This window comes from Micromonospora sp. DT228, assembly GCF_049841595.1.
GTDB lineage: Bacteria > Actinomycetota > Actinomycetes > Mycobacteriales > Micromonosporaceae > Micromonospora.
In genome coordinates, this window is the sequence record NZ_JBNCKO010000004.1 from 1 (window position 1) to 113584 (window position 113584).

Sequence of the window (113584 nt, forward strand, 5' to 3'; positions counted from 1 at the left end):
TGGGCTGGGCCACCCCAACCCAACGCCTCGCGGAACTCATCGCGCCCTAACGATTGCACTCAACCCTTGACCCCAAGCCGACGCGAGTGGCTATAACCTCATGATCAACGGGCGGTGGCGGGGGTGCGGGGGGTGGGCGGGGTGCGGGGGGTGGGGTTAGTCGCTCCGCTCGGCTGCGCGAAGCGGCCCTAATCGGGAGGAAGTAGGTCTACTTCCGAGTTAGGTGGGGTAGATGGTTTGGTGGGCTTTGGTGATGGCTGCGGCGTAGGCGCGGCCGGTGATGGCGCGGTCGCGGGCCAACGCCGCGCGGGCCGCGTTCGCACCCGGTGCGCCGTGGACACCGCCGCCGGGGTGCGCCGACGCGCTGGCCAGGAAGAGCCGGTCCACCGGGGTGTCCGCTCGGCCCAGGCCGGGGATCGGGCGCAGGAACAGCTGCTGGTACGCGGCAGCGGTGCCGCCGCCCAGCGCGCCTCCGACCAGGCTCGGGTTGTCCCGCTCCAGCTCGGCGGGCCCGGCGACGTGTCGGCCGACGACGAGCTGCCGGAAACCCGGGGCCGCCGCCTCCAGCACGTCCTCCATCCGCTGCACGTGCCCAGCGATGTCCTCGGCCCGCCAGTCCCGGCGGAACGGCAGGTGGGTGTACGCCCAGAGCGACTCGGTGCCCGGCGGGGAGTGGCTGGGCTCGGCCACCGACATCTGCCCGACCAGCAGGAAGGGGTCGCGGGGCAGCTCACCTCGGGCCAGCTCGCCCGCGTAGTGGGTCAACCCGTCGAGGTCCGCGCCCAGGTGCACCGTGCCGGCGCCGGCCAGCTCCCGGTTGGTCCAGGGCACCGGCGCGGAGAGGGCCCAGTCCACCTTCAGCGTCGACCCGTCCCACCGGAAGTGGGCCAGGTCCTCGACCAGCCGCGACGGCAGGGCTGCCGCGCCGACCAGGTCGAGGAACAACGCCGGCGCGGGCACGTCGGCGAGCACGGCCCGGCGGGCCCGCCACAGCGTGCCGCCCTCGGTGCGCACCCCCATCGCCCGGCCCCGGGCGGTGAGCACCCGGTCGACGCGGGCACCGTAGAGGATCGTCCCCCCGCGCTCCTGAAGTCGGGCCACGAGCGCGTTGGTGATCTGCTGCGCGCCGCCCTCGGGCACCGGCCAGCCGATCTGTTGGCCGAGCATGGCCAGCAACCAGCCGTACACCCCGGAGCCGGCCTCCTCCGGGGACAGGTCGGTGTGCAGGGCGCAGCCGGCCAGCAGAGCCGGCCCGCCGTCGCCGTCGAAGAGCTCGTCGCCAAGCTTGCGGACCGGCAGGACCAGACGTCGTGCCAGTCGCAACGCACCGGCGACGCGCAGTCGACGCAGCAGGCCCAGCCCACCGCGTACGGGCGGGAACGGCGTGGTGATCGCCGTCAGCATGGGCTCGGCCACCTCGACCCAGTCGGTGTAGGCGTTGAGCCAGCGCTTGCCGTCGCCGGGGGCGAACTGCTCAAGTGAGGCGGCCGTGACGTCCGGGTCTCGGTTGATCACCGCGGCCCGACCGTCCGGCAGCAGGTGCGCCAGCACGTCCGGCGCGTGCCGCCAGGACAGCCCGTGCCGACCCAGGTCGAGGCCGCGCAACACCGGTGAGGCGTACCCCAGGGGGTAGAAGGAGCTGTAGAGGTCGCTCAGGTAGCCGGGCGCGGTCACCTCGGCGGAGCGGATCGCGCCGCCGGGCACCGCCGTGGCCTCCAGCACCACCACCTCCCAGCCGGCGTCCGCCAGCAGGTTGGCCGCCACCAGGCCGTTGTGGCCGGCCCCGACGACGACGGCGTCCACGCTCTGCGCGGGGGTGGTTGTCATCCGATCCGCCTACCCGGCACGCAACCGGGCGAAACGCGTTTGCCCTGCCGGGGCCGGGGCATGCAGCGCCGCATGTACACGGTTGCGCAGTTGGTGGGTGGGGTGTGGGGCGCCGGCGGCGACGGCGGTGAACTGGTGGTGCGCGACCCGGCGGACGACTCGCCGGTGAGCACGGTGCCGGTCGCCACCGCCGACGAGGTCGGCAAGGCGACGCAGGCGGCCCGCAACGCGGCCGCGCAGTGGGCGGCGACCGCGCCGGCCGAGCGGGCCGCGGCGCTGCACCGGGCCGCGGACGCGGTGGCGGAGGTCGTCGAGGAGCTGTCCGCGGCGGTCACCGCCGAGATGGGCAAGCCGTTGGCGGACGCCCGCGGCGGCGTCGAGGCGGGCATCGGCACCCTGCGACAGTACGCGGAACTGGCTCCGCTGCGCGGCGGGCGGACGCTCAACGGCGCACCGGACGCGCTGGACTTCATGACCCCGCAGCCCCGCGGTGTGGTGGCCGCGCTCACGCCCTGGAACGACCCGGTGGCGGTCTCCTGCGGACTCCTCGGCGCCGCCCTGGTGACCGGCAACGTGGTGCTCTACAAGCCGAGCGAACGGACCCCCGCGACGGGCTGGCTGCTGGCCCGGGCACTTGATCGGGCGTTGCCGGCCGGCGTGTTGTCGCTGCTCACCGGCGGCCCCGAGGTCGGTGCGGCGCTGGCCGCCCAGGAGGTCGACGTGGTGGCGCACGTGGGATCCACGGCGACCGGGCGGGCGATCGCCGCCGCGGCGGCCCGCACCGGCGCGAAGGTGCTGCTGGAGAACGGCGGCAGTGATCCGTTGGTCGTCGACGCGGGCGTCGACCCGGAGTGGGCGGCGGAGCAGGCCGCCCTGGGCGCGTTCGCCAACGCCGGGCAGCTCTGCGTGGCGGTGGAGCGGATCTACGTGCACCGGGAGGTGGCCGAGGACTTCGTGGCCGCGCTGGTCCGTCGCGCCAGAGCACTGCGGGTCGGGCCGGGCCGGGACCCGGACACCGAGCTGGGCCCGCTCGTCGACAGGCGGCACCGGGATCACGTCCACGGGCAGGTCGCGGCGGCGGTGGCGGCCGGCGCCCGGGTGCGGACCGGCGGCGAGGCGCCGGACGGGCCGGGGGCGTTCTACCCGGCCACGGTGGTCACCGACTGCCGGCACGACATGCCGTTGGTACGGGAGGAGACGTTCGGACCGGTCGCCCCGGTCGTGGTCGTCGACTCGTTCGACGAGGCGCTGCGCTGCGCCGCGGACTCCCCGTACGGGCTGGCCGCCACCGTGCTGACCACGTCGATGAGTCACGCGCAGCGCGCCTGGCGGGAGCTGCCGGTGGGCACCGTGAAGGTAAACGCGGTGTTCGGGGGCGCGCCGGGCGGGGCCGCGCAGCCACGGCAGGGCAGTGGACAGGGCTTCGGTTACGGCCCGGAGCTGCTGGACGAGTTCACCGCCACGAAGGCGGTGCACATCGAGGCGCCGGGCGGCGGGCAGTGGTGAGCCGGGCTGCGGGCACAAATGAACGGTACGGGCGGACGCAGGGGTGGCGCGTCCGCCCGTACCGTGTCGGTGTTGTCCACCCGTGGTGGTGGTCAGTCGCCGCGAGCCTTGCGGGTGGCCCGGTCGTTGGCCTTCTCGATCGCCGTGACCAGTTCCGGTTTGGTCATGCTGGACCGACCGGGAACGTCGAGCTTGCGGGCCACCGACATGAGGTGGTCCTTGGTGGCGTTGGCGTCCACTCCACCGGCGGTGGGCGCCCGCCGTTCCGGCCCGCCGCCGGCGGCCTGCTCGTCGCTCGGGCCCTTGCGGCCCTTCGGCTCCCAGTGGTCGCCCACCTTCTCGAACTGGTGCTTCACCGCGGCGAAGGCGGTGCGGTGCGACCGCTCCCCCTCGCCGTAGGTCTCCACGGCCGAGTCGTGCGTCTTCTCCCAGGTGCGCTGCGCCTTCTCCGGGGAGCGTCGCAGCGTGCTGGGCAGGTCTTCGCGCCCGGGCATCTCGTCCTCCTCCGTGCCGACAGGGTCACTGTGACCGTTCCCCGCTGACGCGGCGGCAAACCATACGCGCGGCGAGCACGACGCCGGCCACGTTTCTCGATTTCCCGATCCGGGTATCGGTGGCCAGGCCCGACCGGACGACCGGTCATCCGGTGGCCGGGGCGCAGGGAGCGGGCATGACGACCACGGAGCCCGGTACGACGCGCGACGGTTCACCCGGCACGGACGACGGCGCACCGGACACGCACGTTCCCCGCCGGATGCGGCAGCTGAGCTGGCGGACCTGGCGTGGGGTGCTGGTCCGCAGCGTGCAGAACTTCGTCAACGACAACTGCTCCGACTGGGCCGCCGCGCTCACCTACTACGGGGTCCTGGCGCTCTTTCCGTCCGTCATCGTGGTGGTCGCCCTGGTCGGTCTGGTCTCCGACGGCGAGCGGACCCTGGACACGGTGGTCGACCTGGCCAACCAGGTGGGCGCCGGGTCGGTGGTGACCGGCGACGACGGCGGCGTGGTCGGAGTGCTCCGGTCCGTGGTGGTCCAGGAGCACAACGCCAAGGTGCTGCTGAGCTTCGGCCTGCTCGGTGCGCTGTGGTCGGCGTCGGGTTTCATCGGCGCGTTCACCCGGGCCTCCAACGCCATCTACGGAGTGACCGAGGGCCGGCCGGTCTGGAAGTTGCGGCCGATACAGATCGGCCTGGCCGCGGTGACGCTTGTGCTGCTCGCGGTGGTCGCCCTCGCGCTTATCGTCAGCGGCCCGGTCACCGACGCGGTCGGCGACCTGATCAACGCCGGTGGCCTGGCCCGAACGGTGTGGAGCGTGGCGAAGTGGCCGGTCCTCGCCATGGTCATGATGGTGCTGCTGTCGCTGCTGTTCTGGATCGCGCCGAACGTGCGCCAGCCCCGCTTCCGCTGGCTTACCCCCGGCGGGGCGGTGGCCCTGGTCTCCTGGGCGGCGGTCTCCTTCGGCTTCGGCTTCTACGTGGCCACCTTCGCCTCGTACCGGACGACCTACGGCAGCCTGGGCGCGGCCATCGCGTTCCTGGTCTGGCTCTACCTGTCCAACTCGGCGCTGATGCTGGGGGTGCAGATCAACTCCGAGGTGCAGCGCGGGCGGCAGTTGCAGGCCGGCGACCCCGACCCGGAGGACCCGGTGCTGCCGCCCCGCAAGCGCGGCGACGACTGAGCCACAGGTCTCGCGCAGGTCGTCCGGTTCCGGTCGGACCATGGGCCCATTCGTGGCCCGGTGCCGGTTTACCGGGCAGGGTGCCGGGTAGCGCAGAAGGCATGGAGCGTGGCAACAGCAAGCACGGACCGAGGATCGACGAACAGATGAGTCAGGAGGTCAGCGGCCTCGTGCAGGGGCCGGGGACCGGTGGCTCTCGGGTCGACGAGTCGCGGGTGCCGGAACCGGCTGGCGAGGACCAGCCGGAGACGACCACCGCCCCGGCCGGCGACCTGCGCACCGGCACCCCACAGGGAATGAGTTCCACGGACGTCGAGCAGCGCAGCCGGCTGGGCCGGTTCATCTCGATGAGCGCGCTGCCGGGCGACCGCCTGGTGCTCATCGCCAGCGCCCGCGAGAACGAGGCGCCGGACGACATCGTGGCGGCACTGGAACGACTGCCCGAGGGCACCCTCTACCAGACCGTCTCCGAGGTGTGGGCCGCGCTCGGCAACAAGAACGAGACAACTCGCTGGTGACGGGTCGCCCCCGACTCGATGACCACCAGCGGTCGAAGGAGGTTCTCTCATGAGTGGCGTTACCGAACATGTGGACGTTTCCGTGCCCGTACGCACCGCGTACGACCAGTGGACGCAGTTCGAGCAGTTCCCCGAGTTCATGGAGGGTGTGTCGGAGGTCCGGCAGCTCTCCGAGACGATGACCCACTGGACCGTGGACATCGCCGGGGTGAAGCGCGAGTTCGACGCCGAGATCACCGAACAGCTCCCCGACGAGCGGGTCGCCTGGCGTTCGACAGGCGGCACCCAGCAGGCCGGCGTGGTGACGTTCCACCGGCTCGACGCGGACAAGACGCGGGTCACCCTCCAGCTCGAGTTCGAGCCGCACGGCGTGGTCGAGCAGGCCGGCGACAAGCTCGGCATCGTCGACAGGCGCGCCAAGGGCGACCTGGAGCGGTTCAAGACCTACATCGAGCGGCGCGGTCAGGAGACCGGCGCGTGGCGCGGCTCGGTGGACCGTCCGCAGCCCTGATCCCCGCCCGCACGCCACCCGATGGCCGCCGGAGTCCCGGCGGCCATCGCCGTACCCCGGGTCGGTGTCGACGCCCCGGGCCGGCCCGAGTCCGGTCGGGTGGCGCCGTTTGCGATCATCGCGCCCGGGTACCGCTCAAGACATGACCGACGACAACATCAGGGTGTGGCGGGACGAGGAGCGGCTTCCGCTCGAGGAGTTGGAGAAGGCCGTGTCGGGCTCCAGCCTCGACGGGCAGGCCGACGACGTGACCGGCAACGACGCCGGCGAGGAAGCAGCGTTCGGGCACGGGCCGGCCGCTTCGGACCGCGACGGACAGGCCCGGGGCAACAGTCGCGAGGCGACCGACCCGGAGCGCCCCTACCGCCCCTCCACCACCGGCCGGACCGGGCCGGACGTCTGACCCTCGTCGCCGGCCGCGGCGGACACCTGCCGCCCGGTCGAGCGGCGGGCGCCCCACTCGTAGAGCGCGATCAACGCCAGCGCGAGCACCACCAGGGTCGAGCCCAGCACCTGCACCGACGTGTTGCTGATCAACACACCGAGCCCGGCCGGGACGAGCGCCGCGCCGATGCCGGAGGCGCCCACCTGCAACCCGATGGCCCGGTCCGCGTGGGCGGCGCCGACACGGTCGGCGGTGGTGAGGGTGAGCAGCGGGAACACCGGCGCGGCGGCGAACCCCACCACGACCAGGCCGAGCACCGCCAGCGCGGCCGGCCCGGGTACGGCGATCAGCACCGCGCCCACGGCCATTCCGACGAGGCTGACACGCAGCACGAGCCTGGCGCCCAGCCGCTCGGCCACCACGCCCTGCACGACCCGGCCGACGAAGAGGCTCCCCCAGTACGCGGAGACGCAGACGCCGGCCACCGCCGCGCTCAGGCCGCGCCCCTCGGTCAGCAGCAGGAACGCCCACAGGCCGGCGGACACCTCGATGGCGACGTACAGCGCGAAGGCGAGCGTCCCGGACCACACCGCCGGCAGCCGCAGGGTCGCCCCGATCGGAATCGGGACGGCCGAGGCGGTCGCGGCCCCCACGGCGGCCCCCGCGGCGGCGTCCGGGCCGCCCCGTTGCCAGGCCCGCACGGTGAGCGCGAACGCGGTGGCGAGGGCGAGTTGGACGGCGGCCACGATGCCGTACCCCCAGCGCCAGGACAGTCCGGCGCTCAGCACCCCGGTCATGATCAGCGGACCGATCGCCACGCCCAGGCCGAAGAAGGCGTGCAACCAGTTCATGTGGCGCGGCCCGAAGGCCCCGGCGGCGTACGCGTTGAGCCCGGAGTCGACCGCGCCGGACCCGAGCCCGACCAGCAGCGCGCAGCCCACCAGCACGGCCAGCACCGGGCTCAGGGCATAGCCGGTCAGTGCCAGGCTGGCCAGCAGGGTGCTGCCGGCGAGCAGCGCGCCCACGCCGAGCCGGGCCAGCGTGAAACCGGCCAGCACGCTTGAGGTCAGATAGCCGACGGTGCCCGCGGTGAGCACCAGACCGACCGCGTCGGTCGGCACGTCGAAGTCGCCTCGGATCGAGGGCCAGCCGACACCGAGCAGGGAGTCGGGCAGGCCGAGGCTGACGAACGCCAGGTAGGCCAGCAGGAGCAGGGAGGCGCGGGGGCGTACGGGCGGGGTCGACACGGGGCACCATCCTGCCGCAGGGGCACCCTAGTGCCGTCGGCGCCCGTTTGCGCGCCGCGCAAAGAAGTCGTGTCCGGACGGTCGAGAAAACGGACAGCTCATCCAGAATCGGCCGATCGGAGGACGGCAAACGGGCTGACTCGCGTAAGAATTTCGGGATGCATCAAGGCTCCGGAATCCTCTCGACGCGTCAGCGCCGGCTCGCCTGGCTCGGCTTCCTGCTCGCCGCCCTGCAGGCGCCCGTGTCCGCCCGACTGGTCGCCGACGACTCGTGGCTGTTCAGCCTCTGCGTCGCGCTGATGGTGGCGACCGTGATCATCGCCGATGACGCGGCACGTCGACGCCCGGCCGACGCGACAACCGACTAACCCGCGCTGCCCGGCCGGGCCTCGTGGCCCGGTCGGCCGCGGCTGCGACGGCGTTCCTTCATCTCCGCCTCGTAGAGGTGGCGTCGTCCGCCCACCAACTCGTCCCGGGCCTGCCGGTCCAGCTCCCGAAACAGCGCGTGGTAGCCGTCGTCGAAGTCCTCGACGATCTGGAACGTCCACCGCCCGGCGATGACATTGCGGCCCAGCAACTCCGTGTCGATCCGGTCGGCGAGCTGCTGGTGACCGGCGTCGCGAAACTGCTCCACCGCGTCGCCGAGGATGAGATCGGCGTGCCCGATCAACTGGTGCAACGAGTACAGATGCCCTCGGGCCCGCTCCACGGTTTCCAGCGCCTCGCTGAGCCTGCCGAGCGCGGCGACTGTCGCGTCGCTCACCTCGGGTGGTCGCCGGTGTCGCTCGTCCGGTCCGTCCGGCTGCTGTCCCATTGCCTGCCTCCGTGCCGTGAATCGCCTGTGCCTCTCCTGCTGCCCCGTCTACGCCGGATCAACCCCCGCGGTCAGCACCGAACGGCACGTGGCGCGGCCGACATCCGCCGAGTGGCCGACGTCAACGCCGTCACCTGTCGGTTAGCCTCGGTCACCATGCGTGTGCCGTTCAACCGGGTCGCCACCCGTACCGCCGTCGACTCGGCGCGGTCCACCCTGGCCGCCCTCACCGTCTCCCTCGGCACCGTCGGGCTCGCGGCCGCCGCCGCGCGACCGGGGCTGCTGGCCCTCGTCGACCAGCACGCGGCCGCCGTGCGGGACAGCCTCGACGGTGACCGCCAGCCGCTGACCGCCGCGGCCCTCGCCGGCTACGTCGAGGGGGTTCGCGCCGCCGCGCTGGAGCACGGGTGGTCGCCGCCGGACGGGCCGGTGGACTGGAGCAACCCCGAGTGGCTGCTCACCCGGCTGCTCGCGGTCTGCGCGCTGGCCCGCTCGCTCGACGGGGCCTGACGGAGACGGGGAGGGCACCCCGCGCCGTACGCGGAACACCCTCCCCACCGTGCCATTGCGCCTCGCTACGAGCGGTACTGCGGAGCCTCGTCCACCCGCGGCATCGCCTGGGTGCGGTCACCCCCGCGGTCGGCCATCTGCCGCTCCACGTCGCTGCGTCCGGCCGCGTTGGCCTGACGCTGCTGCTGCACCGCCCGAGCCTCCCGGGCGGCCCGTTCCAGCCAGCCGTCCCAGCGGTTCTGCATCGGCTTCACGAGACCACCACCGACACCGACGATCAGGATGCCGGCCACCGTGGCGAGCACCGCGATCAGCACCGGGGTCGTCACCGTGGTGGCGATACCCACCTGGTTCAGTGCGGCGATCACGCCGAGCGCGATGATGAAGATCGCCGTGAGGTCGGCCAGGACCTTGCCGTACGACAGCCCGCCCAGCGCCCCGGTGACCAGATCCCGGACGGCGTTGGCGATCGCAGCCGCCACCACCACGATGACAATCGCGACGAACGCCCGCGGCAGCCAGGACACCACGCCGCTGATCAGGTCACTGATCGCGTTGGGCCCCCAGACTCCGAACGCAAACTGCAGCGTGAACAGCAGTACGGCGTAGTACGCCAGTCTGGCCAGAATGTCGGAGGCGTCGTACTTCGTTCTCTCCAGGGCCCGTTTGATACCGCCACGTTCGACCGCCTGGTCGAAGTGCACCCGTTCCAGCACCGTATCCACGATCTTGAGGACGGCTCTGGCGATGAGCCAGCCGACCACCAGGATGACGATGAAGGCCACTGCCTTCGGGATGAAGAGCAGCACCGACCTCCAGGTGTCGGCGATGGCATCGCCGATGTCGGCCTGCCGGACCGCGAGGGTTTTCAGCATGATGTCCCTCCTGTCGCATGGACTGCGCCGGGCGCATACCCGGCTACCGGTCCAGCAGTCCGCACAACGCGCCGCGTTTTTCCCCACCGGCCGACGAACAGGGGCCCGGACCTGCCCAAACGGGCAGCGCGACGCTGGCGGCGACGCCCCGCCGCCATGATCGGATGCCTTTTCCGACAAGCCGACTAGGCTGCGAACATGCCAGGAACGGTCGGGCGAGTCCCCACGCCAGCAACTCCGGTCCCGGATGCGCCCACCGGCACCGGTACGGCCGCTGCCGTGCTCGCCCACGACTGGGCCGGCACCCCGCTGGGCCCAGCCGAGAGCTGGGACGTGGCGCTCCGGGCCGTGGTCGAGCTGATCCTCGCCTCGCCGATGCCGATGGCCCTGGCGTACGGCGACGACCACGTCCTGCTCTACAACGCCGGCTACGCCGAACTGCTGGGCACCAAACACCCGAGCGCCCTCGGCCGCCCGGCCGCCGAGGTGTTCGCCGAGATCTGGGCGCTGCCCGGCGTCGGTCAGGTGTTCGAGCGCACCTACCGGCAGGGCGTGCCGTTCCTGGAGAAGGAGTCCACCCTCCCGCTGGTCCGCGGGCACTCCGCGACCGTCGAGCAGGCGGTCTTCACCCGGGGCTACTCCCCGGTGCGGGACAGCACCGGCACGATCGTCGGCACGTTGACCGTGGCGGCCGAGACCACCCACGTCACCGAGCAGTTGCAGAGCCTCAGCGAGGTGGCCGCCGCGCTCGCCGGCACCCTCACCCTCGACGACGTGGCCCGGGTGGCGCTGCGGTACGCGATCACCACGTTCGACCCCGACCAGGCCTCGTTCGCGGTCGACGAGGGCGGCGGCGGTTGGCGCATGGTGCGCCGGGTGCGCGGCGAACTGCTGGACGAGGCCGACGAGCGGCTTCCTCCGCTCTGGCGGCGCGCTCCGGCGGGCTGGTCGGCCCCGGTGGTGGAGGCGGCCCGCTCCGCCGGCCCGTTCTTCGTCCGCGACGGGCAACCGCTGCGGGAGATCGCGGCCGACCGCCACGACCAGAAGATCCGCTCGATGGCGGCCCTGCCCCTGGGGACCTCGGTGGTGCGCGGCGGGCTGGCGGTCGGCTACCAGGTGCCGCACACCTGGTCACCCGCCGAGCGGGCACTGCTGGCCGCCTCGGTCGAGCTGATCGGCCAGGCCGCGGAGCGGGCCCGCCGGTTCGAGACCCAGCACGGCACGGCCCAGTTGCTGCAACGCAGCATGCTGCCGGAGCACCTGCCGGACCTGCCCCGGTTGCGGGTGGCGGCCCGCTACGACCCGGGGGTGGACGGCAACGCCGCCGGCGGTGACTTCTACGACGCGTTCCTCCTGCCCGGCGGCGCGCTCGGCGTGGTGCTTGGCGACGTCGCGGGTCACGACGTGCAGGCCGCCGCGCGGATGGGACAGGTCCGGGCCGCGCTGCGCGCGCTGGCCCTGGCCGACCCGGCGCCGGACGCGGTGCTGGCCGGGTTGGACCGGCTGGTCACCAGCCTGGGCGCGGAGGCCAGCACCCACGAACTCTTCGTCACCGTGGCGTTCGGGGTCATCGACGCGGAGCGGCGGGAGCTGACCGTGGCCAGCGCCGGTCACCCCGCACCGCTGATCCGGCGCAGCGACCCGGAGGGCCGCTGCCACGCGGAGTACGTCGACGTGCCGGCCGGTCCCCCGCTGGGTCTGGGCAGCCGGCCGGGCACCACCACCGTCGCGTTCCGCCCCGGTGACACCCTGCTGCTGTTCAGCGACGGGGTGGTGGAGCGTCGTCGGCAGAGCCTCACCGCCGGGCTGGCCACCCTCGGCGACGCCGTCGCCAAGGCCGGCAGTGGCGACCCCCGCGCCCTGTGCGCGGTGGCCACCGCGGCGGTGCCCGGCAGCACCGAGGACGACGTGGCCGTGCTGGCGGTCGAGCACGCGCTCAAGCCGAGCCGTTCGGCGAGCATGGAGGTGCCGGCGGAGCCGACCGCGCCCAGCCGGGTCCGACACTGGATGACCGGCCAGCTCACCGAGTGGCAGGTGGCCGAGTCGGTGATCGGGGCGGCCGTCCTCTGCACCAGCGAGCTGACCACGAACGCGTTGCTGCACGCCGGCACCGCCGCCCGGGTGGAGATCGACCTCAGCCCCGAGCGTCTCCTGGTCTCGGTCGCCGACTCCGGCACCCGGGGCACCGTGACCCGGACCCGCACTGACACGTTGAGCAGTCGCGGGCGTGGCCTGGGCCTGATCGAGGAGCTCAGCGACGCCTGGGGCACCGACCCGTCGGTCCGCGGCTCCACGGTCTGGTTCGAGATTCTGACGCCGCCGACCGCGCATCCCTGAGACCACCGCAACGGTGTGGAGGACGCCCATGGCTACCGACCGGCCCAGTGGAGTCCTCTTCGACGTCGACGGGACCCTGGTGGACACCACCTACCTGCACACGGTGAGTTGGTGGGAGGCGTTGCGCCAGACCGACCAGCCGGTGCCGATGGCCGTGGTGCACCGCTCGATCGGTATGGGTTCGGACAAGCTCCTCGACCACCTGCTCGGCCCCGAGCGGGACCGGGACGCCGACGCGAAGCTGCGCGACGCGCACGACACCCTGTACGCGGAGTACTGGGAACGCCTCACCCCGCTGCCCCGGGCCGCCGACCTGCTGCGCGCCTGCGCCGAGCGCGGCCTGCGGGTGGTGCTCGCCACCTCCGCCTCGGAACCCGAGGTGGCGGCGCTGCGCCGGGCGCTCGCCGCCGACGACGTGATCGACGCGGTCACCTCCTCGGCGGACGCCACGCAGAGCAAGCCGGCACCGGACATCCTGGTCGTCGCGCTGGAGCGGTCCGGGTTGGCCGCCGAGCGGGTGGTCTTCGTCGGCGACTCGGTGTGGGATGTCGTCGCGGCCGGCAAGCTGACCATTCCGTGCGTCGGGTTGACCTGCGGCGGCACCAGCCGCGGCGAGCTCGCCGGCGCCGGCGCGGTGGCGGTGTACGACGACCCCGCCGCGCTGCTCGACGCACTGGCGGACTCGCCGCTGACCCGACCGAGGTGAGGCTCACTCCGGTTCACCCACTCGTACGCGCATAGCCGGCCCCCCTGCGGGGCAAGGTCTGTCACCACCTGCCCGCGCCCCGCGGGTGCGGTCGAAGGGTGGTGCCGTGGAGCCGGTAGACGTGGCGTTCGCGCTTGTGGGCCTGGGCGCTCTGCTCGCGGGCATCCTGCCCCGGGTGCTGGAGCGGCGTCCGCTGTCCATGCCGATCGCCTTCCTCGCCCTCGGCATGCTGGTGTTCCTGCTGCCGGTCGGGCTGCCGACACCCGACCCGCTGGCCCACCCGGAGCTGACCACCCACCTCACCGAGATCGGTGTGATCGTCGCGCTGATGGGCGCCGGGCTCAAGATCGACAGGCCGTTGAGTTGGCAACGGTGGTCGTCCACCTGGCGGCTGCTGGCGATCGCCATGCCCCTGTGCATCGCCGCGGTGGCCCTGCTCGGCTGGTGGTGGGCGGGCCTGGTGCCGGCCGCCGCCCTGTTGTTGGGCGCCGCGCTGGCCCCGACCGATCCGGTGCTCGCCGCCGACGTGCAGGTCGGCGAGCCGACGGACGTGGAGGACTCCGAGGACGAGGTCCGCTTCGCGTTGACCTCGGAGGCCGGCCTCAACGACGGGCTGGCGTTCCCGTTCGTCTACGCCGCCATCGCCATCGCCTCGACAAGTCTCGCCCCCCGCGACTGGATGGCCGAATGGTTCGCCGTGGACGTGCTCTGGAAGGTGGGCATCGGGGTCGGCGGTGGGCTGCTGATCGGCTGGTTGCTCGGCAAGCTGTTCTTCCGCGCGCCAAGTGAGCTGCGACTGGCCCGGCACGCCGAGGGCTTCCTGGCGCTGGCCGCCACGTTCCTGGCGTACGGGCTGGTGGAGGTGGTCGGTGGGTACGGCTTCCTGGCGGTGTTCGTGGCCGCGCGGGCCATCCGGGCCGCCGAGCGGACCCACGAGTTCCACTCGGTGTTGCACGACTTCGCCGAGCAGGTGGAACGGCTGCTCACCCTGGTGCTGTTGCTGCTGCTCGGCGGCGCGATCGTGGGTGGTCTGCTGACGCCGCTGACCTGGCCGGCGGCCGCCGTCGGGTTGGCGTTGGTGTTCCTGATCCGGCCGCTGGTCGGCTGGTTGTCGCTGCGCGGCGCGCCGGGGCGCACGGCCGAGCACTGGGTGATCTCGTTGTTCGGCATCCGCGGTGTCGGCTCGTTCTACTACCTCGCGTACGCCACCACGAAGGCGGACTTCCCGCAGGCCGAGCTGCTCTGGGCGACCGTCGGGCTGGTGGTGCTCGTCTCCGTCGTGGTGCACGGCATCACGGCGACCCCGGTCATGCAGCTACTCGACTCCGAGGGCGAGCGGACCTCCGACCCGGCCGAGCGGGACGCCGACGCCCGTCCGGTAGCCACAGCCGGGCACCCCTGAGCAGGCGGCTCAGGCCAGCCGGCCACCCCTGAGCCGGCAGCTCAGGCCAGGCGGGCGGCCAGCGCACGGCCCAGGTCCCGACCGGAGCGCCAGGCGCTCTGCACCCGGGGCTTGCCGAACGCGTCGCCGGCCAGACCGACCCCGTCCGCGTCGAGATGGTGGGTGGCGCCGCCGGCGTCGCTCGTCGGCTTCGCGTACGTCCAGCGGTGCACGTGCACGTCGACGGCCTGCTCGGGCAGCCCGAGCAGATCCCGGACGGCCTGCTCGACCGCCGGGCCGGCCCCGGTGGGTTGGGCCAGGTGCCCGGCCGCGAACTCCGGCACGGTGTGCGCGACAAGCACCGGCGCGCCGTCACCGCGCCGGTCGCCGTCGTCGCAGACGAGGCTGAGGACCGGGTGCTCATTGACGAACGCACCCCGGAAGTCGGGCCAACGCCGGGTCGGGAAGCGCAACACCGCGGCCAGCGACGGTGCCCAGCGTTGCGCCTGCACGACCCGGGTGGCGTCGGCCAGGGCCGGGTCGAGCAGCAGGGCGGCCTGCGGGCCGGGCATGGCCAGGACGACCGCCGCGCACGACTCCCCGTCCACGACCGGGCCGGGCTCCACGGTGAGCACCAGCCGGTCGACGGTCACCGGCACCGCGCCGGCCAGGTGCTCGACCACCGAGCGCAGTCCACGGGGGGCGGCGAAGCGCATCGGCCCGGGCACCTCGTGGCTCCCGCTCCGGTCGTACGCCTGGAAGGTGTCGGTCCATTCCCGGACCAGGCCGGCGGCGCGCCACGTGTCGACGACGGCGACGAAGTCCGGGTCGGTGGCGGTGAAGTACGCGGCGCCGATGTCCGCGGGCCGGCCCTCGAACCGTTTGCTCGCCATCCGGCCACCGCGGACGTGCCCCCGCTCCCGGACCTGCACCGGCACCCCGGCCCGGGTCAACTCCACCGCACAGGCCACCCCGGCGATGCCCGCCCCGACCACCACCACCGTCGACCGGTCCACGTTCATCCGATGATCGTAGGTGGCGGCGAGCGGGCAGGAATGAACAGTGGAGATCAGGGGTACTGGCACACCTGTTCGAAGAGAGGATGACGACGATGACGAACCCGAGCAACGAGCCGGCCGACCGGAGTGCCGCGATCAAGGATCCGGACGAGTGGGTCACCGGCGACGAACCGCCCACCGCGGCTCAGGAGTCCTACCTGAGCACCCTGGCCCGGGAAGCCCATGCCGACCTCCCGGACGACCTGACCAAGGCCGAGGCGTCCAAGCGCATCGACGAGCTGCAGGCCGAGACCGGCCGGGGCCAGTAGCCCCGCCCGACGGTCAGGCGCGGGGTAGGCGGTGCAGCGTGACCTCGGTCAGGCGGCCCGCGTCGATCTCGGCGGTCAGGTAGGTGGCGTGGGGTTGGGCGCGGCGGTCGGTGGGCGAGCCGGGGTTGAGCAGGCGTAGCCCACCAGGCGCTTCGGTGTCCCACGAGATGTGCGAGTGCCCGAAGACCAGCAGGTCGACGTCGGGAAAACGGGCCGCGCACCGCTTCTCCCGACCGGTGCGTGGCCCGGTCTCGTGCACCACGGCGACCCGAAGGCCGTCGAGTTCCACCCGGGCCACCTCCGGCAGCCGGGCGCGCAGCGCCGGGCCGTCGTTGTTGCCGTACACCCCGACGAGTCGGCGCGACCGCGCGGTCATCGCGTCGAGCAGCGCCTCGTCCACCCAGTCACCGGCGTGCACCACCACGTCCGCGGCCTCGATCGCCGCCCAGAGCGGGCCGGGCAGGTCCCGGGCCCGCTTCGGTACGTGGGTGTCCGCCGTGAGCACCAGCCGCATCCCGCCATTCTCCCCGGCGGCGGGCCGCCCCTCGCGCGCGGCCCGCCGCCACTACCGGACCGGGGAGAAGTACGCCGGGGGCATCCCGCAGTGCCGCAGCGTCGGATCCCGCTCGACGTCGGTCAGCACGCCGGCGGCGTTGATCAGCCCGATGTGCGAGAACGCCTGGGGAAAATTGCCGAGCTGCTCCCCGGTCAGCGGGTCGATCTGCTCGGCGAAGAGGCCGAGGTCGTTGACCCGGGCAGCGAGCGCCTGGAACAACTCGTGGGCCCGGTCCCGCTCACCGGCCAGCGCCAGGGAACACACCAACCAGAACGAGCAGATGAGGAACCCCGCCGGGTCGCCGTCCCAGCGCCGCATCAGGCCGTCGTGCGACAGCCGCTGCTCCACCACACGGATCGTCGAGCGCATCCGCGGATCGTCGGCCCGCAGGAACCCCACAAGGGGCATCACCAGCACCGACGCGTCCAGCTCCTCGGATTCGAAACTGCCGGTGTACGACTGGAGCCGCTCGCTCCACCCCCGCTCGAGCACCTGCGCGCGCACCTCGTCGCGGACGGCCGCCCAGCGCGCCACGTCCTGCGGCTCGCCGAGCTGGTCACCGAAGCGGACCGCCCGATCCAGGGCGACCCAGCACTGCACCTTCGAAGACACGTGGTGGTGTTCGACGCCGCGTTCCTCCCACATCCCCGCGTCGGGCAACTCCCAGTCGTGCGCGGCCTGGTCGGCGAGCAACCGGAGGACGTGGCGCACCTCCTGGTCCATCGGCTCCAGCTTGTCGCGCATCAACCAGGCGGCATCGAGCGTCTCGCCGAAGATGTCGGTCTGCCGCTGCTGCCAGGCGTCGTTGCCGATCACCACCGGCGGGCTGTCGCGGTAACCGCCGAGCTGTTCCAGGCGGTGCTCGGTGAGATCCCGCTCCCCCAGCACCCCGTACATGATGGGCACCGGTTTGTCGTCGACCCGACCCATCGCCCGTCCCAACCAGGCGAACTGCCGCTGCACCTCGTCGATGCACGTCGTTCGCCACAGTGCCCGCAGGGTGAGGCTGAGGTCGCGCACCCAGACGTAGCGGTAGTCGTAGTTGCGGTCCCCGCCGAGTTTCTCCGGCAGCGACGTCGTCACCGAGGCCACCACCGCGCCGCTCGGTCGGTACGTCATGCCCTGCACGACGAGCCGGCTGCGCCCCACCTGTTCGGCGTAGAGCCCGTCGTAGGCGTGCGACGCCGTCCAGGACCGCCAGCCGGCGACGGTGTCGGCGATGCACTCGTCGGCGTCCGGGACCTCCGGCAGCGGGGCGTCGTAGGTCGGGGCGTACCCGAGGGAGAAGTTGTGCCTGGTGCCGGCGCGGACGGTGAACGTCGCGGCGGCCTCGCCGTCGGCGGAGGTCAACCGCACGCTGGCGCGCAGGGTGAGCCGGGCGGCTCCGGCGATCGCCTCCAGCATGTCCTCCCGCTCGATCAGGTACGCGATGGTGCGGCCGTACTCGAAGCGCGGCCGATAGTGCACGCGCATCGGCACCGCACCGGACAGCCCCTGCACCGAGCGGACCAACACCTGCGGCGAGTGCAGGCCGATGTCGTGACCGCGGGACCCCGGCTCGAAGGCGAGCGCGTCGGTGAGGGCGACCTCCCCCTGCGGGGTGCGGAAGACGGTCCGCAGCACCAGGGTGTCCTCGAGGTAGTCGCGTTCGGTTGTGTAGTCGCCCTCGGGCCGGATCGACCAGTGTCCGGCGCCGTCGTCGAGCAGCCGCCCGAACACCGACGGGGCGTCGAACCGCCCCGGACACCACCAGTTCACCGAGCCCGAGGCGTCCACGAGCGCCGCGCTGCGTCCGTCGGCGAGGAAACCGTAGTCACTGATCTGTCCGCTCTCCACCTGACTGCCTACCCGGGCCACCCGCGCCCATTCCCTCCGGCGGGGATGGCCCGCGCGCACCGGCCGGTGTTACCTGTCGACGTCTGCGGGAACCCGGAGAGCTGACGAGGGAGGATGCTCATGACGTCAGCTTCGGGGCCGACCGCCGCGTGGCGGCCCGGCACACAGGATGGCGACCTGCTTCCAACCGGACCGGCCGGCCGCCTGTCGACACCTGGCGGTGACGGCCACGGGCCGGAGACCGGCCCGCCGACCGTGACGATCGGTTCGTACCCGGACTATCCGGCCGCACAGCGGGTCGTCGACTATCTGGCCGACAATCGTTTCCCGGTGGAGCACAGCGCCATCGTCGGCACCAACCTCACACTTGTGGAGACGGTGCTCGGGCGGATGACCACCGGGCGCGCCGGGCTGCTCGGCGCCGGCACCGGCGCCTGGTTCGGGCTCTTCATCGGTCTACTGTTCGGCATCTTCACCGTCGGCAACTGGCTGGCGGTGATCCTGGTCGGGCTGGTCATCGGCGCGATCTGGGGTGCCGTGTTCGGCGCGGTCGCGCACGCGATGACGGGCGGGCAGCGGGACTTCACCTCGGCCAGCTCGCTCCGCGCCGGCCAGTACGCGGTGACCGTCGACGCGCAGCTCGCCGACCAGGCCCGACAGTTGATGGGTCGGATGCGGGTGCCCGGCTCGCCGGCCAACGCCCGCTGAGCGACGAGGCCCGCCCCGCCACGATCGACCCGCCGTCCGTCCCGGCAGCACCCGGGGCGGGCGGCCGTTCAGTCGTGCCGTGCGGGCTGGTCAGAGTCGTGCCGTGCGGGCTGGTCAGAGTCGAGCCGTTCGCCGTACTGGGTCGCGCCGCGCACCGAGTCCACCGCGAACGTCACGTGGCCAACGGGGACCCGTCCGCCGACGGCCTCGGCCACCCGGGCCGCTGCGGTCAGCGCGAAGCCTCCGCACAGTTCGATGAGCGCGACCCCCTCGGCCACGAGGTCCAATGCCACGGCAGGGGCCGCCGACGGGTCCGGCACGGGCACGAGGTAGGTGCGTTGACCGCCGCGGTCGAGCACGACCCGGTCGTCGACGGGGTCGCTACCCGGATGCTCATAGATGTACGCCCAGCTGACCGTCATCGCGGCTCCTCCTCCTGGACCGGGGACGTCAACCGACCGTAGGCGTTGAAGTGGGGTTGAGGTCAAGGACGCTTATCGCCACCTACGGGCGGGCGGCCGTCTCTGTCGTGGTACGTCAACTCGCCGGCACTGATCTCGACGTCGACCCGGTTCTCCGGCGGGGCGAGGGGGCACGCCCAGCGGTCGTCGTACGCGCAGCTCGGGTTGTAGAGGTAGTTGGCGTCCAGCCGGACCCGGTCGCCGGGCAGCAGCTCGACACCTCGACCGAAGGTGCCCTTCACCGTGTCGGTGAGGTAGCGGCCTCCCCCGTAGGTCTCCCGCCCGCAGGTGCCGTCGCGCAGCGGCACGAACAGCCCGCCCCCGTACGCCTCGATCCACCACAGCGTCAGCGGTCCCCAGGGCGTCTCGGCGATCGCCACCCGCCGGTACGCGACCACCCCGTCCGGACCGCCGGTGTCGATCCGCAGCTCGCCGGTGGCCGCTCGCAGCGGCGCCTCGACCACCGCCTCGGGATTGGGCGGGAAGTAGCGCACCCCGGAGAACCCGGCCCGCTCCGCCGCCGGGATCGGGCTCTGCGGGTGGGTGGCGAAGAGTTCGTCGCGGCCCACACGGAACCCGGTCAGGTCGACGTCGGACAGGTACAGCCGGGCCACCCGCTCCCGCCAGTCGGCAAGTTCCAGTTCATCCACGTATCCGAGCCTAGGCCGTCGCGGTGGGGCAGCTCAGCGTGACGGCCAGTTGCTCAGGACCGCGTCGAGGGCGTCCAGGGTGCGCGACCAGGAGTCGTCCGTTGCCCGCGCGGTGTGTCGGAAACCGCCGGTCTTCTCCAGGCTGACGAACCCGTGGAACGTGCTGTGCATCATGCGGACGGCGTCGGTCTGGTCGGGCTCGGAGAGCCGGTAGCCGCGCAGGATCGCCCGGGTCATCTCGGCGTGTCGGACGCCCGCGCTCGCCGCGGCGGTCTCCGGGTCGAGGTCGATCTGCATGGCGGCGTACCGACCCGGGTGCTGCCTCGCGTAGTCCCGGTAGGCGTTGGCGAACGCCACCAGCGCCTCCTTGCCGGCGCGGCCGGCGAGCGCGGCGCCCACCCGGTCGGCCAGCTCCGTCAGGGCCAGCAGAGCGATCCGGACCCGCAGGTCCTGCGCGTTCCTCAGGTGGAAGTAGAGGCTCGCGTCCTTCACCCCGAAGTGGCGCGCGAGCGCGGCGACTGTGACGTTCTCCACGCCCACCTCGTCGGCCAGCTCGGCCCCGGCCAGCGCGATCCGCTCGACGGTCACCCCCGCACGTGCCATGCCGCACACTCCAAACCTGACGGTAATAATCGGTTGCCTAGGAGAGCTAGGCTACTACCTATGTTGCAGCTGACCGAATCCGTCATCCGCGCGTCCTTCGTGAATTGCAGCCGGGGCGAGGCGAAGCGGCTGGCCGTACCCAACGATCTTGCGTTGCGTCCCTGGGACGACCTCGACTTCCTCGGCTGGCGGGACCCCGCCGCGCCGCAGCGGGCCTACCTGGTCGCCGAGACCGACGGCGAGCTGGCCGGGGTGGTGCTGCGGGCCGCGAAGCACCAGATGGGGCGCGTGCGGCACAGCATGTGCTCGTTCTGCCTGACCACGCACCTCGGCGGCGGCGTCTCGTTGATGACCGCGCCGAAGGCCGGCCCGAGCGGACGGCAGGGCGATTCCGTGGGCACGTACCTGTGCTCGGACCTGGCCTGCTCGCTGTATCTGCGCGGGAAGAAGCACGCCGGGCCTCCCGCGCCCGAGCCGCTGCCCCTGCCGGAGCGGATCGAGCGCGTCCAGACCGCCCTCGCGACATTCCTCCGCAAGGTCACCGAGTGACGGTTCGGGGCGACCGGGGCCGAAGCGTGTTCGAGCCCCGGTCGGCCCCCGACTAGGGCGTGTGTCAAAGTCCTCGGTCGAGCCGAGGCGGAGTCCAGGCGGCGGTCCGGCAAGGCGGAGATTGGTCCGGATACCGGTGTTGTATCCGGACCAATCTCCAACGCGGCCGGTCGTCGTCTGGGCCCGCCGCAGGCCGGCCAGGGGCTTTGACACACGCCCTAACGGTCGGTGGCCAGGCGGCCGTGCAGGTGCTCGTCGTAGCGGCGGCCGTCGCCGTAGCGGTACGACTCGCGCAGCGTCCCCTCGGCGAGGTAGCCGGCGCGCTCGGCGACGCGGCAGGACGCCGGGTTGGCCACCGCGTGACACAGCTCCACCCGGTGCAGCCGCAGGTCGGTGAACGCCCAGTCGGTGAGCCGGACGACGGCGCGCACCGCCACCTGCCGCCCGCGCGCCGCCGGCGCCGTCCAGTAACCGACGGAGGCGCCGCCGTCGTGGATGCTGTGCAGCGAGACCGAGCCCAGCGGTTTCCCGTCGGCCGCCGAGGTCACCGCCAGGGAGACGTGGTCACCGGCGGACCAGTCGGCCCGGCGGCGGACCCAGCGCAGCGCGGCCTCGTCGTCGACCGGGCCGCCGCCCTGCGGGTTCCACTGGGCGATGGCCGGGTCGCGCAGGGCGTCGCGCACCGCCGGGGCGTCCTCGTCTCGCCAGGGGCGCAGCAACAGGTCGGCGACGGCGAGCTCCACGTGTTCCACGAGGCGGCAGTCTGGCACACCGCGCCACCCTCGCGCCGCTGCTTTAGCGGCCCACTCTTTCAAAGTTGCACGAAGGGGCCACTCGACGGCAGAGACGTGACGCGGGCAACGCTTCGCAGCGGTAGTTAAATTTTGAAGTAGTGCTATCGTCGTGGCCATGACCGAGAGCCTGGACCGCACCCGAGAGGTCGCCTGGCGCGCCTACATCGAGGCCAGCCAGCTTCTCTTCACCCAGTTGGAAGAGGACCTGCGCGCCGACAGCGCGCTCAGCTTCGCCGACTACCACGTGCTGGTCCTGCTCTCCGAGGCACCGGGGCAGCGGCTGCGGATGGGCGAGTTGGCCAACGGGCTCATCTTCTCGCCCAGCCGACTGACGTACCAGATCTCCTCCATGCAGCGCCGTGGCCTGGTCAGCAAGGAGCCCTGCCCGGACGACCGACGCGGCAGCGAGGCGGTGCTCACCGCCGCCGGGCTGCTCGCCCTCTCCGAAGCCGCGCCGCACCACCTGGCGTCGGTCCGGGCCCACCTCATGGACGACCTCGACGACGCCGAGGTCGCCTGCCTCACCCGGGTCTTCGACCGGCTCGGCCGCCGCCTGCGAGCGGCCCGCGCCACCTCGTCCACCCACGTCACCCGCTAAGGAGCCCTCCGATGCCCGCGATCACCGTCGACAACGTCGTTGTCCTGCCGCGCCTGCCCCGGCTCGGCGACAGCACCACCTTCCGCAAGGTCCGCACGGTGACCACCGCGCCCACCGGCTTCGAGGGTGAGGGCTTCCCGGTCCGTCGCGCCTTCGCCGGGGTGTCGGCCACCGACCTGGACCCGTTCATCCACCTCGACCAGATGGGCGAGGTCGACTACGCGCCGGGCGAGCCGAAGGGCACCCCGTGGCACCCGCACCGCGGCTTCGAGACCGTCACGTACATCATCGACGGCATCTTCGACCACCAGGACTCGCAGGGTGGCGGCGGCACCATCACCGACGGCGATACCCAGTGGATGACAGCGGGCAGTGGTCTGCTTCACATCGAGGCGCCGCCGGAGCACCTGGTGGTCAGCGGCGGGCTCTTCCACGGCACCCAACTCTGGGTCAACCTGCCCCGCTCGGCCAAGATGAACCCGCCCCGCTACCAGGACATCCGGGGCGGCGAATCGGCGCTGCTCACCACGCCCGACGGCGGCGCGCTGATCCGGGTCATCGCCGGTGAGATCGCCGGGCACCGCGGCCCGGGTTCGACCTTCACGCCGATCACCATCACCCACGTCACGGTGCAGCCGGGGGCGCAGGTCGACCTGCCCTGGCAGCCCGACTTCAACGCCCTGGTGTACGTGCTGGGCGGCCGTGGCACGGTCGGCACCGACCGGCGGCCGGTGCGTACCGGCCAGCTCGCGGTGCACGGCCCGGGTGACGCGCTGCGGTTCGCCGCCGATGCCACGCAGGACAGCAACACCCCGGCGCTGGACCTCTACATCATGGGTGGCAAGCCGATCCGGGAGCCGGTGGCGCAGTACGGCCCATTCGTGATGAACACCCGAGACGAGCTGGTCCAGGCGTTCGAGGACTTCAAGGCCGGTCGGCTCGGCGTGATTCCCACCGAGCGGTTGCCGCACACCGGCGGCCAGGGCGCGCGGCCCTGACCTGAGGCACCGAGTCACCGACGGCGCCCCGTCGCTCGGACGGGGCGCCCAGGGGCGCTCAGGAGACCGCGAATATCCCGGCGACACCCAGAATCACCATCACCAGCACCGCTACCAGCGCACCCCGTTCGCTCTCCACCGCCGGCTCGCGGTACTCGGTCACGGGATTCGTCGTGTCGCGGGGCATGGTGTGGTCTCCTCGGCTGTTGTCGCGTCGCCGCGATGGCGTTGGCCAGGTCACCGGTATGCCGGGCTGGCGTGCGGACCCACGTCCGGAGTCCTACCGTGAGGACGTTGCCGACCTCCAGGGGGGCTGGACGTTGCCGTCGCAGGACTGGTTCCTCACCGCGCAGGAACGCGCCAACCCGGTGTCTGGGTTACCCGTCTGGACCAGGGGAAACCTCGCTGAGCCGTTGATTCACGGTGCCGCGTACTTCGACCGGCTGGTCGACGAGGTGGAGGCGCTGGGGTCCGGCGACCACCTGTTCTTCACCGACTGGCGCGGTGACCCGGACCAGCGGCTGCGGCCCGACGGCCCGACGGTGGCCCAGCTCTTCGCCCAGGCCGCCCAGCGCGGCGTGGTGGTCAAGGGACTGATCTGGCGCTCGCACCTCGACGTGCTCGCCTACAGCGAGGCGGAAAATCGCGACCTCAGCGAGACGATCTCCGCGGCCGGCGGCGAGGTGCTGCTCGACCAGCGGGTCCGCCGCGGCGGCTCGCACCACCAGAAGCTCGTGGTGCTGCGGCACCCGGGCGCGCCCGAACGGGACGTCGCGTTCGCCGGCGGGATCGACCTGTGCCACAGCAGGCGCGACGACGCCGCTCACCGCGGTGATCCGCAGCCGGTGCAGATGTCACAGCGGTACGGGCCCAACCCGCCCTGGCACGACGTGCAGCTCGCGGTGCGCGGCCCGGTGGTCGGCGCGTTGGACACGCTGTTCCGGGAACGCTGGACCGACCCGATGCCGCTGGACTCGGAGAACCCGATGGCCTACCTGCGGGACCGGCTGCGCGGCGCGGACCTGCGGCCGGACCCGCTGCCCGAGCAACCCGCCGACCCGCCCGAGTGCGGTCCGCACCAGATCCAGGTGCTGCGCACCTACCCCGCCGTGCGTCCGCGTTACTCGTTCGCACCCGACGGCGAGCGGACCGTGGCCCGGGGTTACACGAAGGCGGTACGTCGCGCCCGCCGACTCATCTACCTGGAGGACCAGTACCTGTGGTCGGCCGAGGTGGCGGACCTGTTCGCGCACGCGCTGCGGGACAATCCGGAGCTGCACCTGATCGCCGTGGTGCCCCGACACCCGGACGTGGACGGCAGGTTGGCGCTGCCGCCGAACATGGTCGGCCGCGAGCAGGCGCTGTCGCTGTGCGAACGGGCCGCACCGGACCGGGTGCACGTGTTCGACGTGGAGAACCACACCGGCAACCCGGTCTACGTGCACGCGAAGGTGTGCGTGGTCGACGACGTCTGGGCCAGCGTCGGCAGCGACAACTTCAACCGCCGCTCCTGGACGCACGACAGCGAGTTGTCGTGCGCGGTGCTCGACGACACCCGCGACCAGCGGGCGCCCACCGACCCGGCGGGCCAGGGCGACGGCGCGCGGACCTTCGCCCGGGACCTGCGGCTACGGCTCTGGCGCGAGCACCTCGACCGGGATCCGGAGGGCGCCGACGACGCCGACCTGCTCGACCCGGCGGACGCCGTCGCGGCCGTCACGGCCGCCGCCGACGCGCTGCAACAGTGGTACGACGACGGCCAGGTGGGTGAGCGACCGCCCGGCCGGCTGCGCCCGCACCGCCCCGAGCGGCTGCCGTGGTACACCCGCGCCTGGGCGCTGCCGGTGTACCGGTTGGTCTACGACCCGGATGGCAGGCCGCTGCGGGCGAGGCTGGCCGGCACCTGGTGAGTCGACCGGATCGGCTCCGCCGCGGCGGCGACCGGATGCACGCTCAGCCCGCCGGGGTAGGCGAACGAGGAGCGCGGCGAGTAGTAGCCGAAGCCGATGGTCAGCGGGTTGGCCGGGCGGAGCGCGTACAACAGGTTGCCCGGCTGGAGGAACTCCACCGACTCGATCTCGAACGGGGCGACCGGTTCGGCGACGAACGGGTAGACCGAGCTGAGGAGCTGGCCGTCGCGGCGGGTGAAGTAGCGGTGGTGCCCGCTGTTGATCGCGTGACCGGTCTCCCCCACCCGGCATCGTGCCCGGATCACCGTCGCCCCGTCGATCTCCGTCTCGGAGACCAGGGCCTCGCCGGTCACCCCGATCCGGGTCCGGCCGGTCAACACCGGGGCGCCACGAGCGGCGGCGTATTCACGGACCAGGCTGCTGGAGGCCACGTAGGTGGTCCACCAGCCGCCCGCGTTGAGCCCGCCGGGCGCGTCGACGCCGAGGAGCGAGACGCCGAGATAGGTGAGCGAGTACGCCCCGAAGCCGGAGGTCTGCGTCTCGTCCTCGACCACGTACTGATTGAGGAACACCTGGTGGTCGGGGCGCGGGCACAGGCCCGGCGGGACCAGTGCGGCGACAGCGTCCGGGTCCGCCGGAACCCAGCTGAAGTAGAGCGTGCGACTGTTCACGACGAGTTGGGGAGCGGCGGGATCGAGCACGGTGCCTCCGAACCGGGTGTGTACACGCGACGCTACGGCCGGTCCCACCGGCGGGACAACGACGGATAGTCGACAGTTCAGTTCACCTGTCGGATTTCTTGTTGACCACGCGGCGAGGTAGCGGAGGCGGGCCGAACCGGATGGGCCGGACGTGCTGCGCGGCGTCCCCTCTGGGTATGTGTGATCACATCCCTCCCAACCATTGCCCTATTTGCACCCTTTGTAATGAGACACGCCTTAAGTACATCAGCCTTTCGGCTAGATTTCGGGGAGACGATCAGGCTAAGGTGAGTCCCGAACGGCCCATTGAAAGCTAAACCAAAGAGTCACACCTTTTTGTCCGCGGACAAGGTGCAGGGAGGACCACCCATGACCGCGCCAACGATCACCGAGCAGCCGAGCACCACTGCCAAGGCCGCCAAGCTCGACCCGCGCGCACTCACCGACAGCGCCGCCGACCTGCTCAACGCCATGGCGGCGCTGCCCACCAACCACCCGTCGCGTGCCGCGCTGCGGGACCGGGCCATCGAGGCCTGGCTGCCGCTGGCCAACCACCTGGCCCACCGCTACAGCGGCCGTGGCGAGCCGACCGACGACCTGGCCCAGACCGCCGCGGTCGGCCTGATCAAGGCCATCGACAAGTTCGACCCGTCCCGCGGTGTCGACTTCGCCGGGTACGCGATCCCCACCATCATCGGCGAGCTCAAGCGGCACTTCCGCGACCGCACCTGGGACATCCGGGTGCCCCGCCGGCTCCAGGAGCTGCGGCTGGCCATCTCCGACGCCAACAGCTCGCTCCTGCAGACGCTCGGCCGTTCGCCGACGGTCGCCGACATCGCCGCCCACCTCAAGCTCACCGAGGAAGAGGTGCTGGAGGGCCTGGAAGGCGCCCGCGCCTACAACGCGGTGTCGCTTTCCACCCCGACCGGTGACGGCGAGCGCGCCACCGAGCTGGGCGACATGCTCGGCGGCGAGGACGGCGAGTTCGAGCTGGCGGAGCTGCGGGTCGCCCTCGGCCCGGCGCTGGCCACCCTCGACGAGCGCGAGCAGAAGATCCTCACGCTGCGCTTCTACGGCAACCTGACCCAGTCGCAGATCGCCGACCAGATCGGTGTCTCCCAGATGCATGTCTCGCGGCTGCTGACCCGGGCGCTGACCAAGCTGCGCGGCCAGCTCGACGGCACGTACTGAGCCAGATCACGCACGTACTGAGCCAGATCACGACGGTGGGCCGGGTCGACAGACCCGGCCCACCGTCGTACCCCCGTTTGTCCCGCTCGCGTGCCGTGCGGGGAAGGGTCCCCGACCATTGCCGGCCCGCGCTGGGTCAGCGGTCGGCCGGCTGCCGCCACATCGGCCAGAACGGGGTGCCGTCGGGCACCCGGAACGGCTCGCCGGCCAGATAGCCGTGCTTCGCGTACAGGTCCCGGCTGCGCGGGCTGCTCGCCTCGACGTACGCCGGCATCCCGTTGGCGTCCAGCCAGGCGTGGTGGTGTCGCATCAACGCGCTGCCCAGCCCCTGGCCCTGCCGGCCCGGTTGCGTCGCCAGGAAGGCCAGGTGGTGGTGGTCCGGGTGCGGGTGGTTCGCCGCGAACAGCTCGTCGAGGTGCTGGAACCGGTCGGTCCACTCGCCGCAGGCGGCGGCCAGTCGGGCGTCGTAGTCCACCGGCGGCGGAGCCGGCTCACCCACCGACCGAAACCAGACCGCGACCGAGGCCCGGTCCGCGGTGGCGTGGACCATGCCGTGCCGCATCGCGTGGCCGACCAGAATCTCGAAGTCTCCGGCCAGCACGGCCTCCCGCTTGCTCGGGTCGGGCACCAGCCAGGACGTCACCCGCAGGGCGATGAACGCCTCGGCGATCCGGTTGGCCACCACTGTGGTCTCCTCGGGTCCGAGCTGCTCGATGGTCACGCTCACCGGGTCACCTCCACCTGGGCCGGCGTCTCCGACTTGACGGCGGCGCTCGCCGCGCCGAGGCCGATCCGGGCGTACGTGTCCGGACGGTTGTCGCGCAGCACCAGCGCCCAGCCGATGCCCAGCAGCGCCGCCACCGGGTACACGGCGGGCAGCGCCCAGCGCAGGGTGGAGTCCGGTGCGACTCCGAGCAGGTTGGCGAAGTTCGACACGGCCAACCAGATGATCACGAAGAGCGCGACGGTGGCCAGGCCGGGAGCGATGGCTCGCCGCCAGAGGTTCTCGTCGCCGCCGGAGCGGGCGAAGTAACCGATCACCGCCACCGAGGTGGTGGCGATCAACAGCAGTACGCCGAACCCGCCTGTGGTGCCGCCCCAGAAGAACAGCTTGACCACCGGGTCCCAGCCGTTGACCGCGTACAGCAGGATGACCACGAGGCCGAGGACGCTCTGCGCCAGCGAGGCGGCGCGCGGTGCCCCGCTGCGGGTCGAGGTCTGCCCGAACACCGCCGGCAGCACCCGCTCCCGACCGAGCGCGAACGTGTAGCGGGCCGTGGTGTTGTGAAACGAGATCATCGCGGCGAGCACCGAGGTCAGGAAGAGCACCTGCCCGATGGTGACGGCGGTGTCGCCGAGGTGCGCGGCGGCCAGGTTGAAGATCAGCGTGACGCTCTGCTCGTTGGCCGCGGCGACGATCTGGTCCGGCCCGACGGCGACGGTCATGGTCCACGCCGACAGCGCGTACAGCCCGGCGATGATCACCACCGACAGGTAGGTGGCGAGTGGCACCGTCCGCTTCGGATCCTTGCTCTCCTCGCTGAAGACCACCGCCGACTCGAAGCCGACGAAACCGAGAATGGCGAGCACCAGCACCGCTCCGACGCCCGGCACGAAGAGGTTGTCCGGCGAGAACGTGGCGAAGCTGACCTCACCGCCGGCCGGGTTGCCGAGCTGTCCCAGGTCGAAGACGAGGATCACGACGACCTCGGCGACCAGTAGCGCGGCCAGGACCAGACCGTTGATGTCCACCCGGAGCAGACCGAGCAGACCGACCAACGCCCACGCCACCAGGGCCACGACGGCCCAGTGCGGGTGCCCACCGAAGATCCGGTCGAGCACCGGCTCGGCCGCCACACCGATGGTGCCGTACAGCCCGACCTGGAGCGCGTTGTACGCGATGAGCGCGACCCAGGCGGCGCCGACGCCGGCCGGTCGGCCCAGTCCACGGGAGATGTAGGCGTAGAAGGCCCCGGCGTTCTCCACCCGCCGCGACATCGCCACGTAACCCACCGAGAACAGGGCGAGCACCGCGGCGACCAGCAGGAAGGCCAGCGGGATGCCGGTCACCCCGACGACGCCGTAGCCGGTGGTGACGACACCTGCCACCACGGTCAGCGGCGCGGCGGCGGAGAGCACGAAGAAGATCACCGAGGGGATGCCGAGACGGCCTCGGGCCAGGGCTTCGGAGACGTTGCTGGGTCTGTCGACTGTCGATGTCGGGGGCATACGACTACTCCGGTCGTCGAGGGGGGGTAGGGGGTTACCGGGGAATCACGGGATGCCGCGCAGCACGGCGGCGCCGACGGCGGCCTCGGTGTGCCCGACGAGTTCCTTCAGAGGGGCCGGCAGCGCGGGGATGAGGACGTTCAGCCGGTGGTGCGCGCGGGGGCCCGCGCTCCACAGCACCTCGCGGGTCAGCCCCGCGGCCACGACGAGGCCGAGCAGCAGGGCGTCCGGCACGCTCGGCGGGTCCGGCCGGTCCAGCAGAGCCCGCAGCCGGGTGGCCGGCCAGGCCACCGCGTTCAGGTCGATCGGCAGGTAACTGACCGAGGTGCGCAGCAGCCGGCGGCTCTCCTGGCGGCGCAGCACCCCGGCGCGGGCCAGCCGCTCCCCCACCGAGGTCGTCGCGCTCTGCGCCAGGAAACTGAGCCAGGTGCGCAGTTCCTGGTGCTGGGACTCGCCGATGAGCTGGTCGAGCACGGTGTGCGCGAGCGCGTCGGCCGGTGGACGCCGATCGATGACGGTGACCCGCCCGGCCGCGATGTGGATGTGTCCGTAGATGAGCAGCTCGCCGAGCAGGCCGGCGGCCAGTCCGAGCCCGGTCGCCGTCGCGTGCAGTTTGGCCTTGCCCCGGCTGTCGTTGTGGGCGACCAGAAAGAACTCGTCGGCGATGAGCAACGGCCCTCCCGCACAGGTGTGTCCACAGTGATCGCGACCGGGAAAGGATGCACCGACCGCTACTGCAACGCAACTCCCAGATTTGAAAGTTGCACTCCGTGCTGGCGCGACCTGCGGATCTTGGCGTGGCAGACTCGGACGGTGACCGCCACCCCCACCGGCCGACCCGCCGCCAGCCCCACCGTGCGCCGTCGACGCATCGCCAGGGAGCTTCGCCAGCTCCGGGAACGCGCGGGCATGACCCTCGATGTGGCGGCCCGCCAGCTCGACATGTCGAAGAGCAACCTCTCCCGGATCGAGAACGCGCTGATCGGCATCAAGCCCCGCGACGTCCGGGCGGCCCTCGCGCTCTACCAGGTGACCGGCGCGGACGCCGAGGCGCTCATCGAGATCGCTCGGGGGGCGCAGCAACGCGGATGGTGGCAGAGCTACAGCGACGTGCTGCCCGAGTGGTTCGAGTTCTACGTCGGGTTGGAGGCGGAGGCCGCGGCGCTGCGGACGTACGAGGCCGAGTCGGTGCCCGGACTGTTGCAGACCGAGGCGTACGCCCGGGAGATCTACCGGCGCACCGCCGGCGAGGACGGCCTGGAGCGCAAGGTCGCCGCCCGACTGCGTCGGCAGGAGGTGCTGCGCCGCGAGGATCCGGTCCACCTGTCGGTGGTGCTCAACGAGGCGGTGTTGCTGCGACCGGTGGGCGGCGCCGCGGTGATGGCCGAACAACTGGCCCACATGAGTCGTGTCGCGCAATCACCCAACGTAATGCTTCAGGTACTTCCATTCGTGGCCGGCGGGCATCCCGCGATGAGCACCCCGTACGTGCTCCTCAACTTCGCCGACACCGCCGACGCGTCCGTGGTTTACCTGGATAACCTATCGATGGGACTGGCATTGGAGGATGTCGGCGAGGTGCTGCGGTATAGCCTTCTGCACGAGGAGCTGTGCCGTCTGGCGCTCGATCCGGCGGCGTCGTTGATCCGCTTGGAGCAGGCTTCTCGTTACTTTGCGTGACCGCCTCTGCGGCACGCCGACGCAGACGAGAGGTACCACGGATGACGGCGCACGACCTGACCCGAGCGGACTGGCGCACCAGCTCGCGCAGCAGCGGCAACGGCAACTGCGTGGAGGTCGCGACAGTCGATGGCCGGGTCGCCGTCCGGGACAGCAAGGACCGCTCCGGCCCCTCGCTCGCCTTCGACCCGGTGGCCTGGCGGGCCTTCGTGCTCGGCGTCGGCGAGGTCCGCCGCCCCTGAGGCGCCCACGCCGGTGCGAGACTGGGCCGTGCTCTCCGACGTAACCCTGGACCTGCCGGTACGCCCGGTGCTGCCGGCGCTTGTCGCGGCGCTGGACGCGGCCGGGGCCGGCGTCCTGGTCGCCCCGCCGGGCACCGGCAAGACCACCCTCGCGCCGCTGGCCGTGGCCGACCGGGTCAGCGGTCGGGTGGTGATCGCGCAACCCCGCCGGGTGGCCGCGCGCGCCGCCGCCCGACGGATGGCCGAGTTGCTGGGTGAACGGGTCGGCGACCGGGTCGGCTACGCGGTGCGCGGCGAGCGGCGGGTCAGCGCCGCGACCCGGGTGGAGGTGGTCACCACCGGCCTGCTGGTCCGCCGGCTGCACCACGACCCGGAGCTGCCCGGCACGGGCGCGGTACTGCTCGACGAGTGCCACGAGCGGCAGCTCGACGCCGACCTGGCGCTGGCCTTCACGGTGGAGGCGCGGTCCGCTCTCCGGCCGGATCTGTGGCTGCTGGCGATGTCCGCGACTCCGGACACCGACCGCTTCGCCGCCCTGCTCGGCGGGTCCGCCCCGGCCCCGGTGGTACGGGCCGACTCGGCGCTGCACCCGGTCGAGCGGATCTGGGCACCGCCGGCGCGCCCGATCGTCGCGTCCGGGGCCGGGCCGGTGGATCGGGCCCTGCTCGACCACGTGGCCGCCACCGTCCGGCGGGCGCTGCGCGAACGTACCGGTGACGTGCTGGTCTTCCTGCCCGGCGCCGGCGAGATCGCGGCGGTCAGCGGCCGGCTCGCCGACCTGCGGGACACCGTCGCGCTGCTGCCGCTGCACGGTCGACAACGGGGCACCGAGCAGGACGCGGCCCTGCGCCCCGCCGATCGACGCCGGGTCGTGCTGTCCACCGCGTTGGCCGAGACCAGCCTGACCGTGCCGGGCGTACGGGTGGTGGTGGACGCCGGGCTGTCCCGGGTGCCCCGCATCGACCTGGCCCGGGGGTTGGGCGCGCTCGTCACCGTGCCCGTCTCCCGAGCCGCCGCCACCCAGCGGGCCGGACGGGCCGGCCGGGAGGCCCCCGGGTACGTCTACCGCTGCTGGTCCGCGGCGACCCACGAACGGCTGCCCGCCCGCGCCGAGCCGGAGATCGCGACCGCCGACCTGACCGGCTTCGCACTGGAGCTGGCCGCCTGGGGCCGACCGGACGGCGTCGGGCTGGCGCTTCCCGACGCGCCGCCGGCTGCCGCGCTGACGGTCGCCCAGGACACTCTGCACACGCTGGGCGCGGTCGACGCCGACGGTCGGATCACCGCGCGCGGGCGGGCGATCGCCGCCGCCGGCGCGCACCCACGACTGGCCCGGGCGTTGCTCGACGGCGCTCACCGGGTGGGCGCCGACCGGGCGGCCGAGGTGGTCGCCCTGCTCGCCGAGGAGAGCGCGGCCGGCCCCGGCGACGACCTGGTCGCCGGCTGGCGTCGGCTGCGCGCCGGCGTCGACGCGGGTGCGACCGCCCGCTGGCGCACCGAGGTACGCCGGCTGCGCGCCGCGTTGCCCACCGGCTCCCCAACCGCCGCCTCCGGCACGGGTGGGCTGAGCGACGATCTCGCCGCCGGGCTGCTCGTCGGTCTGGCGTACCCGGAGCGGTTGGCCCGGGTGCGGCGGCCGGGCGGATCGTCGTACCTGATGACCGGCGGGACCGCCGCGGAGCTGATGGCCGGGTCGGGGCTGGCCGGGTCCGACTGGCTGGCGGTGGCCGTCGCGGACCGCACCCCCGGCGCGCCGTCGGCCCGGATCCGCCGGGCCTCGCCGGTGGACGAGGCGACGGCCCGGGAGGCGGCCGGCCCGCTGCTGCGCACGAGTCGCGAGATCGGCTGGTCCGACGGCGACGTGGTGGCCCGGGAAGTGACCCGGCTGGGCGCGATCGAGCTGCTCCAGCGGCGGCTGGACCGGCCGGAGCGGGCGGAGGTGGCGGCGGCCGTGCTGGCCGGTCTACGTCAGGAGGGGCTGGGGCTGCTGACCTGGACGCCGACGGCGCGGGCGCTGCGGGAGCGCCTCGGGTTCCTCCGGCACCACCTGGGCGCCCCGTGGCCGGACGTCGGCGACGAGGCGTTGCTCGACGCCGCCGCGACCTGGCTGGGTCCCGAGCTGACGGCGGCCCGGCGTCGGGCCGACCTGGCGCGGGTGGACGTGGCGTCGGCGCTGCGCCGGCTGCTGCCCTGGGCGCAGGCCGCCCGCCTGGACGAGCTGGCCCCGGAGCGAATCGAGGTGCCGAGTGGTTCCCGGGTGCGGGTGGACTACACCGATCCGGCCGCACCGGTGCTCGCCGTGAAGCTGCAGGAGACGTTCGGCTGGTCGGCGGCCCCCCGCGTCGGTGCCGGGCGGACGCCGGTGCTGCTGCACCTGCTCTCCCCCGCGGGTCGGCCGGTGGCGGTCACCGCCGACCTGGAGTCGTTCTGGCGTACCGGCTACCCGCAGGTACGCGCCGAGTTGCGCGGGCGTTATCCCCGGCACCCGTGGCCGGAGGATCCGCGAACGGCGACACCCACCAAACGCGCCACGCCCCGCCGACGCTGAGCCTCGCCCCTACTCCTCCAGGACGTCGGCCACCACGACACTCACGTTGTCCGGTGCGCCGGCGTGCAGGGCCAGATCGATCAGCTTGCCCGTGCAGGCGCCGCGATCGGGATATTCCCCGAGCACCTCGGTGAGGGTGTCCGGGCGGACGACGTTGGAGAGGCCGTCGCTGCACAGCAGCCAGCGGTCGCCGGCCCGGGGCACCATCGTGGAGTACGACGGGTTGACGTCTTCACCCTGCAGGGCCTGGGTGACGACGGCGCGGCGCGGATGGCTGCTGGCCTGGTCCGCGGTGATCACCCCCTGGTCCACCAACATCTGGACGAACGTGTCGTCCCGGGTGACCTGCTTGAGCACGCCCTCGCGGAACAGGTAGGCCCGGGAGTCGCCGACGTGCGCGAGGGCCAGGCAGCTGCCGGTCCGGGCGAAGAGCAGGGCGGTGAGTGTGGTGCCCATGCCCTGGCGCTCGGGGTCCTCGGCGACCGCCTGCCGGATCCGGGAGGTGGCCAGCGCGATGCCACCTTCGAGCGCGGCCACCAGGGCGTCCTCGGGGGTTTCCACGTCCAGCGGGGCCAGCGCGTCGACGGTGAGGGCGCTGGCCAGGTCGCCGGCCGCCATCCCGCCCATGCCGTCGGCGACGGCGACGAGCCAGTTGCCGGCGTGCAGGGCGTCCTGGTTTCCGCTGCGGATCAGCCCACGGTCGCTCGTTCCCACCGAACGCAGCTTCAGGGTCATGGGAGGCAGCCTGCCAGGCGAAGGGCGCAGTTGTCTCTAGGAGATCAGGACGACGGCGCGTGGCGCGGCCAATCTCACGTCCGCGCGCCGACGCCCCGGGTCGCGCCGGACGCGGCGGTCGCCCTCGTCGCGTGCCAGAACCCATCCAGTCAGATCAATTGACACGGGGTGTCGCCGCTGGAAACATCGAGCCGATACCTGGGAGCGCTCCCAGGTTTCCGCCATCACCACCGTCCCCCCACCCGTCCGGAAGGACTCCCCGTGACGAGATCCCGACGCCGCCTCCTGTTGGCCGCGGCGACCACCCTGGCCCTCACCGGAGCGGGCGCCGGCGCGGCTTACGCCGAGCCACCACCGGATGCCCCCGAGCAGATCGACAACGGCGACTTCAGCGAGGGGGTGAGCCCCTGGTTCTCCTTCGGCACCGGCCCACTCGCCGTCACCGACGGCCGGCTCTGCACCACGGTGGCGGGCGGGCTGGCCAACCCCTGGGACGCCGGCATCGGCCAGGACGGGGTGCCCCTGATCGCGGGCGCCGAATACACCCTCGGCTTCGACGTCTCCGCCACCCCCGGCGCCGCCCTCAAGGCCGTGCTGCAACTCGGCAGCGCCCCGTACACCACGTACGCGGCCGTGGACGCCACCGCCACCGGCACCGCCCAGCGGGTCGAGCAGACCTTCACCGTCCCGGAGACCAACCCCGGCGCCCAGCTGATCTTCCAGGTCGGCGGCTCCGCCCAGACGCAGACCATCTGCCTCGACGACGTCTCGCTGCGCGGCGGCGAACCGCCCGAGCCGTACGTGCCGGACACCGGTCCGCGGGTGCGCGTCAACCAGGTCGGCTACCTGCCCGGCGGCCCGAAGAACGCCACTGTCGTCACCGAGGCCACCGACCCGCTGCCCTGGCAGCTGCGCAGCGCCGCCGGCGCCGTCGTGGCCAGTGGCACCACCACCGCACGCGGTGTCGACGCCGCCTCCGGGCAGAACGTGCAGTCCGTCGACTTCTCCAGCTACCGCACCCCCGGCAGCGGCCTGACGCTCACCGTCGACGGCGAGACCAGTCACCCGTTCGACATCTCCGGCGCCCTCTACGACCAACTGCGCTCCGACTCGCTGCAGTTCTTCTACGCCCAGCGCAGCGGCATCGCCATCGACGGGGACCTGATCGGCGACGAGTACGCCCGCCCCGCCGGGCACCTCGACGTGGCGCCCAACAAGGGCGACACGAACGTGCCCTGCCAGCCGGGCGTCTGCGACTACTCGCTGGACGTGCGCGGCGGCTGGTACGACGCCGGCGACCACGGCAAGTACGTGGTCAACGGCGGCATCGCCACCTACCAACTGTTGAACACCTTCGAGCGCACCAAGACCGCGGCGACCGCCGACGGTGGCGCCGAGCTGGCCGACAGCACGCTGCGGGTGCCCGAACGCGACAACGGCGTGCCGGACATCCTCGACGAGGCCCGCTGGGAGCTGGAGTTCCTGCTGAGCATGCAGGTACCTTCCGGCAAGCCGCTGGCCGGCATGGTCCACCACAAGATCCACGACCAGAACTGGACCGGGCTGCCGCTCGCCCCGCAGGACGACCCGCAGCCGCGTGAGCTGCACGCGCCGTCGACCGCGGCCACCCTCAACCTGGCCGCCACCGCCGCCCAGTGCGCGCGGCTCTTCGCCCCCTACGACGCGGCGTTCGCGACCCGCTGCGGCACCGCCGCGACCAAGGCCTACGCCGCGGCCAAGGCCCACCCCGCGGTGTACGCCAGCCCGACCGACGGCACCGGCGGCGGCGCGTACGACGACAGCAACGTCACCGACGAGTTCTACTGGGCGGCGGCCGAGCTGTACCTCAGCACCGGCGCGCAGACCTACCTGACCGACCTGACCGCGTCGCCGCACCACACCGGTGACGTGTTCCAACCGCGCGGCTTCGGCTGGCAGAGCGTCGCCGCGCTGGGCCGCCTCGACCTGGCCACCGTGCCGAACGGGCTGCCCACCGCAGACCTCACCCGGGTCCGCGCCTCGGTCACCACCGCGGCCGACGCGTACCTGGCCGAGCTGCGCCGGCAGGCGTACGGGCTGCCGATGCCCGGCGACGCCGACAGCTACTTCTGGGGCGGCAACAGCAGCATCATCAACAACGCCGTCGTGCTGGCCACCGCGTTCGACCTGACCCGCAACCCCGTGTACCGCGACGGCGCCGTGCAGGCGATGGACTACATCTTCGGCCGCAACGCCCTGAACATCTCCTACGTCACCGGGTGGGGCGAGCACGCCGCACAGAACCAGCACAGCCGGATCTTCGGCCACCAGCTCGACCCGAACCTGCCCCGACCGCCCGCCGGCTCCCTCGCCGGTGGCGCGAACGCCGCCCTGCAGGACCCGTTCGTGGCCAAACTGCTCGCCGGCTGCGCACCGCAGTTCTGCTACGTCGACGACATCAACTCGTACTCGACGAACGAGGTGGCGATCAACTGGAACTCGGCGCTGACCTGGATCGCCTCGTTCCTGGCCGACCAGGGTGACGCCGGCGCGGTGCCGGCCGTCACCTGCTCGGTGGGCTACAGCAACTACGGCACCTGGCAGGGCGGCACCGGCTTCACCGCCCAGCTGACCATCCGCAACACCGGCGCCACGGCCGTCAACGGCTGGAACGTGCGCTTCGCGTTCACCGGCGGCCAGCGGGTACGCGAGGCGTGGTTGGCGAAGGTCACCCAGTCCGGCGCGACGGTGACCGCGAAGAACGAGTCGCACAACGCCAAGATCAATCCCGGCGGCACTGTGACGTTCGGCTTCAACGCCACCACCTCCGGCGGCGCCAACCCGAACCCGGGCCTGGTCACCGTCAACGGCAAGCCCTGCTCGCTGTCCTGAGCACGCCCGGCTGGTGGCCACCCTCCCTCGGGCGGCCACCAGCTCGGCTGGATCCGCATCCCTACCATCGCGAGCATGGATGGACGAGTGTGGATCCTGGTCGGGGTGGCCGCCCTGCTGCTCGCCGCGCTCCTGGTCGCCGCGCTGCTGGTCGCCGGGCGGCGCAGGCGTCGCGCCCCGGCCGGAGCCGACGAGACGATGCGCCGAGCCCGCCAGGCTATCCAGCAGAGCGGGCACCAACAGCGCCGCCAGCGCCGGGGCACCACACGCGGCAAGGGTTACGGCGGCAACGACAACCAGGCCTACAACAGTGGCATCGCCAGCGACTCCGGCGGCGGGCCCTGACGCCCGCTTCCATCGTCGACGTGGTTGGTGGCGGCGGCCCGGACCCCGGCCGGGGCTCGGGCCGTCTCAGCGTGCGTCCGGATCCGCGTCTCGCGCCGTGCGGTCGATACCTACCTGTCTTCGGAGGTGGAGCCGTGCCCATGGACGACGGGCCCGTGACGCCAGCGCTGGTGATCTGGACCGCGAAACGGGTGATCAACCAGCATCGCAAGCCGTCGAGCCGCTGCGCGCAGTGCCAGGACGACGGGTGCGAAATGCTGACGTGGGCGCAGAAGGCGCTAAAGGTCGGCAAGCACGAATAGCCGCCCCCGCACAGGTCACCGAAGTTGTCGTACACCTGTTCTATTCTCGGTCCATGTTGGAGGAGTTGGCGCAGGCAGAGGCGGCGGTCGCGGCCTGCGCCGACGCCCCGGCCTGGGCTCTCACCGAGTCCGACCTCGTCGCGGCTCTCGACGCGGCGCACCGGCTTGAGCGCCGTCTGGCGGCCGTCCAACTGACCCTGGTGCGTGAGCTGGACGGCCGGGGCACGGCGGTGGCGCAGGGCGCATCCTCGACGGCGGTCTGGCTGCGCGACCGGCTACGGCTCACGGTCCCCGCCGCCCGCCGACTTGTCGACCTCGCCGGCGCGCTGGACACCGGAGCACCGGGGGTGCGGTCAGCCCTTGCCAGCGGGGCCATCAGTGTGGAGCAGGCCCGGGTCATCGCCGCCACGGTCGACACCGTGCACGCCGCCGCCGGCGCCGAGGCCGCCGACAAGGCGGTCGGTGTGCTGGTCGAGTGGGCCGGGCAGTTCGAGCCGACCCTGCTGCGCAAGCTCGGCACCCGCATCCTCGACCACGTCGCCCCGGAGGTCGCCGAAGCTGCCGCCCGGGCGGCTCTGGAGGCGGAGGCCCGCCGATCCGCCCGTGATCGTCATGTCACCCTGTCCGAGCTGTCGGATGGCCGCCTGCGGTTGAGCGGCACCCTGGACGCCGAGGCCGCCGGCCTGCTCCGCGCGGCGATCGACCCGTTGACGGCCCCATCGGGTCCGGACGATTCGCGCAGCCCTGGCCAACGCCGCCACGACGCGCTCGCCGACCTCTGTCGTCTCACCCTGCGCACCGGCGAGTTGCCCGAGCACGGCGGGGACCCCGCCCAACTCGTGGTCACCACCAGCTTCGACGCGCTGGGTCGGCAGCTCGACGTGGGAGCCCTGGACACCGGCCTCCGGCTCACTCCGGAGACGGTCCGCCGTCTCGCCTGCGACGCGGCGATCCTGCCCGCTGTCCTCGGCAGCGCCGGTCAGGCACTGGACGTGGGTCGACAACGCCGCCTCGTCACCGGGCCGCTCCGACGCGCCCTGGTCCTGCGCGACCGCGGCTGCGCCTTCCCCGGCTGCGACCGCCCGCCACGCTGGTGCGACGCTCACCACATCCGGCACTGGGCCGACGGAGGTGACACCAGCCTGGCCAACTCGGTGCTGCTCTGCGGTCACCACCACCGGCACGTCCACCGCGGCGACTGGGCCGTCCGGCTCGGCGGCGACGGTCACCCCGAATTCATCCCACCGGCCTGGCTCGACCCCGGCCAGATCCCCTGCCGCAACGAGTACCACCGGCGAACGTGATCGCCCCGCCCAGATCCGAATCCGACGAACGACGAGATCACGGCGTGACCGCTTCGGCATCACGCCGTCAGCAGCCGCGTCACCGGCCGGCTGCTAGCCTGCCGGGCTGATGACAGGAAGATTCGGCACTCGGGACACCTTCGCCGTCGAGGTCGGCGAGATCCTGTCTCCCAACCTGCGCGTCGTCGACCTGTGGGCGGCAGGCAAGAAACTGACGACCCATGACAACGTGGCCTACGTACCGTCCCTCTGCCATTACATGCAGACTGCGGCAGCGGAGGTACGCCAGCGCGCGATTCGACCCCGCCCCTCTCGCGAACGGTCACCGGAGGAGATCTTCCGGCAGCTTGAGGCCGACGAGACAGACTTCCGCGAGCGGTACTGGTTTCTGCAGTGGAGCGAGATCGTCGACAACGTATCGTGCTACGCCTACCTCGATGATCACCTGGTGATCGTCTTCGCGTTCCGGCGAGCCGACCACCCCTTCCCCGAAGACGTGGGCAAGGTCTTCGTCGCCAGAATCCCGCCCGACGAATTCGCGGCCACTCTGGAACAGGCGACTGACCTGCTGGGCGACGAGCGGGTGGGTTGAGGCCCGACGGGGATGCGTTCAAGCCCCACGTCCTCAACCTAGAGACTCCTCAAACACGCTCTTCGGCCCGTACGCGCCGACTGACGCGCTCCGTACGCCCCGGTTTCCCGATCACCACGGGCCCCCGGGGCGGAACGCAGCCCGGACTTGATCACGTACAGCTCACGCTTGGCCGTAGCCATCCCCCGCGCGTCGAGCATGTACCCCGCGATCCACACCCACCCGTTGTACGGGTCGTCCTCGCCGATGGACATCAGCCGCATCAACAGCGCCCGGTCCCCGGTGAACTGCACCGAGCAGTCCGGGCCGACGAACACGACGTCTCCCGCCTTCACGGCAGCCAACCGATGAACCTGCGTCGGAGCACATCGACCGGAGCCCAGCTCATGTCCTGTCCGGCAGAGATCAGACACAGGCTCAGGTAGTACGCCAGCCGCACCCGCCCCTGTTCGGCCAGCAGCTCCGCGCGGCGCGTGGCACAGGGCCAGGGCCGGTCGCATCGCTCGCACAGCCACAGCGGGAGGACCGGCGCGTGCGTGGTCACTGGCTCTCACCCGGCCAGTGGCCCCGGTTGATCGGGATCTTGTGCCTGACCCGACACGGCAACTCGTTCCCGCACGTGCAGACGTTGCGCCACCTGACCCACGACCACACGGGCCTATGCCTGCGGGCCAGTGTCAGGGCTACGGCAGTCAGATATTCCGCAAAAGTGACGCGTCGGGTCATGCGCCCATGTCACCACATGGGGTTGCATGAGGGCAACCCTTATAGGGGCTGCCTCACCCTGGTTACCCCTCGGCAACTCCCAGGGCTCATACCGTCAAGTCGTGGAGCTGCTTGGGCTGGATGAGATCCGCGACTTGCTCGGAGGGATCAGCAAGCAGCGCGCCACGATCATCGTGGGCCGCAAGGGATTCCCTGACCCCCTCGCCACCTTGAGCATGGGCCGCGTCTGGGATGGCAAGACTGTTCGAGCCTGGATCGCCAAGAACCGCCCCAGCCCGACGGACGAGGACTGACGCCACCTCGGGCCGGAACGCAGAGCCGCCGGCCCAGGGAAGTCTCACGCCGGGGGCACCTCGGTCAGATCACCAGCGGCACGGGCGACGCGACACGTCGGAGGCTCTGGGGCGACGAGCACGCCGTAGGCGGGCTGTGACGGGCGCCGCAGCGCTCGGGGCATCGGTGCGCGCACCCCGAACCTAGGGTCGGTGTGTGGGCATCCGGGTGGGGATTCGGGGCCGCTGGCGGTCTCTGTCGCCGCTGCCGCCGCCGGGTCGGCTGCGTACCCTGTCGCTGGCCACGCTCGCCAACACCGTCGGGACCGGGCTGTGGGTGACCGGTTCGGCGCTCTATCTCACTCGCGTCGTCGGGCTCAGCCCCACGCGGGTCGGGCTGGGGCTCACGCTCGCCGGCCTGGTGGGGCTCACCGCCAGCGTGCCGCTCGGCGGGCTGGCCGATCGGCGTGATCCGCGAAACCTGCGGGCGGTCCTCCAGTTGGCGCAGGCCGCCGTCGCCGTGGCGTACCTGCTGGTCGGCTCGTTCCCGGTCTTCCTGCTGGTGGCCACCGTGGACGCGCTGCTGATCTCCGGCAATCTGGCGGTCCGTGCCGCGCTCGTCGCCGCGGTCGGCGGGCCGGAGGGGCGAGTGCACGCCTTCGCCACCCTGCGCGCGGTGGCCAACCTGGGTGTGGCGCTCGGGGCGGCGCTGGGCGGGTTCGCGCTGGTGGCAGACACCGGGTGGGCGTACCGACTGCTCGTGGTCGGCAACGCCGCGACCTATCTGGTGTCGGCGGCGCTGATCATGCGACTGCCGGGTTATCCGCCGGTCCGGCGGCTGCGCCGGCCCGGCCCCGGTCGTGCCCTGCGCGATGGACGCTTCCTCGCGGTCGCCGGGGCGTCAGCAGTGCTCTCCCTGCACTGGGTGGCGCTGACACTGCTGCTGCCACTGTGGGTGGTGACCCGCACCGACGCCCCGCCGGTGCTGGTCTCCGTCATGCTGCTGGTCAACACGCTGCTGACAGTGGTGCTCGCGGTGCGGCTGAGCGGCGGCGCCCGGGACGCGCTGCCGGCGGCGGCGACGATGCGCCGGGCCGGGCTGGTGCTCGCGGCCGGGATGCTGCTGTGGGCCGCGACCGGCTTCGTCTCCGGCGCGCTGGCGATCGGCCTGCTGCTGTGCGCGACAGCGATCTACACCCTCGGCGACCTGTGGCACGCCGGGGCCGGGGCGGCACTGGCCTACGACCTCGCCGCCCCGGACGCCATCGGCGCCTACCAGGGGGTCGACACACTGCTCGCCGGCCTGGCCCGCGCGGCGGGACCGGCGCTGCTGACCTGGCTGATCCTCGGCGGTGGCCCGATCGGCTGGCTGGCCCTGGCCGGGCTCCTCGCCGGCACCGGCCTGGCCGTGCCGCCGCTGACCCGGTGGGCTCTGACAAACCGCAGCGATCAGCCGATCTCCTCGTCGACGTAGCACCAGCGCCAGGTCTCGCCCGGCTGCACCGAGCGGATCACCGGGTGGCTGCTGGACTCGAAGTGCTTCGTCGCGTGCTGGTACGGCGACGAGTCGCAGCAACCGACGTGCCCGCAGCTCAGGCAGGCCCGCAGGTGCACCCAGTCGGCGTTGCCGATGGCGACGCAGTCGGGGCAATCCTCGGTGGTGCGCGGCTCCACCGCGTCCGCCTCGGCCAGATGCTGACAGCTCACTTCTCGACCTCCCGCAGCAACGACTCTTCCAGGTCCAGGTCACGATAGGCCCGCACCAACACCTCCTCGGGGATCCGACCGGCGTCCCGGGCGGCCCGGAAGACATCCCGCTCGGCGTCGATCATCTTCTGTCGTAGCCGACCGTACGCCTGCGACGGCGTTTCCCGCTCGGTGCCGCCCAGCCGTTCCCAGGCCAGGTTGTTGCGATCCTCAAGCGCGCGGCGCAACCGGTCCACCACCGCCTCGGGGGCGCTGTCGGCAAGCTCGTCGAGGCGGTCCTGGGCGGCCCGGCTGGCCTGTTGCTGCACCCCGGCAGCCGACAACGCGTCCTGCACCGGGTCGTCCTGGGGCAGCTTCAACCGCCGGGCGACCACCGGCAGGGTGGCGCCCTGCCCGACCAGGGTGACCACGATCACCGCGAAGGCCAACCAGATGAACAAGGCCCGGGGGTACGGCTCGTCGCCGGCCAGGGTCAGCGGCAGAGCCAAGGCGGCGGCAAGCGTCACCACGCCCCGCATGCCGGCCCAGCCGATGACGATCGGGAACTTCGGTGACGGCCTGGCGTCGCGGCGGCGGACTCGGGGAACCAACCGGGCCAGGTAGGTGGCCGGGAAGAGCCAGATGAACCGGGTCAGGAAGACGGTGGCGAGCACCACGAAGGTGATCAGGGTGAGGAAGCCGGCCGGCTCGTCGAGGTCGCGCAGCACCTCCCGCAGTTGGAGCCCGACCAGCAGGAACACCAGCCCCTCCAGCAGGAAACGAACGAGCCGCCAGAACGCGCCGATCTGCAGGCGGGACGCCGCCGACAGCAGCTGCGGCAGTTTGTGGCCGAGCACCAGACCGGTGACGACCACCGCGACCACACCGGAGGAGTGCACCGCCTCGGCGGCGAACACCACCGCGAATGGAATGATCAACGACAACGCGTTGTCCAGCACCGGGTCGGTGATCCGCCGATGCAGGAAGCCGAAGACCACCGCGCCGAGCGCGCCGATCAGGATGCCGCCGCCGGTGGCCCGCAGCACCTCCAGGGTGACGTCGGCGGCGCCGACCGCCGAGCCCGCGGTGGCCATGGTGGCGACCCGCAGCAGCACCAGTGCGGTGGCGTCGTTGACCAGGCTCTCCCCCTCCAGGATGGTGACCACCCGGCGAGGCAACCCGACCCGGCGCGCGACAGCGGTGGCGGCCACCGCGTCCGGCGGGGCGACCACCGCGCCGAAGGCCAGGCAGATCGCGAACGGCACCTGCGGCAGCAGCAGGTGCAGCACGAACCCGACCACGAACGCGGTGAACAGCACCAGGCCGACCGCGAGCAACAGGATCGGCCGAATGTTGTTCTTGAACGCCGGCACCGAGGTTTCCAGCGCCGCGACGTACAGCAGCGGCGGCAGGATGCCGACAAGCACCAGCTCCGGGTCCAGTTCGACGTGCGGGACGCCCGGCACGAAGGAGAGTGCCAGACCGAGCACGACGAGCACGATCGGCGCGAGCAGGCCGAGCCGGCGGGCCAGCGCGGCACCGAAGGTGGCGATCGCCAGGAAGACGACGACCGGAAACAGGCTTTCCATGGGGTACGAGCCTAGGGGTCCACGGATTCGGGCCTCGATCAGCCGGGCCTCGATCAGCCGGTCGGCCGCAGCTTCGGCAGCACCTCCGCGCCGAACGCGTCGATGAAGCCGCGCTGTTCCTGCCCCACGTGGTGCAGCGCGATCTGGTCGAAGCCCAACTCGACGTACTCCTCCAGCCAGCCGACGTGCCGGCCCAGGTCGGCCGAGACGTTCACCACCTCGGCGACCCGCCGCGCCGGCACGTCGGCGGAGACCAGGTCGAAGTGCTCGACCGTCTCCAGGTCCCAGCAGACCGGCGGGGCGAACACGTTGCTGCGCCACTGGTCGTACGCGAGGGCCTCGGCCTGCTCCTGCTCCGGCGCCCAGGAGACGTGCACCTGCAGGTGCAGGGGGCCGCGCCCGCCGGCGTCCCGGTACGCGTCGATCATCTCGCGCAGGTGCGCCACGGGGGCGTTCACGGTGATCAGACCGTCCGCCCACTCGGCGCACCAGCGGGCGGTGGCCACGCTGACGGCGGCGCCGACGAGCGCGGGCGGCTCCTCGGGACGGGTCCACAGCCGGGCCCGGTCGACCCGGACCAGGCCGTCGTGGTTGACCTCCTCGCCGGCCAGCAGCGCCCGGATGACGTCCACGCACTCCCGCAGGCGCGCAGCGCGGACGTCCTTGCGCGGCCACGGGTCGCCGGTGATGTGCTCGTTGCTGGCCTCACCGGTGCCCAGCGCCGCCCAGAACCGGCCCGGGTACATCGCGCCGAGGGTGCCAATCGCCTGCGCGATGATCGCCGGGTGGTACCGCTGGCCGGGGGCGTTCACGACGCCGAACGGCAGGCCGGTGGCCTGCAACGCCGAGCCCAACCAGGACCAGGCGAAGCCGGACTCGCCCTGCCGTGCGCTCCACGGGGAGAAGTGGTCGGAGCACATGGCGGCGTCGAAGCCGGCCCGCTCGGCGTGTTTCACCGCCTCCAACAGGGCGCGCGGACCGATCTGCTCATGCGAGGCGTGGAATCCGAACAGCGTCATGGGCGCACTTCCTACCCACGCCCGCCCCCGCTGATGCGTGCCGCGCCGCGAACTACTCGGCGTGCGCGCCGGCTCCGGCCGAGGCGGCGCCCTCGCCCACCCAGACCGTCTTGGTGTTGCAGAACTCCCGCATGCCCAGCGCCGACAGCTCGCGCCCGTAGCCGGAGTTCTTCACGCCGCCGAACGGCAACTCCGGATATGAGGTGGTCATGCCGTTGATGAAGACGTTGCCCGCGTCCAGGTCGGTGGCGAAGCGCTCCTGCTCGGCCGGGTCCCGGGTCCAGGCGTTGGAGCCGAGCCCGAAGCTGGTGCCGTTGGCGACCTCGATCGCTTCGGAGTACGACGACACCCGGAACAGTCCGGCGACCGGGCCGAAGACCTCCTCGGACCACATCCGCATCTTCGGGGTGAGGTCGGTGACCACCGTCGGCGGGTAGAACCAGCCGTCGCCGGTCGGCAGCTCGCCACCGCAGAGCACTGTCGCGCCGTTGTCGATCGCGTCGCGGACCTGGGCGTGCACCTCGTCGCGGCCACGTTCGCTGGCCAGCGGCCCCACGTCGGTGTTCGGGTCCATCGGGTCGCCGACCCGCAGCGCGGCCATGTTCGCGGCGAACTTCTCGGCGAAGGCGTCGAACACGTCGGTGTGCACGATGAATCGCTTCGCGGCGATGCAGGACTGGCCGTTGTTCTGACAGCGGGCGGTGGTGGCCACCTCGGCGGCCCGGTCCACGTCGGCCGAGGGCATCACCACGAACGGGTCGCTGCCGCCGAGTTCGAGGACCGTCTTCTTCAGCTCCCGCCCGGCGATCTGGGCGATGGACCGGCCGGCCGGCTCACTGCCGGTGAGCGTGGCGGCGCGGACCCGGGGGTCGGCCAGGATCGCCTCGACCGCGTCCGAGCCGACCAGCACCGTGGTGAAGGCTCCCTCGGGGAAGCCGGCCCGGCGAAACACGTCCTCCAGCAGCAGCGCGGTCTGCGGCACGTTCGAGGCGTGCTTGAGCAGGCCGGTGTTGCCGGCCATCAGCGCCGGCGCGGCGAAGCGCATCACCTGCCAGAGGGGGAAGTTCCACGGCATCACCGCGAGCACCACACCGATCGGCTGGTAGCGGATGAACGCCCTGGTCGCCTTCACGGCGTCGGCGTCGGCCGGCTCGTCGGCGAGGAACCCCGGGGCCTTGTCGGCGTAGAAGCGGGCGGACGTGGCGCACTTGGTCACCTCGGCCTGCGCCGAGGCGTACGTCTTGCCCATCTCCGTGGTCATGATCCGGGCGATCTCGTCGCGCTCGGCGTCCAGCAGGTCGGCGGCGGCGTTCATCCACCGGGCCCGCTGATCGACGGTGGTCGTCCGGAGCTGCTGGTACGCGAGGTCGGTGCGCTCGATGGCACCGTCGAGTTGCTCGGTGGACATCGCCTCGTAGGTCTTGAGCACCTGTCCGGTGGCGGGGTTGGTGGTGGCGATGTGGGGCATCTCGTCCTCCTGTCACTCGAACAACGAGTGCCGTACGCCCGGCTCCTCGCGGTGGCGGGCGGCGCGGCGGCGCTGGATCACGACCAGGTCGATCACGGCGACCACGGCGAAGATCGCGCAGAGAACGCCGAGCCAGGCGATACCGGCCCAGAACGCCAGCACCGCGAAGATCACCATCGTCACCAGCCCGAAGCCGGCGAAGGTGAGCCGGAGGTTCAACGCGCTGTTCGCGTGGCCGACCGTGCCACGGGCACGCCGAGGCTGCGATCTCGTCATGCCCAGGGACCTACCCCCGATCGGCCGGGTTAACCGGTACGACGCGCTCGCACCCGCCGGTGCGCCGGTGTGCTCGATTACATCCGTTCGCGTCGTGGCCCCCGCGAGCCGCACGATGGGCGCATGTCAATGACCCTCGCCGTGCCGGTGACCGTCGCCATCGCCCGCCGTGTCGATCCGACCCGGACCAGCGAGATGGTGGCCTGGATGCGGGCCGGCACCGCGCTGGCCGAGGCGTTCCCGGGTTTCCTCGGCGCCGGCTGGGTGCAGAGTGGCCCCGGTTCCCCGGAGTGGCACATGCTCTACCGCTTCGCCGACGCCGAGACGCTGCGCCGGTGGGAGGAGTCGCCGCAGCGGCACTGGTGGCTCAGCTCGGCCCAGGGCATCGTCGAGCACACCCGGGTCGAACGACGTACCGGGATCGAGGGCTGGTTCGACCCGCCGTTGGAGCTCTCGGTCGACCCGGTCGAGCCGGTCGGACCGGCGTCGCCGCCGAGGTGGAAGCAGGCGGTGACCATCTGGTTGGCGTTCTTTCCGCTGAGCCTCAGCGCCACCCTGCTGACAAGTCACTTCCTCGCCGCCGTGCCGTTGGCGGCGCGGGTGCTGCTGATGACGCTCTGCCTGACCCCGCTGATGACCTATCTGGTGCTGCCCCGGATCACCCGGGCCCTGCACGGGTGGCTGCACGGTCAGCCGGCACCGCGGCGGGATTAAAACACCGCACCGGCCCGGTCACCGACACTCTGCCGCATACCCGACAGCAACTTCCCGGTGAACCACCTCCTACGCATAGAGTTACCGCGCTGTCGCTCTGTGCTGCGGGAACGGGGGACGTCATGCCTCGACGGTGGGTCGCCGCGCTGGCCTGTCTCGTCGCACTTGTCGCGTTGGCCTGCGAGGGCGGCACGTCCGCGTCGCCCCGCCCCACCCGGAGCGGCGCGCCGTCGAGCGGGCCGGGTGGCATCGCCGCCCTCGGTGACTCGATCAGCACCGGCTTCGCCTCCTGCCTGGTGCTCACCTCCTGCGAGCGCAACTCCTGGTCCACCGGCGACGGGCTGCGGGTGGAGAGCCACTACCGGCGGCTGCTCGACCAGAATTCGGCGATCCGCGACCGGACGTACAACCACGCCAAGGCCGGCGCCCGGGCGGACGCTCTGGAAGGTCAGGCCACGGCAGCGGTACGCGACCGCCCCGACTACGTCACGGTGCTCATCGGCGCCAACGACATCTGCCGGGGCGGGGTGGACGCGATGACGCCGGTGGCGCAGTTCCGGGCCGACGTGGACCGAGGGCTGAAGGTGCTGCGGACCGGCCGGCCGAAGGCCCGGGTGCTGGTGGTGAGCATCCCCGACCTGTACCGGCTCTGGGAGGTCGGGCACGACGATCCACGGGCGGTCCGCGCGTGGCGGCGGGGCATCTGCCCAGCGCTGCTGGCCGAGCCCACCTCGACGGCACCGGCCGACCGGGCGCGCCGGGCCGCCGTCCGGGATCGGATCGACGCGTACAACGCCGAGCTGGTCGCGGCCTGTCGGGCCTACGGCTCACGCTGTCGCCACGACGGCGGCGCGGCGCACAAGGTCCGGTTCACCCTGGACCTGCTCAACCCGCTGGACTGGTTCCACCCCAACGCCAGCGGCCAGGGCCGGCTCGCCGAGGCGACCTGGCGACCCTCCGGGATGGCGGGTTGACCGTCCCGGAGGGCGATCGTCAGGGTTGGCGGGGCCCCGGGAGAGCGGTGCCGCGGGGTCGGTAGAGCGCCCGCGAACGCTGCGCGAGCTCCTTCGTGGCCGACGAGTTGGCCCAGGTGCCGAGCACGATGGCCGCGCCCGGGATGACCTTGGCGACGAGCCGCTTGGCGGCCCGGACGCCGGCCATCTGGGCCAACCGGACGCCGAGTTGCAGCATCACCCGACCGAGTGGGCGCTGACCGCCCAGACCGAAGAGCGCGTCGGCGCGTTCCCGGCCGGCGGCCACACCGAGCGCCAGTCGTGCGCTCTCGGCGACCTTGTGCACGCGCTGCAGCACCAACAGGTCGGTGGCCCGGTCGCTGTGCAGCGGATCGACGTCGTACGCGGCGGCGATGTGCAACACCATCCGCGCCTGGGTCCAGGCCAGCACGCCCACGTCGATCACGGCGCCGGGTAGCCCGGCGGCGCCGGAGACCGCGCCGGACAGCCGGGCCAGGTTGACGAACCTGCGGGCCGCCTGGTCGGCCAGGGCGTCGGACGATATGCCGGGCTGCTCGGCTCGGGCCCGGTCGGCCCACTGCTCGGCTTCCGGCCCGAGCCGGCGCACCGCCTCCAGGGCGAGGTGCTCCGGGGCGTACTGGGGGTCGTCGCGCATCCGGTCCCAGAGACGGGCCGGCGGACCCTCGGGGGCAGCCGCCGACCCGGCGGGCGGATCGACGGACGGCTGGGGAGTAGGGGCGGCGGGCTGGCCGCCGACGGGCGGGGTGTCGGTCACCTGGTCTCCCCTGGAATGGGAATGGCGGACAGGGCGGCCGATGGAGCGGTCAGCGACGGCGGTTGGAGAACCGGGCCGCCAGACCCTTGAGCTTCTGCTGGTTGTCAGGCTTGGCCATCTCCCGACGACCTCGCTCGACCAACTGCTGCCCCTTCGGCGATCTCAGGAACGTGGTGATCCGCTGCATCAGTGACATGGCGTCCTCCTGTCGATGATCCCTCTGGTTCATGTGTACCCCGAACCCGCAACACATGTACCCGGGATGCGACAGCCTCAACCCTGACCGTCCACAGTGGGCGGAAGACTACCGCCCCGCCGGCACGATGGCGTCGACGACCCGGGTGGCCCGCCACTCGTGCTGCTGGTAGTACTCGGGGTACGCGGAGACCTGCACCGCCTGGGCCGCGTCGGTGAGTCGCATCCCCTGCCAGCCGGGCACCTGCTCCAGCGCGGAGAGGAACTGCCGGGTGGCGAACTCGGGGTCCATCAGCCGGTCCACCGGGCCCCAGCCACTGCTGGAACGCTGCTGGAACAACCCGACCGAGTCGTGATCCCAGCCGACGCCCTGGTGCGGGTGGTTCTGCGACTCGGGCAGCACACCGCTGGCCACGTTGTAGAGGTTGCTCTCCTGCATGGCGGTGGCGACCGCGATCACCAGCCCCCGGCGGGGCACCCCCATCTTGCGGCCGGCGCGCACGATCGCCTCGGCGTTCTCCATCTGGTCCTCGTCCAGCCCGGCGACCGGAGCCGGTCTGGTCGGGCGGGCCGGGGCGGCCTTGCGGACAGGTGCCGCGGTGTCCGGGTCAGCGGGGGTCGCCGTGGCGGACGGCGCCGGGGCGGCAGCGGTGCGGTCGAGACCACGGGAGGCGGCACCCTGCTGCTCGGAGCGCTGCGCCAGCTCCGAGGTGGCGGGCGAGCCGGATCGGGTCGCCGCGCCGGGCTTCTCGTCGCAGACCTGGGCCACGACAGTCAGGCCGAGGCAGCAGACCACACCGGTGGCCAGCGCCAGCTGGGCCCGGCGTCGACCGGTCAGGTCCCGCACGTACGCCCGGAGTCGACTCGCGGCGGTTGTCCGTTCGGCTGAGGTGCCATCCTCCGTATCGGCAGTATCGCTGCTCGGGGCGTACGGGTCGTCGAGGGTGCCGTCGTCACGCATCAACCGAGGCTAGGCAGAGAGAAACCCCGATCACGCACGGTGATCACGTGGTGATCGCCACAGATCGGGGTCGTACTGGTGGACGACCCGGGCGGGTCGGCCCGCCCGGGGAACATTCCTCGCGTACCGGATGAACCCGGTGGCGCACGCAGGCCGGCACGGCCGGTGACAGGCCCCGACATCCGACCCTGGGGCCTGACATGATCGACAAACTGGGCCGTTGGGCCGAACCAACCCTCGGCCGATCGGCCGACCGGCGGCGTAATCAGGCGAATAGTCCGGTCACGCCCATCCCCCGGGCGACGAATCGCCCGGCGCAGGAATGCACCAGGATGGCGGGTACGTTGCCCGAACGGGTGCTCTCCATCGCGACGGCACCCCGCAGGCACATTTCAGGGAGGTCCGCACCGGTGCTCGACCCACACGAGCTCTACCAGCTCACCGACGATCTGCCCGACCTCGGGCAACCGGTCCTGATCCAGGCCCTCACCGGGTTCGTGGACGCCGGCAACGCCAGCCGGCTGGCGCGCGAGCAGCTACTCACCTCGCTTGAGGGTCGGCCGATCGCCACCTTCGACGTCGACCAGCTCTTCGACTACCGGTCGCGACGACCGGTGATGACCTTCGTCGAGGACCACTGGGAGAGCGTCGACGCGCCCAAGCTGGAGCTGCACCTGCTGCACGACGACGACGAGACCCCGTTCCTGCTGCTCGCCGGCCCCGAGCCGGACCTGCAGTGGGAGCGGTTCGTGGCCGCCGTGGCCGGGCTGGCCGCCCGCCTGGACGTCCGGCTCACCGTGGGGCTCAACTCGATCCCGATGGCGGTGCCGCACACCCGGCCGACAGGCGTGACGGCGCACGCCACCCGCCCCGAGCTGATCGCCGGATACGAGCCCTGGCTGCAACGCGTCCAGGTGCCCGGCAGCGTCGGCCACCTGCTGGAGTTCCGCCTCGGCGAGCAGGGCCGCGACGCGTTGGGCTTCGCCGCCCACGTGCCGCACTACGTGGCGCAGACCGAATACCCGGCCGCCGCCGAGGTGCTGCTCACGTCCGTGTCGCGCAGCACCGGGCTGCTGCTGCCCGGCGACGGGCTCCGCTCGGCCGCCGAGGTGGTCCGGGTGGAGATCGACCGCCAGGTCGCCCAGACCGAGGACGCCGCCGCCCTGGTCCAGGCCCTGGAGGAGCAGTACGACGCGTTCGCCCGTGGTCGGGGCGAGAAGAACCTGCTCGCCCCGGACGCCGGGCCGCTGCCCACGGCCGACGAACTCGGCGCGGAACTGGAACGGTTCCTGGCCGAACAGACCCGTCCCGGCGACACCCCGGGCGGCTGACCCGGCGCGCCGGGGGCGGATGCGGCAGGCTGGGGGCATGCGCCTGGCGACCTGGAACGTCAACTCGGTGAAGGCCCGCCTCCCCCGGCTGCTGGAGTGGCTGGCCGACACCGGGCCGGACGTCGTCTGCCTGCAGGAGACCAAGTGCCCGGACGGCGCCTTCCCGGTGACCGAGGTGGGCGAGCTGGGCTACACCGTGGCCAGCCACAGCGACGGCCGGTGGAACGGGGTCGCCATCCTGTCCCGGGTCGGGCTGGACGACGTCCGGGTCGGGTTCGCCGGTGAGCCCGGCTTTCCCGACCCGGAGGCCCGCGCCATCTCCGCCACCTGCGACGGGGTCCGGGTCTGGTCGGTGTACGTACCCAACGGCCGGACGCCCGACGACCCGCACTACGCGTACAAGCTGGCCTGGTTCGCGGCGCTGCGCGACGCGGTGGAGGCCGAGCTGGCCGGTGGGCTCCCGCTGGCCGTCTGCGGCGACTTCAACGTCGCCCCGACCGACGCCGACGTCTGGGACCCGGCGGTCTTCACCCACTCCACCCACGTCACCCCGGCGGAGCGGGCGGCCCTCGCGGCACTGCGCGACCTGGGCCTCGTCGACGTGGTGCCGACCCCGATGAAGGGGCCGCACCCCTTCACCTACTGGGACTACCGGGCCGGGATGTTCCACCAGAACAAGGGCATGAGAATCGACCTGGTGTACGCGTCCGCCCCGTTCGCCCGCGCCGTCGGCTCGGCCTACGTGGATCGGGAGGCCCGCAAGGGCAAAGGACCCTCCGACCACGCCCCGATCGTGGTCGACGCGGAGCTGGTGCCCGCGGTCGAGGGGTTCTGAGTGGCTGTCGGGGTGTTCTGAAAGGCTGTCGGGGTGTTCTGAAAGGCTGTCGGGGTGTTCTGAGTGGCTAGGGTGGACAGATGGCAGTCGTGAAGATCAACGCAATCGAGGTCCCGCCCGGAGCCGGCGCGGAGTTGGAGAAGCGGTTCGCCGCCCGGGCCGGCGCGGTGGAAAACTCCCCCGGCTTCCTCGGCTTCGAGCTGCTCCGACCGGTGGCCGGCGAGACCCGCTACTTCGTCTACACGAAGTGGGAGAACGAGGAGGCGTACCAGGCGTGGGCCGCCGGCCCGTCGCGAGCCGCCCACGCTGCCGCGCCCGGCGAAAAGCCTCGACCCCCGGTCGCCAGCGGGGCGAGCCTGCTGGAGTTCGAGGTGGCCCTACACGTCCCCCAGCCCTAGCCGACCCGCACGGCGCACGCCCGACCCGCACGGCGCACGCCCAACCCGCACAGGGCACGCCCAACCCGCACGGCGCACGCCCAACCCGCACGGCGCACGCCCAACCCGCACAGCGCACGCCCAACCCGCACAGCGCACGCCCAACCCGCACAGGGCACGCCCAACCCGCACAGGGCACGCCCAACCCGCACGGCGCACGCCCAACCCGCACGGCGCTGGCGGTTTGATCCACTCGGCTTCATTGAAACCGGGCTGTTCAGGTCGACCTGACACCCCGACTTCAATGATCCCGGTTCGATCAATCCGGAGTAGACGGCCAGGCGGGCGGGTCAGCCGCTTGGCTGGCTCGGGTCAGGGCTTGCGGGAGGACTGGAGGGTGGCGAAGGCGATCACGTTGTCGGCGTAGCCGGTGCGACCGCCGATGAACTGGCCGCCGCAGGTGATCAGTCGCAGCCCCGCGGGGCCGTCGTTACCGTAGATGCGTTCGGCGGGCAGCCGGTCCTTCGGGAAGTGCTCCACGGTGTCGACCTTGAAGGTCACCGTCGACCGGTCCGCGCGAGCCACCTCGATGAGGTCACCCGGCTTGAGCTTGCCCAGTTCGTAGAAGACCGACGGGCCGCTCTTGGTGTCCACATGCCCGACGATCACCGCCGGACCGGGCTCGCCGGGCGTGGGGCCGCGGTCGTACCAGCCGGTCTCGTTGTGCCGCTCCAGCGGCGGTACGGCGATCGAGCCGTCCCGCGCCTGCCCGACGGGTGCCACGGGCGCGGCCACCTTGATCGCCGGGACGCTGAGGCGTACCGGGCGACTGGCCGACAACCCGGCCGACTCGCTACGTGCTGGCCGGTCACCACCGGCCGGGGCCAGATCGAACGGGCCGACCGAGCGGCCCAGCCCCGCCCCGGTGGCGAAGACCCCGACCAGCACCAGCACCACGGCCAGCGGCACCGACCAGGGGCTGCGGCCGGGCGGACGACTGCGCCGCGGCGTCACGGCGGTCGCCGGGCGAGCAGCCACCGCCGGGCGACCCGAGGCCGGCGGGCGACCCGAGGCCGGCGGGCGCTCCTCCGGCCAGCCGTCGTCGGCCGGCAAGCTGTCGTCCTCCGGCCACCTGTCGTCCGCCGACAGGCTGTCGTCCTCGGGCGGGCGGCCATTGTCGGGCGGGCGGCCATTGTCGGGCGGGCGCCCTGCCCCGGGCGGGCGGCCACCAGCGGGGGGCAGGAAACCGAAGGCGGCCGGCGGGCGGGAGCCGGCCGGCGGTGGCGAGGGGCGGAAGATCTCCATGGCGGTCAGTGGAGTCCGATGCCACGGGCGGCACGTGGCCGGCGCAGCGCCAGCACGGCGAGGATCAGGCCGGAGACCGTCAATGCCGCGCCAACGGGCAGCAGCAGTTTGCCGGTCACGCCACCGGCACCGCCACCGAAGCCGGTGGCCGGGCCGCGACTCGGATAGGTCGGGACCTTCTTCACCACCTGGAGCATGGTCGAGGCCGTCTCGCCGTTGCGGCATTCCAACTTGACCCGGTAGTTGCCGGGTCGGGTGCGGTCCCGCACCATCGGCGCGGCGGTGAGCAGCCCGTGCTGCGGCTGCACGCCGACCGCGCCGAACGCGTCGGAGACCACTGTCGCGCCGATCGAGTTGTCCCCGCAGCTCGCCCGGATGCCGACCAGGTAGCCGGGCTGCACGGTGCTCGGGCTCACCTCGACGAAGATGTCCACCGGCGGGTCAGGTTGCGGCTGGCCGTTCGACGGTCCAGGCTGAGGCGCGGCAAACACCGGGACAGCGGCGAACACCGGCGCAGCAGCCACCGGGACAGCGGCGAACACCGGTGCGGCGCTCAGTAGGGGGCCGGCGAGGACGGTCAGCACCGACAGGGTCACGCCGCCGCGGGTCACTGTCACGATGCCCCCTCTCGACGCCGCGCGGCCGTGTCGGGCAGCGGAGCACCCGACCTGCCGTACCAGTTGGATCCTCTCATTTCCGGTCGCACATCACATCCGATTCGCTGGCGGCGTCGCGTAGGCTCGGTTGGCTGTGACCGCCACCGAACATGACCCCGCCGTCCCGCCCGTGAGCCGGACGATCCGGACGTTCCACCCCCGCCGGGGCCGGATGAGCGACCGGCAGACAGCTGCGCTGGGCCGGCTCTGGCCCGCGTACGGCCTGGATGTTCCGGACGGCCCGGTCGCACCCGTCGACCTGGCCGACCTGTTCGGTCGTCGGGCCCCGGTGGTGCTGGAGATCGGTTCGGGCATGGGCGACAGCACCGCCGCGATGGCTGCCGCCGACCCGGATCGAGATTATCTGGCGGTCGAGGTGCACACGCCGGGAATCGCCAACCTGCTCGACCTGGCCGACCGGCACGGCCTGCACAACGTACGGGTGGCTCAGGGTGATGCGTTGTCCCTGGTCAGCGGCCTGCCCACGGATGTGTTGGACGCCGTACACGTCTTCTTTCCGGATCCGTGGCCGAAGGCCCGCCACCACAAGCGGCGGATCATCCAGCCGACGCACGTGGCGTTGCTGCGGTCCCGGCTGCGGTCCGGTGGCACGCTGCACTGCGCCACCGACTGGGCCGAGTACGCGCAGGCGATGCGGGAGACCCTCGATGCGGACCCGGAGTTGGTGGACGCGTACGGCGGCTTCGCGCCGCGCCCCGCGCACCGGCCGGTGACGAAGTTCGAGCGGCGGGCGATCACGGCCGGCCGGCCGGTCGCCGACCTGCTCTACCGCCGACGGTGACCGGCGGGACGCCCGGACGGGGGTCCGGTGGACGCCGGGTTGGCGGAGCGGGGCATGATCCAGGCACCATGGACGGGATATGACGCTCACCGCCGCGCTGCCGACAAGCGCCGACCCCGACACCCTCTTCGACGCGTTCGCCGGCTGGGCGAAGGAGCGCGGCCTCGACCTCTATCCCCACCAGGAGGAGGCGGTCATCGAGATCGTCTCCGGCGCCAACCTGATCATGAACACGCCCACCGGCTCGGGGAAAAGCCTGGTGGCGATCGCCGCGCACTTCGCGGCCCTCGCCGACAGCCGGACGACCTTCTACACCGCGCCGATCAAGGCGTTGGTGTCGGAGAAGTTCTTCGCCCTCTGCGAGGTCTTCGGCGCCGAGAACGTCGGCATGCTCACCGGCGACGCCAGCGTCAACGCCGACGCCCCGATCATCTGTTGCACCGCGGAGATCCTGGCCAACCTGGCGCTGCGCGAGGGCGCGAAGGCCGACGTCGGCCAGGTGATCATGGATGAGTTCCACTTCTACGCCGAGCCCGACCGGGGTTGGGCCTGGCAGGTGCCGATCATCGAGCTGCCGCAGGCCCAGTTCATCCTGATGTCCGCCACCCTCGGGGACACCACCCGGTTCGTCGACGACCTGAGCCGGCGTACCGGGCGGGCGACCGCCGTCGTGCGCACGGCGGAGCGGCCGGTCCCGCTGATCTTCTCGTACGCCATGACGCCGCTGCACGAGACCCTGGAAGAGCTGCTGGAGACCAAGCAGGCCCCGGTGTACGTGGTGCACTTCACCCAGGCGGCCGCGCTGGAACGCGCCCAGGCGCTGATGAGCGTCAACGTCTGCTCCCGGGCCGAGAAGGACATGATCGCCGAGGCGATCGGTGCCTTCCGGTTCACCTCCGGCTTCGGCAAGACGCTCTCCCGGCTGGTCCGGCACGGCATCGGCGTGCACCACGCCGGCATGCTGCCGAAATACCGCCGCCTGGTGGAGACCCTCGCCCAGGCCGGCCTGCTCAAGGTCATCTGCGGCACCGACACCCTCGGCGTCGGCATCAACGTGCCGATCCGCACCGTGCTGTTCACCGGCCTGTCCAAGTACGACGGGGTCCGTACCCGGCTGCTCAAGAACCGGGAGTTCCACCAGATCGCCGGGCGGGCGGGCCGGGCCGGGTACGACACCATCGGCCGGGTCGTGGTGCAGGCCCCCGAGCACGTCATCGACAACGAGAAGGCCCTCGCGAAGGCCGGCGACGACCCGAAGAAGCGGCGCAAGGTGGTCCGCAAGAAGCCGCCGGAGGGCTCGATCGGTTGGGGCCAGCCCACCTTCGACCGACTCGTCGACGCCGAGCCGGAGCCACTGACCTCCAGCTTCCAGGTCAGTCACTCGATGCTGCTCAACGTCATCGGCCGGCCCGGGGACGCGTTCACCGCGATGCGGCACCTGCTCACCGACAACCACGAGGAGCCCGCCGCCCAGCGCCGGCACATCCGCCGGGCGATCGCCATCTACCGGGCGCTGCGCGCCGGTGGGGTCGTGGAGGAGCTGCCCGAGCCGGACGAGACCGGCCGGCGGATCCGACTCACCGTCGACCTCCAGCTCGACTTCGCGCTCAACCAGCCGCTCTCCCCCCTCGCGCTGGCCACCATCGAGCTGCTCGACGCCGAGTCCCCGTCCTACGCGCTCGACGTGCTGAGCGTGATCGAGTCGATCCTCGACGACCCCCGGCAGATCCTGTCCGCGCAGCAGTTCAAGGCGCGCGGCGAGGCGGTCGCCGCGATGAAGGCCGAGGGCATCGAGTACGAGGCCCGCCTGGAGCTGCTCGACGAGGTGACCCACCCGAAGCCCCTGGCCGAGCTGCTGGAGGCCGCGTACGAGATGTACCGACAGGGCCACCCGTGGGTCGCCGACCACCAACTCTCCCCCAAGGCCGTCGTCCGGGACATGTTCGAGCGGGCGATGACCTTCACCGAGTACGTGCAGTTCTACGGGCTGACCCGCTCGGAGGGCCTCGTCCTGCGCTACCTGGCCGACGCGTACAAGACGCTGCGCCAGACCGTGCCCGAGGACGCCAAGACCGAGGAGCTGATCGACCTCATCGAGTGGTTGGGCGAGCTGGTCCGCCAGGTCGACTCCAGCCTGATCGACGAGTGGGAGCGGCTGCGCAACCCGTCCGACGTGGCCGAGGTGGCCCAGGCGCACGCCGCGCTCACCGACCGGCCACCCGCGGTGACCCGCAACGCGCGGGCGTTCCGGGTGCTGGTGCGCAACGCGCTGTTCCGCCGTGTGGAGCTGGCCGCGCTGCGCCGCTGGGATCTGCTCGCCGAGTTGGACGCCGGCGACGGCTGGGACTACGACGCCTGGGCCGACGCGTTGGCGCCGTACTTCGAGGAGTACGACTCGATCGGCGTCGGACCGGACGCGCGTGGGCCGGCGCTGCTCATGATCGAGCAGGGGCGGGAGCGGTGGACCGTCCGGCAGAGCTTCGACGACCCCAACGGCGACCACGACTGGGGCATCAGCGCCGAGATCGACCTGGTGGCCTCCGACGAGGTCGGCGCGGCGGTCGTCCGGATCACCGACGTCGGCCAGCTCTGAGGTGTCCGCCCCCGACGGACCGTCGGGGGCCAGCCGGCCATGCTCTGCTCAACGACGCTCGGCCAGCTCGCGGAGATCGCTGACCAGTTCGTCGATCCAACCGCGGGACACCGGGACCGCGTGGACACCGATCTCCACGACCCAGCGCAACGCGTCCATGGTCCAGCACAGGCCGCCGGTCACCAGCTGGTCGGTCACCGTCTCCAGGTCGGTGCCCGCCTCGTCCGCGAAGAGCTCCGGCAGGGCGTCCAACCGGACGCTCTCGATCCGGCCCTGTCTGCGACCCTCGCGCAGCAGGAGGTAGAGGTCGCCGAGATGCCTGTGCACGTAGGCGTCCGACCAGTCGATGGTGACGATCCCGCCGCCGGAGGTGTGCAGCAGGTTCTTGGCCTGGAAATCTCCGTGCACGATGGTGTCGGGTTCGCTGGAGAGGTGTTCCAGGCGGCGGGTCATCGCCCGGATCGGATCGTCGAGTGCACCGACCAGATCGGGGCGTAGGGCCGCCATGGCCGTGGCCGCCCGTACCGCCGACGCCACGAGATCGGCGGTGGACCGACGCAGACCGACGGCCAGCGCGGGGTCGGCGCCCAGGCGCAGCGCCGACTCCGCGCGCATCCGGGCCAGGACGCGGACGGCCTGCTCGTGCCCTTCGGCCGTCGGGCGGTCTTCGAGGTTGTCACCGCCGAGGTCCTCCAGGACGATCACCCCCGAGCCGTCCTCCGCGAGCAACCTCGGTGCGGCAATCCCGAGGGGGACGACCAGCTCCTGGTAGCGCCGTGCCTCGCCGGCCAGCTCGCCGATGCCCCGCTTGGCGATCACCGACTTCCGGGTGGCACCGTCCAGGCGGATCCGCCAGACTTCCGACAGCGCCCAGCGGCGCAGGAGATCAGCGCCGACGATCGTGCCGTCGAGCTCGGGCAGCCAGCCGGGCAGCGTGGTCTCGATCACCACGGCATTCTGCCCGGGGAGTTCCGTCATGCGCCTGCTCATTCTCGGCGGCACCACGTACCTGGGTCGTCATCTCGCCGAGCATGCCCTGCGAGCGGGGCACGACGTCACGTTGTTCAACCGCGGTCGTACCGGAAGAGACCTGTTTCCCGGGGTGCCCCGCCTGATCGGCGACCGGACCGCGGACGGCGATCCGGCCGGGCTGACCGCGCTCGGCGCCGGCACCTGGGACACGGTCTACGACTTCAGCGGCTTCCACCCCCGCCAGGTCGCCGCCACCGCCGGGTTGCTGGCGCCGCGCATCGGACGGTACGTCTTCATGTCCTCGATCGCGGTCTATCCCCCCTCGGCCGAGGCGGGCCGGACGGAGGAGGCCCCGCTGCTGCCGGCGGAGCCCGATGACGGCGAGTACGGCAACCTGAAGGTCGCCTGCGAGCAGGCGGCCGAGGGGGCAGTGCCCGGCCCGGCGACGTCGGTTCGCGCTGGGTTGATCAGCGGTCCCGGTGATCCGTTCGGCGCGTTCACCAGTTGGGCCCTCGCCATGGCCGGCGACGGGGTGGTGCCGTGCGCGGCGCGGGCCTCGCAGCCGCTGCAGGTGACCGACGTCCGTGACCTGGCCGCGTTTCTGCTGCGGGTCGAACCCGGCCCGTTCAACGTGGTGCCGCCGCCGATCACCTTCGCCCAGATGCTGGATACCTGTCGCCGGGCCGGTGGCGCAACGGCGACCGTCACGTGGACGCGGAACGAGAACGTCGACGATCTCGGGAGGTTCATCGTGCAGCCCCGGGACGGCAGTGCGGACGGCGCGTTCCAGCTCTCCGGCGAGCGCGCGGCTGGCGGGTTACCGCCCCCGGCCGTTCGCGGAGACGGCTCGGGACACGATCGAGTGGGCGCGGCGAACGAAGGCGACCTTCACCAACCCGCACTGACGCGCATCGGTCTCCGGCACTCGCGGGGCGACCCGAAAAACTCCCCGGATCGGCTCGCGCGCGGCCCCTCCGCACCCCGACTTTCGCTGGGCAATGTCAGACCTGTCGATTAGAATGTATGTACTAATCAAGATCCTGACCTGGGAGGACGCCCGTGACCGCGCCCGCCTCCACGCCCCTCACCCCCTACGCCACACTGCTCGGTTTCACCCGCTACGTCGACCGCACCGGCCCCACCAAGGCGACCTTCGTGGGCGGGCTGCGCAAGCAGCGCGCCAGTCGGTCCGGCTTCAACCCGCACGGCCAGTTCGTCAAGGCGCTCAAGGCCGACATCGCCTTCCACAACGGTGGCACGCACCTGACCGGGGTGGTCGACATCGTCAAGCCCCGCTGGCGCCCGCTCTACCAGGCGCTGGTGCCCGGTGCCACGACCTGGCTGCACTCCCTCGGCGAGCCGGCCGCCGTCGATCTCGCCCAGACCCGCGACGCCCTGGCCATGCTGGGCGACCTACCCGTCAAGATCAACCCCCACTTCGGGGTACGCCACGCCGACGGCCGCGTCGAAGCGGTCCGCCTGCACTTCGACGAGGCCCCACCGAGTGAGGAGTCGGTGCTCGCCACCCTGCACCTGATGGCCCGCCACATGGACGCGGTGCTCCCGCACGCCGAGCCGGTCCTGGTCGACGTGCGCCGCGGCCAGGCCCACCGCATGCCCAGCGACGCCAAGCCCGACCAGATCGAACGATGGCTGTCCGGCGAAGCCGCCGCCTTCCGCGCCATCTGGTCCACCGCCGCCTGATCGCCGCCTCCCGTCCGGGTCCAGCGCGCGACCCGGACGGGCGGTTCGGCACAGCCCCGCACCGTCGCTGGCCCCCGCCTCGCGCGGCGGAGCCAGCGACGGGCGCTTCGGCCATTCACGACAGCACACCCGCTCGCCGTGACGGTCGGTCCCCGGCCGGTCGTCAGAGCCGGTCGTCGTGCGGCGTGATCTCGTCGGCGTCGACGACGATCGACCGGCCGTCGTCGAAGGTGACAAGCACGCGGTCGTCCGGCATGGCCTGTGCCGTGCCGACCTGACCGTCCCTCGTGCGGACCAGAGGCCGTCGCAGGTCCGACGAAGCCGGCGGATGGTCCTCGAAAACCGCGGGAGCGGTGCTGGTCGCCGTCGCGGTGCCGGTCGCCGCGAAGCCGCTGATCCTGATCATGCTCCGCCCGGCGAACGACACGTACAGGGCCGGGTCGGCGGGGTTCGAGACCCAGTCGACGTAGCAGTTGGCGGGCCGGCCCCGGACGGCACCCGTGTCGAGCAGACGAGTCCAGGTGACGCCGTCGGTGGTCATGAACGCACCGGCGAGACCGACGGCGAAGCGGCGCCCCGGGTTGACGGGGTCGAACTGCATGTCGCTGAGGATGGAGCCGTAGTGGTCGCCCTGGCCGTCGGCATCCTCGTCACGGTCGGCGCCGATACGGCCGCCGCAGGTGAGCATCTGTTCCAGGCTGGCGTCGACACGCCAGGTGACACCGCCGTCGTCGGAGCGCACGACATGCTCACGGTCCAAGACGTAGAGCAGGGCGGGCCGGTACGGGTCGACGAAGAACCGGCGCGCCTGCCCGGCACCCCCACCAGGCACCAACTGCTGCCAGGCGGCCATCCCGTCGGTCCACTTCCAGAGGCGACGCGCGTCGTCACCGCCGACGACGAACACGGTGCCGCTGTGCCCCCCGGACGCCTGGACGAGGCTGACGTTCGGGTCGGGCAGGAACGGCCCCTGTTGCTCGAACGGCCCACCCTCGCCAGCGCCGAAGTTGGGAATGACGAACAGGGGCCGCGGCGGGAAGGTGCCGTCGCCCCTGTTGACGGCGATGAGGACGCCCGCGTCACCGAACCCGACGATGTCGGCGTGACCGGCGCTTGTCACGTCGGCAAGAAACCGTGGATGCTGCTCGACCCGCCAGTCGGAGTCGAAGCCGAAGTCGGGGACGGCGGGTGTCGGCGTGAACGCAAACGTGCCGTCGCCCCGCCCGAGTGCGACGTAGACCCCGTCGTCGCCGAACGCCACGATGTCCCCGCCGCCACCACCGGTCAGGTCCGCCAACACCCGGACATGCTTCTCCACCCGCCAGCCAGACTCGTAACCCAGATCCGCCAACACGAACTGCGCCCCGGCGAACGTGCCATCACCGTTGTTCAACGCGACCCACACACCGTCGTCACCGAACGCCACGACGTCGGCACAACCATCACCGGTCAGGTCCGCCAAGACCCGAACATGCCTCTCCACCCGCCACCCACCAGCCTCATACCCGAAATCGGGAATCGCCGGCACCGGAGTGAACGCGAACGTACCGTCACCCCGGTTCAGAGCCACATACACACCGTCGTCACCGAACGCCACGATGTCGGCCCGGCCGTCACCGGTCAGATCCGCCAACACCCGGACATGCTTCTCCACCCGCCAGCCAGACTCATAACCCAGATCCGCCAACACGAACTGCACCGCGCCGAACGTGCCGTCACCGTTGTTCAGCGCGACGGAGACGCCGTCGTCGCCGAAGCCGACGATGTCGGCGCAGCCGTCACCGGTCAGGTCCACCGCGAACCGGAGGTGCTTCTCGACCCGCCAACTGCCCGCATCGTGCCCGAAGTCGCTGACCACGGGCACCGGCGTGAAACGGAAGGTGCCGTCGGAGTTGCTCAGCGCCACATAGACGCCCGCGTTGCCGAAGGCGACGATATCGGCGCCACCGGAGTTGGTCAGATCGGCGAGCAGCCGTGGGTGCTTCTCGACCCGCCAGCCGGACTCGTAACCCAGGTCCGCGAGGACGAGCCGCGGGTCGGCGAACGAGCCGCGGGACGTGCTCAACGCGGTCCACACGCCCGCGTCGCCGAAGCCGACGACGTCCGCGTGACCTTCACCCGTGACGTCCGCGAGTAGGCGGAGGTGCCTGTCCACCCGCCAGCCGCCGGGGGTGTCCCAGTCCGTGCGCTTCGTGACGTCGCGCAGGTTGCGGGCGCGCAGCAGCACGGCCAGGTTGTTGGGCAACGTGCCCAGTTCGCGGGACGAGAAGTTGCCGAAGAAGCGGATGAAGACCTGGTCGTCGGGCTGCGGGGCGTCACCCGGCAGGTCGTGCACGATGGGACGGTAACCGCGAATGACGAACCCACTTGTCGCATTCCAGATGGTCGAACCAGAGCGCAGGGACGGCCCCGGAATCATCTGCCGTCGCGTCCTGCTGGCGATATCCGGCAGTTCGCCGGGTGCGGCGCCATAGACGGCCAGGGTCTGGCCCGTTCCTCCGGTGGCGAACTCACCGTCGGTGTTCCAGCGCGGCGTGAAGACCAACATCGAGGACGGCCGCAGCGGATCGGCGAAGGAGCAGTCGTTGTCGCCGCCGCCGTAGTCCTGCGGCCGCCACGTCCGCCCGCCGTCGGCTGAGGCGAAGCCGTCGTTGTCGCCGGTGTTGAGCGAGATGACCGGGCCACGGCCCGGGATCGCCACGCCGGCGATGTTCACGACGGAGAGAGTGCTGATGCTGCCCGCGGCGTGGAAGTTCCGACCGCCGTCGGTGCTGCGGAAGATTCCCCCGTCGCTGGCCATCCAGACGGTGCCGGAGGTCGCCGCGTACGACCCGTCCTGGAACGTTGCCGTGAAGTCGGGCGACAGGAAGATCCCGTGCAGGTCGACGTGCGCGTGTTGACCGTCGTCGAGTTCGTGCCAGTCCGCCGCGGACGCGGGATCGAGCGGGGCTGCGAAGACCTTCGCGCGTTGTGGGCCGTAGAACAGCACCTCGCCGCGGCCCGGTTGGGTGGCGGCGACAAAGACGTTGCCGCTGAACTGTTTCTGTTTTCTCAGGTCAGGCAGCGGCACCGGGGTCCACCGCGACGCGTTCGTCTGGCTGAACTGTGTGTAGTCGCCACGCCACAGCTCGGGCGGCACCAGGTTGGCGTCGGCCGTCGCGAAGACCTCCAGCGGCGAGCGGGGTGACACCACCATGACCCGCTCGTTCGGCGCGTTCGCGAGACCCGTCGCCCCGCCGATGGTGGGCGGGACCGGCCCGACGTCAGAAGCCCAGGTCAGGCCGGCGTCAGCGGAGACGAAGACCTTTCGGCTGGCGAGCGCGTACACGATCGGGGGTTGGAGAGCGCCCGGGGGCGTGGCGGCGACCGCGACGTGGTTGACCGGTTGGAAGCCGCCGCCCGGCATGGGCATGACGTCGGCGAAGGTGGCGCCGCCGTCGGTGCTGACCGCAAGCGAGCTGCCGCCCGCGGCGTAGACCAGGTTCGCGGTGCCCGGCGCCCAGACGAGCTGACCGGCGCCGGGCAGCCGTGCCTGGCCGGCGGAACGGGGGAACCCGTGTACGCGCGTCCAGTTCACCCCTCGGTCACTCGAACGCCATACACCGGCGTCCTGTGACTCGCGGTCGCACTGCGCCAGGGCGAGCACGACCGCCTCGGCCCCGAAGTTGGGTAGCACGAGCCGCGGCGGCTCGAAGGAGGTCCCGCTGGCGAGGCTGACGTAGACGCCAGCGTCGCCGAAGCCGACGATGTCGGCGTGGCCGTCGCCGGTCACGTCGACGAGGAACCGGGGATGCTTCTCCACCCGCCACCCCGAGTCGTAGCCGAAGTCGCGCACCACCAACTGCGACGGCTGGAAGGTGCCGTCCCCGTTGTTGCGGGCGAGGTGGACGCCCGCATTGCCGAAGCCGACGATGTCCGCGTGACCGGGGTTGGTCACGTCCGCCACCAGGCGTGGGTGCCGTGGAACCCGCCAGCCACCGGCGTTGTGGCCGAACTCGTTGAGGGCCGGTGTGGGCGTGAACGCGAACGTGCCGTCGCCCCGCCCGAGTGCGACGTAGACCCCGTCGTTGCCGAACGCCACGATGTCGGCGTGCTCGTCGTCGGTCAGCTTGGCCAGGAAACGCGGGTGCTTCTCGACCCGCCACCCGGAGTCGTAACCCAGATCCGCCAACACGAACTGCGCCCCGGCGAACGTGCCGTCACCGTTGTTCAACGCGACCCACACACCATCGTCACCGAACGCCACGACGTCGGCACAACCATCACCGGTCAGGTCCGCCAAGACCCGAACATGCTTCTCCACCCGCCACCCACCAGCGGCATACCCGAAATCGGGAATCACCGGCACCGGAGTGAACGCGAACGTACCGTCACCCCGGTTCAGAGCCACATAAACCCCGTCGTCACCGAACGCCACGATGTCGGCCCGGCCGTCACCGGTCAGATCTGCCAGGAAACGCGGGTGCTTCTCGACCCGCCACCCGGAGTCGTAACCCAGATCCGCCAGCACGAACTGCGCCGCGCCGAACGTGCCGTCACCGTTGTTGCGGGCGACCCAGACGCCCGCGTCACCGAAGCCGACGATGTCGGCACGGCCGTCACCGGTCAGGTCGGCCACGAACCGCGGGTGCCTGTCCACCTGCCAACCGCCGGCCTGCGTCCCGAAGTCCGCCGACAGCAGCCGCGGCGCGGCGAACGTACCGTCGGATCTGCTCGTCGCGGTCCACAAGCCGGTGTCCCCGAAGCCGACGATGCCGGCGCCGGGGTCAGCGGAGATCCCGCCCAGCAGGCGCGGATGGCGCTCGACCGCCCAGCGCGCCGAGTCTGGCGCGACGGCGATCGACGTCACGCAGTAGCCGCCCATCGCGCCCGGCACACCGAACTGACCCGCACCTGGCTGCGGCCGCTCTACCTGCGACCACGACTCCCCGCCGTCCTCGGAGACCCAGAGGTTGCTCGAAAAGGACCCGGCGAACACCAATTGACCATCGTCGGAGCTGTCGAGGGACAGCATCCGCCCCGTCGTGAACTGTCCCGACTTCCGGCTCGGCGTGTTGGACCGGGTCGGGCTGACATCGTTGATCGTTGGCACGAGGGCCCTCCCGGGTGAGTCCCCTACTGCGCGAGCGCCGTCCGCCGCCACTCGAAGCGGGCGGACACCGCGAACACCGCGGACAGGACGAACAGCCCCGCGACCATCAGCCACTCGACCGTGCCGTCGTGGTTGTCGGGCTCGAAGCCGAACGCCTCAAGCCAGTCCTTCCAGAGAAGGGTCAGCACGAACAGCACTCCGAAAAGCGCCGCTGATGCGACCTCGACCCAGAAGCGGGTCCGAACCGTGCGCTGTGGAGGATTCACGTCTCGCTCCTCGCCAGGAGAACCATGAGGTTCGATTGACGCAGCGTAGGCCCGATTCGCAGTTCGTGGACGTCCGGTAGGCGACAGCTCACCCGATGATGCGCCATCAGCAAACCCGGAGGCTGGGGCGCAAGAAAAAGGAGTGGCTGTCCGTGCGGGACAGCCACTCCTGTTCGGTGTGTGCGCCGAGGTCAGCCGGCGAGATACTTCGCGAGGTCGTCGAGGATCTTGTTGGCGGCGCCGACGCCGATGCCGGTCATCCAGACCTCGTCGGAGACGGAGTACGCCTTGCCGGCCTTGACCGCGCCGAGGCCCTTCCAGAGGGTTCCGCCGGCCACCTTGGCCTGCTCGGCGGCGGCCTTGTCGCCGTACGCGGTCACGAAGATGACGTCACCGTCGACCTCGTTGACCCGCTCGGGGCTGACCAGGTCGAAGCGCTTGTCCTCCTTGTTGGCGAGCAACTGCCGCTCGGGGCGCCCCAGCCCGGTGTCACCGAGGACGATGCCGGAGAAGGAGTCGGGGCCGTACACCCGGATGTTGCCGGGCAGGAACCGCACGATCGACACCTTGCGCGCGGCGGCGTCGCCGAGGGTCGCGCCGAACTCCTTGGCCCGCTTCTCGTACGCGCCGAGCAGGTCCTTGGCCTGCTGCTCGCGTCCGAGCGCCTTGCCGTCGAGGAGGAAGTTGTCCTTCCAGGTGATGCCCACCTTGTCGGTGAACACGGTCGGCGCGATGGCGGACAGTTCGTCGTAGAACTTCTCCTGGCGGAACTTGCTGCCGAGGATGAGGTCGGGCTTGAGTGCGTTGATCGCCTCCAGGTCGGGCTCGGCGAGCACGCCGACTGTCTTGATGGTGGCGAGCTTGTCCGCGCCGAAGTAGGTCGGCCAACTCTTGGCCTCACCTGCGGTGGCCGCGCCGACGGGCGTGACGCCCAGCGAGAGCGCCGTGTCGATCTTGTCGGTGTCGAGCACGACGACGCGCTTGGGCTCCGCCGGGACCTTTGTCGTGCCCATGGCGTGGGTGATCTCCCGGGTCTCCCCGGTGGTGGAGCCGACGACCGGGTCGCTCTCACCACAGGCGGTGAGACCGACGCCGAGGGCGACCGCCACGGTGAGAGCGGCGACGAGACGACGCATCAGAGTCCTTTCGAGGGGTGCGAGGCGGCGAGCGGGTTGGCCGCATCGCCGGTAACGGGTCGGGTCACCGGTACGGGCGCGGAGTTGCCACCGGTGTACGCGGGCACCACGAGCGGCGCGCCGGTCACCGGGCAGGCAACGACCACACAGGCCAGCCCGAAGACGTCGCGGACCAGGTCGGCGGTGAGGATCTCCCGGGGCGGTCCGGCGGCCACCACGGCGCCGTCGCGCATCGCGACCAGGTGGTCGGCGTACCGGGCGGCCTGGTTCAGGTCGTGCAGCACGGCGACCACGGTGCGACCCCGCTCGACGCGCAGCCGGTGCAGGAGGTCCAGCACCTCCACCTGGTGGGCCAGGTCGAGGAATGTGGTCGGCTCGTCCAGCAGCAGGGCGTCGGTGTCCTGGGCGAGCGTCATGGCGATCCACACCCGCTGCCGCTGACCGCCGGAGAGGCTGTCCACCGGCCGGTCCGCCAGGTCGGTCACGTCGGCCAGGGCCATCGCCTCGTCCACCGCCGCGCCGTCCTCCGACGACCACTGCCGCCACCAGCGCTGGTAGGGCTGCCGGCCGCGGCCGACCAGGTCCGCCACGGTGACGCCCTCGGGCACCAGCGGGCTCTGCGGCAGGACGCCGAGCCGGCGGGCGACCTCCCGGGTGGGCAGGTCGCGGATCGCGGTGCCGTCCAGCAGCACCGTGCCCCGACGCGGGTTGAGCAGCCGGGCCATCGTGCGCAGCAGGGTGGACTTGCCGCACGCGTTCGGCCCGACGATCACGGTGAACGCGTCGGTGGGCAGGTCCAGGTCGAGGCCGTCGAGCACGGTCCGCTCGTCGTAGCCGGCGACCAGGTCGCGGGTGGAGAGCATCACACGACTCCTTGGGGGCGTCACGACGACCGCCGCCGTCCGCGCAGCAGCAGGAAGATGAGGTACGGGCCACCGATCGCCGCGGTCAGCACCCCGGCGGGCAGTTGCGTGGGCGCGAACAGCCGCCGGCCGGCCAGGTCCGCCAGCACCAGCAGCAGCGCGCCGAGCAGCGCCGCGCAGACAAGCGGTGGCCGTTCGGCGCGTACCAGCCGCCGGGCCACCTGGGGGGCGACAAGCGCGACGAAGTCGACGGCGCCGACCTGGGCGGTGACCATCGCGGCGACGACCACGCCGGTGCCGGCCAGGCCGATCCGGCGCGCCACCGGGCGCAGCCCGACGCCCCGGGCGGTGTCGTCGTCCAGGGCGGTGCTGTTCAGCGCCCAACCGGCCCAGGCCAGCACCGGCAGCAGCACCAGCAGGGTGCCCGCGATCCAGGCGGCCTCGGTCCAGCCCTTGCCGGCGAGGGTGCCGATCAGCCAGATCTGCGCCCGCAGCCCGTCGATCGGGTCGGCGGTGAGCATGACCACCTCGGTCAGGGCCCGGAAGGCGAACGCCACCGCCACGCCGGCAAGGACGAACCGCTGCGCGGCCAGCCCGTGCCGGGCGCCCAGGGCGAACAGCAGCACCGCCGCGAGCAGCCCGCCCACGAGCGCGGTGGGTGCCACCAGCACCGCGGCCATTCCGCTGGTCAGGGCAACCGTGGCGGCCAGGCCGGCGCCCTGGGTGATGCCGATGACGTCCGGGCTGGCGAGCGGGTTGCGGGCCACGCTCTGGATCAGGGTGCCGGCCACGCCGAAGGCCGCGCCGGCGACCGCCGCCAGCACGACCCGCGGCAGCCGAAGATCAAAGACAAGGAGGTCGTACGGGGTGCCCGCGCCGGAGAGCGCGCGCAGCACGTCGGCCGGGGCGACGTACGGGGTGCCCAGCGAGAGGCTGAGCACGACGGCCAGTAGGAGCAGCACGGTCAGCACGGCGGCCACCAGCACCGCGCGGCGGCGGATCAGCAGGCTGACCGGGCCGATCCGCAGCAGCGACCGTCCGGGCAGCCGGGCATCGGACGAGGCGGGGGTCGCGGGCGACACACGTACGGTGGTCACGCGGTCACCACCCGGGCGCGGCGGACCAGGACGGCCAGCAGCGGCGCTCCGATCAGCGCGGTGACGATTCCGGCGGGTATCTCGCCGGGTGGGGCGACGAGCCGGCCGACGACGTCGGCGCCGAGCAGCAGCGCCGGACCGAGCAGGGCGGAGACGGCGAGGGTCCAGCGGTGGTCCGCGCCGACCAGGGCACGGGCCAGGTGCGGCACGGCCAGCCCGACGAAGGCGACAGGTCCGGCCGCGGCCACCGCCGCGCCGGTCAGCAGCACCGCGGCGAGGCCACCGCCGAGTCGGACCAGGCCGATGCGGTGGCCGAGGCCGCGGGCCACGTCGTCGCCGAGGGCCAACGCGTCCAGGCCTCGGGCCACCAGGGCGGCCAGCAGCAGACCGGCGAGGACGAAGGGCAGCACCTGCGCGGTGACCGACAGGTCGCGGCCGGCGAGCCCGCCGACGACCCAGAATCGGTACTCCTCGAAGGTGCGGGCGTCGATGCTGAGCAGCGCGTACACCCCGGAGGCCAGGCTGGCGTCGAGCGCCGCGCCGACAAGCGCGAGGGTGACCGGGCTGGCGCCCTCGCGGGCCCGGGTGGCGATGGCGAAGACCAGCAGCCCGGCGATCAGCGCTCCGGCGATGCCGAACCAGACGTACCCGGCGAGCGTGCCGACGCCGAAGACGGAGATGGCGAGCACCACGCCGAACGACGCGCCCGCGCTGATGCCGAGGATGCGCGGCTCGGCGAGGGGGTTGCGGGTGAGCGCCTGGAACAGCACACCGGCCACGGCGAGCGCGAGACCGACGGCGAGGCCGAGTGCGGTACGGGGCATGCGCAGCTCACGAACGATGGTGCTGGCGTCGCCGCCGTCCGGTGCGACGAGGGCATGCCAGACCTGGTCGACGTCGAGGTGCCGGCTGCCGAGCGCCAGGCTGGCCAGCACGGCGAGCAGCAACACCAGGGCGGCCCCGACGGTGACGGCCAGCCGGCGGCGGGTGCGGGTGCCGGACCGGCCGCGGACCTGGGTCGGCCGGCTGGCGAGCGCGGTCACGAATCTCCCTGCACGATCGGGCTTAGGTTCGCCTAACCTTAGCCGACCTGCGGAAAGCGACCTAACCAGCGTCGGTCGATGCCGTCGAGGGATCCTCCGGCGCGCCGCCGTCCCCGGTCGCCGCGCCGCCGCGAGGCAGCACGGTCAGCGGCCGCATCATCTCGTTGTCCTCGTGCTCCAACAGGTGACAGTGCCAGGCATAGCGGCCCGGCAGGTCGAAGCGCGCCTTGATCCGGGTCACCTCCCACGGGTACGCGAGCACCGTGTCCATCCGCCCCCGGTCTCCCGGGCCGGGCCGTACCCGGCCGGAGTGCCCGTGGCCCAGCAGCTCGAACTGGACCTGGTGCAGGTGGACCGGGTGCACGTGCCTGGTGAAGTTGCGCACCTCCCACACCTCGGTCGCGCCGAGGGTGGGCTGCTCGGTCACCGGGTCGCTCCAGCGCAGCGGCAGACCCCGGCCACGGTCGTCGAGGACGCCGAGCAGCATGGCCGTCGACCCCGACCCGGCCGACCGTTGTTCGTTGAGGGACAACCGGCGGACCCGCTGGGCCGCTCCGAGTGGCTGGTACGCCGGCAGCCGCAGCCGCTCCGGCGGGACGCTCGGGTCCACCCCGGCCTCGTCGGTGACCACGAAGCGCAGCACCTGCCCGGTTGTCCGCGGGTCGGCCGGCGCGAAGTCCACACCCGGCCGGCCGCCGCCGTACATCCCGTCGGGTCCCTCGTTGACGAGGTACAGCTCGGTGCCGGCCGGCACGTCGCTGAAGTCGACGATCGCGTCGACCCGCTGGGCGGGGCCGAGCGTCACGCGCTCGTGCGGCACGGGCTCGGGCAGGAAGCCACCGTCGCCGCCGATCTGCCAGACCGGGAGCACCGGGCGGGCCGGCCGCGCGGTGGCGTTGGCGGCCACGCTGAGCAGCAGGAACCTGCTGTTACAGGCGTTGAGCAACCGGAACCGGTACCGGCGACGCCGCACCGTGAGCGTGGGCCAGGTACGGCCGTTGACCACCATGGTGGAGCCGGAGAACCCGGGCACCCAGGTCGGCGGCCCGTCGCCGCCGCCGGAGTACCGCCGCGGGTAGCGCAGCTCGCCGTCGGCGGTGAAGCTGCGGTCCTGGATCATGAGCGGGATGTCGTGGTGTGCGGTGTTCGGCGCGTCGGCGCGGGCCGGCGCCGGGCCGGGCAGCACCCCGTCCGGCAGGTCGTCCCCGCCGCCGAGCAGGTAGAACCCGGCCGGTCCGGCGTAGACGTTCTCCCGGGTGAGCCCGAGCGTGTGGTCGTGGTACCACAGGGTGCAGGGCCGCTGGTCGTTGGCGTACTCGAAGGTGGCCGAACCCGGCGCCCAACGCAGGCCGGTGTGTTCGGCGAAGCGGGACCGGAATTCGCGGTACGCGCTGCCGGCCGCGGCGAAGTCGGGCGGTAGGTCGCGGGTCACCGGCAGGTACCACGCCTCGGAGTGCCCGTCGCTCTCCTGCCTGCTGTGCCCGCCGTGCAGGTGCACCACCTGAGGCACCGGCCCACGGTATCCCTGCGGGCTGCCGTCGGTGTGCCCGTGCCGGTCGCGGCCCTCGACCCCACCGGCCGGGTTGGCCCAGTGCAGGGTGGGGTCCACCGGCAGCAGGTGCGGCAGGTGGTCGCCGCGCCCGTCGACAAGCTGGTTGATCCAGGTCACCCGGACCGGGCGGCCGACGCGCGCCACGATGCTGGGCGCGGGGTAGCCGAAGCTGCCGGGATGGGCGGTGGAGCCGTAACCCCACACGGTGGTGCGCGGCCACGACGGCGGCAGGATCTGCTGGCGGAACTGTCGCACCGCGATCTCGTACGTGTCGCGCTCCGGGTCGGTCGCCACCGCCGGCATGGCCGGTGGGATCCGCAGCGGTGTGACGTACTTCGGGATGTCACAGGCGTCCAGCGAAGCCACCGTGGCGGCCGCCCGGCCGGACGCCGTCCAGCCCGCCGGGCCCAGCATCGCGGCGCTGCCGGCGGCGCCAGCCGCGAACAGCCGTCGTCTGGTGACCATGCCGCACCTCCAGTTGATCCCGACCCTGACAGAAGAAGAATGGGTTTCGCGGAGTGCCACCGGAGGGACGGAAGGCGGATCAGACCCAGAAGAGGGATATTTCGGACCAGCCGCGCCCTAGGGTGAGGGCATGCGATTCGACCAGCACACGGTCGTCCTGCTCCTGCGACCGGCGGATCCGCCGGAGCTGCCGCAGGACGCGATCGACCGGTTGCGGGACGCGCATCTGGCCCACCAGGCGGGGCTCGTCGAGCAGGGGCTGGTGCTCGCGACCGGGCCGTTCCTGCACCCCGACGACGATCTGCTGCGGGGCTTCGTCGTGCTCTCCATCGCCCCGGACGAGGCGCGCGCTCTCTACGCCAACGACCCGGCGGTGCGGGCCGGGCGCCTGGTCGCGCAGGTGACGAGTTGGCTGGTCCCGGAGGGCAACGTGCGGTTCGAGGGAGTGCCGATCCCCCGGTCGATGCTGGAGGCGGCCTCCGGCGACTGACTCAGCCGGACAACGAACCGATCTCGACCACCCGCAGGTCGTCCACCTCGCCGATGATCACGCGCAGCGCCGGGAAGTGGTCGGCCAGCACCTGCCGGCAGTCGCCGCACGGCGCACTGACCTCGCGGCCCCGGTCGGCGATCGTGACGATCGTCTCCAACTCGGTGACCCCCTGCGTGGCGGCCGTGCCGACCACCACCAGCTCGGCGCAGGTGCCGCCCGTGGCGTGCTGGACGTTCACGCCCGTGAAGACCCGCCCGTCGGCGGTCCGGGCGGCCGACGCGACGGTGTGGCGCGGGCTGCGGCACCGCAGTTTCGCAACAGCGGTGGCGGCCTGCACAAGTGCCCGGTCGGTGTCCCGCATCGTCATTTCGGCCCCCGCACTCGACGTCGGCCGCCCACTCTAGGTCCCGGGCCCGACCCCCGACGGACCGGCCGCGCGATATCCCGGGGGCGGTCCGCCGTCCGGCTGCCTATCCTTGGGCACGACATGCAGAATCCAACCGCCTCCGTCGCGACCGACCCGGTCCGCGAGCTGCACCGCCGCCTGATCCCTCTGATGTTCCGCGACCAGCGCCGGCTCCAGCGGCGCCTCGACGGTGCCCGCAAGCTGCGCGACCCGCAGCGCCGGGAGGCGGCACTTGCCGAGATCACCGCCGACCTGGTCCGGGCCGAGCAGCGACTCGCCACCCGCCGAGCGGCGGTGCCGGTGATCACGTACCCGGCGGGGTTGCCGGTCAGTGAGCGCAAGGACGACATCGCCGCCGCCATCCGCGACCACCAGGTGGTGATCGTGGCGGGCGAGACCGGCTCCGGCAAGACCACCCAGCTGCCCAAGATCTGCCTGGAGTTGGGGCGCGGGGTGCACGGCCTGATCGGGCACACCCAGCCCCGGCGGTTGGCGGCCCGGACGGTGGCCGACCGGATCGCCGACGAGCTGGGCACCGAGCTGGGTGACGTCGTCGGCTACAAGGTGCGCTTCAGCGATCAGGTGAGCGAGCGCAGCCTGGTCAAGCTGATGACCGACGGCATCCTGCTGGCCGAGTTGCAGACCGACCGGATGCTGCGCCAGTACGACACGTTGATCATCGACGAGGCGCACGAGCGCAGCCTCAACATCGACTTCATCCTCGGGTACCTGCGGGAGCTGCTGCCCCGCCGACCCGACCTCAAGGTGATCATCACCTCGGCGACCATCGAGACCGACCGGTTCGCCCGGCACTTCGCCGGGCCGCCCACGGCCGACGAGCCGGAGGGCGTGCCCGCGCCGGTGGTCGAGGTCTCCGGCCGCACCTACCCGGTGGAGGTGCGCTACCGGCCGCTGCTCGAACTCGCCGAGGGCGAGGAGGACGGCGACGGCGACGAGGAGACCGTCCGCGACCAGATCCAGGCGATCGGCGACGCCGTCGAGGAGCTGGCCGCCGAGGGTCCCGGCGACATCCTGGTCTTCCTCAGCGGCGAACGCGAGATCCGGGACACCGCCGACGCGCTCGCCAAACTGGCGCAGACCAAGCGCTCGCTGCTCGGCACCGAGATCCTGCCGCTGTACGCCCGGCTCTCCAGCGCCGAGCAGCACCGCGTCTTCGCCGCGCACACCTCGCGGCGGGTGGTGCTCGCCACGAACGTCGCGGAGACCTCGCTGACCGTGCCCGGCATCAAGTACGTGGTGGACCCGGGCACCGCCCGGATCTCCCGCTACTCCAGCCGGCTCAAGGTGCAGCGGCTGCCGATCGAACCGGTCTCCCAGGCGTCGGCCAACCAGCGCAAGGGCCGCTGTGGGCGTACCTCCGACGGCATCTGCATCCGCCTCTACGACGAGCAGGACTTCGGATCCCGGCCCGAGTTCACCGACCCGGAGATCCTGCGTACCAACCTGGCGTCGGTCATCCTCCAGATGACCGCGATCGGGCTCGGCGACCTGGCCGCGTTCCCGTTCATCGACCCACCGGACAAGCGCAACATCACCGACGGCGTCAACCTGCTGCACGAGCTGGGCGCGCTGGACCCGACCGAGGCCGACCCGGCGAAGCGGCTCACCACGTTGGGCCGGCGGCTGGCCCAGTTGCCCGTCGACCCGCGGCTGGCCCGGATGGTGGTCGAGGGCGAACGCAACGGCTGCGCCACCGAGGTGTTGGTGATCGCCGCCGCGCTCTCCATCCAGGACCCGCGCGAGCGGCCGGCGGAGAAGCAGGCCCAGGCCGACCAGGCGCACGCCCGGTTCGCCGACAAGGAGTCGGACTTCGTCGCCTACCTCAACCTGTGGCGCTACCTGCGGGAGCAGCAACGGGAGCTGTCCTCCAGCGCGTTCCGCCGGATGTGCAAGGCGGAGTACCTGAACTACCTGCGGATCCGCGAGTGGCAGGACATCGTCGGCCAGTTGCGGCAAGTGCTGCGTACCCCGGCCGACGGCGACCGGCGCGGTGGGCGACCGGCGCGCGACACCGCCGACGGCACGGACGCCGGCCGGGGGGAGAGCCGGCGCGGCGGCGCGGACCTGCCGGAGGAGTTCGACACCCAGAAGGTGCACCAGTCGCTGCTGCCCGGCCTGCTGTCGCACATCGGCCTGAAGGACGCCCAGAAACACGAGTACCTGGGCGCCCGGGGGGCGAAGTTCGCCGTCTTCCCCGGCTCGGCGCTGTTCAAAAAGCCGCCACGCTGGGTGATGGCCGCCGAGCTGGTGGAAACCTCCCGGCTCTGGGGGCGCATCGCCGGCCGGGTCGAGCCGGAGTGGGTGGAGCCCCTCGCACAGCACCTGGTCAAGCGCAGCTACAGCGAGCCGCACTGGGAGAAGAAGCAGGCCGCCGTGATGGCCTACGAGAAGGTCACCCTGTACGGCGTCCCGCTGGTCACCTCCCGCAAGGTCAACTTCGGTCGGATCGACCCGGCGCTGAGCCGGGAGCTGTTCATCAGGCACGCCCTCGTCGAGGGCGACTGGCAGACCCACCACCAGTTCTGGGCGGACAACAAGCGGCTGCTCGCCGAGATCGAAGAGTTGGAGAGCCGGGCGCGACGCCGGGACATCCTGGTCGACGACGAGACCATCTTCGGCTTCTACGACCAGCGGATCCCCGCCGACGTGTCCTCCGGGCGGCACTTCGACAGCTGGTGGAAGAAGACCCGCCGGGAGCAGCCCGACCTGCTCACCTTCACCCGCGACGTGCTTGTCAACGACGGTCGGCCGGGGGTCGACGAGGACGACTACCCGGACGAGTGGCAGGCCGACGGGGTACGCCTGCCGCTGACGTACCGGTTCGAGCCGGGCACGCCGACCGACGGCGTCACCGTGGACATTCCGCTGCCGCTGCTCAACCAGGTGCCGGCGGAGAGCTTCGACTGGCAGGTGCCGGGGCTGCGCGAGGAGACGGTGATCGCGCTGATCCGCTCGCTGCCCAAGGCGATCCGCCGCAACTTCGTGCCGGTGCCGGACTACGCCCGCGCCGCGCTGGCGGCGATCACCCCCGGCGACGCGTCGCTGCTGGACGCGCTCACCCGTGAACTGCGCCGGATGACCGGGGTCACCGTGCCCCGCGACGCCTGGGAGCCGGACAAGCTCCCCGCCCACCTCCGGGTGACCTTCCGGGTCCTGGGCGACGACGACAAGCCGGTCGCCGAGGGCAAGGACCTGCCGACCCTGCAACGCCAACTCCGCCAGGAGGTACGCCAGGTGGTGGCGGCCGCCGCGCCGGAGGTGGCCCGTGCCGGGCTGCGCGAGTGGAGCATCGGCACCCTGCCCCGGACCATCGAGCAGGTCCGTGCCGGTTACGCGGTCACCGCGTACCCGGCGCTCGTCGACGAGGGCGCCACCGTCGGGGTGAAGGTGTTCGACTCCCCCGCCGAGGCGGAGGCGGCGCACTGGGCCGGCACCCGTCGGCTGTTGCGACTCACCGTGCCGTCGCCCGCCCGGTTCCTGCAGGGGCGGCTCACCAACGAGGCGAAGCTGGCGCTCAGTCGCAACCCGCACGGCGGCGTGCAGGAGCTGATCGAGGACGCGGCCGGCGCGGCGATCGACCGGTTGATCGGCGACGCCGGCGGGCCGGCCTGGGACGCCGAGGGCTTCGCGGCGCTGCGCGAGAAGGTCCGGGCCGACCTGGTCGACACGGTGGTCGAGGTGATGGACCGGGTCCGCCGGGTGCTCGCCGCCGCGTACGCCGTCGAACAGCGACTCGGCGCCACCCGCAACCTCGCCGTGGTGGCCGCGCTCGCCGACATCCGCAAACAGCTCGCCGGTCTGGTGCACGCCGGTTTCGTCACCGAGACCGGGTACGCCCGACTGCCCGACCTGCTGCGCTATCTCAGCGCCATCGAGCGTCGGCTGGAACGTCTCGGCGGCAATCCGCAGCGGGACCGCCAGCAGCAGGACCGTGTCGCGGTGGTGCAGAAGGAGTACGACGACCTGCTCGCCGCGCTGCCACCGGCCCGCCGACAGGCGACCGCCGTGCGGCAGATCCGCTGGATGATCGAGGAGTTGCGGGTGAACGTGTTCGCCCAGGCGCTGGGCACCCCGTACCCCGTCTCGGAACAGCGGATCTACCGGGCGATGGACGACGCCGAGGGCCGCTGACCGACGCCGGTCGGCGGTCGGTCGGCGGCCGGTCGGCGGCCGGTTGTCCGTCCGTCCTTTGCTCTGCACCCGCGGAGGCGACACTCACGGTCCGTAGCTGGCGCCTCCGCGGGTGCAGAGCAAAGGGAACGCACGACCCTCGCGGCGGTCAGCGCGCGTGCACGGAGAGCCCCCGCGGGCCTGCCACGGTCCGGACGGCGCTGGTCAGCGCCGTGCCGCGGGCCGGCGCGGCGGCGGGCGACCACCAGGCCCGGTTCTCCCGGTACCAGTGGAAGACCTCGCTCAGCCCGTCCTCGAACCGGATCTGCGGCGCGAAGCCCAGCTCGTCGGTGATCTTGCGATAGTCCAGCGAGTAACGCTGGTCCTGCACCTTGCGGTCGGGGACGTGCCGGACCCGTTCCCAGCCGGCGCCGGCCAGCCGCAGGATCCGCTCGGCGAGGGCGCGGTTGGTGAGTTCGCGGTCACCACCGATGTTGTAGACCTCGCCGGCCCGGCCCTTGGCCAGCACCAGGGCGATGGCCCGGCAGTGGTCGTCCACGTGCAGCCACTCGCGCACCGCGCTGCCGTCGCCGTGCAGGGTGATGTCCTGACCGGTGAGCAGGCTGGTGACGAAGCGCGGGATGACCTTCTCCACATGCTGGTACGGGCCGTAGTTGTTGGCGCAGCGGGTGATCGACACGTCCACGTCGTACGTGCGCCAGTAGGACCGGACCACACAGTCGCTGGCGGCCTTCGACGCCGCGTACGGGGAGTTGGGCTCCAGCACGCAGTTCTCGTTCCAGGAGCCCGTGCTGATCGACCCGTACACCTCGTCGGTGGAGACGTGCACGACCCGCCCGACGCCGCCGCTGGCGCACGCGGCCAGCAGGTGGTGCGAACCCATCACGTTCGTCTCGAAGAACGGCGACGGGTCGTCGATGGAACGGTCGACGTGGGACTCAGCGGCGAAGTGCACCACGGCGTCGTGCCCCGGCACCACGTCGGCGAGCAACTGCCGGTCGCAGATGTCCCCGCGGACGAACGTCAGGCGGGGGTGCGCGGCCGGCAGGTTGGCCCGGTCACTGGCGTACGTCAGCTTGTCGATCACGGTCACGTCGCAGTGCTCGAACCCGGTGTACCGCCCGCCGAGCAGACTGCGCGCGAAATGTGACCCGATGAAGCCAGCACCGCCGGTAACCAGGATCCTCATGGATGCCTCCCTGCCGGCGAGAAACGGCGTCGGCGCGTCATGCTGAGACGAATGGGGCTTTTGCCCGCAAGAAACCACCTTAGGTGACACGGGCCGACACGGACGGTGATATCTGCGCCTTAGGTATGAATTAACCCAGTGGGTCGATTACCGGACCCGATCAGAGCGGATCCACCCCCGGCGGGAGGTCGTCGCCGTCGATCGCCGCCTGGATGTAGTCGAGCAGGATCCGCCGCAGTTCCCGGCCGGCGTGGGTCGGCACGACGTCGCGCCGACGGGCCACCGCGATGGTCCGCCGCACGCCGGGCGGGGCGAGGGGGGTGATCCGCACGCCTGGCCGGCGAGCCAGCACGATGCCGGGCACGAGCGCGATGCCGAGCCCCGCCTCGACGAAACTCAGCACCGCGTCCATCTCGCCGCCGTCCACCGCGAAGGTCGGTTCGAAGCCCGCGTCGCGGCACGCCTGGATGGTGGCGTCGCGCAGGTCGTACCCCTCCCGGAACATCACCATCGGTTGGTCGCGCAGGTCGGTGATGCGCAGCTCCCCGGTCGTCGACGCGGTCGCCACCTCCCCCACCGAGGCCACCACCAGGCTCTCGCGCAGGATCGGGTCGACGCGCAGGCCCGGATCGGCGCCCTGGGCCGGCATGATGATCAGCGCCAGGTCGAGGTCGCCGCGCAGCAGGTCGCGGACGAGGTCCTGGGAGCCGCCCTCCTCGACGCGCAGGTCGATGGTGGGGTGGGCGTCGCGGAACCGGCGCAGCACCGGCGGGGCGAGCGAGGTGGCCAGGCTCGGGGTCGCCCCGAGCCGGACCCGGCCCCGGCGCAGCCCGACCAGCTCCTGCACCTCCCGGGTCGCGGTCTCCACGTCGGCGAGGATCCGGGTGGCCAACGGCAGCAGCACCTCACCCGCCGCGGTGAGCGCGATGTTGCCCCTTACCCGTTCGAACAGGGGTGCCCCGAGGTCGGCCTCCAGAGCGTGAATTTGCTTACTGAGAGACGGCTGAGTGATGCCCACGATGTCGGCGGCTTGGGTGAAATGTCGTACTTCGGCCACCGCGACGAAGTACCTGAGCTGATGGAGCTGCATCTACATAGCCTACGGCTATCAACACTACGAGTTTGATGCATTGGACGACTGATCGAAGTGCTCCTAGCGTCGGTCCTGTGGTAATCACGAGAACTCGGTCGCCCATCCGCTCGAACGTCGGCCTGAAGGCCGTCATGGCGGTGACGGGCATCCTGCTGGCGCTGTTCCTCATCGCGCACATGTTCGGGAACCTGAAGGTGTTCACGGGGGAGACCTCGTTCGACCACTACGCGCACTGGCTGCGCGACATCGGCAAGCCGCTGCTGCCCGGCGTCTGGTTCCTGTGGATCCTGCGTACCGTGCTGGTGGTGGCGGTCGTCGCCCACATCGTGGCCGCCACCGTGCTGGCCCGGCGCGCCCGCGCGGCCCGCCCGGTCAGGTACGCCCACCGCAAGAAGGTCAACGGCAGCTACGCGGCCCGCACCATGCGCTGGGGCGGCGTGATCATCCTGCTCTTCGTGATCTACCACCTGCTGGACCTGACCACCGGCACCCTGAACCCGGTCGGCGACGAGAGCAAGCCGTACGGAAACGTCGTCGCCGACTTCGCACCGGAGCGCTGGTACGTCACGCTCTTCTACACGCTCGCCATCCTCGCGGTGGGCTTCCACCTGCGCCACGGCGCGTTCAGCGCGTTCCGCAGCCTCGGCCAGCAGACGCCGCGCGGCGAGCGTCGGGCGCGTACCGCGGCGCTCGTCTTCGCCGTGCTGCTCTGCGCCGGATACCTGGTGGTCCCGTTCGCCGTACTCACCGGATTGGTGTCCTGACATGGAACTCTTCACCGAGGGCGACCCGATCGCCGACACCAGGGCTCCCGCCGGCCCGGTCGAGAAGCGTTGGGAGACCCGGCGCTTCGAGGCCAAGCTGGTCAACCCCGCCAACCGCCGCAAGATGACCGTGATCGTGGTCGGCACCGGCCTGGCCGGCGGCTCCGCCGCCGCGACCCTGGCCGAGCAGGGCTACCACGTCAAGTCCTACTGCTACCAGGACAGCCCGCGCCGGGCGCACTCCATCGCGGCCCAGGGCGGCATCAACGCGGCGAAGAACTACCGCAACGACGGCGACTCCGTCCACCGGCTGTTCTACGACACCGTCAAGGGCGGCGACTTCCGCTCCCGCGAGTCGAACGTGCACCGGCTCGCCGAGGTGTCGGTCAACATCATCGACCAGTGCGTCGCCCAGGGCGTGCCGTTCGCCCGCGAGTACGGCGGTCTGCTGGACACCCGCTCCTTCGGCGGCGCCCAGGTGCAGCGCACCTTCTACGCCCGGGGCCAGACGGGTCAGCAGCTGCTGCTCGGCGCGTACCAGGCGCTCGAACGGCAGATCGGCCTGGGCAACGTCGAGATGAACACCCGGCACGAGATGCTGGAGCTGGTCCTCGTCGACGACAAGGCCCGCGGCATCGTCGTCCGGGACATGGTCACCGGCGAGATCAGCACCGAGATGGCCGACGCCGTCGTGCTCGCCTCCGGCGGCTACGGCAACGTCTTCTACCTCTCCACCAACGCCAAGGGCTGCAACGTCACCGCCACCTGGCGGGCGCACCGCAAGGGCGCGTACTTCGCCAACCCCTGCTACACGCAGATCCACCCGACCTGCATCCCGGTCTCCGGCGACCACCAGTCGAAGCTGACCCTGATGAGCGAGTCGCTGCGGAATGACGGCCGGGTCTGGGTGCCGAAGACCAAGGGCGACGACCGCAGCCCCAAGGACATCGGGGAGGACGAGCGAGACTACTACCTGGAGCGGATCTACCCCTCCTTCGGCAACCTGGTCCCCCGCGACATCGCCTCCCGCGCCGCGAAGAACGTCTGCGACGAGGGCCGGGGCGTCGGACCGACCAAGCTCGGCGTCTACCTCGACTTCGCCGACGCGATCAACCGGCTGGGCCGCAAGGCCATCGAGGCCAAGTACGGCAACCTCTTCGAGATGTACGAGCGGATCACCGGCGAGGACCCGTACGAGGTGCCGATGCGGATCTACCCCGCCGTGCACTACACGATGGGTGGCCTGTGGGTCGACTACGACCTCCAGTCGAACATCCCCGGCCTGTTCGTGATCGGTGAGGCCAACTTCTCCGACCACGGCGCGAACCGCCTCGGCGCCTCGGCGCTGATGCAGGGCCTCGCCGACGGCTACTTCGTGCTGCCCACCACCATCGCCAACTACCTGGCCTCCGGCCCGCTGGAGAAGGTCGATGCCAGCCACCCGGCGGCGGTCGAGGCCCGCACCGACGTCGAGGATCGCGTTCAGCGGCTGCTCGCGGTCAACGGTGACCGGACCGTGGACTCGTTCCACCGGGAACTGGGCCAGATCATGTGGGAACACTGCGGCATGGAACGCAGCGAGGCTGGCCTGCGCAAGGCGATCGACGAGATCGGCGGCCTGCGCGAGCAGTTCTGGCAGCGGGTCAAGGTGTCCGGCACGGGCGAGGAACTCAACCAGTCGCTGGAGAAGGCCGGCCGGGTGGCCGACTTCTTCGAACTGGCCGAGCTGATGTGCATCGACGCCCTGCACCGTGAGGAGTCCTGCGGCGGCCACTTCCGGGCCGAGCACCAGACGCCCGACGGTGAGGCGCAGCGCGACGACGACCGGTTCGCGTACGTGGCGGCCTGGGAGTTCGCCACCGACGGCGAGCCCTCGGTGCTGCACAAGGAAGACCTGAAGTTCGAATACGTCCACCCCACGCAGCGGAGCTACAAGTGAACCTGACCCTGCGCATCTGGCGCCAGAAGGGCCCTGAGGACAAGGGTCGGATGGTGACCTACCCGGTCGACGACGTGTCCCCGGACATGTCCTTCCTGGAGATGCTCGACGTACTCAACGAGCGGCTCATCCTCGCCGGCGAGGACCCGGTCGCCTTCGACCACGACTGCCGCGAGGGCATCTGCGGCATGTGCGGCCTGATGATCAACGGCGACGCGCACGGGCCGCAGCGCGGCACCACCGCCTGCCAACTGCACATGCGGCAGTTCACCGACGGTGAGACGATCGACATCGAGCCGTGGCGCGCCAGCGCCTTCCCGGTCATCAAGGACCTGGTGGTCAACCGGGGCGCCTTCGACAAGATCATCGCCGCTGGCGGTTACATCACCGCGCCGACCGGCAGCGCGCCCGAGGCCCACTCCACCCCGGTCGCCAAGGCCAACGCCGATGCCGCCTTCGAGTCGGCGGCCTGCATCGGCTGCGGCGCGTGCGTGGCGGCCTGCCCGAACGGCTCCGGCATGCTCTTCACCGCCGCCAAGCTCACCCAACTCTCGCTGCTGCCGCAGGGCCAGCCCGAGCGCTACACCCGGGTCATCGGCATGGTCGACGCGCACGACGAGGCCGGCTTCGGCGGCTGCACCAACGCCGGCGAATGCACCCCGGCCTGCCCGAAGGGCATCCCGCTGAACACCATCGGCCGCCTCAACCGCGACTACCTCGCGGCCACCGCCAAGGGGGCCGGCAACACCCCCGGCTCCTGAGGCGCCGACCACCTGGACCGCCGTACCCTCTTCGGGGGTACGGCGGTCCGGCGTTTGTCCTGCTTTGGCCTTTGGGCCTTTGGGCGTTGGGCCTTTGGGCGTTGGGGCTTTGGCCGTTGGGGCTTTGGCCGTTGGGGCTTTGGCCGTTGGGGCTTTGGCCGTTGGGCTTTGGGCCTTTGGGCCTTGGGGCGTTGGGGCGTTGGGCCTTTGGGCCTTGGGGCGTTGGGCCTTTGGGCGTTGGTTGCGGGTGGGGCTGGGGCGGCCGTCCCCGGCTCCGGGCGGTCAGGCTTGATCCCTCCGCCGGGGACGGTCGCCCCAGCCCTGACCTTTGTCACGGCCCGTCCGCCGGTTGCGCTCCTGCTGGGGTACGCCGACAACGGCCTACCGACGCGCCCACGGACCCAGGCCGGGCGGACCTGTCCCGCCCACTCCGACAACGGCCCACCCACGCGTCCACGAACCCGGGCCGGCCGGACCCCGCCCACTCCGGCCGCGCCGGCCCCCACACTCCACTCCCCCACGCCCTCACCCCGACACGGACCGCCTCGCCCCGCCACGGACCGCCTCGCCCCGCAACGAACCGCCTCGCCCCGCAACGAACCGCCTCGCCCCGCAACGGACCGCCTCGCCCCCACCACGGACCGCCTCGCCTCCCCCCGCCACCGCCACGGACCGCCTCGCCCCGTGCCCCGTCAAGGCCTCGCCTCATCGCGCCTGCCGGCTCCGATGCGTCCCGCTCGCCCCCTGCATCGCATGATCCACTCGGGTTTCAGGAGGTCGGCCTGTCGCCGGGCCTCGGATGCCGCGACCTCAAGGAACGCGAGTGGATCAAGGCGATCTCGGCCTGAATGAGCCGCACACCAGGGCGACAAATATCGTCAAGGCTCGCATTTCGCTGCTCGATGCCCGGCTCATTGACCCCACCCACGAAGCGCACAAGCAACAGCCACCGACGGACCCGCCCCACCGGCCCGACCCACCAATCCGGTCCACGGACCAGGGCACGGAGATCAGGGCACGGACACGGGACACGGACCGGGCACGGACACGGGACACGGACCGGGCACGGACACGGGACACGGACCGGGCACGGACACGGGACACGGACCGGGCACGGACACGGGACACGGACCGGGGCACGGACCGGGGCACGGACCGGGCACGGACACGGGACACGGACCGGGGCACGGACCGGGGCACGGACCGGGGCACGGACCGGGGCACGGACCGGAGTCGCAGGCCAGCTCACGGGTCAGCGCACAGAGCGCACGGGCAGCGATATGCCGATTCGTCCTGATGCCTCGTAGCTTCAGCCCGGCCGGGGCCGCTTGATCGACTCGCGTTCATTGGAGTCGCGGTATCCGAGGCGCGTTGACCGGCCGACTTCAAAGAACCCGAGTGGATCATGTGCGCGCTGGAAGATGCGGCGGGTGCACCCGGGGTGGGCTCGTTCGGAGGCCCAGGTCACGCCAGCCGCGGACACCAAGGCGCAGCACGCCGGGACGCGGGCACCCCAGGACGCGGGACACGCCGAGACGTAGGGCACCCCAAGAGACAGGGCACCCCAAGACACAGGGCACGCCGAGACGTAGGGCATCCCAAGACACAGGGCACGCCGAGACGTAGGGCACGCCAGGACGCGAGGCACGCCGAGACCTGGGGCACCCCAAGAGACGGGGGCACCCGAGTAGCCGGGCACCCGAGAAGCCGGGTACGCCGGGTTGGGGACGAGCCGGGTACGGGTGGTGGCCACCCACGGGCTGGGGGCGACCGTGCCCGGCGGAGGGATCAAGCCTGACCGCCCGGAGCCGGGCACGGTCGCCCCCAGCCCTGGCCGCAACCACCGACCACCGCCACCGACCACCGCCACCGACCACACCCAGCAACCGGCACACCCGACAGCAGGGCCAACAGGACCGCCGGAGCCAACGACCCCCGAACCCTGCCCCTCGGGCGCGCCGGTTCAACTCCTCTCCCCCGGGTAGCAGTCAGGCAGCGACCAAGGGGCAGCGACCAAGGGGCAGCGACCAAGGGGAGGTAACCAGTCATGAAGGCGTTGACCTGGCAGGGCAAGCGGGACGTACGGGTCGAGGAGGTGCCGGATCCGCGGATCGAGGAGCCGACCGACGCGATCGTGAAGATCACGTCGACTGCGATCTGTGGTTCCGACCTGCACCTGTACGAGGTGCTCGGGCCATACCTCAAGCCCGGTGACGTCCTGGGCCACGAACCGATGGGCATCGTCCAGGAGGTCGGGTCGGAGGTGACCGGGCTCAAGCCGGGCGACCGGGTGGTGGTGCCGTTCAACATCTCCTGCGGGAGTTGCTGGATGTGCCAACGCCAGCTCTACGCCCAGTGCGAGACCACCCAGGTCACCAGCGAGGGCAAGGGTGCCGCGCTGTTCGGCTACACCTCGCTCTACGGTTCGGTGCCCGGTGGGCAGGCCGAGTACCTGCGCGTCCCGCAGGCCCACTTCGGCCCGATCAAGATCCCGGAGACTGGCGCGGACGAGCGGTACCTCTACCTGTCCGACATCCTGCCCACCGCGTGGCAGGCCGTGAAGTACGCGGACACTCCGCCCGGCGGCACCCTTGCCGTCTTCGGGTTGGGCCCGGTCGGGCAGTTCTGCGCCCGGATCGGCCGCCACCTCGGAGCCGGCCGGGTGATCGGGTTGGATCTGGTGCCGGAGCGGCTGGAGTTGGCCCGTCGACACGGCATCGAGGTGCTCGACGTCCGTGAGCTGTCCGACGTGCCGGGCGCGCTTATCGACCTGGTCGACGGGCGCGGCCCGGACGCGGTGATCGACGCGGTCGGGATGGAGGCGCACGGTTCGCCGGGAGGCAAGCTGGCCCACGCCGCCGTCGGGCTGCTGCCGGACAGGCTGGCCCAGGTGATGACCGACAAGGCCGCCATGGACCGGCTGTCCGTCCTGCACGCCGCTGTGAAGGCGGTCCGCCGCGGCGGCACCGTGTCGATCTCCGGCGTGTACGGCGGTGAGGTGGACCCGATGCCGCTGATGGAGATGTTCGATCGGGGCATCCAACTGCGGATGGGGCAGTGTCACGTGCGTCGGTGGACCGACGAGATCCTGCCGCTGCTCGCCGGGGACGACGACCCGCTGGGCGTCGAGGACCTGCGCACCCACCGGGTGCCGCTGGCCCGTGCCCCGCAGGCGTACGAGATGTTCCAGAAGAAGGAGGACGGCTGCATCAAGGTCGTGCTCGAACCGTGAGTCGGGTGGTGGTGGTCGTCGGCGCGAGCAGCGGAATCGGCCGGGCGACAGCCCGGGCGTTCGCCGAGCGCGGCGACCGCCTCGTCCTCGCCGCCCGTGCGACCACCACCCTGGCCGAGGTACGCGCGGAGTGCGCCGAGGTACGCGCGGAGTGCGCCGGCATCGACGTGCTGACCGTGCCGACCGACGTCACCGTGCCGGGCGCGTTGGAGGCGGCCTGAGTGGACGGCGGACCGTCGCCCACGACGGCTCGGTCTTCACCCCGAACCCGGCCGGCGAGGCCGTACGCGGCGGTCACCTGCCCGACCTGCGGCAACTCGTGGCAAGGCCGGCGAGCGCGGTGGGGGCCGCGCTGCGCCGACGGTTCGGCTGATCTGTTCGGGACTGTTTGCGACAGCTTGGAGTCGTCGTGCGTCGATCAACTCGCCTAGGGTGGTGGGCCAGCAAGCGCTCTGGCGCTCCACTATGGGGGAGACGATCGACCATGCGACTGAATCGCAGAACGGCACTCGGTTTGGGCACGATGGCTACCGCCGGAACGGTGTTGGGCGCTGCGTCGCCGGCGAGCGCCGCGTCGCCAGCGAGCACCAACGAGGCCACACCGACCACGCCCGCCCGGGCCGCCCGACGGGTCGCCTCCGTGTTCACCAGGCACAGCACCGAAGCCGGTGGCAACTGGCAGGCGTACGTCAGCGTCGCCGACCCGGCCGGTGCGCCGGTGGTCGCGGTGCAGGCCGACGCGGACCGGCGGATCGAGGCGTACAGCGTCAACAAGATCGCGGTTGCCACCGCGGTGCTCGACAAGGTCGACCGGGGGCTGCTCACCCTCGACCAGCAGGTCGAGGTGAGCGCGGCGATCGTCGTGCCGGGCGGCGACGGCATCTTCAGCCTGGACGGCGCGTACCCAAGCCTGGTGACCATCGGGCACGTGCTGGCCAACCTGTTGACCGTCTCGGACGACACGGCGGTACGGCTCTGCGGCCTGGTCGCTCCGGCCGCTGAGATCAACTCCATCCTGGTCGCCAAGGGCTTCCCGAACACCCAGGTCCAGCCGGTGGCCAACCCGAACCGGTTCTTCCTCGGCACCAGCACCCCCCGGGAGACGCACGACCTGCTGCGCGCCCTGGTCGCCGGCACGCTGCTCTCCCCCGCCTCGACGACGTACCTGCTGGGCATCCTGCGCTCCCCGGTGGCGTTCACCGACGGCATCCGGCGCACCATGTCCTCCGATGAGCGGGCCCGGATCGCCACCAAGGCCGGCTGGTACGGCGACGCCCGGCACGAGGCCGGCGTGATCTTCGACCGCTCCGGCGTGGCGGTGCTCACCTACGCGCTCTTCGCCGACGGGCAGGCCGACCCGGACAACTTCGGCGCGACCCACCCGGCGGTGCAGGCCCGCGCCGCCATGGGCCCCAAGTTCCTGGCCGCGGTGGACCGCATCGCGGGCGTGGGCAAGACGTTCCGGATCACCGCCCGCCGCCCCAGCAACGGCGGCTAGGGCGTGTGTCAAAGTCCTCGGTCGAGCCGAGGCGGAGTCCAGGCGGCGGTCCGGCAAGGCGGAGATTGGTCCGGATACCGGTGTTGTATCCGGACCAATCTCCAACGCGGCCGGTCGTCGTCTGGGCCCGCCGCAGGCCGGCCAGGGGCTTTGACACACGCCCTAGGGCACTCTCCGCACCGTCCCGGGTCGGTCGCCGCTGCTGGCGACCGACCCGGCGTGGCGACCTCCGAGGCACGCTCCGGCGCGGGTGACTACCGTGTAGGGCGGACACGTCGGAGGGACGGCAATGGCACGAGCGCAGAGCACGGACGTCGAACGGTCGCTCGGTCGGCGGATGCGGGGAGCGGCGGGACTTGCCGCGCTGGCCGGCCTGGCCTGGGTAGCCCGGGATGTGCCGGCGGCCCTCGGTGGCCGGCTCAGCGGGGCCCGGGCCGAACGGGCGGCCCGCTCGCCCCAGTTCCGCGAGGGCACCTTCCACAACCGGGCCGGCACCCGCACCATGGTCACCGAGCCGGGGCGCAACCTGCTCCGCGAGCTGATCTTCGGCAAGCAGAAGCGGCGTCCCACCGCACCCGTGCCGCTGCTGCGCCCCAGCGCGTCCGTGCCGCCCGGGTCCGCGAGCGCGCCCGAGACCGCCGACGAGCTCACCATCGTCTGGTACGGCCACGCCTCGACCCTGATCGAGATCGAGGGCCGGCGGGTGCTGCTCGACCCGGTCTGGAGCGACAGGTGCTCGCCGTCCGGCCTGGTCGGCCCGCGTCGGCTGCACGAGCCGCCGGTACGTCTCGACGAGCTGCCCCCACTGGACGCCATCCTGATCTCACACGACCACTACGACCACCTCGACATGGCGACCGTGCGAGCGCTGCTGGCCGGGCAGTCCGCGCCGTTCCTGGTGCCGCTCGGCGTGGGCGCCCACCTGGACCGCTGGGGCGTGCCCGCCGAGCGGATCATCGAACTGGACTGGTCCGAGTCGCACCAGGTCGCCGGGCTGGAGATCACCGCCACCGCCGCCCAGCACTTCTCCGGACGGGGGTTGCGCCGCGACGGCACGCTCTGGAGCTCCTGGGTGGTGGCCGGGGCGCGCCGCAAGGTCTTCTACACCGGCGACTCCGGCTACTTCGAGGGGTACGCGGAGATCGGCGCCGAGCACGGCCCGTTCGACGTGACGCTCATGCAGATCGGCGCGTACGACAGTGCCTGGCCGACGATCCACATGTTCCCCGAGGAGGCCGTCACCGCCCACCTCGACCTGCGCGGCGGCCTGTTCGTCCCGGTGCACTGGGCGACGTTCAACCTGGCCCTGCACGACTGGTCCGAGCCGGTCGACCGGCTGTGGGCCGAGGCGAAGGCCCGCGACGTGCGGCTCGCCGTGCCCCGCCCGGGCGAGCGGGTGGTGGTCGACGAGCCGCCCGCCGTGGACGGGTGGTGGCAGTCGGTCGCCTGAGCGGGCCGGCCGCTCAGAGCACGAACGCGTCGGTCCAGAGCGCGCCGGACCGGCCGGAGAGCGCGTCCAGCATGGCCACCGCCTGACCGTCGGTGAGCTGGGCGACGAAATCCACGATGGCCCGGCCCCGGGCCCGACCGATCCGGTCCGGGGTACGCGGGTGCAGCTCCGCCTCGGCCAACTCGACCAGGTCGTGCAGCCGGCGGGGCAACCGGGACTCCTCCTCCGGGTCGAGCAGCCACTCCCAGAGCGCCTCGACGAGGGTGCCCAACAGCCGGGCCTGGCCCCGCTGGTGCAGGGCGAGATCCGGGCGGGCCAGCACGAAGCGGTGGTGGACGAACTTGAGCACCTGGACCTCGTGCCACTGCGCGCAGCCCAGCAGCACGTGCCCGGAGCGCACCGACGGCGTGTCGGTCACCGTGATCGCCTCGACGAAGCGGGTGGACCAGCGGGCGGAGAACCTCGCCACGTACTGCTCGGCCTCGATCGAGCCGTCGAACGGCATCGCCAGCAGCCCGTCGACCAGCTCCTCGCGGACGTGCTCGACGGCGGCGGCGAAGGCGTCGTCGTCGGCGATCCAGGCGTCCTTGCGGTGCAACTGCCGACGTAGCCGCTCGATCGCCGCACCGGGTCGTCGCGCCGCGGTGGCCAGCGCCGCGTCGGTGATCGCCCGGAGTTGCCCGCTCTCGCGCTGCCAGGCCATCAGCTCCGCCGAGACCGACCCCTGCTGGAGCACGCCGACCCGGTAGAAGTCCTCCACGTCGTGGATGGCGTACGCGATGTCGTCGGCGGTGTCCATCACGGACGCCTCCACGGTCTGCTGCCAGTCCGGGATGCGGCCGGCGAACGGCTCCCGCGCCTGCCGCAGGTCGTCCAGTTCGGTGCGGTACGCGCCGAACTTCGACGACCCGCTGTCCGGGTCGTCCGGCGGCGGGGTGGCTCCGCGCGGCGGCGGGTCCATCGTGCGCGGGTGCGGATCGGGGTGGTCCAGCCGGGTCCACGGGTACTTCAGCATCGCGGCGCGGACCGCGGCGGTCAGGTCCAACCCGGTGGTGGCGGCGCCCCGGATCTCGGTGCTGGTGACGATCCGGTACGACTGGGCGTTGCCCTCGAACCCGTCGGCGAGGTCGAGGCGTTGACGGGCCAGCCGGTCCAGCACCCGCTCCCCCAGGTGCCCGAACGGCGGGTGGCCGAGGTCGTGGGCGAGCGCGGCGGCCTCCACCACGTTGGGGTCGCAGCCGCCGAGCTTGTCCAGCAGGTCACGGGAGCGCTCGTCGGTCATCAGCCGCTCGGCGATCGACCTGCCGACCTGGGCGACCTTCAGGCTGTGGGTGAGCCGGTTGTGCACCAGCAGGCCGGAACCGACCGGGCTGATGACCTGGGTGACGCCGCCGAGGCGGGCGAAGAACGGCGAGCCGACGATCCGGTCCCGGTCGGCGCGGAACGGGTCCGCGGCGAGGTCGCCGAGGGCGCGGGCGCTGCCGCCGAAGAGTCGGCGTGCGCGCGGCTCCGCAGGTGTTTCCATGATCGCAACGCTAGCGCAGGCCCGGCGGGGCCGTCCGGGGGTCGCCCGGCCGGGCGCGGCGACGGCGCGCCGGGCCGCCCGGCACAATGCAGGGCGGTACCCGCTCTGTGAAGGCGGATCGAGTCGAAGGCGGATCGAGATCGTGACCCAGTCTGTTCATCAGCGGATCGCCGACGAGCTCGGCGTGGCCGAGCGTCAGGTGCGGGCGGCCGTGGAGCTGCTCGACGGCGGCGCCACCGTGCCGTTCATCGCCCGTTACCGCAAGGAGGCCACCGGCCTGCTCGACGACACCCAGCTACGCACCCTGGAGGAGCGGCTGCGCTATCTGCGCGAGCTGGACGAGCGGCGGGCGGCGGTGCTGGAGTCGATCCGCGGCCAGGGCAAGTTGGACGAGGCGCTGGAAGCGCAGATCATGGCGGCCGACTCGAAGTCCCGGCTGGAGGACATCTACCTGCCGTACAAGCCGAAGCGGAGGACCCGGGCGCAGATCGCCCGCGAGGCCGGGCTCGCGCCGCTGGCCGAGTCGCTGCTGGCCGACCCCACCCAGGACCCGCGGGCCACCGCCGCCGGCTTCGTCGACGCGGACAAGGGCGTCGCGGACGCCGCCGCCGCGCTGGAGGGCGCCCGCGCCATCCTGATCGAGACCTTCGCCGAGGACGCCGACCTGATCGGCACGCTGCGCGAGCAGATGTGGTCGCGGGGCCGTCTGGTGTCCCGGGTACGCGAGGGTCAGGAGGCAGCCGGCGCCAAGTTCGCCGACTACTTCGACTTCTCCGAGCCGTACCCGAAGCTGCCCTCGCACCGGATCCTGGCCATGTTCCGGGGCGAGAAGGAGGGCGTGCTCGACCTGACCATGGAGTCGGAGGAGGCGGGCGAGGCGGACGCCGTACCGACCGGCCCGACCCGGTACGAGGCGGCCATCGCCGGCCGGTTCGGGGTGTCCGACGCGGGCCGCCCCGCCGACCGCTGGCTGACCGACACGGTCCGCTGGGCGTGGCGGACCCGGATCCTCATCCACCTCGGCGCGGACCTGCGGATGCGGCTGTGGCAGGCGGCCGAGGAGGAGGCGGTCCGCGTCTTCGCCACCAACCTGCGGGACCTGCTGCTCGCCGCTCCGGCCGGCACCCGGCCGACGATGGGCCTGGACCCGGGTCTGCGGACCGGTGTGAAGGTGGCCGTGGTGGACGCCACCGGCAAGGTACTCGCCACCGACACCATCTATCCGCACGAGCCGCGCCGGCAGTGGGACGCGTCGGTCGAGACCCTGGCCCGGCTGGCCGGGGCGTACGGGGTGGAGCTGATCGCGATCGGCAACGGCACCGCCTCGCGGGAGACCGACAAACTGGCCGGCGACCTGATCAAGCGGCACCCGCAGCTCAACCTGACGAAGGTGATGGTCTCCGAGGCCGGCGCCTCGGTCTACTCCGCCTCCGCGTACGCCTCGCAGGAGCTGCCCGGGATGGACGTGTCGCTGCGCGGGGCGGTGTCCATCGCCCGCCGCCTCCAGGATCCGCTCGCCGAGCTGGTCAAGATCGACCCACGGTCGATCGGCGTCGGCCAGTACCAGCACGACCTGTCCGAGGTGAAGCTGTCCCGGTCGCTGGACGCGGTCGTGGAGGACTGCGTCAACGCGGTCGGGGTGGACGTCAACACCGCCTCCGCGCCGCTGCTGACCCGGGTCTCCGGAATCGGCGCCGGCCTGGCCGAGAACATCGTGCTGCACCGGGACGCCAACGGGCCGTTCCGGTCGCGTACCGAGCTGAAGAAGGTGGCGCGGCTCGGGCCGAAGGCGTTCGAGCAGTGCGCTGGCTTCCTGCGCATCCCCGACGGCGACGACCCGCTGGACTCCTCCAGCGTGCACCCGGAGGCGTACCCCGTGGTGCGCCGGATCCTCTCCAGCACCGGGCAGGGCCTGCGCTCCGTGATCGGCAGGAGCGCGATCCTGCGCGGGCTGCGGGCGACCGACTTCGTCGACGACAGGTTCGGCCTGCCCACCGTCACCGACATCCTCGCCGAGTTGGAGAAGCCGGGCCGGGATCCCCGCCCGGAGTTCCGCACCGCCACCTTCGTGGAGGGGGTGGAGAAGATCAGTGACCTGACGCCCGGAATGGTGCTGGAGGGTGTGGTCACGAACGTGGCCGCGTTCGGCGCGTTCGTCGACGTCGGGGTGCACCAGGACGGGTTGGTGCACGTGTCGGCGATGTCCCGGACCTTCGTGAAGGACCCCCGCGAGGTGGTCAAGTCCGGCGACGTGGTCAAGGTCCGGGTGCTCGACGTGGACGTACCCCGTAAGCGGATCTCGCTGACCCTGCGCCTGGAGGACGAGCCGGCCGCCGCCGCTGATGGTGGCCGGACGAGTCAGGAGGGCCGCGGCGGCCCCGCGCAACGCGGACCGCAGGCTGGACGCGGCGGGCAGGACGGTCGCGGCGGCGCCGGGGGCGGCCAGGGTGGGTCCGGCGGTGGCGGCAGGTCCGGCGGACAGGGCAGGTCGGGCGGGTCGGGCGGGTCGGGCGGACAGGGCGGGCGCGGCGGACAGGGCGGGCGCGGCGGACAGCAGCGGCAGGGTGCACCGGCGCCGGCCAACGACGCGATGGCGGAGGCTCTGCGCCGCGCCGGGTTGGCCTGATCCAACCGGCGCGAGGAAGCGACCGGGGTGCTCGGCGGGAGCGGTCATCTTCGGCGCCTGGCGGGGGTCGGACGCGCGGTGACCGACTCGTCGGGCCATCGGCGGACGCTGTCGACCTGCCCCACCAGCGGGGCGGGGTCCGGACGCCCGGTGACCGACTCGTCGGGCCATCGGCGGACGCTGTCGACCTGCCCCACCAGCGGGGCGGGGGCGGGACGCGCGGTGACCGAAGCATTCCCCGCCTCGGTCCGGCTGGTGTCCGACACCCGCTTCTCGAACGACCGCCGACTGACCCACCCACCCGCGCGCCAGTAAGGACGCCGGTTTCGGTGTAGATCTTGGACACTTTCCGTTAGCGCTCAACTATTAGCGCCGAACGGAAAGTGTCCAAGATCTGGAGTTGTCGGCGCTTCCAGGCGAGCACGCCCCAGATCTGGGGCAGCTCGACAGGGCGCACGCGAAGGTCGGGGTCTGAGCGCGACCATCCGTGACCGGGCCAGCCAGGGGCAGGCGCGCGGGCAGCGGGCGCGCGGGCGGCAGGCGCGCGGGCGGCAGGCGCGCGGGCAGCGGGCGGGCGCGCGGGCGGGCGGGCGGAAATTGGGTCGCCCCGCCGTGGGGTCTGGGTGATGATCTCGCGGTGCGGATGCATGCCGACCAGGTGGACGTGAGCGCGGACGTGGTTGCCGCCCTGGTGGCCGAACAGTTTCCGCGCTGGCGGGGGTTGCCGGTGCGCCCCCTCCGTTCGGCCGGCACCGTGAACGCCCTGTTCCGGCTCGGCCCGGAATTCGTGCTGCGGTTTCCGCTGCGGCCCTCCACCGAGCCGGCGCTGCGCGACGAGCTGCGACTGGAGCAGGAGTACGCGGTGCTGCTCGCCGCGCATCTGCCGGTCGCGGTGCCCGAACCGCTCGCTCTCGGCGCGCCGGGCGACGGGTACCCCGGGTCGTGGACGGCGTACCGGTTCATCCCCGGCGAGACGACCCAGCCCGACCGGATCGGCGACCCGGACGTCTTCGCCCGTGACCTGGCCGCTGTCGTGGTCGCCCTGCGCGGCATCGACACCGGCGGACGGTCCTGGCCGGGGTTCGGTCGGGGCGGACCGCTCGCGGAGCGGGATGCCGACGTACGGGCCGCCCTCGCCGTCAGCGGCGAACTCACCGACACCGCCGCGCTCGCCGAGGTGTGGGACCGGTGCCGCGACGCGCGCCGGGACGACCCGGCCGACGTGTGGATCCACGCCGACCTGATGCCGGGCAACCTGCTGGTCCGCGACGGCCGGCTGGCCGCGGTCATCGACCTGGAGTCGGTGAAGATCGGCGACCCCGCGGTGGATCTGATGCCGGCGTGGAACCTGTTGGACCGCGGGTCGCGGGAGACGTACCGGCGGGCGTTGGGCGTGGACGACGCCACCTGGGAGCGGGGGCGCGGCTGGGCCCTCGAGCAGGCGATCAACGCGCTGCCGTACTACGTCGACACCAACCCGGTGATGGCCGGGATCGCCCGGCAGACCCTGCTGGCCGTACTCGACTGAGTCGGGTCGCGTACCGTCGGCTCGTGGGTGAGGGCGACGGCCGCGAGTGGCGGCAGCGGCAGCGGCAGGCGGTGCGGGCACACGCCGACGCGGACGCGCGGCGACGGGCCGCCGAGCAGGCGGAGGCGGCCGAGCTGGTGGCCTGGTTCGTGGCCGAGGCGACCCGTCGAGGGCTGCCCACCACCCGGCTGGTGGCCCGGGGTTACGACGGGCGGGGACGCTACCGGACACGGCTGACCGGCTGGTACGTCGACCGGGCCGAAACCCGCGCGGTGGACGTGGCCGGCCGGTTCCACCTGTTGACGGTGCCCGGCGGCGTGCGGGCCCGGCTGTTCGGCGTCGACCCCCAGCCCAGCGCGGCGCCGTTGGTCGTCGGCGCGGGAGGCCGCGACGGCGAGTCGATCCCGTTGCGGACGTTGCTCACCCGGCTGCTGGACGGCGGGACGGGTTCCACGAGCCGGCCCGCCGCCCCACGAGGGTAAGCAGCCCAGCCAATCACCCACGGGTGCGGCGCTCGTTCTCCCTGGTGTGGACATCTCGCCAGCACGGCCGGCGGCACTCCGCCGGGCCGTGCCCGGGGCGAGCCGGACGCGAGGACCGATCGGGTGGAATCGCGGCGTTGTCGTCCAAAACACGCGCGGGGTGCCATACCGGCTGATACAACCACTGTGGTCTTCCCTATCGTCCGATCGGAGGCGCCGCCCGTGGATCTGATCCACCATCGTCCGCCCGTGGCGCGCAGCGGCGGCCCAGGCGTGGCCGACCCGGTCTTCCTGTCCCCGCCGGACGTGGGTGAGGTGGAGGAGTCCTACCTGCTGCGAGCCATCCGGGCCGGGCGCTTCGACCCGGACGGGCCGGAGCTGGGCGCGTTCGAACGGGAACTCGCCGCACGGGTCGGCGTCGGCCACGCGCTGGGGCTCTCCTCCGGCACCGCCGCCCTGCACCTGGCGCTGCTCGCCGTCGGGGCGGGGCCGGAGACGGTGGTGGTGGTACCCACGCTCACGTTCGCCGCCACCGCCAACGCGGTCACCTACACCGGCGCCGAACCGGTCTTCGTGGACTGCGACGCGTCCACCGGCAATCTCGACGTCGACCTGCTCGCCGACCTGCTCGGTCGTCTCGTCGACGAGGGCCGACGGGTCGCCGCCGTGCTGAGTGTGGACATCAACGGCCGGTGCGCCGACTACGACCGACTGTTGCCGCTCTGCGCGGCCGTCGGCGTCCCGGTGGTGGAGGACGCGGCGCAGGCGCTCGGTTCGACCTACCGGGGGCGGTGTGCCGGCACGTTCGGCCGGGTCGGGATCTACTCGTTCAGTCACAACAAGGTGATGACCACCACGGGTGGCGGGATGCTCGTCTCCGACGACCCCGCGCTCGTCACCCGAGCCCGGCACCTGGCCACCCAGGCCCGCGAGCCGGTGTCGCACTACGAGCACCGCGACGTGGGCTACAACTACCGGCTCAGCACGTTGCTTGCCGCGCTCGGCCGGGCCCAGCTCACCCGACTGGACGCCATGATCGCCCGGCGGCGGGTCCTGCGCGACAGGTACGCCGGGCTCTTCGGGGGCGTGCCCGGCACCCGGATCCTCGGCGCCGGTGACCCCGGCTCGAACTGTTGGCTGACCTCCGTCGTGGTCGAACCGGAGCGGACCGGCTGGCAGCCCGGCCACCTCGCCGAGCACCTGGCCGGCCACGGCGTGGAGTGCCGCCCGATGTGGAAACCGATGCACCGCCAACCGGTGTACGCCGACCGGCAGGTCGCCCAGACCGGCGCCGCCGACCGACTCTTCGCCACCAGCCTGTCCCTGCCCAGCGGCTCGGCCCTCACCGACGACCAGGTCGAGCGCGTGCTCGCCGCGATCACCGAATTTCTGGACAGACACCGATGAACCGGCCCTACGACGTCGTCAAACGAGTGCTGGACGTGGCCCTGGCCGCCATCGGCCTGCTGCTGGCGAGCCCGGTGCTCGCCGTGGTGGCGCTGGCGGTCCTGGTCACCATGGGTCGGCCCGTGCTGTTCCGGCAGGCCCGCCCGGGTCGGCACGGCCGGCTGTTCCACCTGGTCAAGTTCCGTTCGATGACCGTCGGCGGCGAGGACGAGGCGCCTGCCAACGACGGCGCCCGACTCACCACGTTCGGCAGGTGGTTGCGGACGACAAGCCTCGACGAGGTGCCCCAACTGTGGAACGTGCTGCGCGGCGAAATGAGCCTGGTCGGGCCGCGTCCGCTGCTGCCGGCGTACCTGAGCCGCTACAGCCCGGAGCAGCTCCGCCGGCACGACGTGCGGCCCGGCATCACAGGTCTGCAACAGGTGTACGGGCGCAACGCGTTGAGCTGGGATGAGCGCTTCGCCCTCGACGTGCGCTACGTGCGGCACCGCTCGCTCGGCCTGGACCTGCGGATCCTGCTGCGCACGGTACGCACCGTCCTGCTCCGGGAGGGGATCACCGCGGCCGGTGCGGCCACCGCCCACGAGTTCCTCGGCCCGGCCGAGCTGGCCACCGCCGGCGGTCGCCGGCCGGTGGAGGGCCGCCGGTGAGCCTGGACCTGGTCATCGTCGGCTGCGGCGGGCACGGCCGGGAGGTGCTCGGCATCGTCAACGCCGTCAACGCCGCCGCCCCCGGCGGACCGGTGTGGCGGGTCCTCGGCTTCGTCGACGACAGGCCCAGCGAGGTCAACCTGAAGCGGGTGCGGCGGCTGGAGGCGCCCTACCTCGGCGGCACCGCCCGTCTGGGCGAGCAGCCCGCCGGCACCCACCTGGCGCTGGGCATCGGGGATCCGGCCGCCCGGCGGTCGGTGGACCAGCGGCTCACCGCGTACCGGCTGCCGGCGGCGGTGCTCGTGCACCCGGACGCCACGGTCGGCCCGGACACCGTCTACGGCGAGGGCCTGATCGTGTTTCCCGGCGCCCGGGTCACCACGAACGTCACGCTCGGCCGGCACGTGCACCTCAACCAGAACAGCGCGGTGGCGCACGACTGCGCGCTTGGCGACCACGTGTCGGTCAACCCGTTGGGCGCGGTGTCCGGTGACTGCCAGCTTGGTGACGGGGTGCTGATCGGGGCCGGTGCCGTGGTGTTGCAGAGGTTGCGGGTCGGCGCGGGCGCCACCGTCGGCGCCGGCGCCTGCGTGGTCCGGGACGTACCCGCCGGCGCGGTGGTCAAGGGAGTCCCGGCCCGGTGAGCGTCGGTCCCCGCGCGCACCGGCCACTCGGCGTCCGCCAGCTCCGGATCGCGGTGCTGGTCAAGACCAACACCGGCGGGATGTGGCTGCTGCCGCAGGTCGAGGAGTTGCGGCACCGGGGGCACGAGGTGACAGTCGTGCTGCCGCGGGGGGCCGGCCGGCTCACCGACGAGTTGGAACGCCGCGGCGTCGACGTGCTCAGCTCCCCGTACGACTTCACACTGGGCCGCGCGCCCATCGGGCTGCTGCTGCTGCGCGCGCTGTTACGCCGGCTGCGCCCGGACGTGGTGCAGTACCACCTGATCGCCTCGGCGTACGCGGTGCGACTGGCCACGCTGGGCCTGCCGGTACGCCGGGTACACATGGTGGCCAACCCGGCGTACCTGGAATCCCGGTTGGTCCGCTCGGTGGAGCGGCTGCTGTGGCGGCTTGACGACGTGCTGATCTGCGGCTGCCGGTACGCCTCGGCCCGCTACGGCGAGTTGGGATGTCCGCCGCAGCGTCGCCCGGTCGCGGTGTACGGGGTGGACACCGACGCGTTCAGCCCGGACGCCACGGGCCCGGACCAGCGGGCCAAGCTCCGCGCCGAGTTGGGCATCGACCAGGGCGCGTTCCTGGCGGTGATGGTCGCGCACGTCTACCCACCGAGGTGGTTCATCCACTCGGGTCGGGGGGTCAAGGGACACGAGGTGCTGCTGGCCGCCTGGCGGACGTTCCGTCGCCGGCACCCGGACGCGCACCTGCTGCTCGTCGGTGGCGGCTGGACGGCTGCCGGTGAGGACTACCGGCGGCGGCTCGCTGAACGCTTCGGCGTCGCCGGCGATCCCGGGATCACCTGGGTGGAGTCGGTCGCAGACGTGCGGCCCTGTTACGCCGCCGCGGATGTCAGCGTGTCCCCATCGCTCGGCGACGGCCCGGGCGCGGCGGTCCAGGCTGGCGCGATGGGTGTGCCGAGCATCGTCAGCGCGGCCGGTGGTCTGCCCGAGGCGGTGACCGAGCGTTCCGGCTGGGTCGTCCCGCCCGGTGATCCGGCGGCTCTGGTGGCGGCGCTCGACTCGGCGTACCAGGGTTGGGTCGCGGGCCGGCTGGGCCTGTGCGGCCGGTTGGCCCGCCGGCACATCCTGACGTCCTTCGACGACCTGCGGGCGGCGGCCGAGGTGGCGGACATCGTCGAGGACGTGGCGGGCCGGCGGCGGTGAGCACACCGCCGGCGGCCGGTGGCCGGTCCCGCCGGACCACCGACCGCCCACGGTGGCGGCTCAGTGCCGGATGCCGGCCCAGTCGTGGTGCCGGCGCACGGTGGAGAGGATGAAGTCCACCACCCGCCGTGAGGTGTCCGGCACCTGGTAGTCGGCCGGGCAGGGCACGCCGTCCGCGGCGACCTGCGCCACCGTCACCTCGACCGCCTCGACCACTCCCCGCGGGTCGAGACCGGTCATGATGATCCCGCCCGCGTCGAGCGCCTCGGGGCGTTCGATGGACTCGCGCAGGGTCACCGCGGGGAAGCCGAGGATGGCCGCCTCCTCACTTATCGTCCCGCTGTCGGACAGGGTGCAGAACGCCTTCGTCTGCAGGTGCACGTAGTCGAGCAGACCGAACGGGTCGTGGAAGGCGATGCCGTCCAGCGCGGTGGCGTCCGGGGCGAGCGCCTCCAGCCGCTTGCGGGTGCGCGGGTGGGTGGAGACCAGCACCGGGTAGCCCCACCGGTCGCGGACCGCGACCAGGCAGTCCAGCAGCCGCCGCAGCCGGTCAGGCCGGTCCACGTTCTCCTCCCGGTGCGCGCTGACCAGGAAGTACCCGCCGTCGTCCAGCTCCAGTTGCCGAAGGATCGTCGAGCTGGCGATCGGTGCCCGGTAGTGCTCCAGCACCTCCCGCATCGGTGAGCCGGTGTGCAGGATCCGGCGCGGGTGCAGGCCCTCGGCGAGCAGGTTACGCCTGGCGTGTTCGGTGTAGACCAGGTTGAAGTCGGCGACGTGGTCGACGAGCCGCCGGTTCGTCTCCTCCGGCACGTTGAGGTCGAAGCAGCGGTTGCCGGCCTCCATGTGGTAGACCGGCACCCGCATCCGCCGGGCCATCAGCGCCGCGATGCAGCTGTTGGTGTCGCCGAGCACGAGCAGCGCGTCCGGCCGCAACTCGGCGATCGCCGCCTCCATGCCGACCAGGACGCCGCCGAGCACCCGGCCCAGCGAGGTGGTGTCGACGCGCAGGAACCGGTCCGGTTCGCGCAGGCGCAGCTCGCTGAAGAACACGTCGGAGAGGGTGGTGTCCCAGTTCTGCCCGGTGTGCACGAGCACGTGGTCGACGGTGTCGTCCAACCGGCTGAGCACCCGGGACAGTCGGATGATCTCGGGACGGGTGCCGACAACTGTCATCACCCTGGTCATGTGCTCTCCCTCCACACGTCACTCACCGGGCGCCCACCGGCACCCGGTGTTCGTCGCCGACCGGCTCCGGCCACGTGTCGGGCCGTTCCGGGTCGAACAGCTCGTTGGTCCAGAAGAGGGTGAGCAGCTCGTCCGGGCCGGTGTTGGTGATGTTGTGCGCCCACATGGTCGGCATGTCGACGACCACGGGTTGGTCACCGCGCACCGGAAAACGGACGACGTCGGTGTCGCCGACGCGGCGCAGGCTGATCTCCGCGGTGCCGCGCAGCACCACGAACCGCTCCACCTTGGCCAGGTGGAAGTGCTCGCCCCGGGTGATCCCCGGCCGGGTGGTGGAGCAGAACGTCTGCCCCGCTCCCCCGTGCGCCTTGACCGTCTCGACGAGCGCCCCCCGGTCGTCGGCGCGGCTGGGCAGGGCCAACGGGTAGTGCGCCGGGAAGCAGTGCGACCGGTAGGTGTTGAACAGCCGCACGTCGTGCCTGTCGCGCAGCGGCGGGATCTCGCCGGTGCGGTAGACGCCGGCGTACGAGGCGAGTTGGTCGGCGAGGTCACGGACCCCGATCCGCAGTGCCGGCAGCGCCGGGTCCCAGGAGCCGCCCGCGGCGACGCCGGCCAGTCGGGCGGCGGCGTCGGTGACGTGCACCAGGTCCAGCTGGCGGTCGGCGTGGACCTCCGGTTGGCCGCCCTCGGCGAGGACCCGGCAGAAGGTGGCGACGGCCGAGTTGTACCAGGGTCGGCCGTGCTCGCCGTACAGGTTGGGCAGCAGCAGGTCGTCCAGGGGGACGCCGGTCTCGGCGAGGATGCTGGCGGCGGTGGCCTTGGCGTCGCCGTAGGGGGTGCCGTTGCCGGCCTGCACCGAGTTGGCGAAGACCACCTGGGCGGGCGGGTCCGGGCAGGCCCGCAGGCCGTTGGCGAGCTGGGCGGCGAGGTGGACGTTGCCGGCGGCCACGTCGGCGGGCTCACCCCGGTTGACCCCGGCCAGGTGCAGCACCCGGTCCACCCCGGCGATCCTGCGGGCGACCACCGCCGGGTCGGCCAGATCGGTACGGGTCAGCACGACAGGTTCGGGCCAGCCGAGCGCGCGCAGCAGGACCCGCACGTGCCAGCCGAGGAAACCGCCGGCGCCGGTGACGGCGAGGCTCAGCACGCCAGCACCGGGTCCCGCAGCGCCAGCTCCGCCCGGATCTCCGGCAGCGACCTGAGCAGCCGCACCACATCGGGTACGCCGAGGCGGGTGGCGTTCGCCGAGTTGAAGTCCTCGCCGGGCCGTTCGCCCAGCTCGCCCTCGGAGACGTAGAGCGCGTAGTTGAGGTCCCGCGCGTCCAGCGGCACCCGGTAGAAATCCCCGAAGTCGTCGGCCTGGGCCAGCTCTTCTCGGCTCGCGAGGGTCTCGTGCGACTTCTCGCTGTGCCGTACGCCGATGATGTCCAGCTTGAACGGCACGTCGAACAGCTGGCAGACGGCTTCGGCGAGGTCGCTGATCGTGCAGGCGGCGGCCTTGCGGATGAACACGTCACCGGGGCGGGCGTGGTGGAAGGCGTGCTCGACCAGGTCGACCGAGTCGGCGAGCGACATCAGGAAGCGGGTCATGGCCGGGTCGGTGACGGTGGGCGCGCGGCCGGCCTTGATCTGCTCGATGAAGAGCGGAATCACCGAGCCGCGCGAGTACATCACGTTGCCGTACCGGACGCAGGACACGGTGGTGGCGCTGTTCGGGTTGTTCCGGGCGTACGCCTGGGCGACCTTCTCCATCAGCGCCTTGCTCATGCCCATCGCGTTGACCGGGTAGACGGCCTTGTCGGTGCTGAGCACGACGACCGAGCTGACGCCGTTGTGGGCGGCGGCCTCGACCACGTTGCCGCTGCCGAGGATGTTGGTGCGGACCGCCTCCAGGGGGAAGAACTCGCAGGACGGCACCTGCTTGAGCGCCGCCGCGTGGAAGACGAAGTCGACGCCCCGGGTGGCCCGCAGCACCGTGTCGACGTCCCGGACGTCGCCGACGTGGTAGCGCACCCGCCCGTCACCGATGGACCGCCGCATGGCGTCCTGCTTGGCCTCGTCCCGGCTGAGGATCCGCACCTCGGCGACGTCCCGGTCGAGCAGTCGTCGGGCCATCGTCTGTCCAAAGGATCCGGTCCCACCGGTGATCAGCACCCGGCGGCCCGCGGTCTTCACGCTCATTGGTTCTCCCGTTCGTCACCCGACGGGCGGGTTTCACCCGTCGGCCCGGCGCGGCACAGCGCTGCGCGCTGCGGCGGGGGCGCCGGTCTCCGGCGGTCAGGCGGAAGCCCCACCGGATGCGGCACCCGGGTCAACGAGAGGCCTGAGCAGCAGATACGTGTGTGGGCGGCAAACGGGCCAAACGAGCGATAGGGAACTCGGAAAACATGTCGGCGTATGCAGTGATTTGGCCACTTCGTACTGCCGCACCTGGTAGAAACGGTTCCGTGCCTCGCCGAGCCTGTCCAGACGGGCGCGAGGCGCACCTGGTGCCCGACGCGCCACCGCGGCACGGCCCGACCCACGCCCTGCGGCACCACCCCACCGGTGGCGCACGGTTGGCGCCCGCCCCGCTGACCCCACCCGGAGGGCGACCCGCGGCGCCGCCCGACCGCGCGCCCGCCACGCCCACCGGCAGCCTGCCCGCCGTGCTGGTCCTGTGTGTCGCCGCCTACCTGGTGGCCCGCCCACCGTGGTGGTCGTTCAACTACGTGGCGATCCTCGCCGTGCTCGCCGTCGTGCTGACCGGCCGGTTGCCCCGGCCGCGGCCGGTCGACACCGTCGCGCTGCTCACCGCCGGCTGGGCGGTCGCCAGCCTGCTCTGGAGCGACCACGCCGACATCACCGGGCCCGCCGCCTACCGGTACGCCTCGGTCAGCCTGCTCTTCGTGGCCTGCCGACACGTCGTCCGGGGCCGACGGGACGTGCTGCTAGTCGGCTGGACCTTCCTGCTCGGCTGCGCGGTGGTCGCCGTCGAGGTGGCCACCGGCGCCCGCGCCCAGGGGCAGGTGCTGCTCTTCGCCGAGCGCTACGGCATCGACGGCAGAGAGGTGAACGGCACGGCGTACACCCTGGCCGCCGGGGTGGTGCTGGCCCTGGTGCTCGCCGCGGCCGGCGCGCACCGGCCGGTGCTGCGCCTCGCGCCGCTGGCCCTGGCCGTGCTGCTCGGGTACGGGGTGCTGCTCACCGGCTCGCGCGGCGCGGCGATCGGCATCGGGGCAGGTCTCGTAGGCGCGCTGGCCGCCCGCGTGACGCCCCGGCTGACCGGGGTCACCGTCGCCGGGCTCGCCGCCGCGCTTGTCGTCCTGGTGCCGTTCGGGGTGGCACCCCGGGCCGAACTGCTCTGGCTCGACAACCTGTACGGACGCCCCACCGGCGACATCTCCGGGCGACTGTCGATCTGGCCCTACGCGCTGTCGACCTGGTCGGAGTCACCGCTCAACGGATCCGGCGCGGGGGTCTTCATCAGCACCAACCCGTACGAGATCGGGCCGCACAACCTGCTGCTCACCGTCGGCAACGACCTCGGGCTGGTCGGCGTGCTGCTCTACTTCGGCGCGATGGCCGCGGCGCTCGTCGGCACGGCCCGTACCGGCCGCGCCGGGCTACTCCTGGCCTGCGCGTTCACAGGCGTCATGCTGCCGATCTGGCTGACCGGCCAGTGGGAGACGTCGCTCGCCTTCTGGCTGGTGCTGGCGCTGGTCACCGTCCTGCCGGGGATCTGGGGTCCGCCGGCGGCGCCCCGGCACGCCCGCGCCCGCCGACAGCGCCCGGCACCGGTCGCGCCCTTCGGCGTCAGCGCCGGCGACACGGTCCAGGCCAGCCGCTACCACTGAGGCGGGTCAGTCGGCGTCGGCGTCCGCGAGCGCCCCGGCCCGGGGCGCCGGTGGCCGGTTTGTCGGGCGGGTCGCCGCCTCCCGCAGCACCTCGGCGAAGCGGGCCGCCACCTGGTCGGCACGGTGGTGCCGCACCGCGTACGCCAGCCCGCGAGAGCCGAGCCGAGCCCGTAGCCCGGCGTCGGCGCAGAGCGGGGTGAGCGCGCCCACGAGCGCCGCCGGGTCGTCGTCGCCGACCACCGCGCCGGCGTCGGCCGCCGCCAGGTGCGCCATCGAGGCCAGTTCGGTCGGGCCGAACCCGAGGATCGGACGGCCGGACGCCAGGTACTGCGGGATCTTGGTGGACAGCGAGTAGCGGGTGTAGCGGCGGTGCTCGGCGGCGAACGACTCGACGTGCACCAACACGTCGGCACGGCGCAGCGCACCGGCGACCTCGGCGCTGGCCAAGGATCGACCCAGGCGCACCGCGGGCAGCCCGGTGAACGCGCCGGCGTACCGCGCGAGGTCGGTCGCCGGGGCGTGCACGGTCAGCCGGGCGGGCGTCCCCTGGGCCACCAACCGGACGACGGCCTCGCCGACGCGGCGCAGCGAGCGCCACCGGTCCAGGTGCAACCCGCCCACGTAGACCACCTCGACCGGGGCGCCCGCCGGGCGGTCCGGCGCGGGCCGGTCGGGGTCGGCGAAGTCCGCGGCGTCCACGCAGTTGCCGAAGGCGGCGAACGGCAACCGGTAGCGGCGTTCGAACTCCCGCGCCATCGCCGGGCTGATCCCCATTCCGTACGAGGCGTGCCGCAGGACGTCCCGGAAGCCGGCACGGACGGCGAGGCGGGGCAGCCCCAGCACCTGACCGCCGGCGTAGAGCGTGGTCGGCCAGTCGTCCATGAAGTGCGGCACCAGGGGCACCCGGCACTCCTGCGCGGCGGCGACGGCGAGGCGCATCATCCGGATGCTGCCGAGCGTGGTGTAGATGACGTCCGGCCGCTGCTCCCGCAGCCACCGCCGGACGTCAACGGGGACCCGGACCGGGCTGAGGTCGACGAAGGCACGGAGCTGGGTGCGCAGCCGGGCACGCACCGGGCCGGGCCCGGGATCACGCGCCGGGCCGGTCGCACCGGCCGCGCCTGGCGAACCGGCCGCGCCGCGCACCACGGCCCGCACCGGCCGGCGGACGCGTTCCCACTGCCGGAACAGGTGGTACTCCACCGGGGCGTTGCGCGGCCCGAACCGGGCGAACGTGCCGACGGCGTCCGGGCCCGGGGCGCGGTCCTCGGCGTAGAGCTGGGCGAGCCGCTCGGACGGCCAGCCGGTGAACAGGTTCGACAGGGTGATGCCGGTGCCGGTGGAGCGGTCGAACACGGCCGCGCTCACCACCAGCACGCGGGGATACTCGTCAGCGCGCACGTTCGGACACCACTCTTCCCTCGACGGCCGGGCCGCGGTGCAGCCGCAGCGTCCGGCGATATCCGTACAACGCCGCCGGCACGACGGTCAGCGCGTAACCGGCGGCACCGACCCAGGGCACGGCGGCGACGGCGATCCGGTCGGCGGCGTACCACTTGCCGAGCACCGACAGCACCAGGAACGCACCCCAGCCGAGCAACTGCGGGACGAGGACGCCGCCGGCGTTCTGCACCATGAACCGTGGCGAGAGCGCCGACTGCAGCAGCCACCAGACGCCCAGCCCGGCCAGCAGCCACCTGTCGCCGCCCATCGGCACCGGCAGCCAGGCCGCGAAGAGCCATTCACCGAAGGCGACGACCACGGCGGCCGGCAGGCCGGCGGCGAGCACCGACAACACGGTCATCCGGCGGGTGGTACGGCGGACCCAGTCCACCTGGCCCTGGGCCAACGCCTCGCCGTTGGCCGGCCACAGTGGCACGTTGACCAGGACGACGAGCTGGCCGAGTTGGGACAACAGCTTCGCGGGCACCACGTATCCGGCGACGGCCGACAGGCCGAGCGCGTGCGCGATGATCAGCGTGTCGGCGTTCGTGGCGAACGAGATGACCACGGTCAGCACGAAGAACAGCCCACTGAGCCGGGTCAGCTCCCGGGCGGCGCGGGCCTGTACGGCCCTCGGCGTGGGCCGGATCCGCGGCTCCTGACGGCCGAAGAACCAGAGCGTGTTGAGCAGGTTGACGAGCAGCGGCGCGGCCACCGACAGGGCGACCACCAGGATCGGTGACCAGTCGGCCCAGACCACGCCGAGCACCGCGCCGAGCGCGGCCAGACTGCCCGCGGTCTGCCAGATGTTGCTCCGGCCGACCTGCTGGTAGGCGTACTGGACGCGGGTGATCAGGCTGAGGGGGACGTTGAGCGCGAACGCGGTGAGACAGATCAACGAGATCATCCGGGTCTGCTCCGGGCTGACCTGACCCGTCACGTTGAACAACGCCGACCAGGGCACGGCTCCGGCGAAGATCCAGAGCAGTGCGGTGAGGGTGAGCGCGAGCCCCGACAGGGTCAGGTACGCGCTGGAGATGTAGCGACGGGCCCGCGCGGTGTCGCCGTGCGCGTAGCAGGGGGCGAGCTTCGTCATCAGCCCGCTGCCCAGCCCCAGGTCGGCGAAGGCCGCCATGCCGGCGAGCGCGGCCACCGCCATCCACAGGCCGTACAGGTCGTTGCCGAAGTAGGGCAGCGTCACCGGCACGAGGACGATCGGCACGACGAGCCCCACCGCCCGGCTGAGCAGCGCCGTCGCGACCCCGGAGAGGAGCCGGCGGCCCCGGTCGGGGTGGCGACGGTGCGCGCCCGGTCGACGGGCGCGCCGGGTCCGCTCGACGACCCCGGACGTCATCGACGGCCCTACTGACTCGCGAGCGCGTGACCCGCCATCCAGGACACCGTGCGCTCCAGGCCGACGCGCAGCGGCACCGGCCGCACCCCGGGGAACAGCTCCCGCAGGCGGGTGCAGTCGGCCTGCGAGTCCCGCACGTCGCCCGGGCGCGGCGCCTCGTGCACGACCGGCAGCGGCCGGCCCATGACGTCCTCCAGCTCGGCGATCAGGTCGAGTAGGGAGATCCGCGCGCCGAAGGCCAGGTTCACCACGTCGGTGGTGGACACCCGACGGACGATGGCGTCGACGATCACCGAGGTGACACTGCCGACGAACGTGAAGTCGCGGGCCTGCCGCCCGTCGCCGTGCACGCGGAGCGGCTCGCCGGCCAGCGCGGCGGTGACGAAGCGGGGCAGCACCGCGGCGTACGCGTGGTGCGCGGCCTGCCGGGGGCCGTAGACGTTGAAGAAGCGGAACGGCAGCACGCCCATGTCGTAGCAGGCGGCGTAGGCGACCGCGTACGCCTCGGCGGCCAACTTGGAGACCGCGTACGGGGAGACCGGGATCGGGCGCAGCTCCTCCTGGCGGGGCAGCACCGGGTTCGCGCCGTAGACCGACGACGAGGACGCGAGGATCACCTGCGGCACGTGGTGCCGGCGAGCGGCCTCCAGCACCATCAACGTCCCGGTGGCGTTGGCGTGGTGGCTGGGCAGCGGCCGGTCGATGGAGCGCGGCACGGAGCCGAGGGCGCCCAGGTGCACCACCGTGGTCGCGCCGGTGAACGTCTCGTCCAGCAGGTCCGGGTCGAGCACGGTGCCCCGGTGCAGCCGGACGGGTTGGTCGTGCAGGTTGTCCAAAAGGCCGGTGGAGAGGTCGTCGACGACCACGACGTCGGTCACCTGGGGTGTCTTGTCGAGCGCCCGTACCAGGTTGGCGCCGATGAACCCGGCGCCACCTGTCACGACTACCTTCAACGCGTCTCCCCGTTCGGTTCGGCCCCGGGCGACCGGCGGTGCGATGCCCGCCCGGCAGGGGCAGCGGTCGTCCCGCGGCCACGTGTGTGACAACGAGCGCTGTTCGTACAAGTCACGCGAATCGGACGCCGCCACGCGTGTCCTTCATTCCCCTCCGCCAGTTGTCTGCCCAGGTGGGACGAGTTGACGTCGACGGGAGTGCCGGGCACATGCGAATCGGACTGATCAGTCAGTGGTACCCGCCGGAGAGCGCCTTCGTGCCTGGTCAACTGGCCACGGAGCTGGCCCGACGCGGCCACGAGGTGCGGGTGCTGACCACCTTTCCGAGCCTGCCGCTGGGGCGGACCTACCCGGGTTGGCGGCAGCGCTGGAACCACCGGGCCACCGATCGCGGGGTGACCGTTCGCCGGGTGCCCGCGTACCCGAGTCACGACCGTTCCGGCCTGCGCCGGGCGGCGAGCTATCTCTCCTTCGCCACCACCAGCACCCTGGCGGCCCCGCGTCACCTGCGCGGCGTCGACGCGCTCTACGTCTACCACCCGCCACCCACCGCGTACGCCGCCGCCGGTCTGCTGCGGCTGCTGCGTGGCGTCCCGACGGTGCTGCACGTGCAGGACCTGTGGCCGGAGTCGGTGACGGCGTCCGGGATGGCCCCACCGGGGCTGGCCGGGCGGGCCATGGAGCGGGTCCTGGTCGGCACGATGCGCCGGATCTACCGCGCCTGCGCCGGCATCGCGGTGATCGCGCCCGCGATGGCGGAACAGGTGATCGAGCGGGGTGTCGACCCGGACGCGGTGCGGACGGTGTTCAACTGGACCGACGAGGCGCTGTTCCGGCCGGTGCCCGGCACCGACTCGGCGCGGGCGACGATCGGGCACCGGGGGCGGGTGACGGTGATGTTCGCCGGCAACCTGGGTGTGTTGCAGGGCGTCGACGTCGCCATCCGCGCGGCCGCGGCGGCACCGGACGCGGTGGACCTGGTCTTCGTCGGCACCGGGCTGGGCGCGGAACAGGCCCGTCGGCTCGCCGACGAGCTGGGCGCGGACAACGTGCGGTTCGTCGGTCGCCGCCCGGCCGCCGAGATGGCCGAGCTGTACGCCGCCGCCGACTACCAGTTGGTCATGCTGCGCGACCTGCCCTGGCTGCGTGGGACGGTGCCCTCGAAGTTGCAGGCCGCGCTGGCCTGCGGCGCCCCGGTGCTGATGTCGGCCGACGGCGACGCCGCCCGGTTGGTCAGCGCGGGCGAGGCGGGCCTGGTCTGCCCGCCGGACGACTGGCGGGCGTTGGCCGACCAGTTCACGGCAGCGGCCCAGGTGCCGCCCGAGCAGCGGACGGCGATGGGCCGGCGGGGTCGTCAGCTCTACCTGGACCGGATGTCGTTGCGGGTCGGCGTCGACCAGATCGAGGACCTGCTCAGCAAGGCCGCGGCGCGCGGCCGGGGTTGAGGGGCGCGCTCGTCGGGCAGCCCGACCAGGCCGGCGAGAAAGTCGCGCACGCGGCGACCCTGTGCGGCCGGGTTGCGCGTCTCCCGCACGAAGCGGGCCCCGCCGGCGCCCAGCGCCCGGGCCTCGTCCGTGGGCAGGGCCAACACCCCACCCACGGCGGTACGCAGCCCGTCGGCGGTGTCCGGCTCGGCGAAGGACAGCCACGGCGCGTAGTCCCCGGGAATGCCGGGCAGCCGGGTGCTCACCACCGGCACCCCGGCCGCGAGGTACTCGATGATCTTCGACGGGAAGGACCAGCGGACGAAGTCCTGCTCCACCGGGCGCGGGTTCACCAGCACGGCCGCTCGGGCCAGCCGGGGCAGCAACTCCGCCCGGGGCAGCAGCGCCGGAGGCACGATGCGCCGGTCCAGGGCGGCCTGGTCGCGCAGCCAACCCGCCAGCTCACCCCGGCCGTACACGCACAGCCGCAGGTCGTCACCGGGCAGACCGCGGAACGCCTCGACCAGCCGGTCGACGCCGTAGGCCCGGCTCAGGCCCCCCGCGTACACGATGTCCCTGGTCGCGGCGGGCGGACCCGGCGGCACCACCGAGGCGTCCTCGCGCAGCTCCGGCGGGTCGGCGGAACAGATGCCCTCCAGCACCAACCGGGGCCGGCCGGGCGCGAAGTCCTCGGCGAGCGCGGCGGTCAGCGCGATCACCCCCGAGCAGCGGGCGAGGGCGGCCCGGACCAGCGCGACGTCGAGCCCGCGCAGCAGCCGGACCAGCCGACCGTCGGTGGGCAGCGCGACACCCGGTGGGTCGGTGAGCACCGGCACCACGTGGACGCCGCGGCGGCGGGCCCGCAGCACACCGAACCAGAGGAACGGCGAGTGCACGCCGTGCACCAGCAGCACCTCGGCGTCCCGCTGGCGCAGCGCCCGACCGCCGGTACGCCAGGCGGACACGAACCGGGTGAGGTGCTTGAGGCCGAGCAGGTTCACGAACGCCAGCAGCTGCCCGTCCACGTCGTCCTGTCGGAACCGCCCCGCACGGAAGCGGACCTGCCTGTTGCCCGGCCAGGTGGACACCGGCGCCGCGGAGAGCAGGTGCACCGGACAGTCGGCGGCCCGCAGGCTCCGCACCAGGCCCCACGCGAAGGTGTGCGTCTGGGTGGGCATGATGGTGTCCCGGGCGATGATCTCGGCGAGCAGGTCGTCCGGCACCGTGAAGCCCAGCAGGGTGACTCGCGGACCGCGTCGCTGCGCCACCGTCACTCCCCGAGGATCTGCCGGTAGACCCGGTCGAGGCGACCGAGCATGACGTCGAGGCTGTAGTCCTCGGCCACCACCTTGCGACCCAACTCCCCCAGGTGACGCCGCTCGGAGGGGTCGTCCAGCAGCGGCGTCAGGGCCGCGGCCAGGGCATCCGGATCACCGGCCGGCACCAGCCGGCCGCCGCCGGAGCGCAGCACCTCGACGTTGCCGCCCACCGCCGAGGCGACCACCGGCAGCCCGTACGCCATCGCCTCCAGCAGCGCGTTGGAGAGGTTCTCGTGCCGGGTCGGGAAGACGAAGAGATCCGCCGCGGCGAGCAGGTCGGGTACGTCGAGACGGTTGCCGAGCAGGCGCACCTCGACCTGACCGGCGTCGGCCAGCGCGGCGGCGATCCCGTCCCGGTCGGGCCCGTCGCCGGCGACCAGCACCACCCGGCGGGTGGCCGACGGCGGCAGCCGGCGCAGCGCGTCGGCGAGGACGTCGTACCCCTTCTCCCAGGTCAGCCGGGACACCGCGATCATCGCCACGTCGTCGGGGCGCAGGCCCAGCTCGGCGCGGACCCGGTCCCGGGCGGCGCGCGGACGGGCCGGCAGCGGAACGCCGTTGGGGATCACCCCGACGAACTTCGCGCCCAGGCCGCCCAGGAAGTCCCGGCCGGCGGCGTACGCGCAGACGGTGCCGACGTGGGTGGCCAGCCGCAGCGTCCCGGGCTCGGCCCCGTGCACGAGCAGTCGTCGCCGCCAGGGGCGACCCGGCTGACGCAGGTCACGTACGGTGCCGTGCACGGTGACCAGGACCCGCGGGCAGCCGGCGAGGCGAGCGGCGAGAACCCCGTGGAAGCCCTCGTTCTGCAAGCCCCGGACGTGCACCAGATCCGGGCGGACCCGGCGCAGCAGCCGCACCCACTCCCGCAGCAGCGGCACGTTCAGACTGCCGTTTCCGGCGTGCTGGTGCATCCGGACGAACTCGTAGGTGTCGGCCAGGGGCGAGGCGAGCACCCGCCGCACGGCGGTCAGCGGGCCGTTGGCGCCGGGAGCACCCGCCGAGTGCTGCACCACCACCGGTCGGCTCACGACGGGACTCCGGCCGACGCCTGGCGACGCCGGGTGTCACGCACGGCTGCACGCTGCATGTCTCCTCATTTCGACGGAGGTCTAGACTAAGCAGCCATAATGGCATAAAACACCTAGGCTTCCGGAGGGGTAGACCGTGGACGAGCCCACCACCGGCACGGACCTGATCCCCGCCCTACGGCCCGGCGCGGGGCCGGCGGTGTTGGCGCTGGCCGCGTACCGGTTCCCGCACGGTGACGCGATGTCCAACCGGCTTCTGCAACTGGCCCGGTCGGCCACCCCGCCGGGCGGAGTGACACTTGTGGTCAACGACTGGCCGGACGACGGGTCGCGTCCACCGAGCGCGGTGGACCTGCCCCCCGACGTCCGCCTGATCACCCTGCCCCGGCGCCGGCTGGGCGGTGGCGTGCCGGGCCGCTGGCTGCGCAGGCGTGCCCGCCCGCTGCGGGTGCTGGCCGCGCTGCGCCGCGCGGGCGTCCGTCCGGGCGAGCTGGCGGGCGTCCACCTGCCGCTCGGGCTGTGGGACCTCACGACCTGGGCGGTGCTGCGAGTGGCGGTGCGGTGCCCGGTGACGGTGGACGTGCTGGAGCAGCACGACCGGGCACAGTTTCCCCGAGGCTGGCGGACGCCGTACCTCCTCCGGCACCGCTGGGCGTCCTTCTGGGCCGGACGGCTCGCCGACCAGCTCATCGTCATCTCCGAGCTGCTGGAGCGGCACTTCGTGCGCCTGGGCCGGCCGACCCTTGTGGTGCCGCCCCAGGTCGACCGCGCCGACTACGCCGACCCCGCACCGGCCCCGCTCGGCGACGGGCTCCGACTGCTCTACGCCGGGTCGGCCGGCGCGAAGGACCAGTTGGCCGTGGTGCTGGAGGGCATCCGTCTCCTCGCGCCCGCCGAGCGGGCCCGGGTACGCCTGGTGATCGCCGGGATCAGCCGGGAGCAGGCCGGCAGCCTCTCCGACCTGGGGGAGGCCGGGCCGGCCGACCTCGACGACCAGGTGAGCTTCCTCGGCCGGGTGCCGCGCGAGGCGGTGCTCGCCGAGTTGCGCCGGGCGCACTTCTCCGTGCTGGTCCGCCCGTCGGCCGGGTACGCGCAGGCGGGCTTCCCCTCCAAGGTGCCGGAGAGCCTCGCCGCCGGCTGCCCGGTGCTGCTCAACCTCACGAGCGATCTGCGGCGCTACCTCGTGGACGGTCGTGAGGGCATCCTGCTCGACGGCTCGGCAGCCGAGGATGTCC

At 72.3% G+C, this 113584-nt stretch carries 104 protein-coding genes and 1 pseudogene (1 of these 105 cut by a window edge); 55 read left to right on the forward strand and 50 right to left on the reverse strand.

Annotated features, from left to right (window positions below; all coding sequences use genetic code 11):
• Positions 1-219: 219 nt before the first annotated feature.
• The gene (locus ACLQ29_RS09530; RefSeq protein WP_425771261.1) at positions 220-1827 is read right to left on the reverse strand and encodes a phytoene desaturase family protein; all 1608 of its coding nucleotides are present in this window, start codon (positions 1825-1827) and stop codon (positions 220-222) included.
• A 72-nt stretch (positions 1828-1899) separates the two neighbouring features.
• Between ACLQ29_RS09530 and ACLQ29_RS09535 the strand changes: the two genes are divergently transcribed.
• Complete coding sequence (locus ACLQ29_RS09535) at positions 1900-3333, forward strand: aldehyde dehydrogenase family protein (protein WP_425771262.1); 1434 nt, start codon at positions 1900-1902, stop codon at positions 3331-3333.
• 92 nt (positions 3334-3425) lie between these two features.
• Here the strand turns inward: ACLQ29_RS09535 and ACLQ29_RS09540 are convergent, their stop codons facing one another.
• Entirely contained in the window at positions 3426-3827 is a 402-nt protein-coding gene (locus ACLQ29_RS09540; protein ID WP_425771263.1) for a ChaB family protein, read from the reverse strand.
• Between the two features lie 176 nt (positions 3828-4003).
• Between ACLQ29_RS09540 and ACLQ29_RS09545 the strand changes: the two genes are divergently transcribed.
• The 4 genes from ACLQ29_RS09545 (at position 4004) to ACLQ29_RS09560 (ending at position 6443) form a co-directional block, all read left to right on the forward strand.
• Positions 4004-5011: a YihY/virulence factor BrkB family protein gene (locus ACLQ29_RS09545; RefSeq protein ID WP_425771264.1), complete on the forward strand. Its 1008-nt coding sequence runs from the start codon at positions 4004-4006 to the stop codon at positions 5009-5011.
• 101 nt (positions 5012-5112) lie between these two features.
• Positions 5113-5529 (forward strand): DUF2795 domain-containing protein, encoded by a 417-nt coding sequence (locus ACLQ29_RS09550; protein ID WP_110564927.1) that lies wholly within the window; start codon positions 5113-5115, stop codon positions 5527-5529.
• Between the two features lie 49 nt (positions 5530-5578).
• Complete coding sequence (locus ACLQ29_RS09555) at positions 5579-6040, forward strand: SRPBCC family protein (RefSeq protein WP_425771265.1); 462 nt, start codon at positions 5579-5581, stop codon at positions 6038-6040.
• 142 nt (positions 6041-6182) lie between these two features.
• A complete protein-coding gene (locus ACLQ29_RS09560; protein ID WP_425757875.1) occupies positions 6183-6443 on the forward strand; it encodes a hypothetical protein in 261 nt (86 codons plus the stop codon).
• On the opposite strand, the gene ACLQ29_RS09565 is transcribed toward ACLQ29_RS09560, so the two are convergent.
• Entirely contained in the window at positions 6401-7672 is a 1272-nt protein-coding gene (locus ACLQ29_RS09565) for an MFS transporter (RefSeq protein WP_425771266.1), read from the reverse strand. The two genes, ACLQ29_RS09560 and ACLQ29_RS09565, sit on opposite strands and share 43 nt — an antisense overlap.
• A 158-nt stretch (positions 7673-7830) precedes the next feature.
• On the opposite strand from ACLQ29_RS09565, the gene ACLQ29_RS09570 reads away from it, so the two are divergent.
• A complete protein-coding gene (locus tag ACLQ29_RS09570; RefSeq protein ID WP_393367619.1) occupies positions 7831-8040 on the forward strand; it encodes a hypothetical protein in 210 nt (69 codons plus the stop codon).
• Here the strand turns inward: ACLQ29_RS09570 and ACLQ29_RS09575 are convergent.
• A complete protein-coding gene (locus tag ACLQ29_RS09575) occupies positions 8037-8486 on the reverse strand; it encodes a hypothetical protein (protein ID WP_425771267.1) in 450 nt (149 codons plus the stop codon). The genes ACLQ29_RS09570 and ACLQ29_RS09575 overlap by 4 nt on opposite strands.
• A gap of 156 nt (positions 8487-8642) precedes the next feature.
• Between ACLQ29_RS09575 and ACLQ29_RS09580 the strand changes: the two genes are divergently transcribed.
• Positions 8643-8996: a DUF6401 family natural product biosynthesis protein gene (locus tag ACLQ29_RS09580; protein WP_425771268.1), complete on the forward strand. Its 354-nt coding sequence runs from the start codon at positions 8643-8645 to the stop codon at positions 8994-8996.
• 65 nt (positions 8997-9061) lie between these two features.
• On the opposite strand, the gene ACLQ29_RS09585 is transcribed toward ACLQ29_RS09580, so the two are convergent.
• Positions 9062-9871, reverse strand: coding sequence for a mechanosensitive ion channel family protein (locus ACLQ29_RS09585; RefSeq protein ID WP_425771269.1), 810 nt, complete (start codon positions 9869-9871; stop codon positions 9062-9064).
• A gap of 198 nt (positions 9872-10069) precedes the next feature.
• On the opposite strand from ACLQ29_RS09585, the gene ACLQ29_RS09590 reads away from it, so the two are divergent.
• The 3 genes from ACLQ29_RS09590 (at position 10070) to ACLQ29_RS09600 (ending at position 14316) form a co-directional block, all read left to right on the forward strand.
• Entirely contained in the window at positions 10070-12208 is a 2139-nt protein-coding gene (locus ACLQ29_RS09590) for a SpoIIE family protein phosphatase (RefSeq protein WP_425771270.1), read from the forward strand.
• A gap of 28 nt (positions 12209-12236) precedes the next feature.
• Positions 12237-12914 (forward strand): HAD family hydrolase, encoded by a 678-nt coding sequence (locus ACLQ29_RS09595; RefSeq protein ID WP_425771271.1) that lies wholly within the window; start codon positions 12237-12239, stop codon positions 12912-12914.
• A gap of 106 nt (positions 12915-13020) precedes the next feature.
• Positions 13021-14316, forward strand: a complete 1296-nt coding sequence (locus ACLQ29_RS09600; protein ID WP_425771272.1) for a cation:proton antiporter — start codon at positions 13021-13023, stop codon at positions 14314-14316.
• Between the two features lie 41 nt (positions 14317-14357).
• Here ACLQ29_RS09600 and ACLQ29_RS09605 read toward each other — a convergent pair whose 3' ends face one another.
• Positions 14358-15296, reverse strand: a complete 939-nt coding sequence (locus ACLQ29_RS09605; RefSeq protein WP_425771639.1) for an NAD(P)/FAD-dependent oxidoreductase — start codon at positions 15294-15296, stop codon at positions 14358-14360.
• 110 nt (positions 15297-15406) lie between these two features.
• On the opposite strand from ACLQ29_RS09605, the gene ACLQ29_RS09610 reads away from it, so the two are divergent.
• Complete coding sequence (locus tag ACLQ29_RS09610) at positions 15407-15622, forward strand: DUF3072 domain-containing protein (RefSeq protein WP_425771273.1); 216 nt, start codon at positions 15407-15409, stop codon at positions 15620-15622.
• Between the two features lie 13 nt (positions 15623-15635).
• On the opposite strand, the gene ACLQ29_RS09615 is transcribed toward ACLQ29_RS09610, so the two are convergent.
• Together ACLQ29_RS09615 and ACLQ29_RS09620 are read right to left on the reverse strand one after the other, a co-directional pair.
• A complete protein-coding gene (locus tag ACLQ29_RS09615; protein ID WP_425771274.1) occupies positions 15636-16136 on the reverse strand; it encodes a metallophosphoesterase family protein in 501 nt (166 codons plus the stop codon).
• A 51-nt stretch (positions 16137-16187) separates the two neighbouring features.
• Complete coding sequence (locus ACLQ29_RS09620) at positions 16188-18014, reverse strand: glycoside hydrolase family 15 protein (RefSeq protein ID WP_425771275.1); 1827 nt, start codon at positions 18012-18014, stop codon at positions 16188-16190.
• Between the two features lie 120 nt (positions 18015-18134).
• Here ACLQ29_RS09620 and ACLQ29_RS09625 point away from each other — a divergent pair, with 120 nt between their 5' ends.
• A complete protein-coding gene (locus tag ACLQ29_RS09625) occupies positions 18135-18722 on the forward strand; it encodes a general stress protein (protein ID WP_425771276.1) in 588 nt (195 codons plus the stop codon).
• A gap of 68 nt (positions 18723-18790) precedes the next feature.
• Here the strand turns inward: ACLQ29_RS09625 and ACLQ29_RS09630 are convergent, their stop codons facing one another.
• The 3 genes from ACLQ29_RS09630 to ACLQ29_RS09640 all read right to left on the reverse strand — a co-directional run bounded on the left by ACLQ29_RS09630 (position 18791) and on the right by ACLQ29_RS09640 (position 20436).
• Positions 18791-19144 carry a DUF6506 family protein gene (locus tag ACLQ29_RS09630; RefSeq protein ID WP_425771277.1) on the reverse strand — a complete coding sequence of 118 codons (354 nt, stop codon included), beginning with the start codon at positions 19142-19144 and terminating at the stop codon, positions 18791-18793.
• A 62-nt stretch (positions 19145-19206) separates the two neighbouring features.
• Positions 19207-19833: a DUF1684 domain-containing protein gene (locus ACLQ29_RS09635; RefSeq protein ID WP_425771278.1), complete on the reverse strand. Its 627-nt coding sequence runs from the start codon at positions 19831-19833 to the stop codon at positions 19207-19209.
• Positions 19834-19866: 33 nt separating this feature from the next.
• Positions 19867-20436: a TetR/AcrR family transcriptional regulator gene (locus tag ACLQ29_RS09640; RefSeq protein WP_425771279.1), complete on the reverse strand. Its 570-nt coding sequence runs from the start codon at positions 20434-20436 to the stop codon at positions 19867-19869.
• 60 nt (positions 20437-20496) lie between these two features.
• On the opposite strand from ACLQ29_RS09640, the gene ACLQ29_RS09645 reads away from it, so the two are divergent.
• Positions 20497-20985 (forward strand): FBP domain-containing protein, encoded by a 489-nt coding sequence (locus ACLQ29_RS09645; RefSeq protein WP_425771280.1) that lies wholly within the window; start codon positions 20497-20499, stop codon positions 20983-20985.
• Between the two features lie 218 nt (positions 20986-21203).
• Here ACLQ29_RS09645 and ACLQ29_RS09650 read toward each other — a convergent pair whose 3' ends face one another.
• Positions 21204-21737 (reverse strand): GNAT family N-acetyltransferase, encoded by a 534-nt coding sequence (locus tag ACLQ29_RS09650; protein ID WP_425771281.1) that lies wholly within the window; start codon positions 21735-21737, stop codon positions 21204-21206.
• Positions 21738-21894: 157 nt separating this feature from the next.
• On the opposite strand from ACLQ29_RS09650, the gene ACLQ29_RS09655 reads away from it, so the two are divergent.
• Together ACLQ29_RS09655 and ACLQ29_RS09660 are read left to right on the forward strand one after the other, a co-directional pair.
• On the forward strand, positions 21895-22377 hold the full coding sequence (locus ACLQ29_RS09655) for a MarR family winged helix-turn-helix transcriptional regulator (protein ID WP_425771282.1): 483 nt from the start codon (positions 21895-21897) through the stop codon (positions 22375-22377).
• Between the two features lie 11 nt (positions 22378-22388).
• The gene (locus ACLQ29_RS09660; RefSeq protein ID WP_425771283.1) at positions 22389-23375 is read left to right on the forward strand and encodes a pirin family protein; all 987 of its coding nucleotides are present in this window, start codon (positions 22389-22391) and stop codon (positions 23373-23375) included.
• 58 nt (positions 23376-23433) lie between these two features.
• Here the strand turns inward: ACLQ29_RS09660 and ACLQ29_RS09665 are convergent, their stop codons facing one another.
• Positions 23434-23562: a hypothetical protein gene (locus ACLQ29_RS09665; RefSeq protein ID WP_255508778.1), complete on the reverse strand. Its 129-nt coding sequence runs from the start codon at positions 23560-23562 to the stop codon at positions 23434-23436.
• 133 nt (positions 23563-23695) lie between these two features.
• Between ACLQ29_RS09665 and ACLQ29_RS09670 the strand changes: the two genes are divergently transcribed.
• Complete coding sequence (locus ACLQ29_RS09670) at positions 23696-25285, forward strand: phospholipase D family protein (protein WP_425771640.1); 1590 nt, start codon at positions 23696-23698, stop codon at positions 25283-25285.
• Here ACLQ29_RS09670 and ACLQ29_RS09675 read toward each other — a convergent pair.
• Positions 25234-25986 carry a hypothetical protein gene (locus tag ACLQ29_RS09675; RefSeq protein WP_425771284.1) on the reverse strand — a complete coding sequence of 251 codons (753 nt, stop codon included), beginning with the start codon at positions 25984-25986 and terminating at the stop codon, positions 25234-25236. The two genes, ACLQ29_RS09670 and ACLQ29_RS09675, sit on opposite strands and share 52 nt — an antisense overlap.
• Positions 25987-26355: 369 nt before the next feature.
• Here ACLQ29_RS09675 and ACLQ29_RS09680 point away from each other — a divergent pair, with 369 nt between their 5' ends.
• Positions 26356-27177: a SigB/SigF/SigG family RNA polymerase sigma factor gene (locus ACLQ29_RS09680; RefSeq protein WP_425771285.1), complete on the forward strand. Its 822-nt coding sequence runs from the start codon at positions 26356-26358 to the stop codon at positions 27175-27177.
• Positions 27178-27313: 136 nt separating this feature from the next.
• Here the strand turns inward: ACLQ29_RS09680 and ACLQ29_RS09685 are convergent, their stop codons facing one another.
• The 3 genes from ACLQ29_RS09685 to ACLQ29_RS09695 are packed head-to-tail and all read right to left on the reverse strand — an operon-like array spanning position 27314 to position 30078.
• On the reverse strand, positions 27314-27904 hold the full coding sequence (locus tag ACLQ29_RS09685; RefSeq protein ID WP_425771286.1) for a GNAT family N-acetyltransferase: 591 nt from the start codon (positions 27902-27904) through the stop codon (positions 27314-27316).
• Complete coding sequence (locus tag ACLQ29_RS09690) at positions 27901-29406, reverse strand: APC family permease (protein WP_425771287.1); 1506 nt, start codon at positions 29404-29406, stop codon at positions 27901-27903. The genes ACLQ29_RS09685 and ACLQ29_RS09690 overlap by 4 nt, the downstream gene beginning before the upstream one ends.
• Before the next feature lie 45 nt (positions 29407-29451).
• Positions 29452-30078 carry a GOLPH3/VPS74 family protein gene (locus tag ACLQ29_RS09695; RefSeq protein WP_425771288.1) on the reverse strand — a complete coding sequence of 209 codons (627 nt, stop codon included), beginning with the start codon at positions 30076-30078 and terminating at the stop codon, positions 29452-29454.
• 183 nt (positions 30079-30261) lie between these two features.
• Here ACLQ29_RS09695 and ACLQ29_RS09700 point away from each other — a divergent pair, with 183 nt between their 5' ends.
• From ACLQ29_RS09700 to hrpB, 3 genes are read left to right on the forward strand one after another with little or no spacing between them, the layout of a single operon-like run.
• Positions 30262-31086: a helix-turn-helix domain-containing protein gene (locus ACLQ29_RS09700; RefSeq protein WP_425771641.1), complete on the forward strand. Its 825-nt coding sequence runs from the start codon at positions 30262-30264 to the stop codon at positions 31084-31086.
• 41 nt (positions 31087-31127) lie between these two features.
• A complete protein-coding gene (locus tag ACLQ29_RS09705) occupies positions 31128-31328 on the forward strand; it encodes a DUF397 domain-containing protein (RefSeq protein WP_425771289.1) in 201 nt (66 codons plus the stop codon).
• Between the two features lie 28 nt (positions 31329-31356).
• Entirely contained in the window at positions 31357-33876 is a 2520-nt protein-coding gene (hrpB, locus tag ACLQ29_RS09710; RefSeq protein WP_425771290.1) for an ATP-dependent helicase HrpB, read from the forward strand.
• A 9-nt stretch (positions 33877-33885) separates the two neighbouring features.
• On the opposite strand, the gene ACLQ29_RS09715 is transcribed toward hrpB, so the two are convergent.
• Positions 33886-34611 (reverse strand): PP2C family protein-serine/threonine phosphatase, encoded by a 726-nt coding sequence (locus ACLQ29_RS09715; protein ID WP_425771291.1) that lies wholly within the window; start codon positions 34609-34611, stop codon positions 33886-33888.
• A gap of 261 nt (positions 34612-34872) precedes the next feature.
• Between ACLQ29_RS09715 and ACLQ29_RS09720 the strand changes: the two genes are divergently transcribed.
• The 5 genes from ACLQ29_RS09720 to ACLQ29_RS09740 all read left to right on the forward strand — a co-directional run bounded on the left by ACLQ29_RS09720 (position 34873) and on the right by ACLQ29_RS09740 (position 40025).
• Positions 34873-37482 carry a glycoside hydrolase family 9 protein gene (locus ACLQ29_RS09720; protein WP_425771292.1) on the forward strand — a complete coding sequence of 870 codons (2610 nt, stop codon included), beginning with the start codon at positions 34873-34875 and terminating at the stop codon, positions 37480-37482.
• 75 nt (positions 37483-37557) lie between these two features.
• Positions 37558-37827: a hypothetical protein gene (locus ACLQ29_RS09725; RefSeq protein ID WP_425771293.1), complete on the forward strand. Its 270-nt coding sequence runs from the start codon at positions 37558-37560 to the stop codon at positions 37825-37827.
• A gap of 134 nt (positions 37828-37961) precedes the next feature.
• Positions 37962-38129, forward strand: coding sequence for a hypothetical protein (locus ACLQ29_RS09730; RefSeq protein ID WP_425771294.1), 168 nt, complete (start codon positions 37962-37964; stop codon positions 38127-38129).
• Between the two features lie 53 nt (positions 38130-38182).
• Positions 38183-39433 carry a DUF222 domain-containing protein gene (locus ACLQ29_RS09735; RefSeq protein ID WP_425771295.1) on the forward strand — a complete coding sequence of 417 codons (1251 nt, stop codon included), beginning with the start codon at positions 38183-38185 and terminating at the stop codon, positions 39431-39433.
• A gap of 109 nt (positions 39434-39542) precedes the next feature.
• Positions 39543-40025 carry a hypothetical protein gene (locus ACLQ29_RS09740; RefSeq protein WP_425771296.1) on the forward strand — a complete coding sequence of 161 codons (483 nt, stop codon included), beginning with the start codon at positions 39543-39545 and terminating at the stop codon, positions 40023-40025.
• A 38-nt stretch (positions 40026-40063) separates the two neighbouring features.
• Here ACLQ29_RS09740 and ACLQ29_RS09745 read toward each other — a convergent pair whose 3' ends face one another.
• Both ACLQ29_RS09745 and ACLQ29_RS09750 read right to left on the reverse strand, forming a co-directional pair.
• Positions 40064-40369, reverse strand: coding sequence for a hypothetical protein (locus tag ACLQ29_RS09745; RefSeq protein WP_425771297.1), 306 nt, complete (start codon positions 40367-40369; stop codon positions 40064-40066).
• A complete protein-coding gene (locus ACLQ29_RS09750; protein ID WP_425771298.1) occupies positions 40357-40569 on the reverse strand; it encodes a hypothetical protein in 213 nt (70 codons plus the stop codon). The genes ACLQ29_RS09745 and ACLQ29_RS09750 overlap by 13 nt, the downstream gene beginning before the upstream one ends.
• 283 nt (positions 40570-40852) lie before the next feature.
• Here ACLQ29_RS09750 and ACLQ29_RS09755 point away from each other — a divergent pair, with 283 nt between their 5' ends.
• Both ACLQ29_RS09755 and ACLQ29_RS09760 read left to right on the forward strand, forming a co-directional pair.
• The gene (locus tag ACLQ29_RS09755) at positions 40853-41044 is read left to right on the forward strand and encodes a hypothetical protein (RefSeq protein WP_425771299.1); all 192 of its coding nucleotides are present in this window, start codon (positions 40853-40855) and stop codon (positions 41042-41044) included.
• Between the two features lie 196 nt (positions 41045-41240).
• Complete coding sequence (locus ACLQ29_RS09760) at positions 41241-42497, forward strand: MFS transporter (RefSeq protein ID WP_425771300.1); 1257 nt, start codon at positions 41241-41243, stop codon at positions 42495-42497.
• On the opposite strand, the gene ACLQ29_RS09765 is transcribed toward ACLQ29_RS09760, so the two are convergent.
• Genes ACLQ29_RS09765 through ACLQ29_RS09785 form a run of 5 tightly spaced genes read right to left on the reverse strand, consistent with a single transcriptional unit; the run spans position 42473 to position 47061 of the window.
• The gene (locus tag ACLQ29_RS09765) at positions 42473-42730 is read right to left on the reverse strand and encodes a UBP-type zinc finger domain-containing protein (RefSeq protein WP_425771301.1); all 258 of its coding nucleotides are present in this window, start codon (positions 42728-42730) and stop codon (positions 42473-42475) included. The genes ACLQ29_RS09760 and ACLQ29_RS09765 overlap by 25 nt on opposite strands.
• Positions 42727-44298 (reverse strand): Na+/H+ antiporter, encoded by a 1572-nt coding sequence (locus tag ACLQ29_RS09770; RefSeq protein WP_425771302.1) that lies wholly within the window; start codon positions 44296-44298, stop codon positions 42727-42729. Before ACLQ29_RS09770 ends, ACLQ29_RS09765 begins: the two co-directional genes overlap by 4 nt.
• Before the next feature lie 53 nt (positions 44299-44351).
• Positions 44352-45317, reverse strand: coding sequence for a TIGR03885 family FMN-dependent LLM class oxidoreductase (locus tag ACLQ29_RS09775; RefSeq protein ID WP_425771303.1), 966 nt, complete (start codon positions 45315-45317; stop codon positions 44352-44354).
• Between the two features lie 52 nt (positions 45318-45369).
• A complete protein-coding gene (locus ACLQ29_RS09780; protein WP_425771304.1) occupies positions 45370-46785 on the reverse strand; it encodes an NADP-dependent succinic semialdehyde dehydrogenase in 1416 nt (471 codons plus the stop codon).
• Positions 46786-46797: 12 nt separating this feature from the next.
• Positions 46798-47061 (reverse strand): DUF6343 family protein, encoded by a 264-nt coding sequence (locus tag ACLQ29_RS09785; protein ID WP_393367553.1) that lies wholly within the window; start codon positions 47059-47061, stop codon positions 46798-46800.
• 123 nt (positions 47062-47184) lie between these two features.
• On the opposite strand from ACLQ29_RS09785, the gene ACLQ29_RS09790 reads away from it, so the two are divergent.
• Both ACLQ29_RS09790 and ACLQ29_RS09795 read left to right on the forward strand, forming a co-directional pair.
• Entirely contained in the window at positions 47185-47775 is a 591-nt protein-coding gene (locus ACLQ29_RS09790; protein ID WP_425771305.1) for an antibiotic biosynthesis monooxygenase, read from the forward strand.
• 122 nt (positions 47776-47897) lie between these two features.
• Positions 47898-48749: a GDSL-type esterase/lipase family protein gene (locus ACLQ29_RS09795; RefSeq protein ID WP_425771306.1), complete on the forward strand. Its 852-nt coding sequence runs from the start codon at positions 47898-47900 to the stop codon at positions 48747-48749.
• Between the two features lie 19 nt (positions 48750-48768).
• On the opposite strand, the gene ACLQ29_RS09800 is transcribed toward ACLQ29_RS09795, so the two are convergent.
• The 3 genes from ACLQ29_RS09800 to ACLQ29_RS09810 all read right to left on the reverse strand — a co-directional run bounded on the left by ACLQ29_RS09800 (position 48769) and on the right by ACLQ29_RS09810 (position 50680).
• A complete protein-coding gene (locus ACLQ29_RS09800; RefSeq protein WP_425771307.1) occupies positions 48769-49524 on the reverse strand; it encodes an EcsC family protein in 756 nt (251 codons plus the stop codon).
• 49 nt (positions 49525-49573) lie between these two features.
• The gene (locus ACLQ29_RS09805; protein WP_393367546.1) at positions 49574-49720 is read right to left on the reverse strand and encodes a hypothetical protein; all 147 of its coding nucleotides are present in this window, start codon (positions 49718-49720) and stop codon (positions 49574-49576) included.
• A 108-nt stretch (positions 49721-49828) separates the two neighbouring features.
• Positions 49829-50680, reverse strand: a complete 852-nt coding sequence (locus ACLQ29_RS09810) for a peptidase M23 (RefSeq protein ID WP_425771308.1) — start codon at positions 50678-50680, stop codon at positions 49829-49831.
• A gap of 410 nt (positions 50681-51090) precedes the next feature.
• On the opposite strand from ACLQ29_RS09810, the gene ACLQ29_RS09815 reads away from it, so the two are divergent.
• The 3 genes from ACLQ29_RS09815 (at position 51091) to ACLQ29_RS09825 (ending at position 53244) form a co-directional block, all read left to right on the forward strand.
• A complete protein-coding gene (locus tag ACLQ29_RS09815) occupies positions 51091-52011 on the forward strand; it encodes a proteasome assembly chaperone family protein (protein WP_425771309.1) in 921 nt (306 codons plus the stop codon).
• A 37-nt stretch (positions 52012-52048) separates the two neighbouring features.
• Positions 52049-52846, forward strand: coding sequence for an exodeoxyribonuclease III (locus tag ACLQ29_RS09820; RefSeq protein ID WP_425771310.1), 798 nt, complete (start codon positions 52049-52051; stop codon positions 52844-52846).
• Positions 52847-52926: 80 nt separating this feature from the next.
• Positions 52927-53244 (forward strand): antibiotic biosynthesis monooxygenase family protein, encoded by a 318-nt coding sequence (locus ACLQ29_RS09825; protein WP_425771311.1) that lies wholly within the window; start codon positions 52927-52929, stop codon positions 53242-53244.
• A 351-nt stretch (positions 53245-53595) separates the two neighbouring features.
• Here ACLQ29_RS09825 and ACLQ29_RS09830 read toward each other — a convergent pair whose 3' ends face one another.
• Positions 53596-54237, reverse strand: a complete 642-nt coding sequence (locus ACLQ29_RS09830) for a class F sortase (protein WP_425771642.1) — start codon at positions 54235-54237, stop codon at positions 53596-53598.
• Between the two features lie 296 nt (positions 54238-54533).
• Positions 54534-55148, reverse strand: coding sequence for a hypothetical protein (locus tag ACLQ29_RS09835; RefSeq protein ID WP_425771643.1), 615 nt, complete (start codon positions 55146-55148; stop codon positions 54534-54536).
• A gap of 208 nt (positions 55149-55356) precedes the next feature.
• Between ACLQ29_RS09835 and trmB the strand changes: the two genes are divergently transcribed.
• Entirely contained in the window at positions 55357-55986 is a 630-nt protein-coding gene (gene trmB, locus ACLQ29_RS09840) for a tRNA (guanosine(46)-N7)-methyltransferase TrmB (RefSeq protein ID WP_425771644.1), read from the forward strand.
• 79 nt (positions 55987-56065) lie between these two features.
• Entirely contained in the window at positions 56066-58579 is a 2514-nt protein-coding gene (locus tag ACLQ29_RS09845) for a DEAD/DEAH box helicase (RefSeq protein ID WP_425771312.1), read from the forward strand.
• 48 nt (positions 58580-58627) lie between these two features.
• Here ACLQ29_RS09845 and ACLQ29_RS09850 read toward each other — a convergent pair whose 3' ends face one another.
• Complete coding sequence (locus tag ACLQ29_RS09850) at positions 58628-59557, reverse strand: phosphotransferase (RefSeq protein ID WP_425771313.1); 930 nt, start codon at positions 59555-59557, stop codon at positions 58628-58630.
• On the opposite strand from ACLQ29_RS09850, the gene ACLQ29_RS09855 reads away from it, so the two are divergent.
• Positions 59556-60569 (forward strand): epimerase, encoded by a 1014-nt coding sequence (locus ACLQ29_RS09855; protein ID WP_425771314.1) that lies wholly within the window; start codon positions 59556-59558, stop codon positions 60567-60569. The genes ACLQ29_RS09850 and ACLQ29_RS09855 overlap by 2 nt on opposite strands.
• A gap of 41 nt (positions 60570-60610) precedes the next feature.
• Positions 60611-61255 carry a hypothetical protein gene (locus ACLQ29_RS09860; RefSeq protein ID WP_425771315.1) on the forward strand — a complete coding sequence of 215 codons (645 nt, stop codon included), beginning with the start codon at positions 60611-60613 and terminating at the stop codon, positions 61253-61255.
• A 163-nt stretch (positions 61256-61418) separates the two neighbouring features.
• On the opposite strand, the gene ACLQ29_RS09865 is transcribed toward ACLQ29_RS09860, so the two are convergent.
• From ACLQ29_RS09865 to ACLQ29_RS09895, 7 genes are all read right to left on the reverse strand, one after another.
• Entirely contained in the window at positions 61419-66347 is a 4929-nt protein-coding gene (locus ACLQ29_RS09865) for an FG-GAP-like repeat-containing protein (protein WP_425771316.1), read from the reverse strand.
• A gap of 23 nt (positions 66348-66370) precedes the next feature.
• The gene (locus ACLQ29_RS09870; RefSeq protein WP_425771317.1) at positions 66371-66613 is read right to left on the reverse strand and encodes an ABC transporter permease; all 243 of its coding nucleotides are present in this window, start codon (positions 66611-66613) and stop codon (positions 66371-66373) included.
• 191 nt (positions 66614-66804) lie between these two features.
• Positions 66805-67749 carry an ABC transporter substrate-binding protein gene (locus tag ACLQ29_RS09875; protein WP_425771318.1) on the reverse strand — a complete coding sequence of 315 codons (945 nt, stop codon included), beginning with the start codon at positions 67747-67749 and terminating at the stop codon, positions 66805-66807.
• Positions 67749-68612: an ABC transporter ATP-binding protein gene (locus tag ACLQ29_RS09880; protein WP_425771319.1), complete on the reverse strand. Its 864-nt coding sequence runs from the start codon at positions 68610-68612 to the stop codon at positions 67749-67751. The genes ACLQ29_RS09875 and ACLQ29_RS09880 overlap by 1 nt, the downstream gene beginning before the upstream one ends.
• 20 nt (positions 68613-68632) lie before the next feature.
• Complete coding sequence (locus ACLQ29_RS09885; RefSeq protein ID WP_425771320.1) at positions 68633-69709, reverse strand: FecCD family ABC transporter permease; 1077 nt, start codon at positions 69707-69709, stop codon at positions 68633-68635.
• On the reverse strand, positions 69706-70752 hold the full coding sequence (locus ACLQ29_RS09890; RefSeq protein WP_425771321.1) for a FecCD family ABC transporter permease: 1047 nt from the start codon (positions 70750-70752) through the stop codon (positions 69706-69708). Before ACLQ29_RS09890 ends, ACLQ29_RS09885 begins: the two co-directional genes overlap by 4 nt.
• A 61-nt stretch (positions 70753-70813) precedes the next feature.
• A complete protein-coding gene (locus tag ACLQ29_RS09895; protein ID WP_425771322.1) occupies positions 70814-72769 on the reverse strand; it encodes a multicopper oxidase family protein in 1956 nt (651 codons plus the stop codon).
• Between the two features lie 130 nt (positions 72770-72899).
• Between ACLQ29_RS09895 and ACLQ29_RS09900 the strand changes: the two genes are divergently transcribed.
• Complete coding sequence (locus ACLQ29_RS09900; RefSeq protein ID WP_425771323.1) at positions 72900-73259, forward strand: YciI family protein; 360 nt, start codon at positions 72900-72902, stop codon at positions 73257-73259.
• Position 73260: 1 nt separating this feature from the next.
• On the opposite strand, the gene ACLQ29_RS09905 is transcribed toward ACLQ29_RS09900, so the two are convergent.
• Complete coding sequence (locus ACLQ29_RS09905) at positions 73261-73629, reverse strand: cytidine deaminase family protein (protein ID WP_425771324.1); 369 nt, start codon at positions 73627-73629, stop codon at positions 73261-73263.
• Between the two features lie 120 nt (positions 73630-73749).
• Here ACLQ29_RS09905 and hrpA point away from each other — a divergent pair, with 120 nt between their 5' ends.
• Positions 73750-77820, forward strand: a complete 4071-nt coding sequence (hrpA, locus tag ACLQ29_RS09910) for an ATP-dependent RNA helicase HrpA (protein WP_425771325.1) — start codon at positions 73750-73752, stop codon at positions 77818-77820.
• Positions 77821-77968: 148 nt separating this feature from the next.
• Here hrpA and rfbB read toward each other — a convergent pair whose 3' ends face one another.
• Both rfbB and ACLQ29_RS09920 read right to left on the reverse strand, forming a co-directional pair.
• A complete protein-coding gene (gene rfbB / locus ACLQ29_RS09915) occupies positions 77969-79009 on the reverse strand; it encodes a dTDP-glucose 4,6-dehydratase (protein ID WP_425771326.1) in 1041 nt (346 codons plus the stop codon).
• 160 nt (positions 79010-79169) lie between these two features.
• On the reverse strand, positions 79170-80099 hold the full coding sequence (locus ACLQ29_RS09920) for a LysR family transcriptional regulator (protein WP_393367516.1): 930 nt from the start codon (positions 80097-80099) through the stop codon (positions 79170-79172).
• A gap of 35 nt (positions 80100-80134) precedes the next feature.
• Between ACLQ29_RS09920 and ACLQ29_RS09925 the strand changes: the two genes are divergently transcribed.
• From ACLQ29_RS09925 to ACLQ29_RS09955, 7 genes are all read left to right on the forward strand, one after another.
• On the forward strand, positions 80135-80866 hold the full coding sequence (locus ACLQ29_RS09925; RefSeq protein ID WP_425771327.1) for a succinate dehydrogenase cytochrome b subunit: 732 nt from the start codon (positions 80135-80137) through the stop codon (positions 80864-80866).
• 1 nt (position 80867) lies between these two features.
• Complete coding sequence (locus ACLQ29_RS09930; RefSeq protein ID WP_425771328.1) at positions 80868-82805, forward strand: fumarate reductase/succinate dehydrogenase flavoprotein subunit; 1938 nt, start codon at positions 80868-80870, stop codon at positions 82803-82805.
• Complete coding sequence (locus tag ACLQ29_RS09935; protein WP_357245649.1) at positions 82802-83566, forward strand: succinate dehydrogenase/fumarate reductase iron-sulfur subunit; 765 nt, start codon at positions 82802-82804, stop codon at positions 83564-83566. Before ACLQ29_RS09930 ends, ACLQ29_RS09935 begins: the two co-directional genes overlap by 4 nt.
• Before the next feature lie 2047 nt (positions 83567-85613).
• Complete coding sequence (locus tag ACLQ29_RS09940) at positions 85614-86798, forward strand: zinc-dependent alcohol dehydrogenase (RefSeq protein ID WP_425771329.1); 1185 nt, start codon at positions 85614-85616, stop codon at positions 86796-86798.
• Positions 86795-87019, forward strand: a complete 225-nt coding sequence (locus ACLQ29_RS09945; RefSeq protein WP_425771330.1) for an SDR family NAD(P)-dependent oxidoreductase — start codon at positions 86795-86797, stop codon at positions 87017-87019. Before ACLQ29_RS09940 ends, ACLQ29_RS09945 begins: the two co-directional genes overlap by 4 nt.
• Before the next feature lie 302 nt (positions 87020-87321).
• The gene (locus tag ACLQ29_RS09950; RefSeq protein ID WP_425771331.1) at positions 87322-88296 is read left to right on the forward strand and encodes a serine hydrolase; all 975 of its coding nucleotides are present in this window, start codon (positions 87322-87324) and stop codon (positions 88294-88296) included.
• A gap of 289 nt (positions 88297-88585) precedes the next feature.
• Positions 88586-89746 carry an MBL fold metallo-hydrolase gene (locus ACLQ29_RS09955; protein WP_425771332.1) on the forward strand — a complete coding sequence of 387 codons (1161 nt, stop codon included), beginning with the start codon at positions 88586-88588 and terminating at the stop codon, positions 89744-89746.
• Positions 89747-89759: 13 nt separating this feature from the next.
• Here ACLQ29_RS09955 and ACLQ29_RS09960 read toward each other — a convergent pair whose 3' ends face one another.
• A complete protein-coding gene (locus tag ACLQ29_RS09960; RefSeq protein WP_425771333.1) occupies positions 89760-91271 on the reverse strand; it encodes a deoxyguanosinetriphosphate triphosphohydrolase family protein in 1512 nt (503 codons plus the stop codon).
• A 142-nt stretch (positions 91272-91413) separates the two neighbouring features.
• Between ACLQ29_RS09960 and ACLQ29_RS09965 the strand changes: the two genes are divergently transcribed.
• The 7 genes from ACLQ29_RS09965 (at position 91414) to ACLQ29_RS09995 (ending at position 99807) form a co-directional block, all read left to right on the forward strand.
• Entirely contained in the window at positions 91414-93897 is a 2484-nt protein-coding gene (locus ACLQ29_RS09965; RefSeq protein ID WP_425771334.1) for a Tex family protein, read from the forward strand.
• A 643-nt stretch (positions 93898-94540) separates the two neighbouring features.
• The gene (locus tag ACLQ29_RS09970; protein ID WP_425771645.1) at positions 94541-95425 is read left to right on the forward strand and encodes an aminoglycoside phosphotransferase family protein; all 885 of its coding nucleotides are present in this window, start codon (positions 94541-94543) and stop codon (positions 95423-95425) included.
• Positions 95426-95448: 23 nt separating this feature from the next.
• The gene (locus ACLQ29_RS09975) at positions 95449-95907 is read left to right on the forward strand and encodes a hypothetical protein (RefSeq protein ID WP_425771335.1); all 459 of its coding nucleotides are present in this window, start codon (positions 95449-95451) and stop codon (positions 95905-95907) included.
• A 249-nt stretch (positions 95908-96156) separates the two neighbouring features.
• The gene (locus ACLQ29_RS09980) at positions 96157-97314 is read left to right on the forward strand and encodes a DegT/DnrJ/EryC1/StrS family aminotransferase (RefSeq protein ID WP_425771336.1); all 1158 of its coding nucleotides are present in this window, start codon (positions 96157-96159) and stop codon (positions 97312-97314) included.
• The gene (locus ACLQ29_RS09985) at positions 97311-97964 is read left to right on the forward strand and encodes a sugar transferase (protein ID WP_425771337.1); all 654 of its coding nucleotides are present in this window, start codon (positions 97311-97313) and stop codon (positions 97962-97964) included. The genes ACLQ29_RS09980 and ACLQ29_RS09985 overlap by 4 nt, the downstream gene beginning before the upstream one ends.
• Entirely contained in the window at positions 97961-98608 is a 648-nt protein-coding gene (locus ACLQ29_RS09990) for a NeuD/PglB/VioB family sugar acetyltransferase (protein WP_425771338.1), read from the forward strand. Before ACLQ29_RS09985 ends, ACLQ29_RS09990 begins: the two co-directional genes overlap by 4 nt.
• Positions 98605-99807 (forward strand): glycosyltransferase family 4 protein, encoded by a 1203-nt coding sequence (locus tag ACLQ29_RS09995; RefSeq protein WP_425771339.1) that lies wholly within the window; start codon positions 98605-98607, stop codon positions 99805-99807. The genes ACLQ29_RS09990 and ACLQ29_RS09995 overlap by 4 nt, the downstream gene beginning before the upstream one ends.
• Before the next feature lie 60 nt (positions 99808-99867).
• On the opposite strand, the gene wecB is transcribed toward ACLQ29_RS09995, so the two are convergent.
• The 3 genes from wecB to ACLQ29_RS10010 are packed head-to-tail and all read right to left on the reverse strand — an operon-like array spanning position 99868 to position 103173.
• Complete coding sequence (gene wecB, locus ACLQ29_RS10000; RefSeq protein ID WP_425771340.1) at positions 99868-100992, reverse strand: non-hydrolyzing UDP-N-acetylglucosamine 2-epimerase; 1125 nt, start codon at positions 100990-100992, stop codon at positions 99868-99870.
• A 22-nt stretch (positions 100993-101014) separates the two neighbouring features.
• Positions 101015-102139: an NAD-dependent epimerase/dehydratase family protein gene (locus tag ACLQ29_RS10005; RefSeq protein ID WP_425771341.1), complete on the reverse strand. Its 1125-nt coding sequence runs from the start codon at positions 102137-102139 to the stop codon at positions 101015-101017.
• Positions 102133-103173 (reverse strand): polysaccharide biosynthesis protein, encoded by a 1041-nt coding sequence (locus tag ACLQ29_RS10010; protein WP_425771342.1) that lies wholly within the window; start codon positions 103171-103173, stop codon positions 102133-102135. The genes ACLQ29_RS10005 and ACLQ29_RS10010 overlap by 7 nt, the downstream gene beginning before the upstream one ends.
• Before the next feature lie 308 nt (positions 103174-103481).
• Here ACLQ29_RS10010 and ACLQ29_RS10015 point away from each other — a divergent pair, with 308 nt between their 5' ends.
• Positions 103482-104828, forward strand: coding sequence for an O-antigen ligase family protein (locus ACLQ29_RS10015; RefSeq protein ID WP_425771343.1), 1347 nt, complete (start codon positions 103482-103484; stop codon positions 104826-104828).
• Between the two features lie 6 nt (positions 104829-104834).
• On the opposite strand, the gene ACLQ29_RS10020 is transcribed toward ACLQ29_RS10015, so the two are convergent.
• The 3 genes from ACLQ29_RS10020 to ACLQ29_RS10030 are packed head-to-tail and all read right to left on the reverse strand — an operon-like array spanning position 104835 to position 108578.
• The gene (locus ACLQ29_RS10020; protein ID WP_425771344.1) at positions 104835-106229 is read right to left on the reverse strand and encodes a glycosyl transferase family 1; all 1395 of its coding nucleotides are present in this window, start codon (positions 106227-106229) and stop codon (positions 104835-104837) included.
• Positions 106219-107625: a lipopolysaccharide biosynthesis protein gene (locus tag ACLQ29_RS10025; protein ID WP_425771345.1), complete on the reverse strand. Its 1407-nt coding sequence runs from the start codon at positions 107623-107625 to the stop codon at positions 106219-106221. Before ACLQ29_RS10025 ends, ACLQ29_RS10020 begins: the two co-directional genes overlap by 11 nt.
• An 8-nt stretch (positions 107626-107633) precedes the next feature.
• Positions 107634-108578 carry an NAD-dependent epimerase/dehydratase family protein gene (locus tag ACLQ29_RS10030; RefSeq protein WP_425757818.1) on the reverse strand — a complete coding sequence of 315 codons (945 nt, stop codon included), beginning with the start codon at positions 108576-108578 and terminating at the stop codon, positions 107634-107636.
• A gap of 209 nt (positions 108579-108787) precedes the next feature.
• Here ACLQ29_RS10030 and ACLQ29_RS10035 point away from each other — a divergent pair, with 209 nt between their 5' ends.
• Entirely contained in the window at positions 108788-110023 is a 1236-nt protein-coding gene (locus tag ACLQ29_RS10035; RefSeq protein WP_425771346.1) for a glycosyltransferase family 4 protein, read from the forward strand.
• Here ACLQ29_RS10035 and ACLQ29_RS10040 read toward each other — a convergent pair.
• Positions 109939-111270, reverse strand: coding sequence for a glycosyltransferase (locus ACLQ29_RS10040; RefSeq protein WP_425771347.1), 1332 nt, complete (start codon positions 111268-111270; stop codon positions 109939-109941). The two genes, ACLQ29_RS10035 and ACLQ29_RS10040, sit on opposite strands and share 85 nt — an antisense overlap.
• A gap of 2 nt (positions 111271-111272) precedes the next feature.
• Positions 111273-112349: a glycosyltransferase family 4 protein gene (locus ACLQ29_RS10045; protein ID WP_425771348.1), complete on the reverse strand. Its 1077-nt coding sequence runs from the start codon at positions 112347-112349 to the stop codon at positions 111273-111275.
• A gap of 241 nt (positions 112350-112590) precedes the next feature.
• Here ACLQ29_RS10045 and ACLQ29_RS10050 point away from each other — a divergent pair.
• Positions 112591-113584: pseudogene (locus ACLQ29_RS10050) on the forward strand (glycosyltransferase); its annotated part runs 68 nt beyond the window's last position; the annotation flags it as partial.

What these genes read in the sequence shown, in the direction of transcription:
- ACLQ29_RS09645 (WP_425771280.1), top strand. Translation starts at nt 20,497, where the DNA reads ATGTTGCAGCTGACCGAATCCGTCATCCGCGCGTCCTTCGTGAATTGC.
- ACLQ29_RS09795 (WP_425771306.1), top strand. Translation starts at nt 47,898, where the DNA reads ATGCCTCGACGGTGGGTCGCCGCGCTGGCCTGTCTCGTCGCACTTGTC.
- ACLQ29_RS09820 (WP_425771310.1), top strand. Translation starts at nt 52,049, where the DNA reads ATGCGCCTGGCGACCTGGAACGTCAACTCGGTGAAGGCCCGCCTCCCC.
- ACLQ29_RS09655 (WP_425771282.1), top strand. Translation starts at nt 21,895, where the DNA reads ATGACCGAGAGCCTGGACCGCACCCGAGAGGTCGCCTGGCGCGCCTAC.
- ACLQ29_RS09920 (WP_393367516.1), bottom strand. Translation starts at nt 80,099, where the DNA reads ATGCAGCTCCATCAGCTCAGGTACTTCGTCGCGGTGGCCGAAGTACGA.
- ACLQ29_RS09580 (WP_425771268.1), top strand. Translation starts at nt 8,643, where the DNA reads ATGCGTGTGCCGTTCAACCGGGTCGCCACCCGTACCGCCGTCGACTCG.
- ACLQ29_RS09690 (WP_425771287.1), bottom strand. Translation starts at nt 29,406, where the DNA reads ATGCCCCCGACATCGACAGTCGACAGACCCAGCAACGTCTCCGAAGCC.
- trmB (WP_425771644.1), top strand. Translation starts at nt 55,357, where the DNA reads ATGAGCGACCGGCAGACAGCTGCGCTGGGCCGGCTCTGGCCCGCGTAC.
- ACLQ29_RS09930 (WP_425771328.1), top strand. Translation starts at nt 80,868, where the DNA reads ATGGAACTCTTCACCGAGGGCGACCCGATCGCCGACACCAGGGCTCCC.
- ACLQ29_RS10010 (WP_425771342.1), bottom strand. Translation starts at nt 103,173, where the DNA reads ATGAGCGTGAAGACCGCGGGCCGCCGGGTGCTGATCACCGGTGGGACC.
- ACLQ29_RS09900 (WP_425771323.1), top strand. Translation starts at nt 72,900, where the DNA reads ATGCGATTCGACCAGCACACGGTCGTCCTGCTCCTGCGACCGGCGGAT.
- ACLQ29_RS09575 (WP_425771267.1), bottom strand. Translation starts at nt 8,486, where the DNA reads ATGGGACAGCAGCCGGACGGACCGGACGAGCGACACCGGCGACCACCC.
- ACLQ29_RS09530 (WP_425771261.1), bottom strand. Translation starts at nt 1,827, where the DNA reads ATGACAACCACCCCCGCGCAGAGCGTGGACGCCGTCGTCGTCGGGGCC.
- ACLQ29_RS09780 (WP_425771304.1), bottom strand. Translation starts at nt 46,785, where the DNA reads ATGCCCCACATCGCCACCACCAACCCCGCCACCGGACAGGTGCTCAAG.
- ACLQ29_RS09550 (WP_110564927.1), top strand. Translation starts at nt 5,113, where the DNA reads ATGGAGCGTGGCAACAGCAAGCACGGACCGAGGATCGACGAACAGATG.
- ACLQ29_RS09595 (WP_425771271.1), top strand. Translation starts at nt 12,237, where the DNA reads ATGGCTACCGACCGGCCCAGTGGAGTCCTCTTCGACGTCGACGGGACC.
- ACLQ29_RS09725 (WP_425771293.1), top strand. Translation starts at nt 37,558, where the DNA reads ATGGATGGACGAGTGTGGATCCTGGTCGGGGTGGCCGCCCTGCTGCTC.
- ACLQ29_RS09660 (WP_425771283.1), top strand. Translation starts at nt 22,389, where the DNA reads ATGCCCGCGATCACCGTCGACAACGTCGTTGTCCTGCCGCGCCTGCCC.
- ACLQ29_RS09590 (WP_425771270.1), top strand. Translation starts at nt 10,070, where the DNA reads ATGCCAGGAACGGTCGGGCGAGTCCCCACGCCAGCAACTCCGGTCCCG.
- ACLQ29_RS09625 (WP_425771276.1), top strand. Translation starts at nt 18,135, where the DNA reads ATGACGTCAGCTTCGGGGCCGACCGCCGCGTGGCGGCCCGGCACACAG.
- ACLQ29_RS09560 (WP_425757875.1), top strand. Translation starts at nt 6,183, where the DNA reads ATGACCGACGACAACATCAGGGTGTGGCGGGACGAGGAGCGGCTTCCG.
- ACLQ29_RS09955 (WP_425771332.1), top strand. Translation starts at nt 88,586, where the DNA reads ATGGCACGAGCGCAGAGCACGGACGTCGAACGGTCGCTCGGTCGGCGG.
- ACLQ29_RS10035 (WP_425771346.1), top strand. Translation starts at nt 108,788, where the DNA reads ATGCGAATCGGACTGATCAGTCAGTGGTACCCGCCGGAGAGCGCCTTC.
- ACLQ29_RS09715 (WP_425771291.1), bottom strand. Translation starts at nt 34,611, where the DNA reads ATGACCCTGAAGCTGCGTTCGGTGGGAACGAGCGACCGTGGGCTGATC.
- ACLQ29_RS09790 (WP_425771305.1), top strand. Translation starts at nt 47,185, where the DNA reads ATGTCAATGACCCTCGCCGTGCCGGTGACCGTCGCCATCGCCCGCCGT.
- ACLQ29_RS09805 (WP_393367546.1), bottom strand. Translation starts at nt 49,720, where the DNA reads ATGTCACTGATGCAGCGGATCACCACGTTCCTGAGATCGCCGAAGGGG.
- ACLQ29_RS09855 (WP_425771314.1), top strand. Translation starts at nt 59,556, where the DNA reads ATGCGCCTGCTCATTCTCGGCGGCACCACGTACCTGGGTCGTCATCTC.
- ACLQ29_RS09665 (WP_255508778.1), bottom strand. Translation starts at nt 23,562, where the DNA reads ATGCCCCGCGACACGACGAATCCCGTGACCGAGTACCGCGAGCCGGCG.
- ACLQ29_RS09735 (WP_425771295.1), top strand. Translation starts at nt 38,183, where the DNA reads ATGTTGGAGGAGTTGGCGCAGGCAGAGGCGGCGGTCGCGGCCTGCGCC.
- ACLQ29_RS09545 (WP_425771264.1), top strand. Translation starts at nt 4,004, where the DNA reads ATGACGACCACGGAGCCCGGTACGACGCGCGACGGTTCACCCGGCACG.
- ACLQ29_RS09950 (WP_425771331.1), top strand. Translation starts at nt 87,322, where the DNA reads ATGGCTACCGCCGGAACGGTGTTGGGCGCTGCGTCGCCGGCGAGCGCC.
- ACLQ29_RS09905 (WP_425771324.1), bottom strand. Translation starts at nt 73,629, where the DNA reads ATGACGATGCGGGACACCGACCGGGCACTTGTGCAGGCCGCCACCGCT.
- ACLQ29_RS09925 (WP_425771327.1), top strand. Translation starts at nt 80,135, where the DNA reads ATGCATTGGACGACTGATCGAAGTGCTCCTAGCGTCGGTCCTGTGGTA.
- ACLQ29_RS09740 (WP_425771296.1), top strand. Translation starts at nt 39,543, where the DNA reads ATGACAGGAAGATTCGGCACTCGGGACACCTTCGCCGTCGAGGTCGGC.
- ACLQ29_RS09535 (WP_425771262.1), top strand. Translation starts at nt 1,900, where the DNA reads ATGTACACGGTTGCGCAGTTGGTGGGTGGGGTGTGGGGCGCCGGCGGC.
- ACLQ29_RS09705 (WP_425771289.1), top strand. Translation starts at nt 31,128, where the DNA reads ATGACGGCGCACGACCTGACCCGAGCGGACTGGCGCACCAGCTCGCGC.
- ACLQ29_RS09630 (WP_425771277.1), bottom strand. Translation starts at nt 19,144, where the DNA reads ATGACGGTCAGCTGGGCGTACATCTATGAGCATCCGGGTAGCGACCCC.
- ACLQ29_RS09540 (WP_425771263.1), bottom strand. Translation starts at nt 3,827, where the DNA reads ATGCCCGGGCGCGAAGACCTGCCCAGCACGCTGCGACGCTCCCCGGAG.
- wecB (WP_425771340.1), bottom strand. Translation starts at nt 100,992, where the DNA reads ATGACCAGGGTGATGACAGTTGTCGGCACCCGTCCCGAGATCATCCGA.
- ACLQ29_RS09985 (WP_425771337.1), top strand. Translation starts at nt 97,311, where the DNA reads ATGAACCGGCCCTACGACGTCGTCAAACGAGTGCTGGACGTGGCCCTG.
- ACLQ29_RS09850 (WP_425771313.1), bottom strand. Translation starts at nt 59,557, where the DNA reads ATGACGGAACTCCCCGGGCAGAATGCCGTGGTGATCGAGACCACGCTG.
- ACLQ29_RS09970 (WP_425771645.1), top strand. Translation starts at nt 94,541, where the DNA reads ATGCATGCCGACCAGGTGGACGTGAGCGCGGACGTGGTTGCCGCCCTG.
- ACLQ29_RS09810 (WP_425771308.1), bottom strand. Translation starts at nt 50,680, where the DNA reads ATGCGTGACGACGGCACCCTCGACGACCCGTACGCCCCGAGCAGCGAT.
- ACLQ29_RS09640 (WP_425771279.1), bottom strand. Translation starts at nt 20,436, where the DNA reads ATGGCACGTGCGGGGGTGACCGTCGAGCGGATCGCGCTGGCCGGGGCC.
- ACLQ29_RS09570 (WP_393367619.1), top strand. Translation starts at nt 7,831, where the DNA reads ATGCATCAAGGCTCCGGAATCCTCTCGACGCGTCAGCGCCGGCTCGCC.
- ACLQ29_RS09585 (WP_425771269.1), bottom strand. Translation starts at nt 9,871, where the DNA reads ATGCTGAAAACCCTCGCGGTCCGGCAGGCCGACATCGGCGATGCCATC.
- ACLQ29_RS09845 (WP_425771312.1), top strand. Translation starts at nt 56,066, where the DNA reads ATGACGCTCACCGCCGCGCTGCCGACAAGCGCCGACCCCGACACCCTC.
- ACLQ29_RS09880 (WP_425771319.1), bottom strand. Translation starts at nt 68,612, where the DNA reads ATGCTCTCCACCCGCGACCTGGTCGCCGGCTACGACGAGCGGACCGTG.
- ACLQ29_RS10025 (WP_425771345.1), bottom strand. Translation starts at nt 107,625, where the DNA reads ATGACGTCCGGGGTCGTCGAGCGGACCCGGCGCGCCCGTCGACCGGGC.
- ACLQ29_RS09770 (WP_425771302.1), bottom strand. Translation starts at nt 44,298, where the DNA reads ATGGAAAGCCTGTTTCCGGTCGTCGTCTTCCTGGCGATCGCCACCTTC.
- ACLQ29_RS09775 (WP_425771303.1), bottom strand. Translation starts at nt 45,317, where the DNA reads ATGACGCTGTTCGGATTCCACGCCTCGCATGAGCAGATCGGTCCGCGC.
- rfbB (WP_425771326.1), bottom strand. Translation starts at nt 79,009, where the DNA reads ATGAGGATCCTGGTTACCGGCGGTGCTGGCTTCATCGGGTCACATTTC.
- ACLQ29_RS09825 (WP_425771311.1), top strand. Translation starts at nt 52,927, where the DNA reads ATGGCAGTCGTGAAGATCAACGCAATCGAGGTCCCGCCCGGAGCCGGC.
- ACLQ29_RS09555 (WP_425771265.1), top strand. Translation starts at nt 5,579, where the DNA reads ATGAGTGGCGTTACCGAACATGTGGACGTTTCCGTGCCCGTACGCACC.
- ACLQ29_RS09680 (WP_425771285.1), top strand. Translation starts at nt 26,356, where the DNA reads ATGACCGCGCCAACGATCACCGAGCAGCCGAGCACCACTGCCAAGGCC.
- ACLQ29_RS09940 (WP_425771329.1), top strand. Translation starts at nt 85,614, where the DNA reads ATGAAGGCGTTGACCTGGCAGGGCAAGCGGGACGTACGGGTCGAGGAG.
- ACLQ29_RS09875 (WP_425771318.1), bottom strand. Translation starts at nt 67,749, where the DNA reads ATGCGTCGTCTCGTCGCCGCTCTCACCGTGGCGGTCGCCCTCGGCGTC.
- hrpA (WP_425771325.1), top strand. Translation starts at nt 73,750, where the DNA reads ATGCAGAATCCAACCGCCTCCGTCGCGACCGACCCGGTCCGCGAGCTG.
- ACLQ29_RS09610 (WP_425771273.1), top strand. Translation starts at nt 15,407, where the DNA reads ATGACGAACCCGAGCAACGAGCCGGCCGACCGGAGTGCCGCGATCAAG.
- ACLQ29_RS09960 (WP_425771333.1), bottom strand. Translation starts at nt 91,271, where the DNA reads ATGGAAACACCTGCGGAGCCGCGCGCACGCCGACTCTTCGGCGGCAGC.
- ACLQ29_RS09785 (WP_393367553.1), bottom strand. Translation starts at nt 47,061, where the DNA reads ATGACGAGATCGCAGCCTCGGCGTGCCCGTGGCACGGTCGGCCACGCG.
- ACLQ29_RS09615 (WP_425771274.1), bottom strand. Translation starts at nt 16,136, where the DNA reads ATGCGGCTGGTGCTCACGGCGGACACCCACGTACCGAAGCGGGCCCGG.
- ACLQ29_RS09895 (WP_425771322.1), bottom strand. Translation starts at nt 72,769, where the DNA reads ATGGTCACCAGACGACGGCTGTTCGCGGCTGGCGCCGCCGGCAGCGCC.